We start from the raw sequence: 115343 nt of genomic DNA on the forward strand, positions 1-115343 counted from the left end.
GCAAGTCGGTCATGACGGTTTGCAGGTACAGCAGGGTTTTCGGGTTGGCTGTGTCAATGAACAGCCTGAGCGAGAGCTGACGCAAGGTGTAGCTGCGGGTCTTGAGTCGTGGCAGTGGGCTCCACTGGCCACGGGCGGGCAAGGGCTTGAGCTGTGCGGGTTCGACATCGTAGCGCGAACGGTCCAGGGCATAGCGCACCGGGACAATGGCGATATCCGCCGTCTTGAGCGAACAGGCACAGGTGGCAGAAGACGGAGACTTGTCGAAGCGCGCCCCACGCCGTTCTTGCAGGGTGCCGTGTTTCTTAGTCATGGGACGCACCGTTGCGTGCGTCTTCAGCGGATACCTGGAGGTGAAGAGTGATGAGGCGGCTGGCCTGGTAAACGAGCATGAACATCCCTTGTTCCCTGATGGTTGCCGAGCGACTTCGCTCGGACGTGGGAACGGTCTGTATCAAGAGTCATGCCTGTTAATTTTTCTACATATAAATCAATAGCTTAAATTTAAAATCTTTAAAAACTGGTTATTTTTCATACAAAATTCCCGAAAAAGTGCGCAACCCCATGCGCACCTGCGCAATATCTTGCGCAGCTGGTCGAAAAGCCCTGTTCATAAGGCTTGGAGGGGGTTTCAGGGGTGTTTTATCAAGGATGGGGGGCGCAGATATTTGCGCATCAAGGCTTAATGCCTGCGTTCATCAAAAAGCTCGATGCCTGGAGCATCGAGCTTTTTGAGCGTGCGTTAGAAAACCAGCTTGAACAGCGCAATGACCACGATCAAACCAATCAGGAAAATGATGCCGACGGTGCCACCCAAAAACTTGAGCATTTGGTATCTCCATAAATGAATGCCTCAAATTAGGGACCTCGGTGTTCGGCAGTCGTTTCTTATATTTTTTACATATCAGGCCAACGGCGGGTTATCCAAAATCCGATAAAACTTTCTCCGCATTCATTACTCACACCTATTGATGATCTCGCCGAGCCCTTCACCAAGAGCGGGACGCATACCTGATGAACCATGGAGATAAATCATGATTTCTGCACCCCAGCTATCCGATGTCAGCAGCCTGCGTGAACGTGCCCGCCACAACGTTGAGAACGGTGCCGTCACCGAAGGGTATAGCGCGGACCGGGAAACCATCCTGCGTTTGCTCAATGAGTCGCTAGCGACCGAGCTGGTCTGCGTACTGCGCTACAAACGTCACTACTTCATGGCGAACGGGCTGAAGGCGAGCCTGGCGGCAGACGAGTTTCTGGAGCATGCGCAGCAGGAAGCCGAGCACGCCGACAAACTGGCTGAGCGTATTGTGCAGCTGGGCGGCGAGCCGGAGTTCAACCCGGACACCCTGTCGAAGAACTCTCATGCCCAATACGTTGCAGGCAAGACCCTCAAGGAAATGGTCTATGAGGATCTGGTTGCCGAGCGCATTGCCATCGACAGCTACCGTGAAATCATTCAATACATCGGCGAATCGGACCCGACTACCCGTCGCATCTTCGAAGACATCCTGGCCCAGGAAGAAGAGCATGCGGATGACATGGCCGATATCCTGAACGACCTGTAAATCTTCAAAACACCGTCGCGAGCAAGCTCCCTCCCACGATCTGTGGGAGGGAGCTTGCTCGCGACAGGTCAGGTGAAGTATCAGTTTCACTTCACGGTCTTGGGTGCCTTGCCCGCCCTCATCTGCTCCAGCAATGGCCCGCACTGATTCGGTGTGCTGTCGCCAGTGGCGACCAGTGCCAGCAGCCCCGCCGCAGGACCGACCGTAGCGCCCAGCAACACCATGCCCGCTCCGCGCAACAGCAATGGGCCTGATTGCACGCCGGCATTGGGGCTGGCGAACGGGCCATTCACATAGAGTGGCGAACGCAGCGAGAACACCCTGAAGCCCTTGGACTCGGGGTTGATCTTCAGGTCCAGTTGTTCGGTCTTGAAGTTTGCGGTGCCGTCGATGTAGATGATTGCGTTCTCGGTATCGAACACGAACAGGCGGCTGGTGGCCAGACCGTCCTTGATGCCGAAGTCTGACGCGGCGCAGTTGATCTTCACGTCCTTGTCGCCGAACAGTTTGCCGACCACGTAGTTACCTACATTGAGCCCCGCGATTTCCATCAGGCCCTGGCTGATGGCTCCGTCGTTGACCAACATCTTCAAGTCGCCATTGGCCGTGCCCAACAGAGCCGCAACCGAGTTGCCACGGCCGCTGATATCGGCATCACCATTGAGCTCGCCGAAGCTGGTTTTCATGGGCTCGAAAGTCGGAAACAACTGCTTGAGCTTGAAGTTACGCGCCGACAGCCTGGCCCGGCCCTGCAACGGCTGGGTGCGGCCATCAAGACGGATTTCGGCATCCAGCTTGCCACCCGCCACACCAAAGCGCAGCGGCTGAAGGCTCAACTGGCCGTCATTGAGTAACAGATGCGTATACAGGTCTGTAAAGGGCAAGTCCGGGCTCTGTACGATGCGCTTGCCGGTGAACTCCACATCGGCATCCATCGCCCGCCAGCGGTCGGTCTGAAACTCTTCCACGGGCAGGACCTTGCCCTTGGGCTGTTTGCTCTCGCCACCGCGTTTTTTCTGCGCGGCATTGGAGTCAGCGCCAATCAGAGGCGCAAGGTCGCTGAACAGCAACTGGTTGGAAACCAATACCCCACTGAGCCTGGGCCGTGGCTGACTGGCCACAAAACTCAGGTCGCCATGAATATCGCTGCTGCCGATCTTGCCGTTGAAGCCTTCGTAGCGGAAATTCGCTCCGGCAGCATCGTGCAGTTTGGCGATCAAACGGCCATCCGTGGAATAGGGTGGAGAGTCCGGCAAGGCAACACCGGTCAATGGATAGAGGTGGCTCAGGCTTGTGCCGGACAGTTTCAGACGCAGGTCAAGCGCGCCAAGATTCTGCGGATCGGTCAGGGTTCCGGCAATGGCAATCTGCGTATCGCCGATCTTCAGATCGGCCTGCACCGGGAAAGGTTGCGTGGCGTCCTTCAAGGCCAGCAAACCACCCACCTTGCCTGCACCATTTACCTTCTGCTCGTGATACTGCCCTTTGACCGACAGACCAAAGGCATAGTCCTGCGGGACAGCGCCCTTCTCCTGAGCCTTCTTCACCTCTTTGCTGCCGACGATGTCACCGAAAGGGATCGGCTTGCCCAGCATGTCGATCACCAGATCCAGCTGGGTCTTCAAGGTCTGGTCATTGAAGCTGACCAGCCCTTTGTCGAACTTGATCGCGCCGATATCCAGTACCCAGCTGGAGGGCTCAGCATCGGGGTCGGACTTGGGCAGATCGAATACCCAGTTGGCGCGACCATCGGCCAGACGCTCAAGCTTCGCTTCGGGACCGGTCAGGTCGATACGCGGAATCACAACCTCCTGCACCAGCAAAGGCAGCAGGGCAAGACGAAACTCGACTTGCTTGAGCGTGACCATGTGCGGGGTTTTCGACCACTCGGGGTTGCCCAGGCTCAAGTCCTGAGCCACGAAATGCGGCCATGGCACCCAGGCGCGCCAGCCACCGGACTCCGGCTCTCGCTGCCAGAGGACAGCAAGGTTCCCGTTGATTGCGAACGGTCGATGCAGCGCTTCGCTGACTTTTTCGTTGAGTGTTGGCTTGATGCGGTTCCAATCGAAGGTGGCGATCACAATGACCAGTACGGCAAGCACCAATAACAACGTGGCACCTGTCCAGGCGAAAATCTTGCGGCTGCGCGTCATTGCACGACACTCCAAAAACCAGCGCCCCGGCCATGGTGCGCTGAATACGACATGTTCCTTCGACTGACAAAAGTGCCGAGGGTTTGCTCTGATAGGTAAATAGCCCAACAGGTTCCATCAAAGAAAAAGGTAGCTGCCTCGTGCTGTCCCATCAAAAGCCTTTCGACGCATGCAAAGCTCATTTGCTAGAGTGCAGCACAGTCTAACCGCAGAAATGTTTACCTCATGCTGCCCCGCGCCGAACAGAAACAACTGACCCGAAGAGCCTTGCTGGACGCCGCACACCAGTTGATGGAAAGCGGGCGCGGTTTCGCCAGTCTGAGCCTGCGGGAAGTCGCGCGCACGGCAGGCATCGTGCCGACCGGTTTCTATCGTCATTTCGAAGACATGGACCAGTTGGGGTTGGCGCTGGTCAGTGAAGTGGGCCAGACCTTTCGTGAAACCATTCGCCTGGTGCGCCATAACGAACTGGTCATGGGCGGTCTGATTCATGCGTCGGTGCAGATCTTTCTCGATCAGGTGGCGGCCAACCGCTCACAGTTCCTGTTTCTGGCCCGCGAGCAATATGGCGGCTCCCTCAAGGTGCGTCAGGCTCTGGGTGCCTTGCGCGAAGGCATCAGCGCCGACCTGACGACCGATCTGGCAAAAATGCCCAAGTGGAAGCACCTCGATGTCAAAGCTCTATCGGTGATCGCCGACCTGGTTGTCAAAAGCGTATTCGCCATGCTGCCAGAGCTGATCGACCCGCCTTCGGCCACGCTCGCGGCCCATCTCACGCCCCAGGCCAAGATTACCCAGCAACTGCGATTCATCTTCATGGGCGCCAAGCACTGGAAAGGCCTTGGCAGCCATGACTGATATTTCCGTCAGAAAAATCGCACCAGCGTGATACACAAACAAACCGCTGCACCATAATCGCGCACTTAATTGACGCTTTTCTGGTCAGCCCTCCAATAGCTCCCGTCTTTTTTCTATTTCTGCACTGTTGGCAAGCCCCTTGCTCTGATTTGAAGCATCGCAATTAGCTGGAAGCTTTCTGATGCTGGTGATTCATAAACGAATCGAGCCCCAACCCGAATGGGCCGCAGAACTGCATTTGAATTTCGAGGCACGTAGCAAAAGTCGCCTGCGCTGCTTCAGTGCCGAGAACGAAGACGTAGGATTATTCTTGCAACGCGGACAGCCGCCTCTTCATGACGGCGAATTCCTGCAAGCCGAAGATGGTCGCATCGTGCGTGTCTGCGCACGCCCGGAGCAGTTGTTGCACGTCACCTGCAACAGCACCTTTGAACTGACCCGCGCGGCCTATCACCTGGGCAACCGCCACGTTGCTCTGCAAGTGGGCGACGGCTGGCTGCGCCTGCTCGACGACTACGTGCTCAAGGCCATGCTCGACCAGCTCGGAGCAACGACAGAAACCATCGAGGCGCCCTTCCAGCCGGAGCACGGAGCTTATGGAGGCGGTCATCACCATTCACGCGCCGGTGAAGAAGACTTCAATTACGCGCCGCGCCTGCACCAGTTCGGCGTGCGCAAGTGAACCGCGCCTGGGCGCTTTTGCGTCTGGCCAGCCCTCAGCTTCCGATTGGCGGCTACAGCTATTCGCAAGGGCTGGAAATGGCCGTGGAGCAATCCATCGTGGTCGATCCGCAAACCGCTGCCCGCTGGATCGGCGATCAGTTGCTGTTCAACCTCGCCCGCTTCGAGGCTCCCTTGATGCTCGCCCACTGTACGGCGGCCGCCGAGGAAGATTGGGGCCAGTTGCTGCAACTGAGCGAACAGCATCGCGCCAGCCGGGAAACCCGTGAGCTGCATCTGGAAAGCCGTCAGATGGGCTACTCCCTGCAACAGTTGCTCAACGGGCTGCCGGAGCTGGATCGCCCTGCCCGCCGTTTTCTGGAACAGACCGGCGAACCGCATCTGGCCCTCGGCTGGGCGCTCGCGGCACGGGCCTGGCAGATCAACCCACAGGACGCGCTGGCAGCCTGGCTGTGGAGCTGGCTGGAAAACCAGCTGGCGGTACTGATGAAAACCTTGCCACTGGGCCAGCAAGCCGCACAACGCCTGACCAGTGAACTGCTGCCCTTGTTGCAGCAGGCCCAACAAAACGCCACGGCTCAAGACATCCAGCACATCGGCAGCGCCGCCTTCGGCCTGTCACTGGCGAGCATGGCCCATGAACGTCAATACAGCCGGTTGTTCCGGTCCTAGCATCCATGGAGAACTCAATGAACAGCCAACCTCTGCGTGTCGGTATCGGTGGCCCGGTCGGTTCCGGCAAGACCGCACTGACTCTGGCTCTGTGCCTTGCCTTGCGTGAGCGCTACAACCTGGCAGTCGTGACCAACGACATCTATACCCGTGAAGATGCCGACTTTCTGGTGCGTAACGAAGCTCTGGCACCGGAACGCATCATTGGCGTGGAAACCGGCGGCTGCCCGCACACGGCGATTCGCGAAGACGCCTCCATCAACCTGGAAGCCGTTGACCAGCTCAACCGCCGCTTCGAGGGGCTGGACCTGATCATTGTCGAGTCCGGTGGCGACAACCTGTCGGCGACCTTCAGCCCGGAGCTGTCGGACCTGACGATTTATGTGATCGACGTTTCGGCTGGCGACAAGCTGCCGCGCAAGGGTGGCCCCGGCATCTGCAAATCCGACCTGCTGGTGATCAACAAGATCGACCTGGCACCACTGGTGGGTGCCTCGCTGGAAATGATGGATCGCGATACCAGGAAGATGCGTGGCGATAAGCCTTTCGTGTTCAGCAATCAGAAAACCGGCCAGGGTCTGGAAGAGATCATTGCCATTATCGAGCGCCAGGGTCTGCTGACGATCAACGCCTGAATTCAAACCTCCAAGGAAACCTGTCAATGAACTACAAAAAAGCCCTCGGTGCCCTCGCCTTGCTGCTAACCCCGACCCTCGCTCTGGCGCACCCAGGCCATGGCGATAACGGCCTGATCGCGGGCCTCGGCCATCCGGTTGGCGGTCTGGATCACCTGCTGGCCATGCTGGCGGTCGGTTTGTGGGCCGCGCAACAACAAGGCGCCGCCCGCTGGGCACTGCCTTGCACCTTCGTGGGCACCATGCTGATCGGTGGCCTGCTGGGCTTCGCTGGCCTGGAACTGCCTGCGCTGGAAAGCGGCATCTCGGCTTCAGTACTGGCGCTGGGCCTGGCCGTAGCGCTGGCTGTACGTCCGCCGCTGGCCCTGGCCGTTGTGGCCACGGCAGTGTTTGCGATGTTCCATGGCGTGGCCCATGGTCTTGAGCTGCCGGACATGTCCAGCCCATGGGCTTATGCGGCCGGTTTCGTGGTAGCAACGGCTGCATTGCATGCGGCTGGCTATGCAGTGGTGCGCGTACTGCCTCGGGCTGCTGCGCCGCTGGTAAGGATTGCAGGTGCGGCTTCGGCGGCAACCGGTGTCTGGTTGCTGGCAGGCTGACAGGGGTTCTGTGGGAGCGAATTCATTCGCGAAAGGACAATTCGCGAATAAATTCGCTCCTACATCAATGCACCGTTAGCATGACGACTTGTTTTCTGTGGAAACGGTCATGCCTGATATCCAGCGACTTGTGCTGCCCAATGGCTTGAACGTGGTGCTGTGTCATGCGCCACGGCTCAAGCGTTGTGCGGCGTCGCTTCGGGTTGCGGCCGGTAGCCATGATGTTCCCCAGGCGTGGCCTGGGCTGGCGCACTTTCTGGAGCATCTGTTTTTTCTGGGCACCGAGCGATTCGCTGCCGATCAGAACCTCATGGCATTCGTGCAGCGCCATGGCGGGCAGATCAATGCCAGCACTCGCGAACGCACCACTGACTTCTTCTTTGAACTGCCCCCAACAGCATTCGCCCAAGGTCTGGAACGTCTTTGCGATATGCTCGCTCACCCGCGTATGGCCATGCCCGATCAGTTGCGCGAGCGTGAGGTACTGCATGCCGAGTTCATCGCCTGGGTTCAGGATGCCAAGGCCCGTCAGCAGATCCACCTGCTGGAGCCCATCAACCCGCAGCACCCGCTGCGTGGTTTTCATGCAGGCAATCGTTACAGCCTTTCAGTGCCCAACCCGGCCTTTCAGCAGGCGCTTCAGGGGTTTTATCAGTGTTTCTATCAAGCCGGGCAGATGACCTTATGCCTGAGCGGCCCTCAATCGCTGGCTGAACTGACGGCACTGGCAACAGAGCACGGCGCAAGCTTTCGGGCAGGTCGCAAAGTCATGCAGCAAAAGCCGCCGCCCTTGATCGACAAACAACCTGATTGTCAGGCGCCAAGCGTGCATCTGCTGTTTGCCTGCGAAGGCTTACCCGAACATGCAGAAGAGGCTGTCGCATTTTTCTGCCACTGGCTGATGGCGCCACAAACTGGCGGGCTGGTTGCCGAGCTGGCCGGGCAAGGACTTATCGAGTCGCTCAAGGCTGCGCCTCTTTATCAGTTCGCGGGGCAATTGCTGCTCGATATCGACTGCACGGGAGCAGATCCTCATTCGTCCAGCACGATAGCCACGCTGTTTTTCGACTGGCTTGCCTTCTTCAAGGTCCACGGGCCTGCCTTGGCTGATGAATACCGCAACCTGCAACAACGGCGTCTGCAAACCTGTGGTGCGCTGGATCTGGCGCATCATTTCTGCCGCAATGCGCCCGGGCAAGACCTCCTGGCACTGAACGCCGTGCTCGATCAGTTAACGCCGGAAACCCTGCTCACTGCGCGACCTGTGGATAACCAGCCCTGTGGACAAGTCGAGTGGTGCCTGCCTTCAAGCAACCCTTTCCTGCTGCCCGTAAGCACTGGCAGCGGTGAAGCGGCATTTTTTCTGCGATGGCAATTGCAGACAGCTCAGCCCCAATTGTGGCGAATACTCAATGGCGGCCTGCAGAACCTGATCGAACAAGCCAGGCAAGCCGGTGTGGCACTGTCTTTCAGCGCTTACGGCAATTACTGGGAACTCAAACTGACCGGTATTCATGAACCGATGGCGGCCATCGTCGAGCACGCCCGGCAGTTATTGCAGCACCCGGCCCCACGCCATGTTCAGGCGACTAGTGAGCCCGCGCTGATTCCGATTCGTCAGCTACTCAAAGTGCTTCCCGATCATTTCCTGAATAAGGCTCGGGGGCAAATCAGCGATGATATTCAAGCGGTCTGGGCCAGTTCACGCTGGATCAGCTTTGCCAGCGGCCTGCCAGCACACAGCCAGTCGCTTTTAAATGCGGCCTTGCTGAATATGCCCGGCACCGCGGATGAGCCATTGCCTGACGCGCCGTCGGCCACACCCGGCAAGCGCTGGCAAACGCAATCATCTGGCTCATCGGAAGACGCGGTACTGGTGTTCTGCACCGCACCCGGCTTATCCACCGAAGATGACGCCGTGTGGCGCATGCTCGCACACTTGATACAGGCACCTTTCTATCAACGCCTGCGGGTCGAGCTGCAACTGGGTTATGCGGTCTTCAGCGGGCTACGCCAGATTGCGGGGCGCAGCGGACTGCTGTTCGGGGTTCAATCACCGACATGCAGCGCCGGGCAACTTGTTCAGCACATCGAGACATTCATCAATGCGCTGCCAAGCCTGATCCAGAACGCCGATATTCCAGCGCTGCGTCAGACTCTGGCCGAGCAGTTCGATATGACGGCAATGCCTCATGAACAAACAGCAGAGTTGCTCTGGCAGGCCCGCCTTGCCGGACGTGATGGCGACTGCCTTGAAGCCTTGCGGAAAACGCTGTTACATCTGGAAAAACACTCGTTACTCACTGCCGCCGATCAGTTGAAGGATGCCCGCGCAGGGTGGCTCATCCTGTCCAACCGCCCGGTTCCTGAGGCCTGGCCGGGTAACAGCACTTCATGACAGGCATCTTTCATGTAATTCCCGCCCTGCCAAATGGCTAAATTGAGTAAGATAGCTTCCTAAGCATCTGAACGTATGCACATGCGAACGCACTAAGATGTAGTCACCAACCGCTGCAATCATTCTGAAGGAGCTCTCCCATGTGGACCAAACCTGCTTACACTGATCTGCGTATCGGCTTTGAAGTCACCATGTACTTCGCAAGCCGTTGATAGTCATGCGGTGCAAAGCCTCGGTTCGCCGGGGCTTTTTTTATTGGCCGGGCCATTTTTATTTCAGCGTTTCAGGTCACGCGGTATGGAGCTGATATGTACATCCAGATTCTAGGTTCCGCTGCTGGCGGTGGTTTCCCCCAGTGGAACTGCAATTGCGTCAATTGCGCAGGTTTTCGTGATGGCAGCCTTAACGCCAAGGCGCGCACCCAATCTTCCATCGCGGTCTCCGACGATGGCGTCAACTGGGTCCTGTGCAACGCATCGCCGGACATTCGGGCACAACTTCAAGGTTTCGCGCCGATGCAACCGGGCCGGGCACTGCGCGATACCGGCATCAGCGCCATCGTGTTGATGGACAGCCAGATCGATCACACGACCGGCCTGCTCAGCCTGCGCGAAGGTTGTCCGCATCAGGTCTGGTGTACCGATATGGTCCATGAAGACCTGAGCACGGGCTTCCCGCTATTTGAAATGCTCAAGCACTGGAATGGCGGCCTGACCTGGAACCGTATCGAGTTGCAAGGCAGCTTCGTCATTCCGGCCTGCCCGAACCTGCGTTTCACGCCGTTCCCGCTGCGCAGCGCTGCACCGCCGTACTCGCCGCACCGCTTCGACCCGCATCCTGGCGACAACATCGGCCTGATCGTCGAAGACCTGAGGACCAGCGGCAAACTGTTCTACGCACCTGGTCTGGGCAAGGTCGATGAGTCGCTGCTGGAAAAGATGCACGCGGCCGATTGCCTGCTGGTAGACGGTACATTGTGGGACGACGATGAAATGCAGCGCCGCGGCGTCGGCACCCGTACCGGCCGGGAAATGGGCCATCTGGCCCAGAACGGTCCCGGCGGCATGCTGGAAGTACTTGAAGGTTTTCCCGACCAGCGCAAGGTGCTTATCCACATCAACAACACCAACCCAATCCTCGACGAAGACTCACCGGAACGCGCCGAACTGGTTCGCCGCAATGTCGAAGTAGCCTATGACGGCATGAGTATCGAACTTTAGGAGCCAAGATGAGCGAAGCTGCGCTGTCCCGTGCCGAATTTGAACAAGCCCTGCGCGCCAAAGGCGCCTACTACCATATTCATCACCCGTTCCACGTGGCGATGTATGAAGGCCGGGCGACTCGCGAACAGATTCAGGGCTGGGTCGCCAACCGCTTCTACTATCAGGTGAATATCCCGCTCAAGGATGCCGCGATTCTGGCCAACTGCCCGGACCGCGAGATCCGCCGCGAGTGGATTCAGCGCCTGCTCGACCACGACGGCGCGCCCGGTGAAGATGGCGGTATCGAAGCCTGGCTGCGTCTGGGCGAGGCCGTGGGGCTGGACCCGGACCAGTTGCGCTCGCAGGAGCTGGTGCTGCCGGGGGTTCGCTTCGCGGTGGATGCCTACGTGAACTTCGCCCGCCGCGCCAATTGGCAGGAAGCGGCCAGCAGTTCATTGACCGAACTTTTCGCGCCGCAGATTCACCAGTCGCGCCTGGACACCTGGCCGCAGCATTATCCGTGGATCGATCCGGCAGGCTATGAGTACTTTCGCACTCGCCTCGGTCAGGCACGTCGCGATGTGGAACATGGATTGGCGATTACACTTGAGTACTACACCACCCATGAAGGCCAGCAACGCATGCTGGAAATTCTACAGTTCAAACTCGACATATTGTGGAGCATGCTGGACGCCATGAGCATGGCGTACGAGTTGCACCGCCCGCCTTATCACAGCGTCACCAACAAGAACGTATGGCATAAGGGAATCAGCCTATGAGATTCGATCGAGAGTTAGTCCCCACCTGGCGTCAGGGTTATCGCTTCCAGTACGAAGAGGCGCAGAAGTGCCATGTACTGCTGTACCCCGAAGGCATGATCCAGTTGAATGAAAGTGCGGGCTTGATAGGCGCTTTGGTGGACGGGCAGCGCAATGTGGCGCAGATCATCGCATCGCTGCAGGAACGCTTCCCGAACATTCCAGAGCTGGGCACCGATGTCGAAGACTTCATGAGCGTCGCTCATAAAGAAAGTTGGATCGACCTTGGCTGAGACAGAACAGAGCGTGATCATTCCGCCAACGCCACCTGTCGGGCTACCGCTGTGGCTGCTGGCGGAGTTGACCTATCGCTGCCCGTTGCAATGCCCGTATTGCTCCAACCCGCTGGATTTTGCCAAACAAGGCCAGGAGTTGAGCACCGAGCAGTGGTTCACGGTGATGCAACAGGCACGACAGATGGGCGCGGCCCAGATCGGCTTTTCCGGCGGAGAGCCGCTGGTGCGCCAGGATCTGGCCGTGCTTATCGCCGAAGCCCGACGGTTGGGCTATTACACCAACCTGATTACCTCGGGGATCGGCCTCACCGAACAGAAAGTCATCGATTTCAAGAAAGCGGGCCTGGACCATATCCAGATCAGCTTCCAGGCCAGCGACGAGCAGGTGAACAACATGCTCGCCGGCTCGAAAAAGGCCTTCGCACAAAAACTGGAAATGGCCCGTGCGGTGAAAAAACACGGCTACCCCATGGTGCTGAACTTCGTCACCCACCGGCACAATATCGACCGGATCGACAAGATCATCGAGCTTTGCCTGGCGCTGGAAGCCGACTTCGTGGAGCTGGCGACCTGTCAGTTCTATGGCTGGGCGCACCTGAACCGCGTAGGCCTGCTGCCGACCAAGGATCAACTGGTTCGCGCAGAAGCCGTCACCAACCAGTACCGGGAAAAGCTGGCAGCCGAAAAACATCCGTGCAAGCTCATCTTCGTCACGCCTGACTACTACGAAGAACGCCCCAAGGCCTGCATGAACGGTTGGGGCAAGCTGTTCCTGACCGTGACCCCGGACGGCACCGCACTGCCCTGCCATGGCGCGCGTCAATTGCCGGTCCAGTTTCCCAACGTGCGCGACCACAGCATGCAACACATCTGGTACGACTCGTTCGGCTTCAATCGCTTTCGCGGTTACGAGTGGATGCCCGAGCCTTGCCGGTCCTGCGACGAGAAGGAAAAGGACTTCGGCGGCTGCCGTTGCCAGGCTTTCATACTGACGGGCGATGCAGCCAATGCCGATCCGGTATGCAGTAAATCCCCGCATCACAAGCTGATTACCCAGGCTCGCGACGAAGCTGAAACAGCGACAAAAACCATCGAGCAGTTGGCCTTTCGCAATGAACGAAACTCACGCCTCATCGCAAAATCCTGATCTGTTCAGCGCCTCCCAGGCCGTTGCTGCAGGTGTCGACTTCGCCGAACTGGCCGCAAGCGCGGCCGGCCTGTTCTGGAGCGAATTTCGCCCACAGGATGCGGCCAGTCGTATCTGGCACTGGTCCGAAGGCCATGCCCGCTGCCTGACGCCCGACGGTTTCAGCGTCCGCAGTCGGGTGTACGAATACGGTGGAGGGGCATTCTGTATTGCCGACGATGCCGTCGTATTCGTCAATGAACGCGACCAACAGCTCTACCGGCAAGCACTGGACGCCAGCGCGCCCTTGCAGTTGACCCATGGCGACAAACGCTATGGAGCGGTGCGTTTCGCTGCCGGACAGATTCTTGCGGTCGAGGAAGATCATGCGATCCATCGTCTGGTGGCGATTGATCTGGCTGACGGAAAGCGCCATCTGCTGGCCGAAGGTGCGGACTTCTACTCATCACCCACTCTCGGCCCGGACGGGCAGCGACTGGCCTGGATTGAATGGCAACGCCCACATCAGCCCTGGACCAGTACGATGTTGATGTGTGCCGAACGGTTGAGCGATGGCTCCTGGTCGGCGGCGCGCTGCGTGGCAGGCGATAGTCCTGAGCAGGAATCGCTGCAACAACCTCAGTTCGATGCCCTGGGGCGTTTGTGCTGTCTGACGGATCGTGATGGTTTCTGGCAACCATGGGGCGAAACGCCTTCAGGCTTTGCGCCTTTTCCGGCCGCTGCTGCCGACCACTCACCAGCCCCCTGGCAACTGGGCGGTTGTACCTGGCTGCCAGTAGACAGCGGCTACCTTGCCAGTTGGTCCCAAGACGGCTTTGGCGTACTGGGCCTGCGTCACCCGAACGGTTCGGTCGAAGACTTCAGCGGTAATTACACCCGGTTTCGCAGCCTGGCCATTGACGAGCAATTCATCTATTGCATCGCGGCATCGGCAATCAGCCCCTCAGCGATACTGGCCATTTCGCGCCAGGACCGCAGCATGAAGGTGCTGGCAGGCGGTATATCGCCATTGCCGCCCGAGCACATCAGCCTGCCGCAATCCTTGCGCTACGCCAGTGGCGGGGCCGAGGCGTATGGCTACTTCTATCCGGCCATGGACGACACCGAAAAGCCGCCACTGGTGGTATTTATCCATGGAGGCCCCACCTCGGCCTGTTACCCGGTGCTGGACCCTCGCATTCAATACTGGACTCAACGCGGTTTCGCCGTCGCCGACCTCAACTATCGGGGCAGCACAGGCTATGGCCGCGACTATCGACAAAGCCTGCATTTGAACTGGGGTGTCGCGGATGTGGAGGACGCCTGCGCAGTCGTTGCGCATCTGGCGCAGCGAGGCTTGATCGACAAGGATCGGGCATTCATTCGTGGAGGAAGTTCGGGCGGCTATACGACGCTCTGCGCGCTGGCCTTCCACAAGGTCTTCCGTGCCGGGGCGAGCCTTTATGGCGTAAGCGACCCTATCGCCTTGAGCAAAGCGACTCACAAGTTCGAGGGTGATTATCTGGACTGGCTGATTGGCGACCCGGTCGAAGATATCGGACGCTATCAGGCCAGAACCCCTGTTCTACATGCCCAGCGCATCAGTGTGCCGGTCATTTTCTTCCAGGGAGAACTGGATGCGGTCGTGGTCCCTGAACAGACCCGCTCCATGCTCAAGGCCCTGCGGGACAATGGCATCCCGGCCAAGGCGCATTTCTACCCCGACGAACGCCATGGCTTTCGCAAAGCCGAGAACCTGGCTGATGCGCTGGAGGCTGAATGGCGGTTCTATCGGGATGTACTCCGCGAATGAATCCATTGCTATGGGAGCGAATTCATTCGCGAAGGCTCGTAGACCTGAAGAGGATCTATCGCTTCAGATGACGCCTCGCGAATGAATTCGCTCCTACGGAAACGCCATTTAACGAATGGAAATCACTTACGAGTGGCGATGATGTACACCGCATGCACGATGCCCGGAATATAACCCAGCAGCGTCAACAGGATGTTCAGCCAGAAGGCACCACCGAAACCGACTTGCAGGAACACGCCCAGTGGTGGCAGCAGAATAGCGAAGATGATGCGAATGATGTCCATGGGCAAGCTCCTGATTAGATGACCTTTTACAGGCCTGGTAGCTAATCGACCCTGGGCATCGACAAGGGTTCCACGGGATCTGGCACACAGCCATTATAAAAATCGCAGGAACAAAGAAAACCCCGCCTAAGCGGGGCTTTCCAGACTGTTTCCCTGATATCCCTTTCGCCCCGCCATCCTGGCAGGAATCCCTTCGTGTCCCTGTTATGTCTTGTTGCGCATCCTGCGCTACGTCCATGGATTTAGAGTAACTTTGGATCCATTCTTATGGAAGAGGCAAAAAGCCAACACAACACGTAAGCAAATGCTTACAGACTACGACTTCAAAATTGTGACGCATCCATCAGGAACAATGATTCGCTGCCTGCGCGCACGCTGGCATTGAGGGAGTGGATACGCGGCAGCAAGCGAGCGAAGTAGAAACGTGCGGTGCCTAGCTTGCTGGCGTAGAAGTCTTCCTGCCCTTCCTTGCCCAGAGCAGCCTTGGCCATTCTGGCCCACATGTAGGCATAGGCGGTGTAACCGAACAGGTGCAGATACTCCACCGAAGCTGCGCCGATCTCATTGGGGTTGGCTCGCGAGCGGTCAAGCACCCAGCGAGTGAGTTCATTCAGCATATCCAGCGCTGCGCCCAAGGGCCTGGTGAACTCGGCAAGCGAGCTATCGGCACCGCTGATGAATGCCTGCACTTCGTCGGCGAACAACTGATAGAACGCGCCGTTCGACCCGACAATCTTGCGGCCCACCAGATCCAGAGCCTGAATGCCATTGGTGCCTTCGTAGATCTGGGTGATGCGCACATCACGCACCAGCTGCTCCTGGCCCCATTCACGGATGTAACCATGGCCACCGAATACTTGCTGGCCGTGAACCGTGGTTTCCAGGCCGATATCGGTCAGGAAGGCCTTGGCGACCGGAGTAAGCAGCGCGACCAGATCATCGGCGCGCTGACGAGCGGTATCGTCTTCGCTGAACTTGGCGATATCCAGTTGCAGGGCGACATAGCTGGAGAAAGCCCGGCCACCTTCGTTGAAGGCTTTCATCGTCAGCAGCATGCGGCGCACGTCCGGGTGAACAATGATCGGGTCAGCCACCTTGTCCTTGTTCTGCGCACCGGTGGGCGCACGGCTTTGCAGACGATCACGGGCATATTCCACAGCGTTCTGATAAGAACGTACGCCGGAAGCAAGCCCCTGAATACCGACACCCAGACGCTCGTAGTTCATCATGGTGAACATGGCCGCCAGGCCTTTATTGGGCTCGCCGATCAGATAGCCGACGGCATCATCGAAGTTCATCACACAGGTGGCCGAAGCCTGGATACCCATCTTGTGCTCGATGGAGCCGCAACTGACCGTATTGCGCTCACCCAGGCTGCCATCCTCGTTGACCATGAACTTGGGCACCAGGAACAGCGAAATACCTTTAGGGCCTGCTGGCGCATCGGGCAGCTTGGCGAGGACCAGATGAATGATGTTCTCGGTCAGGTCGTGCTCGCCACCGGTGATGAACACTTTGCTGCCGGTAATCTTGTAGGAATTGTCTGCCTGAGGAACGGCCTTGGTGCGGATGATGCCAAGGTCGGTACCGGCATGGGCTTCGGTCAGGCACATCGAGCCGCACCAGGTACCTGCATACATGTTCGGCAGGTAAATCGCCTTGAGCTCTTCGGTCGCGTGAGTATTGATCGATACACAGGCGCCTGTGGTCAGCATCGGGTACAGGCCGAACGCCAGGCTGCCGGAGTTGAGCATTTCCTCGACCTGCGCCGACACCACCTTGGGCATGCCCATGCCGCCAAAATCCGGGTTACCGCCAACGCCCACCCAACCGCCTTCGGCGTAGGTCCGATAGGCTTCAGGGAAACCTGCAGGCGTGGTGACGACAGTGTCCTTCCAGTGGCAGCCCTCTTCGTCGCCATTACGGCTGAGCGGGGCAATAGTTTTGCTGCAGACCTTGCTCGCTTCTTCGAGGATCGCATCGACCGTCTCGACATCGACAGTTTCTGCAAGCGCCGGCAATTGAGCCCAGAGTCTGGAAACCTCGAACACTTCATTGAGGACGAAACGCATATCGCGCAACGGCGCTTTGTAGTCAGCCATGGCAAACCTCACAAGCAGGGAGCAAGAAAACCTGAAAGAAGATCCAGACACGCTACGTGCCCGAATCAGGTGGCAATGTCCAAGAGTCTAACCGAACAACGTTTCAGAGACATAGGGTCATGACGTGACTAAAAGACAAATTAAAGTCACAAACATATTCGACAGACGAAACGACACGGCGCTGCATGACAGGCAGCGCCGTTCAATGACAGCAATTCCACTTTAGCTGACAGCTTCAGCGGTACGCACCGCTCCGCGTCTGTTCTGCTGACCATGGGCAATGACACAGTTGCGCCCTGCCCCTTTGGCGGCATACAGCGCCTGGTCAGCAGCCTTGAGGACTTCTTCGGGGGTCCGATGCTCCGGCTGGCGTTCGGCAACACCAATACTCACCGTCACCGAGACACTGTTCGACGCTGTAGCACCCCGTTTTTGCCGGCCTTGCTGGTCGTCCTTCGGGCGACTGTCCTTGTTGCGCAACAGGATTTCGTAATTGGCGATGCTCTCGCGGATGGCTTCCAGATGAGGCAGGCACTCTTCAAGCGTCTTGCCAGCAAAGACGATGGCAAACTCTTCACCGCCATAACGATAGGCCCTGCCACCGCCGTTGGTGATTTTCGACAGCTTGCTGGCCACCAGACGCAGCACCTGGTCGCCGACATCGTGGCCATGGGTGTCGTTGAATTTCTTGAAGTGATCGACGTCACTCATCGCCAGCACGTAATTGCGTCCCAGCCGCTGCATGCGCTCATTGAGTGCCCGACGCCCCGGCAACCCGGTGAGCTCGTCGCGGAACGCCATTTGATAGGCTTCATGGGCAACCGCTGCGGCAATCATCAGCATCACCTGGCTGCACATGATATTCAGGGTGAACGGCAGGATGAAGGTCTTGGGCAATGCCCAGAAAAGCCCCAGCAACCCGACGATCTGTGCCGCATGCAAGGGCCGTGGCTTTTCCAGGTATTGCCAGATCAACAGGCCGAACGAGCCCAGAAACATCGCATACGACAGCTGTATCAGGCTCATCCAGGAGCCATGCAATGCAGGCCAGCGGATATCCGCCAGCCAGGTCTGCACTTCGGCGGGATAGCTTTGCTCAAGCCCGAACGCAACGCTGCCCACGGCGACCAGTACCGCAATACGTGCCACCAGGTCCTGGAACAGATGGGTACGCTCTTCCCATGCCGCATACAGCCCGAACAATACCGGCAGTAGCAGGCACACAAGATGGAAAACCACGGCAGCATCCTCGCGGACCTTGCCATGATCGCGGTAGTAATCGGTCTGAGTATCGAGCAGGAAGTAGGCGATATAGACGGTGATCATCAGAAACAGCTCACGCTGACGTCGATAAACACCGCAATAGGCACCGCCCAGCAACAGGACCAACGTCGGCAGCACGTTGAACAGGGAGGTGAAGAATACGTTCAGGTCCTTGACGTAAGCAGCCGCAAGTCCTGCAAACAGCAACGCTGCAGAAGGAAGAAAATGACTCAATCGTGCAGCAGATGGACGCAACAAGGGAAATGTCTCCTACTCGGCATCGGAGTGAATATCTGGAGTAATGGCATTGTGCCTTTATCCAGTGAGCAATGCATACAGCAGGATTGATAGCTGGCTACTTTTCTGTAACGGCAGGAGATCGAAAAGGTTTATTGATTGCCTGGGCAAAGAAAGCGGTTTCTCGATCTTTTCATTTATCCAAGAAAAAGCCGCCTGACCCGCAGGGCCAGACGGCTTTGAGAAACGAGCAGGCTTATCAGTAAGCCAGACCGAAATCCTCTTCCTTCATATCCATCAGGTTGCCAGCACCGGAAAGGATAGCGGCGACATGAGTACGGGTACGCGGCAGGATGCGCTGGAAGTAGAAACGCGCAGTCTGCAATTTGGCGGTGTAGAACGCTTGCTCGGATGTACCGGCTGCCAGCTTCTCGGCCGCCAGACGCGCCATGTCCGCCCAGAAGTAAGCCAGGCAGGCATAGCCGGAATACATCAGGTAATCCACCGAAGCGGCACCGACTTCTTCACGGTCCTTCATGGCCGCCATGCCCACTTTCATGGTCAGCTCGCCCCATTCCTTGTTCAGCGCAGCCAATGGCGTCACGAACTCCTGAACACTTTCGCTGCCTTCGTTGGCCTGGCAGAACTTGTGGACGATCTTGGTGAAGCCCTTGAGCGCTTCGCCCTGTGTCATCAAGACCTTGCGGCCCAGCAGGTCCAGCGCCTGGATACCGGTGGTGCCTTCGTACAGCATCGAGATACGGCTGTCGCGAACGTTCTGCTCCATGCCCCACTCGGCGATGAAACCGTGACCGCCATAGATCTGCACGCCATGGTTAGCGGCCTCGAAGCCCACTTCTGTCATGAAAGCCTTGGCAATCGGCGTCATGAACGCCAGCAGTGCGTCGGCGGCTTTCTTCTGGTCTTCGTCTTCGCTGTATTTGACGATATCGACCTGCTTGGCCGTGAAGTACACCATGGCCCGCGTGCCTTCGGCGAAAGCCTTCATGGTCAGCAGCATGCGGCGTACGTCAGGGTGAACGATGATCGGGTCAGCGGCCTTGTCCGGTGCTTTCGGGCCGGTCAGCGAGCGCATCTGCAGACGATCGCGAGCGTATTTCAAGCCACCCTGGAACGCGACTTCGGCGTGGGCCAGACCTTGCAGTGCAGTCCCCAGGCGAGCGGTGTTCATGAAGGTGAACATGCAGTTCAGGCCTTTGTTCGGCGGCCCGATCAGGAAACCCTTGGCAGAATCGAAGTTCATCACGCAGGTAGCGTTGCCGTGGATACCCATCTTGTGTTCGATCGAACCACAGGTCACCGCGTTGCGCTCACCGATGCTGCCGTCGGCGGCAGGCAGGAACTTGGGCACGATGAACAGCGAAATACCTTTGGTGCCTGCCGGAGCATCCGGCAGACGCGCCAGCACGATATGAACGATGTTATCGGCCATGTCGTGTTCGCCAGCGGAAATGAAAATCTTGGTGCCGGTGACGTTATAGGAACCATCGGCCTGAGGCTCGGCCTTGGTGCGCAGCATGCCAAGGTCAGTACCACAATGAGGTTCGGTCAGACACATGGTTCCGGTCCATTCGCCGGACACCAGCTTGGTCATGTAGGCCTCTTGCTGCTCAGGCGTACCGTGTTCGGAAATGGTGTTCATCGCGCCATGAGACAAGCCTGGGTACATGCCCCATGACCAGTTGGCCTCGCCAACCATTTCGCTGACGGCCAGACCAAGCGACTCGGGCAGACCCTGACCGCCGTGCTCGACGTCATGGGCCAGGCTTGGCCAGCCACCTTCGACGAATTGCTTGTATGCCTGTTTGAAGCCGGTCGGGGTTTTCACGCCCGATTCACTCCAGGTGCAGCCTTCGGTATCGCCGACCCGATTCAGGGGAGCCAGTACCTGCTCGCAGAACTTGGCACCTTCCTCAAGAATGGCATCGACCATGTCTGGCGTTGCGTCCTGGCATGCCGGCAGACTTTGGTAGTGCGCTTCATAACCGAGCAGCTCATCACGAACGAAACGAATATCACGCAAGGGGGCCTTGTATTCAGGCATAGCGATAAACCTCTGCTGATGAATCCTGGAACGAATGACCGGGCGGTCGCCGGGAGCATACTCCCAGGCACCAGACAATCTCGTATGCCTTACGGTCAAACAGGTGTTTGAAACATACGTTTACGCCTAAACCTTGTCAATAGCACTTCACACACCGTTTATCATCGATGCGCTACAGACCGCGCACGCGAAGGCATGCAGCGTTGATGAAACGATGCCGTGAGTCTAGTTGAGGGAAGGAAGGTTGCGGGGGTGATACAGGCAAGTGATAGCGTGAAATTCAGACAATGACGCCGTGCGCAGAAGGCACGGCGTAGACGGGGGTCAAGCGTAAGTGTCGATCAGAGTACCCAGCGCTTCGTCGCTGGCTTTCTGCGCAGCCAGACCCGCCTGGATCTGCTCTTTTCCGGCAGCCAGTTCAACGATGTTGGCAGGCAGATCGGAACGCTGGCTACGGTCGACCGAGCGCAGGTTCTCTAGCTGGAAATCCGAAGACTGGCTTCTTCCGGAGACTTCGATGCCGGTGCTGGCGATCTGGGTGGCTGCCTGATCGACACGCTCCTGCCCAACCTGAATCGCGCTCAGGCCTGGATAGAGTGTATTGTTCATGGTGATTTGCATAAGCCGGTCCTCAGTTCAAATAGCGAACAGGTGCTATTGAACCAGTAAATGCAGCGGAATACTCGACAAAAAGACTAATGGCACATGGCCGGACAATAGGTTCTGCCTTGAACCGGACAAAAGCGCCTTGTGTATCAGCAACATAGTGAATGTGTTTCAAAATCCGTCGAGCAGTTCCAGATGCAGGTGTTCCGCCACAGCATCGGCACTCGCTTTCTTCAGACGCGGCAAACGCCCGATACAAGGCGCAGGCAGACGCTCGGAGAGGGTCGCAAGGTTTTCTTCCAGCCGAGAGGTCTTGGGTTCGATGATGTTGGCGACCCAGCCAGCCAGTTGCAGCCCGTCCCGAGCGATGGCTTCAGCCGTCAGCAATGCATGATTGATACAGCCCAGACGCACGCCCACCACCAGAATGACTGGCAATCCCAAACCCATGGCCAGATCGGACAGATTGCTCTGATCCGCCAGAGGAACACGCCAGCCGCCCGCCCCCTCGATCAGAGTGAAATCGGCGTTTCTGTCCAGCAGGCGGCGCATGGGTTGCAGCAACGAATTGACCGTCAGTGACACACCGGCTTCGCGGGCGGCCAGGTGCGGCGCGATGGCCGGCTCGAAGGCAAAGGGGTTGACGTCGTCATAGCCAACATCCAGCGAGCACTCGGCCAGCAAGGCCAGGGCATCGGAATTACGCAGCCCTTGCGATGTGATGACACTGCCGGAGGCGACAGGCTTGCCCGCTGCCGTGCTCAGCCCGGCCAGTCGAGCCGCATGCAGCAGGCCCGCTGCGACAGTGGTCTTGCCTGCGTCCGTATCGGTTCCCGTGATGAAATACGCAACACTCATCTTGGCGGCCTTCCCTTGTCTCGCAAGCCCATCAGTTTTTTTCAAGCACCGCATAGACCACTTGATAGGTGGCGGGTAGCCCAGCGTCCTGGCGAAACGTCTCGTAGGCCTCAACCAGGCCACGAATCCGCTCCCTTCCCGTCAAGCCACCTGGGCGTCCGGGATTGAGATTATGCGCACCCAATGCTTTCAGTTCATGGGTCAGGCTGCGCACATCCGGGTAATACAGCACATGCGGCCGGACCTCAAGGCTGCGCACGCGCAAACCACTGGCAGCACACAACTGGCGATAGTCATCCAGCTCGCGAAAACGATTGACGTGTACCAGACCATCGACTGTCTGCCAACTGTCCCGCAGTTCCTGCAAAGTCCCGACACACAAACTGGAAAACGCAAACACACCACCGGGCTGCAAAACCCGGCTGGCCTCACTGAGCACTGCGGCAAAGTCCGCACACCATTGCACCGCGAGGCTGGAGAAAACCAGCTCGCAACTTTGCGCCTGTAGCGGCATACGCTCGGCATCGCCCGCCACAAAGTAACGGGCACCGCCCAATGGCCGGGCATGACGCAACATGCCCTGAGCGATATCCAGTGCAACGCCTTCGCTGTCCTTGAAAGCCTGCCCCAGCAGCCGGCTGAAATAGCCGGTGCCGCACCCCAGATCCAGCCAGCGCGACGGGCTCAACTCTTCGGGCAAACGTGTAAACAGCTCATGGCCGACAGCCCGCTGCAAATCCGCCACGCTGTCGTAGCTGCCAGCGGCGCGGGAAAATGACTCGGCGACCTGACGCTTGTCAGGCAAGCCTCCGGGTAATTTGACGTGGGAAAGATCAGTCATCGCCCGACTCATGCAAAAAGGCCTGGATCGCCGCTGCCACTCCATGAGGGTTTTCCAGGATGAACGCATGGCTGGCCTGTTCAATCAGACCAACTTCAATATCCGGCAGCAGTGCCAGGAGATCACCTGCGGCCTCGGCGGGCACGAAAGCATCGTGCCCCGCGAACAGATGCAATTGCGGGCCGCGATAGGTCTGCAAGGCACTGCGGGTATCGAGCTGCCCCAGTACTTTCAGGCCATCGACCAGCGTGTTCGTCGACGTCTGGGGCGCCCCGGCCTTGAGCAGACGCGACAGACCGCGAGGGTCTTCAGCGCCCTGGGTACACAGCAGGCTGAAGCGCTTCAAAGTGGCATCGGAATCCGCCGAGCAACCGGCCAGAAAAGCCGAGAACTCGCCTTCCGCCATTGCATTGGGCCACGCGCCACGGGTCACGAAACTGGCATTGCTCGCCAGGGTCAGCAACCCGCAGCAATCGTCGCCGCGTCGCGCTGCCAGTTCCGCAGCCAGCATGCCACCCAGCGACCAGCCGCCCAGCCAGGCACCGGTCGGGATGTTGGCGTCCAGCTCATCGAGCCAATCCTGAACGTCGCTGCTGTCGAGTACCGGCAACGGCTCGATCTCGACCCGCAAATGCTCATCCAGCCCGCGCAATGCAGCGGCCAGCGGCTCAAGTGGCGAGACACCAAGGCCCCAGCCGGGTAGCAGGATCAAGCGATCACGCATGCTCGGACTCCATCGATTCACTTGCACCCAGCAGCGGGTAACACTGCTCCAGTGCATTCAACAATAGCTGCACTTGGTCGGCACTGTGCGCCGCAGACAACGTCACCCGCAAACGGGCGCTGCCAGCGGGCACGGTCGGTGGACGAATCGCAGTCACCAGCAAGCCTCGCTCACGCAACATCTGCGACAAGCGCAAGGCACGGCCGGCATCGCCGATCATGATCGGCTGGATTGGCGTGAAGCTGTCCATCAGTTGCAGACCGATCTGCTCGGCGCCACTGCGAAACTGCTGAATCAAACGTGCCAGATGCTCGCGACGCCAATGCTCGGTGCGCAGCAGCTCCAGGCTCTTGAGCGTGGCGCAGGCCAGTGCGGGCGGCTGGCTGGTCGTATAAATGTAGGGCCGGGCGAACTGGATCAGGGTTTCGATCAACTCCTCGCTGCCCGCCACAAAAGCACCCGACGTACCGAATGACTTGCCCAGCGTGCCGACCAGCACCGGCACATCTTCCATGCTCAGCCCAAAGTGCTCGACGATACCGGCACCGTTAGCCCCCAGAGGGCCGAAGCCATGGGCATCGTCCACCATCAGCCAGGCACCCTTGGCTTTTGCAGCTTGCGCCAGCGCGGGCAAGTCAGCGATATCGCCATCCATGCTGAACACGCCATCGGTGACTACCAGCGTATCTCCAACGGCTTTTTCCAGCCGGGCATTCAGGCTGGCCACGTCGTTGTGCAGGTAACGGGAAAAGCGCGCGCCGCTGAGCAGACCGGCATCCAGCAGCGAAGCATGATTGAGCCGGTCTTCCAGCACCGTATCGCCCTGCCCCACCAGCGCCGTCACGGCACCGAGGTTGGCCATATAGCCATTGGAGAACAACAACGCTCGCGGGCGGCCGGTGAGTTCGGCCAAGGCTTCTTCAAGCTCGTGATGCGGACCGCTGTGACCGATCACCAGATGTGAAGCGCCACCACCCACGCCCCAACGCTCTGCGCCCGCCTGCCAGGCGGCGATCACTTCAGGATGGTTGGCCAGGCCCATGTAATCGTTGTTGCAGAACGCCACAAGCGGCTGGCCATCGACCGTCACCTGCGGGCCTTGCGGGCTTTGCAGCAGTGGACGCTGGCGATAGAGATGTTCGGCACGCCGCGCTTCAAGGCGCGTGCGGAGATCGAAAGACATGCAGGCCCCGGTCTTCAGAAAAGATGATTCAAACCGGGCCGCTCGCAAGCGGCCCAGTCACGAGGATCAGGCAGACGCCGCGTCGTAGAACATGGCGCTGCTCTTCTGCTCGACCAGCGCCTGTTCGATGGCGGCCTGGTGAACTTCATCGGCGTGCTCTTCGCGGGCTTCGGGCTTGATCCCCAGACGCGAGAACAACAGCATGTCCTTGTCGGCCTGCGGGTTGGCGGTAGTCAGCAATTTCTCGCCGTAGAAAATCGAATTGGCACCGGCGAAGAACGCCAGGGCCTGCATCTGCTCGTTCATCGCCTCGCGACCGGCCGACAGGCGGACATGGGACTGCGGCATCAGAATACGAGCCACGGCCAGCATGCGGATGAAGTCGAATGGATCGACTTCCTCGGCGTTCTCCAGCGGCGTGCCTGCGACTTTCACCAGCATGTTGATCGGCACCGACTCCGGGTGCTCAGGCAGGTTCGCCAACTGAATCAACAGCCCGGCGCGGTCGTCCAGCGACTCGCCCATGCCCAGAATGCCACCGGAACAGATCTTCATACCCGCATCGCGCACATACGCCAGGGTCTGCAAACGCTCGCTGTATGTGCGGGTGGTAATGATGTTGCCGTAGAACTCCGGCGAGGTGTCCAGGTTGTGGTTGTAGTAATCCAGACCCGCCTGGGCCAGCGCTTCAGTCTGGTCCTGATCCAGACGACCCAGGGTCATGCAGGTTTCCAGGCCCATGGCTTTGACACCTTTGACCATTTCCAGCACGTAGGGCATGTCTTTGGCCGATGGATGTTTCCAGGCCGCACCCATGCAGAAACGGGTCGAACCGATGGCCTTCGCGCGAGCGGCTTCTTCCAGAACCTTCTGCACTTCCAGCAGCTTTTCTTTCTCAAGACCGGTGTTGTAGTGACCGGATTGCGGACAGTACTTGCAGTCTTCAGGGCAGGCGCCGGTCTTGATCGACAGCAGGGTCGAAACCTGGACGCGGTTGGCGTCGAAGTGAGCGCGGTGCACAGTCTGCGCCTGAAACAGCAGGTCATTGAATGGCTGTACGAACAACGCCTTGACCTCGGCTAAAGTCCAGTCGTGACGCAGAGTGGCGGTGGTGCTGGCGCTCATTGGGCGGCTCCTTGGTTTTTTCAGGCAATGCGCCAAGGCGAAGAAAGCCCACAAGCGCTACACGGATGTTCGGCATATTTAAGGAAGAGCCATGCGCTGTCAACCCGATTACAAACACAAGGTTTACATCTGGTTAAAAAACAAACAAATCTGTTTATTATGCGATGAACTCAGCGATGCACCTTTTCCTGTCTGCGTGGCCTGTGAAACCGATTTGCCCTGGCTTGGCGACCAATGCCTGAATTGCGCCCTGCCGCTTCCGGTCTGCGGTCTGACTTGCGGACAATGCCTCAAAAAGCCACCGGCGTTCACGGAGGTCATCGCTCCCTGGCTGTACGATTTTCCGGTCGACAGCCTGATCACTCGCTTTAAACACCAGAGCCGGTGGCCCATGGGGCAATTGCTGGCCGAACTGGCCGGGCAATTCCTGCAACACCGCTTCGACGAGGGCCTTGCCCGCCCCGATTGTCTGCTGCCCGTTCCCTTGGCCAACAAACGTCTGCGCCAGCGCGGCTACAACCAGGCGGGCATGCTGGCCGACTGGCTCGGCAAAACTCTGAGCCTGCCAGTGGATGAGCACCAGTTGCTTCGCATCCGCGAGACAACGGCCCAGCAAGGGCTGGACGCAAAAACCCGCAAACGTAACCTGAACGGCGCCTTCAAGGTGGTCGATGCGGCCTGGATACAAGGCAAGCACCTGGCCTTGGTAGACGATGTGCTGACCACAGGTTCTACAGCCGATGTGATTGCCCGTGCCCTGCTCAGGAACGGAGCGCGGCGGGTGGATGTTTACTGCCTGGCCAGAACACCCAAGCCCGAGGGTTGATCGTTTCGCTCGCCGACTTGCCTTACACTTCGCTCTTCCCATCAGCCACACAATCCGTCGCCATGCCCTTACCGACTCTGCTGACGCAACATATGATCCGTCGCCCACAGCGCATCGAGTTGCTGCAACACATCGCTGAGCAAGGCTCCATCACCCGGGCGGCCAAAAGTGCGGGGTTGAGTTACAAGGCAACCTGGGACGCCATCGATGAACTGAACAATCTGGCGCAAAAGCCATTGGTCGAGCGCAGTGTCGGCGGACGAGGTGGCGGTGGCGCGAAACTGTCCGCCGAAGGTGAGCGCGTGCTGCGTCTCTATCAACGACTGCAGGCATTACAGGCCCAGGTGCTGGAAGCCACCGAAGAAAGCGCGGACCTGGACCTGCTCAGTCGCCTGACCCTGCGCACCAGCGCCCGAAACCAACTGCTTGGCCGTATCGCGAGCATCACGCGACATGGGCACAACGACCATATTCGCCTGAAAGTGGCGGACGAGGTGTTCATCGAGGCGCAGATCACCCATGACAGCACCCTGCGTCTGGATCTGGGCCTCGATACCGATGTCGTCGCTCTCATCAAGGCAGGCTGGCTTGAGCTGTTTCCCCACGACCACGAAGAAACAAATGGAAACAATTGCCTGCTCGGACTGATCGATACCATTCTCGAAGCCGAAGACGGCCCTTGCGAAGTACGCATCAGCCTGCCTGGAGGCCAGACGCTGTGTGCCTTGGCGCCCTCTGAACAGCTTCAGGCCCTGCAACTGGAAACGGGCAGTCGGGTGCAGGTTCAGTTCGCGCCGTCTCTGGTCTTGCTGGGCACATCTTTGTAAGCGCCTGTGTCGTCATCCTCTCGACACAATTTCGTCATATGCGGCAATTATCGTGGCTGCCACCTCTGTGGGAGCCGTGATGATGAAACTATTAGAAGAAAATCAATCAACCGACCTCGAAAAGATGGTCGGCCTCACTCGTCGTGGATTCATTGGCGCAGGCGCACTGTGCGGTGCTGCGATGTTTCTGGGCGGCAACCTGCTGACCCGCAGCGCACTGGCCACCAGTGTCAGCGCCGCATCGGGCAAGCTGCTGGGCTTTGACAGCATTCCAGCCGCCACGGCAGATACCATCAGCCTGCCGCCAGGCTATAAATCCTCGGTTCTCATCAGTTGGGGCCAGCCCTTGCAGGCAGGCGGTCCGGCTTTCGACCCGAGCGGCAAAGGCACCGCCAAGGCGCAGGAAGTGCAGTTCGGCGACAACAACGATGGCATGAGCCTGTTCCCGATGCCCGGCCATAAGGACCGGGCGCTGATGGCGATCAACAACGAATACACCAACTACCGCTACCTCTTCGATCATGGCAAGGAGCCGCAATCGGCTGAAGAAGTGCAGAAGGCACTGGCCGCCGAGGGCGTATCGGTCATCGAAGTCCAGCAGAAGAACGGCCAGTGGCAGTTCGTGCAGGATTCAAAATACAACCGTCGCATTCATGGCAACACGCCCATCGACCTGAGCGGCCCGGCTGCCGGCCATGAATGGCTCAAGACCGATGCCGACAAGGCAGGCAAGCATGCCTTGGGCACCTTCCAGAACTGCGCCAACGGCAAGACGCCATGGGGCACTTACCTGACCTGCGAAGAGAACTTCACCGACTGTTTCGGCAGCAGCAATCCAGAGCAGAAGTTCGATGCGGGCCTCAAGCGTTACGGCGTCGTGGCTGCCAGCAAGGACATCAACTGGCATCAACACGATCCGCGCTTCGATGTGGCCAAGAATCCCAACGAAGTCAATCGTCACGGCTGGGTGGTAGAGATCGATCCATTCGACCCGAAATCCACACCGCTCAAACGTACCGCACTGGGCCGCTTCAAGCATGAAAACGCCGCACTGACCGAAACCAAGGGCGGTCGCGTCGTGGTGTACATGGGCGACGACGAGCGTGGCGAGTTCATCTACAAGTTCATCAGCCGCGACAAGATCGACCACCAGGACCCCAAGGCCAACCGCAACCTGCTGGATCACGGCACGCTGTATGTGGCGCAGTTCGACGGCGGCGACAACAACCCGGATCGTCCGAAAGGCAAAGGCCAGTGGATCGAGCTGACACACGGCAAGAACGGCCTGGATGCCGCTGCCGGCTTCAACAGCCAGGCCGAAGTGCTGATTCATGCACGTCTGGCCGCCAGCGTGGTGAAAGCCACACGCATGGACCGTCCGGAATGGATCGTGGTCAGCCCCAAGGATGGCCAGGTCTATTGCACCCTCACCAACAACGCCAAGCGCGGCGATGACGGCCAGCCCGTTGGCGGACCTAACCCGAGAGCCAAGAACCAGTACGGACAGATCCTGCGCTGGAAGGAAGCCGAAGATAATGCATCGGCCATGGAGTTCGAGTGGGATCTGTTCGTGGTCGCGGGCAACCCGGTCGTACATGCCGGCAAGCCACAAGGCGGGTCGAGCAACGTCAATGCCCAGAACATGTTCAACAGCCCGGACGGCCTGAGCTTCGACGAAGCGGGTCGCCTGTGGATACAGACCGACGGCGACTCCAGCAACAAGGGTGACTTCGCTGGCATGGGTAATAACCAGATGCTCTGCGCCGACCCGCACAGCGGTGAAATCCGCCGCTTCCTGGTCGGACCGATCGGTTGCGAAGTGACCGGCATCAGCTTCGCGCCGGACTACAAGACGATGTTCGTGGGGATTCAGCACCCTGGCGAAAACGGCGGATCCACCTTCCCCGAGCACCTGCCCGACGGCAAACCACGGTCCTCGGTGATGGTGATTACCCGCGAAGATGGCGGCATCATCGGCGCCTGATCCAATCGCCTCCACACGGGTATTTATCCCGTAGGAGCGAATTCATTCGCGAATGAATTCGCTCCTACGCCTGTCGGGATATCAGTCAATCAACCCGTTGGCATCATAAAAAGGGTACGGCCCTTCGTAATCGCCAAACACTGCGTTATGGGTCACCAGACCGTCTTGCGGATGCCAGCGATGCAGCAGGTAACCCGCCGGTTCCAGATTGAAATGCGCCGGTGCCGATTCTTCAAGGTCGAGCACGATCTGATGTGAAGTACCGGGGCAAACACACGCCATGCTGCCGCCAAACCGACGCTGCATCGGTCGGTGCAGATGCCCGCACAGCAAACGCTCGACTTGAGGGTGCAAGGCAATCAACTGCTCCAGGGCCGCCGCATTGCCAAAAGGCTGAAGGTCCATATGGCCGATGCCGCTGATAAACGGCGGATGGTGCAGGATCAACACTGTCGGAACATCGGGTCGTCGGGATAACTGGGTGTGCAGCCAATCGAGCTGGCAGTAATCCAGCCGCCCGCCATGCTCTCCCGGAATGGTCGAATCCATGCCGATCAGGCGCACGAGATACTGCTCGACCACCCAGTCCAGCGGCGCGCTTGCCGATAGCGGCAAATACATGTGATCGGCAAAAGCGGCCAGCAGATGCTCACGGTCATCATGATTGCCGGGCACCAGATAGAACGGCATATGCAAACGCTCCAGCTCCGGCTTGAGCACGGCATATTCGTCAGCGCGACCGAAATCCACCAGGTCCCCGCTGACAACCACGATATCGGGGCGAGGTGTACTGGCGTTGATATGTTCAACCGCACGACGCAAAGCACCCAGAGTATCCACGACACCATAGGTCAGACGCCCACCGGCTTTGAGGTGCAGGTCGCTGATTTGAGCGATGAGAAAGGGACGATTCAAAATGATCTCTCGGTTAGAACGGCGTCACGAAGACAGGGTAAACAGCGCTTGAGGCTCGACGCTCAAGGCAATAGAGGCACCGGCGGCATGGATGACATTGTCTGAACTGTCCACCAACAGCGGCTGCGCACCACCAACATCCACCAGCAAGCGGCTTTGCGCGCCCTGGAAAAACTGCCCCACCAATCGGCCTTGCAGATGCCCACTGGCGGACGTCACGCGCAGGTGCTCCGGGCGGCAATAGACGATGGTCGGTGCCTGAGCAGCATTCCAGGGCAACTCGCCGCCACTGACTTTCAAACCAAGTGGCGTACGCTCAAGCACGCTGAAAGCGTTGAGGTTGCCGACGAAACCGGCCACAAAGGCATTGGCAGGTTGTTGATAGATTTCCCGCGGGCTGGCCAGTTGTGCGACGCGGCCTTTTTCCATGACCAGAATGCGATCACCCAGCGCCATGGCTTCGCCCTGATCGTGGGTGACAAACACGGATGTGATCCCCAGGCCACGCAGCAGTTGATCAAGTTCACTGCGCAAACGCTCACGCAACTGGGCATCCAGCGCAGCAAGCGGCTCATCCAGCAACAGCACGCGAGGACGAGCCGCCAGGGCGCGAGCCAATGCCACGCGCTGACGCTGCCCGCCGGACAGTTCGTGAATGCTGCGCTTGCCATGATCGTGCAGGCCCACCAGCTCCAGCAGTTCGGTGCAGCGCTTGTTGCGCTCGGCGGGCGACATGCCGCGAATCTTCAGGCCATAAACGATATTGCCCGCCACATCGAGATTGGGAAACAGCGCATAGTTCTGGAACACCATCCCCACATCGCGCCGCTCGATAGGCAAGCGCGTGACATCCTGATCGTCGAACAGCACTTGCCCGACATCCGGGCGCTCAAGCCCGGCAATCAAGCGCAAGGTGGTGGTCTTGCCGCACCCGGAAGGCCCGAGAATGGCCAGGGTTTCGCCCGGTTCTATGGTCAGGTGCAAATCATGTACAGCGACCGTGCCGTCAGGAAACGCCTTGCGGCAACCCTGCAGGCGTATGGTGGTTCCGCTCATCGGCTCTCTCCACGGGCAAGACGGGCACTGATGGCCTGCAATGCAATAAGCAGCGGCACGATCAGCAACAGAAATAGAAGGGTGTAGGCGCTGGCAACTTCCAGGCGCGCCGAGGCATAGCTGTCGGCCAGCCCGACAGGCAGGGTTTTGGTCATGGGGGTGTGGAGCATCCAGGTCAGGTTGAACTCGCCCAGCGACAAGGTCACGACCATCAACACGCCCGCAAGAATCCCGGCCCGGCAGTTGGGCACTACCACGCTGAAAAAACGCTTGAGCGGCCCTGCCCCCAGGCTGGCAGCGGCCTCTTCGAGAACCGGCAGTTGCTGACGCTGCATCACGGCCATGACCGGACGAACCAGAAACGGCAAGGTGAACAGCACATGGCCCACCAGAATGAACAACCAACTGCCGCGAAAATCACCGAACTGCCCATAAGTCAGCAGCAACGCCAAGGCGCTGGCCAGGCCCGGCATGGCAACGGGCAAGACCATCAGCTCCTCGAAAGCGCGACTGAAACGGTTATTCATCCGCACCAGCGCATATGCCGCAGGCACACCGATCAGACACACACAAAAGGCACAGGCCAACGCCAGTTGCAGCGACAGCCAGACCGTCGGCGAATAGGCCTGCCAGACTTGCAACAGCCAATCGAAGGTCAGGCCACTGGACAGGCCCTGAAAGTAATTGCGCGTCAGGCCGGCCAGCAGTGACAACACTACCGGGACCAACATGAACGCGCAGACCAACAGGGTAAAAAGCAGTTGTGCAGCAAACAGTGCAGGACGTTTCACAGAGCGGCTCCTGAAGTCTTGGCCAGACGACGAGCCACCAGCAGGACCGCCCAGGTCACCGCACCGAGAATCACGGACAATGCCGCAGCCACGATGAAGTTGGCGTAGTTGGTGAACACGTTATAGATCGCGACCGGCGTGACGTTCAGTCGGGTCCCGAGTGTGAACGCCGTACCGAAAGCGCCCATGGAAGTCGCGAAACAGATTGCGCCACAAGACACCAGCGCCGGGGCCAGGCCGGGCACGATCACGTCACAGACCACCCGCCAGTGACCGGCACCCAATGAATGCGCGGCCTCCTCCAGGCTGCGGTCCAGACTTTCGCAGGCAGCCATCACGGTGAGGATCACCCGGGGGATCGAGAAATACAGATAGCCAATGAACAAGCCTGTCAGCGAATAGGCGAAAACCCAGCGCTCACCCGCCAGCTCAAGCCCGAGCGCGGCAAAGATGCCCTGACGCCCGGCCAGCAGGATCACCAGAAAGCCCACGACCACGCCGGGAAACGCCAGCGGAAAGGTCAGCAAGGCCACCAGTGCCGAGCGACCGAAAAAGCGCTGCCGGGCAAGAAACACACCGCTGATACCGCCCACCAGCAAAGCGGCGAGCGTAACCACGACGGCCAGCAGACAGGTCTGCGCAAGACTGCCCAGATATTGAGCGCTGCTCAGCACCTGCCAATAACCACTGTCGCTGCCTTCAGGGCTCTGCCCGCCCAGGACAATCAAGTGCGCAAGCGGCAGCAACCAGAAAGCCAGCAACACCGCCATTGCCGGGGCAAGCGCCACGGCAGCGGTCGGGCGCAGGCACAGCCTGGGGAATCTGCCCGGCCGCACAGTGCCCGCATGCTCCAGCGAGGCTGACATTACTTCACCTCACGCAGATAGCGGGCGGCGAAGGCTTCCTGCACTGTGGCCATTTGCTGGTAATCCACAACGCCGGCACGGGCGTAATCGCTGTCCGGCAGGAACTGAGCCGCCACCTCGGCCGGGACTTTCGAGCGAACAGGGCGCAGATACGCCTTGGCCCAGAGCGCCTGACCGTCATCGGACAGCACAAAATCCAGCACCTTTTCGGCGTTGGCGCGATGCGGCGCCTTGTTGATCATGCTCATGACATACGGCACGCCGATGGTGCCTTCCTGAGGGATCACGAAAGCGACGTTGGCCTTGTCCTTGTAACGGGCGCGATAAGCGTTGAAGTCGTAGTCGATCAGGATCGGCAACTCACCGGACAACACCCGTGCATAAGCAGTCTGCTTGGGCACGATGGGTGAGTTTTTCGCCAGCTTCTGGAAGTAATCGATGGCCGGAGCGAAGTTATCCAGCGTGCCGCCCATGGCCTGGTTGATGGCAACTGCCGACACATAACCGACGAACGCACTGGACGGATCGAGGTAGCCGACCATGCCCTTGTACTCGGGCTTGAGCAGATCCGCCCAGCTCTGAGGCACCGGCAGACCGCCCAGAGCATCGACGTTGACCATGATGCCGAGGGTGCCGGAATGAATCGCGAACCAGTGGCCAGCCGGGTCTTTCAGGCCCGCCGGAATATCATCCCAGTGCCTGGGCTTGTAGGTATCGACGACACCGGCCTTCTGCGCCTGCAAGCCAAAGGTCACGCCGTAATACACCACGTCGGCCACGGGAGCCGCCTGTTCGGCAACGATCTGCGCCAGCGCCTGACCGGAGTTCTTGTTGTCCAGCGGGACCTGTACGCCGGTCTTGTCGGCAATGGCCTTGAGCTGCGTCCCCCAATCAGCCCACTCAGGCGGGCAGTTGTAACAGATAGCGGTTTCAGCGGCCTGAGCCAGACTGGCCACACCACAGAGCAGCAAAGCCGACAGGGTTTTACTGAGACTCAACATGAAGCATCTCCTAATGGGGCTGGGTACTTTCACCGGGCCGGATATGGCACGGCAGACAATGGGAAACCGGTGCCGCCCCGCAGATCTGGGCCAGCAACTGATCGATAACGATCTGTGCCAGCGCCGCAATCGGCTGAACAACGCTGCACAGCGTCGGATGCATCTGGGTGCCGAGGGCGATGCCGTCGAAACCGATGACCGAAAACCGCTCAGGCACGCCGAGACCGTTACGACGCAACTCGGCAATCAGGCTGATCGCCAGCAAATCGTTGGAGCAGACCAGTGCCGTAGGCGCTTGCGGGCCATGCAGCAAAGGCGTGAGAGCGGCAAAGTCGGCGCGGGTGTGGGCGGGCATTTCAATGACCGGCAGCACATCGAGGCCGCGTTCGGTCATGGCATCGCAATAGCCGGCATAACGCAGGCGCGCACGGTCGGACTGCATGGCAGGGCCTGCAACCATGCCGACACGCCGATGCCCGGCATCCAGCAAATAGCGGGTCGCAAGCGCCATGCCCGCTCGGTTATCCACAGACACAGCGCTGTAGTCGGGGTTATCGGTCTGGTGATAGGCCAGTACGAAAGGCGTGTCTTCACTGGCAAGGCTTTGCAACACGAGATTGCGCTCGGCATCGGTCACGGTCAGCACCAACCCGTCCACCCGCTGGCGCAGCAGCTCTTCCACCACTTCGCTTTCGCGCTCGCTGGCGTAATCGGTGGTCGCCAGCAGCAGGTTGTAACCTCGGGTGCGGGCCACACGCTCCATCGCCTGAAACTGCTCGGCAAACACCGGATTGAGCAGGTTAGGCACCACCACTCCAATCAGGTTGGTGGTTTGCAGGCGCAACTGGCGACCAAGGCGGTTGGGGCGAAAACCCAACTCACGGGCAGCCGCAAATACCTGGTCACGAGTGGCAGGGCGCACGACATCGGGGGTAGCGAAGGCTCGCGCAGCCGTGGCTCGCGATACACCGGCCAGGCGTGCAACTTCTTTCAGGTCAGTCATTGTCACTCGCTTGAGATCGATCTCATTGGCGGCGACACTAATCGACGAACATGGCTATCCGACGAACAAACCATGACCGTTTCGTGACGTTGGCGAAAACCTGAAATTAGATTCAAGTGGTTTGGCTGACGGGCATCACTCTGCGTTAACATCACTGGCCCAACGCGGCGACCTGCTGCGCGCAGGAGTCAGCATGACCCACCCATTCGCAACACTCACTCCCGACCTCGTGCTTGATGCAGTAGAAAGCATCGGCTTTCTCAGCGACGCCCGAGTCCTGGCCCTCAACAGCTATGAAAACCGGGTCTATCAAGTCGGCATCGAAGACGAGCAGCCCCTGATCGCCAAGTTCTATCGTCCACAGCGCTGGAGTAACGAGGCGATTCTTGAAGAGCACAGCTTCACCTTCGAGCTGGCGGAGGTCGAAGTGCCAGTAGTCGCGCCTCTGGTGCATGACGGGAAAACCCTTTTCGAGCATGGCGACTTTCGCTTCACACTGTTCCCGCGTCGTGGCGGACGAGCACCCGAGCCGGGCAACCTCGATCAGCTCTATCGTCTGGGCCAGTTGCTGGGGCGCATCCATGCCGTGGGCGCGACCCGGCCGTTCGAGCATCGCGAAGCCCTGGCCGTGAAAAACTTCGGCCATGATTCCCTCGACTACCTGCTGACCAACGACTGCATTCCGCGCAGCCTGCTCCCGGCTTACGAGTCCGTCGCCCGCGACCTGCTCAAGCGGGTCGAGGATGTCTACGCTGCAACGCCACACAGCAATATCCGCATCCATGGCGACTGCCATCCCGGCAACATGATGTGCCGCGATGAGATGTTCCACATTGTCGATCTGGACGACTGCCGTATGGGACCCGCCGTACAGGACATCTGGATGATGCTGGCAGGCGATCGTCAGGAATGTCTGGGACAATTGTCGGAACTGATGGACGGCTACAACGAGTTTCACGACTTCGATCCCGCCGAACTGGCACTCATAGAGCCGTTGCGTGCCCTGCGCCTGATGCATTACAGCGCATGGCTGGCACGGCGCTGGGACGATCCGGCCTTCCCGCGCAGCTTTCCGTGGTTCGGCACCGAGCGTTATTGGGGCGACCACATCCTTGCCTTGCGCGAGCAGTTGTCGGCTCTGAACGAAGAGCCCCTGAAACTGTTCTGACCCCCGCCTTGTGCGTCGCAAGCCCACAACCTGCGACGCATGTGCTGCCACGATAAAAACCAGAAACCTGCTGTTGAGAACAAGGACACCACATGCAAGCTGCCAACCCACGCCGTGGATACATTCTTGGCCTGAGTGCTTACATCATCTGGGGCCTGTTCCCGATGTACTTCAAACTCCTGGCCGCCGTTCCCGCCCTTGAGATCATCATTCACCGGGCGATCTGGTCGGCGTTGTTCGGCTCCCTGCTGCTTCTGGTCTGGAAACATCCCGGCTGGTGGCGCGAGCTGCGCGAGAATCCCGGACGGCTGGCAGTACTGGCGCTCAGCGGCAGCCTGATCGCCTGCAACTGGATGGTGTATGTCTGGGCCGTGAACAACGGGCGTATGGTCGAGGCCAGCCTGGGTTATTACATTAACCCGCTGGTCAACGTACTGCTCGGGATGTTGCTGCTGGGTGAACGCCTGCGGCGGCTGCAATGGCTGGCGGTGCTGCTGGCAGCGGCCGGTGTTGCCCAGCAGGTCTGGCATGTCGGCAATCTGCCGTGGGTGTCGCTGTTATTGCCGCTGACATTCGGCTTCTACGGCCTGATCCGCAAGAAAGCCCCGGTGGCCGCCCTGCCCGGCCTTGTCGTGGAAACCTGGATGCTGGTCCCGCTGGCCCTGGCCTGGCTGCTGCTCACCCCGATGGCACAAACCGCACAGCCTGAGTTCTGGACCACCAGCCAGGCGATATGGCTGGCGGCCGCAGGTCCGGTGACGCTGATCCCGCTGGTATGCTTCAACGCCGCCGCCCGCCACTTGCCCTACACCACACTGGGCTTCCTGCAATACATCGCGCCGACACTGGTGCTGGCACTTGCGGTCCTGCTGTACGGCGAACACCTGAACACCAGCACCATCATCACTTTCGTCTGCATCTGGATAGGCCTGGCGATCTACAGCATCGATGCCTGGCTGAATCTGCGCCGTCGCGCCTGATCAAAAAACATACAACCCTTTGCAAGCCACGTTCTACGTGGCCTGCAAAGGGTTCTCCAACGGTTATCCACAGGCAGGCTCACCTTATTTGTGTACAAGCCATTGAAACTGTTGAATTTTTGATCAATTCCCGCAAAGCCTTGCCCGTCATGGCGCACAAGGCAATCTCCCCAGGTTATCCACAGGCGGATGCACGATTAACTTGGATAACCTGCGAGCAGTGCGATAGCAGCCACTCAAATATCCGTCTTCAACACCAATTCCACCATCAGATCATCCGCCAGGGTTTCGAGCCGGGCCTGTAGATCGTCCAGTGAAAGCGTGAGAGGCACGCCCAGTACGGCGTCGGCGTGGAACAGCAGTTCGCTGCTCATGGGTGCCGGGGTGATGTCGGTGATCAGGCTTTCGACGTTGACGCCCTGCCCGGTCAGCAAGCGGGTGATATCACGAACGATGCCGGGGCGGTCATTGCCGACAAGCTGCATGCTGATGGTTTTCCAGGAGCCGAGGGTTTCGGCTGTACTTTCGGCAAGTTGCACATGAATGCCATGAACCGTCAGCACCCGCAGGGCCTGGATCAGTTCATCCTGGCTTTCAGGCGAGACGCCAACCCGCAGGATACCGGCGAATTGCCCGGCCATGCGCGACATGCGGCTCTCCAGCCAGTTGCCGCCATGATCGGCGATGCATTGGGCGATACGCTCGACCTGCCCGGGCTTGTCGGGTGCAACCACAGTGACTACGAGATGATTCACAGGTGACTACCTCTGCTTTCAAAAAGACTCCGCCAGACCTCGGCGGGTGTCGCGAAAGTATAGGCAAGGTTCACACAGGCACTGCAAAGCGCAGAACGTGTACCGTTTTGATAATTATCTGGAACAATCGTCGTCATTTTTGAGAACATCCGGGTCGGCAGCGTGACTGGTCGTGAAACTTCAGTCGTTTGATGACATATTCATTCCCCATCGCTGCTCCTCATGTAGTATTCCGCGGCGCGCACTACATAACACCGAAACCAATAACAGAGCGCTCCTTGAGTGAGCTCGACCTGCTGAGCAGAGTGAGGCAAGTGCAATGACTGAGTACGTTCAAGTCGGTGACCTGCAGGTCGCCAAAGTCCTGTTCGACTTCGTGCAGAACGAAGCCACCCCGGGAACCGGCGTCGATGCCGCAGCGTTCTGGGCCGGGGCGGACAAACTGATCCATGAGCTTGCGCCCAAGAACAGAGCCCTGCTCGCCAAACGTGATGACTTGCAGGCAAGAATCGATGCCTGGCACCAGTCCAACGCCGCACAGGCCCACGACGCCTCGGCTTACAAAGCTTTCCTTCAGGAAATCGGTTATCTGCTGCCAGAAGCGGCAGATTTCCGGATCACGACACAAAACGTCGATGAAGAAATTGCCACCATGGCCGGCCCGCAACTGGTCGTGCCGGTGATGAATGCCCGCTTCGCCCTCAATGCCTCCAATGCACGCTGGGGCTCGCTGTACGACGCGCTCTATGGCACCGATGCCATCAGCGAAGAAGGCGGGGCCGAAAAGGGCAAGGGCTACAACAAGGTTCGCGGTGACAAGGTGATTGCCTTCGCCCGCGCCTTCCTCGACGAGGCCGCCCCTCTGGCGGCTGGCTCACACGTGGATTCAACCGCTTATAAACTGATCGATGGCAAACTGGTCATCAGCCTCAAGGGCGGCAGCAATACCGGCCTCAAGGACGACGCGCAACTGATCGGTTTCCAGGGCGATCCTTCTGCACCGCTGGCCATTCTGCTCAAGCACAACGGCCTGCACTTCGAGATCCAGATCGATGCTTCCAGCCCGGTCGGCCTGACAGACCCGGCAGGTGTGAAAGACATCCTGATGGAAGCCGCGCTGACCACCATCATGGACTGCGAAGACTCCATCGCCGCAGTCGATGCCGACGACAAGGTCGTGGTGTATCGCAACTGGCTGGGCCTGATGAAAGGTGACCTGGCCGAAGAAGTGGCCAAGGGCGGTGAAACCTTCACCCGCACCATGAACCCCGATCGCGTCTACACCACGCCCGAGGGCAACGACGTCACGCTGCATGGCCGCTCGCTGCTGTTCATCCGCAACGTGGGTCACCTGATGACCATCGATGCGATCCTGGACAAACAGGGCAACGAAGTGCCCGAAGGCATTCTCGACGGCCTGCTGACCAGCCTCGCTGCGATCCATAACCTCAATGGCAATACGTCGCGCAGCAACAGCCGCAGCGGCTCCGTGTACATCGTCAAACCCAAGATGCATGGCCCGGAAGAAGCCGCATTCACCAATGAGCTGTTCGGCCGCATCGAACAAGTCCTGGGCTTGCCGCGCAACACGCTGAAAGTCGGCATCATGGACGAAGAACGCCGCACCACGGTCAACCTCAAGGCCTGTATCCAGGCGGCGAGCGAGCGCGTGGTGTTCATCAACACCGGTTTCCTGGACCGCACGGGCGACGAAATCCACACCTCCATGGAAGCAGGCCCGGTCGTTCGCAAGGCGCAGATGAAGGCCGAGAAATGGATCGGTGCCTACGAGAACTCCAACGTCGATATCGGCCTGAAGTGCGGCCTGCAAGGCCGGGCACAGATCGGCAAGGGCATGTGGGCCATGCCAGACCTGATGGCGGCGATGCTGGAACAGAAAATCGCGCACCCTCTGGCTGGCGCAAACACCGCCTGGGTGCCTTCGCCTACAGCGGCAGCCCTGCACGCCTTGCACTATCACAAGGTCGACGTGTTCGCCCGTCAGGCCGAGCTGGCGCAACGAGTGCCCGCTTCGGTGGATGACATCCTCACCATTCCGCTGGCGCCACAGGTCAACTGGACACCGGAAGAGATTCAGAACGAACTGGACAACAATGCCCAGGGCATTCTTGGCTATGTCGTACGCTGGATCGATCAGGGTGTGGGTTGCTCGAAAGTGCCGGATATCAATGACATCGGCCTGATGGAAGACCGCGCAACGCTGCGCATCTCCAGCCAGCACATGGCCAACTGGCTGCGTCATGGCGTGGTCAACGAAGCCCAGGTACTGGAAAGCCTCAAGCGCATGGCGCCGGTGGTGGATCGGCAGAACGCCAACGACCCGCTATATCGCCCGCTGGCGCCGGACTTCGATAGCAATATCGCGTTCCAGGCCGCCATCGAGCTGGTGATAGAAGGCACAAAGCAGCCTAACGGTTACACCGAGCCGGTGCTGCATCGCCGTCGTCGGGAGTTCAAGGCTCAAAACCGGTAGCGGTTTTCGCGACTGAAGTCGCGAAAGCTCTAAGCCTCAAGCTACAAGCGGCAAGTTAAGAGCACAGCGCGTACACCACCCGCTTTTTCTTGCAGCTTGAAGCTTAGAGCTTGCAGCTCAATCTCTCCTACGCGCAGGGAGCGACTTCAGGCTCAGGTCATCCCCAGCTCACGCTTCACCAACCGCACAAGCTGCTTGGTATTGAGCGGCTTGAGCAGGAAGTCCACCACGCTCAAGTGCATGGCATCGATGGCATCGCGCACGTTGGCATCGCCTGAAACGATGATGATCGGCAAGGCGGCGCGTTCGGAATCGCGGACCTGGCGGATCAGGTCAAGCCCGTCGCAAGGCGCCATGCGCAGATCGGTGATCAACAGGCCTATGGACTGCTTGGTTTCAAGCAGCTCCATGGCGCTATTGCCACCACCGGCCGTCATGCAACTGATGTCATTGAGACTAAGAATTTCGGCCAGCAACTCGCGAGCATCGCTGTCGTCGTCGACGATCAGCACACGCTGCGGCAAATCACGATTGGGCTGGAGCATGACCTCTGTAAGGGCATCACGCTCTTCATCGCTCAAGATGTCGTGGTCACTCATTACCGTCTCATCATTCCCTGGACTAATTCTGACAGCAGATCAGGTTAAACCTGCGGCGCACTTCAAAGGCTTCCCAGCCGGATATTCGAGCGCGATCCCATGCGTTCGTCAAAACTGTTCTACAAGAACCCCGGCACCGGAGCACTACCCACAGCGTAAGACTTACGTCCAATGGGCACTGCGACGGAAGCGGCCGACCATGACCACCAATAACAAAAACGCGGTAGACGGTCATGAGCAAAGCCGACGCTTTCAACCAGGCAGGCAAGACAGCGGTGTTGCAGAACATTCACGGCACCATGCAGTTCCTGCAAAAATTCCCGCCGTTCAATCAGATGGAAAACGCCCATCTTGCGTACCTGGTTGAACAGTGTCAGCTACGTTTTTACGCCAGCGACGAGAGCATCATCAAGCCAGCCGATGGTCCAGTAGAGCACTTTTATATCGTTAAGCAAGGGCGAGTGGTAGGGGAACGACCACATTCGGCCAAAGGCGGCACCGAAACCACCTTTGAAATCACCACCGGAGAATGCTTCCCGCTGGCGGCTCTGTTGGGCGAACGGGCAACACGTACCGAACATCTGGCAGCCGAAGATACTTTTTGCCTGCAACTGAACAAACAGGCATTCATCAAGCTGTTTGCACTGTCCACCACCTTCCGGGACTTCGCCTTGCGCGGGGTCAGCAGCCTGCTGGATCAGGTCAACCATCAAGTCCAGCAACGCGCCGTGGAAACCCTGGGCACTCAATATTCCCTGAATACCCGCCTTGGCGAATTGGCCATGCGCCATCCGGTGATGTGCAGCCCAGAAACACCGATGCGCGAAGCTGTGAAAATGATGCACGAGCAGCAAGTGGGCAGCATCGTGATAGTCGATGAGCAGCAGGCACCACTGGGCATCTTCACGCTACGCGATTTGCGCGAAGCCGTGGCCGACGTCAATGTCGACTTCAGCCAGGCGATCAAGCACACCATGAGCCCGGCGCCGTTTCACCTGAGCCCCGACGCCAGCGCCTTCGATGCCGCCATCGCCATGACCGGCCGCCACATAGCCCATGTCTGCCTGGTCAAGAGTGGACGCTTGTGCGGCGTAGTGTCAGAGCGCGATCTGTTTTCCCTGCAACGTGTGGACCTGGTGCATCTGGCGCGTACCATCCGTAATGCACCACGGATCGAGGCTCTGACCAATCTGCGCGGCGATATTGTGCAACTGGTCGACCGGATGCTGGCTCACGGCGCCTCTTCAACCCAGATCACCCAGATCATTACCCTGCTCAACGACCACACCGTATGCCGGGTCATCGAACTGACCCTGGAAGAGAAAGGCGATCCCGGCGTGCCTTTCAGTTGGCTGTGCTTCGGCAGCGAAGGACGGCGTGAACAGACGCTGCACACCGATCAGGACAACGGAATCCTGTTTGAAGCCAGTGATGCCGCGCAGGCAGCGGAAATACGCGCGCTGTTGCTGCCCATCGCCGAGCGTATCAACCAGAGCCTTGCCCAGTGCGGCTTCAGCCTGTGTAAAGGCAATATCATGGCCAGTAATCCCGAGCTGTGCCTGTCACGCAGCGAATGGTCCAGACGCTTCTCGGCCTTCATTCGCGAAGCCACACCGGAAAACCTGCTGGCATCGAGCATCTACTTCGATCTGCGGGTGGTCTGGGGCGACGAAGCCGGGTGTGAACAATTGCGTCGCGGCATCCTCGATCAGGTTGCGGACAACCGCCTGTTCCAGCGCATGATGGCCGACAATGCCCTGCGACAGCGCCCGCCGGTCGGGCGTTTCAAGGACTTCGTGCTGGCACGCAAGGGCAGCGACAAGGACACTCTGGACCTCAAGACTGAAGGCCTGACGCCGTTTGTCGATGGTGCCAGACTGCTCGCGCTGGCCAATGGCATCGGTGCCAACAACACGCTGGAGCGACTGCGCCAACTGGTGGAACGCGAGGTCATCGACCCGCTGGACGGTGCCGCCTATGAAGAGGCTTACCACTTCATTCAACAGACCCGCATGCTGCAACATCAACTGCAAAGCCGCCAGAATCTGCCGTACTCCAACCGCATCGACCCTGACACCCTGAACCATCTGGACCGTCGCATTCTGCGCGAGTCATTCCGACAGGCTCAACGCCTGCAAACCAGCCTGACCATGCGTTATCAACTATGAATCTGTTTGAGTGGTTACGACCGCGCCCGAAAAAGACACCTCTGGACAGCCATCAATTGCAGCGTCTGGCAGAACTGCCCGCCTTCGCTCAGCTCAGTGATCAACCGTTGCGCAAACAGCGCTGGGTTGTGCTTGATCTGGAAACCAGCGGCCTGAACATGAACCGCGATCAGGTTCTGTCCATCGGCGCTGTGGTGATCGAGGATGGCGCCATCGACCTTGGCCAGCAGTTCGAGCGCACGATTCTGCGCGTCGATCACAAAGTCAGCCCGGCTGTGCTTATTCATGGCCTGGCGCCCAGTACCATTGCGGCCGGTAGCGAGCCGGTCGAGGCTTTTCTGGACTTTCTGGAGTTCGCGGGCTCAAGCCCGGTGCTGGCTTTCCACGCACCGTTCGACCAGCACATGCTGTCCCGCGCCCTGAGAGACAGCCTGGACTATCGCTTACAGCACCCGTTCTTCGATGTCGCAGATATCGCCCCGATGCTCTGCCCGGACGCAAACCTGCGTCAGGCCGGGCTGGACGACTGGACGAACTTTTTCGGGCTGCATGCCGAAGAGCGCCACCATGCCAGCGCCGACGCACTGGTCACGGCTGAACTGGCCTTGATCCTGTTCAGCCATGCACGCCGCCAGGGCATCGACAGCCCCGCCCGCCTGGAGGAATCCCTGGGTCAATGGCGCAGGCGCAAGCAGAACCATTCGTTTTAATTCCTCGCATCACCCCTTCCTTCAGCACCTGAAATTCTGTCGTCGCGGGCAAGCCCCCTCCCACACAACATCATTCCAATGTGGGGGGAGGGCTTGCCCGCGACGCTTTTTCGATGTGAACTTTTGTTAAAAACAAAAAATACTTCACATTATTCACTCACTGATCCACTATCAGATTCACAGATCAGAACAATATCGTCCGTTTGCTGGCTCAACAGGCATCGGCACAGACTTGAGGATTGCTTCATGACTACGAAGAATGTTGGCGTTATCGGCCTGGGTGCCATGGGTCTGGGCATTGCCCGCTCGCTGCTGCGCAATGGCTTCAATGTGCATGCCTGCGATGTGCGCACCAGCGTGACCGAAGCGTTCGCCCAGGAAGGTGGTGTTGCCTGCGACTCGCCTGCCAGCATGGCTGCCGCCTGCGATGTGATCATCACTGTCGTGGTCAACGCCGAACAGACTGAAACAGTCCTCTTTGGCGAGAACGGCGCCATCGGCGCACTGCGCCCCGGCAGCCTGGTCATCGGCTGTGCCACCGTTGCTCCAACCTTCGCCGTCGAACTGGGCCAGCGTCTGGTCGATCAAGGCCTGCTGTACCTCGATGCTCCGATCTCCGGCGGCGCAGCCAAGGCGGCTGCCGGCCAGATGACCATGATGACCTCAGGCCCGGCCGAGTCCTATGCCAAGGCAGAAGCCGTGCTCAACGGCATGGCGGGCAAGGTCTATCGCTTGGGCGACGTGCATGGCCTGGGCTCGAAAGTCAAAATCATCAACCAGTTGCTGGCTGGCGTACACATCGCGGCAAGTGCCGAAGCCATGGCCCTGGGCCTGCGCGAAGGTGTCGATGCAGACGCCCTGTACGAAGTGATCACCAACAGCGCCGGTAACTCGTGGATGTTCGAGAACCGTGTGCCACACATCCTCAAGGCGGATTACACACCGCTCTCGGCGGTGGACATTTTCGTCAAGGATCTGGGCCTGGTCCTGGATACCGCACGCACCAGCAAATTCCCGCTGCCACTGTCGGCCACTGCTCATCAAATGTTCATGCAGGCTTCCAGCGCCGGTTTCGGTCGCGAGGATGACTCGGCAGTGATCAAGATCTTCCCGGGCATCGAACTGCCAAAAGCCAAACCAGAACAAGCCTGAGGAGCGCCCCATGACTCTGACCTCCTCCCGCCCGTTGCTGGGCTGCATCGCCGATGACTTCACCGGCGCCACGGACCTGGCCAACATGCTGGTCCGCGGCGGTATGCGCACTGTGCAAAGCATCGGTATCCCGAGCGCTGAAATGGCTGCCGGTCTTGATGCCGACGCCATCGTGATTGCCCTCAAATCACGTACCACGCCAACAGCCGAAGCCGTGGAAGAATCCCTGGCCGCTCTGGAGTGGCTGCGCGAGCGCGGCTGCGAACAGATTTTCTTCAAGTACTGCTCGACCTTCGACTCGACTGCCGCTGGCAATATCGGCCAGGTCAGCGAAGCTCTGCTGGCCAGGCTCAACAGCGATTTCACCCTGGCCTGCCCGGCCTTCCCGGAAAACGGTCGCACCATCTTCCGTGGCCATCTGTTCGTGCAGGATCAACTGCTCAACGAATCGGGCATGCAGAACCACCCGCTGACCCCAATGACCGACGCCAGTCTGGTGCGTGTCCTGCAAGAGCAGACCAGCAAGAAAGTCGGCCTGTTGCGCTACGACACCGTCGCCAAGGGCGTGGACGCCGTACGCAGCAAGATCGCCGAACTGCGCGCCGACGGCGTGGGCATGGCAATTGCCGATGCCGTCTCCGATGCCGATCTGTATGTGCTGGGCGAAGCCTGTGCCGACCTGCCGTTGCTGACCGGTGGCTCAGGCCTGGCGCTGGGCCTGCCGGGCAACTTCCGCAAGGCAGGCAAGCTGCGCGATATCGATGCTGCAAAACAGGCCGCAGTCAGCGGTGGCGAAGTCGTCCTGGCAGGCAGCGCTTCGGTGGCCACCAATGGTCAGGTCGCGGCCTGGCTGGAAGGCAACCGTCCTGCCCTGCGCATCAATCCGCTGGACCTCGCGGCTGGCAAGCCGGTGGTCGAGCAGGCACTGGCGTTCGCGCGTAATGCCGGGCAAACCGTTCTGATCTACGCCACCAGCACGCCGGACGAAGTCAAGGCCGTGCAAAAGGAACTGGGCGTCGAGCGCTCCGGTGCCATGGTCGAGGAGGCGCTGGGCCAGATCGCCAAAGGCTTGCTGGAGTCGGGTGTACGTCGCTTTGTCGTCGCCGGTGGCGAAACCTCCGGCGCAGTCGTCCAGGCACTGGGCGTGCAACTGTTGCAGATCGGCGCACAGATCGATCCGGGCGTTCCGGCGACAGTCAGCAACGGCGCACAACCGCTGGCGCTGGCACTCAAGTCCGGCAACTTCGGTGCCCGTGACTTCTTCGCCAAAGCCCTCAAGCAACTGGCAGGAGAAGCTTGATGAGCAGCGAAAAAGCCCTGCGCGAAGAAATCTGCGATGTCGGCAGGCTGCTTTATGGCCGTGGCTACACGGTCGGCAGCGCCGGCAACATCAGCGCCCGCCTTGATGACGGTTGGCTGATCACCCCGACCGACGCCTGCCTGGGCCGTCTGGACCCGGCGGATATCGCCAAGGTCAATCTGGCGGGTGAATGGGTGTCCGGCAACAAGCCGTCCAAGACCCTGGCCCTGCATCGCGAGGTCTATGACCGCAACCCTGAAGTGGGCGGCGTGGTGCATACCCACTCGACGCATCTGGTCGCTCTGACACTGGCTGGCGTCTGGAAAGAAGACGACATACTGCCGCCATTGACGCCGTATCAGGTGATGAAAGTCGGGCATATCCCGCTGATTGGCTACGAACGTCCGGGCTCCCCGAAAGTCGCCGAGCGTGTCGCGCAACTGGCCAACAGTGTGCGCGGCGTGATGCTGGAGCGACTTGGCCCGGTGGTCTGGGAAAGCTCGGTCGCAAAGGCCTGCTATGCCCTGGAAGAACTCGAAGAAACCGCTCGCCTGTGGCTGATGACCAATCCCAAGCCTGCGCCACTGGAACCCGCCGCCCTTGAAGAGCTGCGTCAGGTTTTCGGCGCGAAGTGGTAACTCGCAAGCATTGATCGGGAGTCGTTCCTCGACTCTCGATCGACTACGGCACCACCAAAGACAATAACAACAGGACTCAAGAGCATGAATCATCCCTATCTCGCTTTTGTCAGCTATTGCTCAGCGTTTGTCTCGCTCACCCCTTGCGGGAGTGCACAAGCATGACTCCTTTCATGTTGATGGCCATCGCGGGCGCGGGTATCGCGCTGCTGCTGTTCCTGGTTCTCAAATATAAATTCCAGCCTTTCGTTGCCCTGATGCTGGTCAGCATCATCGTGGCGCTGGTCGCCGGTGTTAAACCGGCCGATCTGGTCGCGACCATCGAAGGCGGCATGGGCAAGACCCTTGGTCATATCGCGATCATCATTGCCCTGGGCGCGATGATCGGGCGCATCATCGAACTGTCGGGAGGCGCCGAAGCACTGGCCAAGACGCTGATCGAGCGTTTCGGGAACAAGCGCACGCCACTGGCGCTGACAGTTGCCGGTTTCATGGTCGGCATTCCGGTGTTCTTCGAGGTTGGCGTGATCATCCTGATGCCACTGGCCTACGGCGTGGCACGGGCCGCACGTAAGCCGTTGCTGATCTTCGCCTTGCCGATGTGCGCCGCATTGCTGGCCGTGCATGCATTCCTGCCACCACATCCGGGTGCCGTCGCCGCTGCCAGCCAGTTGGGCGCAGACCTGGGTCGTGTACTGATGCTGGGCATTCCGATGGTCGCGGTGCTGTGCATCATCGGCTACTTCGTCGCCGGGCGCATGACCCGCAAGACCTACCCGATGACCGACGATATCCGCAGCGAAGTCTACGGCCCGCACGTCACCAACGAAGACCTCGAAGCCTGGGCGCGCAACGACTATTCCACCGTTCGCGAAGCGACTCAGGCCAGGACACTGGGTGGCGAAGAAAGCGCCAGCAGCCTTGCAAGCAAACTGCCGCCAGCGCCTGCACCGGGTTTCGGCCTGATCATTGCCCTGATTCTGCTGCCTATCATCCTGATCCTGCTGGGTACGCTGGCCACCACCATGTTGCCTGTGACCTCAACCCTGCGCAGCGTGCTGACCGTATTGGGCGCGCCTCTGGTTGCCCTGTTGATCGATACCCTGCTGTGCGCCTGGCTGCTGGGTTCGCGTCGTGGCTGGAGCCGTTCCCAGGTATCGGATGTGATCGGTTCGGCATTGCCGGGCGTAGCCATGGTGATCCTGATCGCCGGTGCCGGTGGTGTGTTCGGTAAAGTGCTGGTCGATACCGGAATTGGCGCAGTGGTTTCCGAAGCCCTGCGCAATACCGGCCTGCCGGTTCTGGCTCTGGGCTTTCTGCTGACCTTGCTGTTGCGTGCCGTTCAAGGCTCTACCACTGTGGCGCTGGTGACTACTGCCGGTATTCTCAGCCCGCTGATCGCTACGCTCGACCTGAGCGCCAACCACCTGGCCCTGCTTTGCCTGGCCATGGGCGGTGGCGGTCTTGCCATGTCGCACATCAACGATGCGGGCTACTGGATGTTCACCAAGCTGGCGGGCCTGAACGTCGCCGACGGCTTGCGCACCTGGACCGTACTGGTCACGCTGCTGGGTACATTGGGCTTCGTCCTGACCCTGCTGCTTTGGCCATTCGTCTGACCTTTAAAGACTGGAGTTAACATGCCTCGTTTTGCCGCCAACCTCAGCATGCTATACCCACAGCATGACTTCCTTGAGCGCTTCGCCGCAGCCGCTGCCGATGGTTTCGGCGCGGTCGAGTATCTGTTCCCCTACGACTACAGTCCGCAGGAGCTCAAGCAACGCCTGAGCGACAACGGTCTGGTGCAGGCGCTGTTCAATGCTCCACCGGGAGACTGGGCTGCCGGTGAACGAGGCATCGCCACCTTGCCGGGCCGTGAAGCTGAGTTTCGCAGCGGCATCGAACGTGCTCTGGAATACGCGCAAGTGCTGGGCAATGACCGGATTCACGTCATGGCAGGCCTGCTTCCCAGTGAAGACCTGCGTCAGCGCCATCAGGCGGTGTATCTGGAGAATCTGGCATTCGCGGCTGAACAGGCCAGAACTGCCGGAGTGACCGTGCTGATCGAGCCGATCAACACTCGCGACATGCCTGGCTTCTTCCTCAACCGCCAGGATCAGGCACAGGAGATTTGCCGCCAGGTGGGCGCCGACAATCTCAAGGTTCAGTTCGACTGCTACCACTGCCAGATCGTCGAAGGTGATCTGACAGCCAAGCTGCGCCGCGATTTTGCAGGGATTGGCCACATCCAGATCGCAGGTGTGCCGGATCGTCATGAACCGGACCTTGGCGAGCTGAACTACGCGCACCTGTTCGAGGTGATCGACCAGTTGGGCTATAAAGGCTGGATCGGTTGCGAATATCGTCCGAAGGGCGATACCAGCGAAGGCCTGGCGTGGCTACGCCAATTGCAGGGCTGATTGCTTGCCGTCCTGCCTCAGCGTTTGAGGCAGGACGCTTCCTTATTACTCTTCTGCTATGTCGAACTGGTCCTTGATATAGCGGATTTCAGTACGGCCATGGGGCGCAGGCAATCCATCGTCGCCCAGATTGACGAACACCATCTTCTCTACCGTCAGAATGCTCTTGCGGGTGATCTTGTTACGCACCTCGCACGTCAGGGTAATCGACGTCCGCCCGAACTCGGTGGCGGTAATCCCCAATTCAATGATGTCGCCCTGGCGCGAAGCGCTGACAAAGTTGATTTCAGAAATGTACTTGGTCACTACACGCTGATTGCCCAACTGGACGATGGCATAGATTGCAGCCTCTTCATCGATCCAGCGCAACAGGCTACCGCCGAATAACGTACCGTTGGGGTTGAGGTCTTCGGGCTTGACCCACTTGCGGGTGTGGAAATTCATATTCACTCCTGAGCGACTGCCAATGGATGCCTGTCATCATGGCAGCATACCTAAAAACCCGAAGCCTGGGATTTCACTGATAGAAAACCTTGGGAAGAATCGCCAGCACAGCTATACTGCCACCCGTTTCAAAACGGTCATCTTCGCTTGATACCGTTCCCGCCACCTGTCCGAGGGGCGCTGCAGCAGGTTTTCCCTGTCAGGCTCGGATGGGGCGTTGTTTGACCGGTCCACTGGTCAAGCCTTAAACGCACAACGGCGCCCATTCGCATTTTTATGGAATGGAGACTCTCAATGAGTGCTGTAATCACGCCTGCAGAATTCAACGATTTCAAGGTAGCCGATATTTCCCTGGCAGCCTGGGGCCGTCGCGAAACCATCATCGCCGAATCCGAAATGCCTGCCCTGATGGGTCTGCGCCGCAAGTACGCCGGTGAGCAACCGCTCAAGGGCGCCAAGATCCTCGGCTGCATCCACATGACCATCCAGACTGCCGTGCTGATCGAAACACTGGTCGCACTGGGCGCTGAAGTTCGCTGGTCGTCGTGCAACATTTTCTCCACCCAGGATCAGGCCGCTGCCGCAATCGCCGCTGCCGGCATTCCTGTCTTCGCCTGGAAAGGCGAAACCGAAGAAGAATACGAGTGGTGCATCGAGCAGACCATCCTGAAAGATGGCCAGCCATGGGACGCCAACATGATCCTCGACGACGGCGGCGACCTGACCGAGATCCTGCACAAGAAATACCCACAGATGCTGGATCGCATCCATGGCGTGACCGAAGAAACCACCACTGGCGTGCACCGCCTGCTGGACATGCTGGCCAAGGGCGAACTGAAAATCCCGGCCATCAACGTCAACGACTCGGTCACCAAGAGCAAGAACGACAACAAGTACGGCTGCCGTCACAGCCTGAACGACGCCATCAAGCGCGGCACCGACCACCTGCTGTCCGGCAAGCAGGCGCTGGTCATCGGTTACGGTGACGTGGGCAAGGGTTCGGCCCAGTCGCTGCGTCAGGAAGGCATGATCGTCAAGGTCACCGAAGTCGATCCGATCTGCGCCATGCAAGCCTGCATGGACGGTTTCGAAGTGGTTTCCCCGTTCATCGACGGCGAAAACGACGGCACCGAAGCCAGCATCGACAAGGCTCTGCTGGGCAAGATCGACCTGATCGTGACCACCACCGGCAACGTCAACGTCTGCGACGCGAACATGCTCAAGGCGCTGAAAAAGCGCGCTGTGGTCTGCAACATCGGTCACTTCGACAACGAAATCGACACTGCTTTCATGCGCAAGAACTGGGCATGGGAAGAAGTGAAGCCACAGGTTCACAAGATCCACCGCACCGGCGCTGGCACTTTCGATCCACAGAACGATGACTACCTGATCCTGCTGGCCGAAGGCCGTCTGGTTAACCTGGGCAACGCCACAGGCCACCCAAGCCGCATCATGGACGGCTCGTTCGCCAACCAGGTTCTGGCACAGATCTTCCTGTTCGGCCAGAAGTACGCCGACCTGTCGCCAGCCCAGAAAGCAGAGCGCCTGACCGTTGAAGTACTGCCGAAGAAACTCGACGAAGAAGTGGCCCTGGAAATGGTCCGCGGCTTCGGCGGCGTCGTGACCAAACTGACCAGGACCCAGGCCGACTACATCGGCGTGACCGTCGAAGGTCCGTTCAAGCCACACGCATATCGTTACTAAGTAGCGGCAAGCTGCAAGCCACAGGCAGCAAGTAAAAGCATTCCGTTTGCTTGCTGCCCGGGCCTGAAGCCTGCTCCTTTTATCGCTATTCATGCAGCCGTGAGCTGTAAGCTCCAGACTCTTGAGACAGGCGCACAGCCCTCTTGCAGCTTGGAGCTTGAAGCTTGCCGCTGGAGGCTCCCTCCACCATGTCCCAAGACCGCCGTTTCAGCTTCGAGTTCTTCCCGACCAAGACCGACGCTGGGCATGAAAAGCTGCTGACCGTTGCGCGTCAGTTGGCCAGCTACAACCCGGATTTCTTCTCCTGCACCTATGGTGCCGGTGGCTCCACCCGTGACCGCACGATCAACACCGTGCTGCAGCTGGAAAACGAAGTCAGAATCCCTGCTGCACCTCACCTGTCGTGCGTTGGCGACAGCAAAGCCCAATTGCGTGAACTGCTGGCCCAGTACAAGGCTGCCGGCATCAAGCGTATCGTCGCCTTGCGCGGTGACCTGCCATCCGGCATGGGCATGGCCAGCGGTGAACTTCGTTACGCCAGTGACCTGGTGTCCTTCATTCGTGAAGAAACCGGCAGTCACTTCCACATTGAAGTAGCGGCGTACCCGGAGATGCATCCCCAGGCCCACAACTTCGACGACGACGTGAAAAACTTCGTCCACAAGGCCAAGGCCGGTGCCGACAGCGCAATCACCCAGTACTTCTTCAACGCCGACAGCTATTTCCACTTTCTGGAGCGCGTACAGAAGAAGGGTGTGAACCTGCCGATCGTGCCGGGCATCATGCCTATCACCAACTACAGCAAACTGGCCCGTTTCTCGGATGCCTGTGGTGCGGAAATCCCGCGCTGGGTCCGCAAACAGCTGGAAGCCTATGGTGACGATATCCAGAGCATCCAGGCCTTCGGTGAGCAAGTCATCACCGAAATGTGCGAGCGCCTGCTCGAAGGCGGCGCACCGGGTCTGCACTTCTACACGCTCAACCAGGCAGAACCAAGCCTGGCCATCTGGAACAACCTGAAGCTGCCACGCTGACAGGGTATTCTCCAGGCAGGGTCTTTCGGCAATCGATGTCCGAAAGATCCTGCAGCAAAAACCGTTGGGCAGCATGAAAGCAGCGCAGCGCGTTTGCTCTGTTATACTCCAGCCTTCCCGCCAGGCTTACGCCCGGACGCTCGGTCTTGCAGAAGCCATCTCGATCACGAAAACAGCGCATTTCCAACCCGCGCCGATGACACGAGATGAATCAAAGACCCTGCAGGACCGGACGGGATCGCGTCTTCTCAGTCTCTGTACACAAGGCCGGCAATCAAGCGATTGGCCGCTTCTACGAGACCTGAACGTCATTCGCGCCAGGCAGACTATCCCTTGAGCTCAAGCTCCAACAGAACAGGATTACTCATGTCCTTTGCTTCCCTCGGTCTCTCCGAGGCTTTAGTCCGCGCTATCGAGGCAGCGGGCTATACCCAGCCTACTCCGGTGCAACAGCGGGCCATCCCCGCCGTGTTGCAAGGTCGCGACCTCATGGTTGCGGCACAGACAGGTACTGGTAAAACCGGTGGCTTCGCCCTCCCGATTCTGGAGCGGTTGTTTCCCAACGGTCATCCGGACAAATCCCAGCGTCACGGCCCGCGCCAACCCCGCGTTCTGGTCCTGACCCCAACCCGCGAGCTGGCTGCCCAGGTCCACGACAGCTTCAAGATCTATGCCCGCGATCTGAAGTTCGTCAGCGCCTGCATCTTCGGCGGCGTCGGCATGAACCCGCAGGTCCAGGCCATGGCCCGTGGCGTGGACGTGCTGGTGGCCTGCCCTGGCCGCCTGCTCGACCTGGCCGGCCAAGGCAGCGTCGACCTGTCCCACGTTGAAATCCTGGTGCTCGATGAAGCAGACCGGATGCTCGACATGGGTTTCGTCCATGACGTGAAAAAGGTACTTGCCCGCCTGCCTGCCAAGCGCCAGAACCTGCTGTTCTCGGCGACGTTCTCCAACGACATTACCGCCCTGGCTGGCAAGTTGCTGCACAACCCGGAGCGCATCGAAGTCACGCCACCGAACACCACGGTCGAGCGTATCGAGCAACGGGTTTTCCGTCTGCCAGCCAACCACAAGCGCTCGCTGCTGGCGCACCTGATCACTCAGGGCGCGTGGGAGCAGGTGCTGGTTTTCACCCGCACCAAGCACGGCGCCAACCGTCTGGCCGAGTACCTGGACAAGCACGGCCTCAGCGCTGTCGCGATCCACGGCAACAAGAGCCAGAATGCCCGTACCAAAGCCCTGGCCGACTTCAAGGCAGGCGAAGTGCGGATCATGGTCGCCACCGATATCGCCGCCCGCGGCCTGGATATCGACCAGTTGCCACACGTGGTCAACTTCGAGCTGCCTAACGTCGATGAAGACTACGTTCACCGTATCGGTCGTACCGGCCGTGCGGGCCGTACCGGCGAGGCGATCTCGCTGGTCGCGCCGGACGAAGAGAAGCTGCTCAAAAGCATCGAGCGCATGACCCGTCAGAAAATCCCTGACGGCGATCTGATGGGCTTCGATATCAATGCCGTCGAGGCCGAAAAGCCTGAAGTTCGCGAGCGTCCGGATGTTCGGAATCCGCGTGCGCCTCGTGCTCCACGCGGTGAAGGCGAAAAGAGCAGCAACAACGGCGGCCGTCGCGACAAGGGCAAGGACAAAGGCAAGGAAAAACCTGCGGCCGCAGCTTCCGGCGAACGTCCGGCACGCCAGCCGCGGGAAAGAAAACCTCGCGAAGGCACGCCACGCGAACAGCGTCAGTCGCAACCGCCACGTCCATCGTCCGATCGCGCACCTGACGAGTTCCTGGATGACGAAGTGGATAACTTCGGTAACCGCGCTGACTATGTAAGCCCTTACCAAGGCAAGAACCAGGGTCGCGGTCGTCGTCCTGGAGCGCCTGCCGCTCCGGGCGCAACACCTGCTGGCGCCGGACGTCCGCAAGGCTCAGGCCGCCCGGGCAACCCACGCAGTTCAGGCAGCGGAGCCGGCACCGGCGGCGCACCCGCCAAACGCAATGGCTCGGGTTCCGGCCCGCGCAGTGGCGGTGCCCGTGACGGCCAGCCGCGTAATCGCCGCCCGGCACGTGACGATCAGCCTCGTCAGGAACCGGCAGTTCGCAGCCAGCGTGAAGGCCAGCAGCCGCAGCCGAAAATCGTGCACAAGGAATCGAAAATCGACCGGTTCCCTTCTGCCGAGCAGCTCGATCAGTTGCCAAGCCGCCCACGCGGTGAAAAACCGGCCCTGCTGACTCGCAACCGCGATAGCTGACGGCATGGCTGAAACAGAAACGCCCCGACTGGTTCGGGGCGTTTTTGTATGTGGCTAAAACAGGAACGCCGACACAAGGTCGGCGTTCCGTCGATCAGACAGCGCTTACTTCTTCTGGACACCTTCGAGGGTGATGTCCAGGTCCAGCGTCTGAGAAGTCGGACCTGGGCCTTTGATGCCGAAGTCGTTCAGGTTCAGAGTGCTGGTACCGTTGAAGCCGGCACGGTAGCCGCCCCATGGATCCTTGCCTTCGCCGTTGAAGGTAGCCTTGATCACGATTGGCTTGGTGACGCCGTGCAGGGTCAGGTCGCCAGTGACGTCAGCGGTTTTCGCGCCGGTGGATTTGACGCTGGTGGAAACGAACTTGGCTTCAGGGTATTTGCCAGCGTCCAGGAAGTCCTTGCTGAGGATGTGCTTGTCGCGCTCGGCATGGTTGGTGAACAGGCTGGCGGTTTTCAGTTCGACAGCGATCTTGCTGGCTTCAGGCTTGGCAGCGTCGAAGCTGAAAGTACCGTCCCAGTCCTTGAACGTGCCGTGGATGAAGCTGTAGCCCAGGTGGCTGATCTTGAAGTCGATGAAAGCGTGCTGGCCTTCCTTGTCGATCACGTAATCAGCAGCCATCGCCTGACCGGCAGACAACAGAGCGGTACCCAGAGCCAGAGCGGCGAGAGACTTCTTCAACATGCTTTTATTCCCGTTTTGGTTGAACAATCAGTTACGACCCAGCATACGCTTGAGGGTCACATCGCGATCGATGAAGTGGTGTTTCAGTGCAGCCAGGCCATGGAACCCCGCAAAAACCACGATGAGCCATGCCAGATAAAGATGAATCCAGCCCGCCGTTTCCGCCTGTTCGGGAAGGCCACTGACCAGCGCTGGCACCTCGAACAAACCGAAAACCGGAATCCCCACGCCGTCGGCGGTGGAAATCAGGTAACCGGCGAACATCACAGCAAACAGAACGACATACAGAAACAAGTGACCAAATGCAGCACCAATGCGCGTCAGCTTACTGTAGCTGGCCAATGGTGGAGGCGGCGGGCTGAGCAGGCGCCAGACCACACGGAACAGCATCACTGCAAACAGTGTGATACCGATGCTCTTGTGCAGATCGGGCCCGGCCTTGCGCCAGGTATCGTAATAATCCAGTCCCACCATCCATAGCCCAAGCGCAAACAACCCGAAGACCACAACCGCTACACCCCAATGCAGCACCATGCCGACCAGACCGTAGCGAGAGGATGAATTACGTAACTGCATCGCAAATACCCTGTAATAAGTGTTACCAGACTAGCTTTTTATCTATCGAATGAAAGCGCAAAATTTCGCTCTGAACTATCGAAAAATACGATGAATATTTTTCTACCCTCTACCTTTCGATTTTCCACCTGGGTCCTTTTCGACGACCGCAGGCTGTTCCGCTGACGCAGCATCTCGATAAATCACACTCAGTAACACTGTGCCATGACCGTCGGCATTTCGATGGCGATGAACGGCACTATTACGAAAGTTCCTCTGCACAGGTTGATAAAGAACGAATTCACCGCGCATAAAAAAAGGGCGCGGTGTTTATCCGCGCCCTTCCTGTCAGCGATGGCTGGGTCAGTTCTTGACGTCAGCCGGTGCTGCTTCGGTTTTAGCCGGTGCTTTCGGAGCCGTGGCCGGTTTGGCAGGTGCCTTTTCCTTCACAGCCTCTTTCTTGGCGGCCTCTTTTTTCACAGGCTCTTTTTTCACAGCTTCCTTGGCAGGTGCTTTCCTGGCAGGTTCAGCCTTGGCCGGAGCCTTCTTGGCAGGCTCGACTTTCGCAGGGGCCTTGGCAGGTTCGGCCACCGGCGCAACCACCGGAGCGACAGGCACAGGCGCCGGAAGCGGAGCTGGAGCTGGCTCGGGAGCTTTCTCGACCGCCTTCTCGGCAGGTTTTTCAGCAGCCTTGTCGGAAGAACCACCGAACAGATTGCTGAAAAAACCACCTTCTGACTTCTGCACCGCAGGAGCAGGTGCCACTGGCGGAACCACCTTTACCGGCTCGAACGACTTGCCCGCCGCCAGATCCTGTACCTGACTGGCTGCACGCTGACCGCTGCGCAGAGCGCCTTCCAGCGTGCCGGGATACAGAGCGTCAGTGTGTTCACCCGCAAAAGCTACACGCTGCACGGGCTTTTCCCACAGACGCCAGTACTTGCTGATCTGACCGGGGCCAAAGGCCAGGTAAGAACCGCCTGTCGAAGGATCGACGCTGTAACGGCGGATTTCATAGCCGGTGTAGGCACCACGCGCCTGTGGATAAAACGTGTGCAAGCGGATCAGTACCTGATCGACCAGTTGCTTGTCGCCAAACGCCTGCATGATCCGGGCATTGTCGCCAGACAGGTTGATCACCACATTGGCACCGCCCTTGAGTGCTGGCTCGATCCACAGCATGCCCAGGCCGGTATTGCTGAAGATCTCGCCCGACATGCGCGCCTTGCTGTCCCAGACCGGCGTCTTGAACTTGAGCATGATCTGGTCGCGCCAGCCATAGTTGGTGCCCTTGAGGGCGCCCATGTGCTGGGCATCCAGCGCAGGCGTCATCTGAATATTGCTCAGCGAGCGCAAAGGCACGGCCAGCACCACGTAGTCGGCGCTGTAACCGACTGCGCCGACCTTGACCGTTACGCCGTCCTTTTCCTGCACGATGGCCGATACCGGAGAGCTGGTCTTGATGGTCTTGAGCTGTTTGACGAAAGCCTGGGCCAGCACCACGCTGCCACCCGGCAGACGTGCAGCGCGCTGATCGCGCTCATCCACTGCGCGGTAAACCCGCGACTGCTGGGCAAAATACAGCAGCGACAGACGCGAAGGCTCGTCATAGCGAGTACGGATCTGCTGATTGATCAACTGCCGCGCCGTCGCAGGCAGGTTCAGACGATCCAGCCAGTTGGACACGTTGATCTGATCCAGAGCGAACAGCGTGCTGTTGGCGGCCGGGTTTTCAGGGTTCTCGATGGAGCGCGCCAGGTTGTCCAGCGTCTCCTCGTAGCGCTTGATGGCCTCGGCGGTTGCCGGTTGCTTGAGCGCCAGATCGGCCTGGGTGAAATGCACACCGTCGATCAGATAACCGGGCGTCCGCACAAACTCAGGAGCCGGCACGCTCTGGATCTTGAAGCTGTCCAGATAACGGTTCAGAACCGGCTGCGCCTTGGCATTGCCGATCCACTCGCTGGTGGCAAGCCCCGAACGGCCGCCAATATTGGCCCTGGCCTCCAGCAGCGTCACCTGCCAGCCTTTGTTCTGCAACTCATAAGCCGCCGTCAGGCCTGCCAGCCCGCCTCCGACGACAATGGCTGTACGTTGTTTTTCATTCGCAAGCGTCGAAACGCTGACCAGCCCTATCACTACCAGCGCACACGCGCGCAGCCACCCAGAAAGCATTCCGTGAACTCCGAAAAACGTGGGGAAATTGCTAAAAACAACGAAGAGGCGCGCAGCATACGCCAGCCATAAAATGCCCGCCAGCGATGTTCTATACGATACAAATGGTTGTCCCACGGCCAGGCATTGCATAGGCTTGCGCGATTGTTCGCCCTCGCGTCATGCGAGCCGCTACCCGGAGATTGCAAATGGGCCTGAATGACCAGTGGATGCAACGCGACCTCAAGGTCCTGTGGCACCCCTGCACGCAGATGAAAGATCACGAAAACCTGCCACTGATTCCGATCAAACGCGGCGAAGGCGTCTGGCTGGAAGACTTTGAAGGCAAGCGTTATCTGGATGCCGTCAGTTCCTGGTGGGTCAACGTGTTCGGCCACGCCAACCCCCGCATCAACCAGCGGATCAAGGATCAGGTCGACCAACTGGAGCATGTGATTCTCGCAGGCTTCAGCCATCAACCGGTGATCGAGCTGTCCGAGCGGCTGGTCAAGCTTACTCCCGAAGGCCTTACACGCTGCTTCTACGCCGATAATGGCTCGTCCTGTATCGAAGTCGCGCTGAAAATGAGCTTTCACTACTGGCTCAATCGCGGCCAGCCGGACAAGAAACGCTTCGTGACCCTGACCAACAGCTATCACGGCGAAACCATGGCCGCGATGTCGGTAGGCGACGTGCCGTTGTTCACCGAAACCTATAAAGCGCTGCTGATGGACACCATCAAAGTGCCGAGCCCGGACTGCTACCACCGGCCACAAGGCATGAGCTGGGAAGAGCACTCACGCAACATGTTCGCGGCCATGGAACAGACTCTGGCCGAGCATCACGACAGCGTTGCAGCCGTGATCGTCGAGCCGTTGATTCAGGGCGCGGGCGGCATGCGCATGTATCACCCGATCTATCTCAAGCTGCTGCGCGAGGCCTGTGATCGTTATGGCGTGCATCTGATTCACGATGAAATCGCCGTGGGCTTCGGCCGTACCGGCAGCATGTTTGCCTGTGAACAGGCCGGCATCCGCCCGGACTTCCTGTGCCTGTCCAAGGCCCTGACCGGCGGTTATCTGCCACTGGCCGCCTGCCTGACCACAGACGAAGTGTACGACGCCTTCTACGACGACTACCCGACGCTTCGCGCCTTTCTGCACTCCCACAGCTACACCGGCAACCCGCTGGCGTGTGCGGCAGCATTGGCGACCCTCGATATCTTCGAGCAGGACAATGTCATCGAGAACAACAAGGCGCTGGCACAACGCATGGCCACGGCCACCGCGCATCTGGTGGATCACCCGCATGTAGCCGAAGTGCGCCAGACCGGCATGGCACTGGCCATCGAAATGGTCCAGGACAAAGCGACCAAAACCGCTTACCCGTGGCAGGAGCGCCGAGGCCTGCAGGTTTTCCAGCACGCTCTGGAGCGCGGTGCGCTGTTGAGGCCGCTGGGCAGCGTGGTGTACTTCCTGCCGCCGTACGTGATCACACCCGAGCAGATCGACTTCCTGGCCGAAGTCGCCAGCGAAGGCATCGACATCGCTACCCGCAGCAGCATCAGCGTGGCCGTGCGCGAGAATTTCCATCCGGATTTTCGTGACCCCGGTTAAAACCCGTTAAACGGTAGGAGCGAATTTATTCGCGAGACGTCATTCAAGGCAGTGAATTTGTATGGGATGTACCGGCCCTTCGCGAATGAATTCGCTCCTACGGAAATTCCTGTTTTGTTTGATGACGGGGGGATTCATCCCCGAAAGCCACACACTGCACTTGTTAAAAAACAATCACCCAGAGAACCACCATGAGACTGTCCCGCTTCTTCATCGACGCCACCTTGAGCCTCGGCGAACACGAATTGCCCGAGGCCCAGGCACACTACATCAGTCGCGTACTGCGCATGGCCGAGGGCGATGCGCTGCAACTGTTCGATGGCTCGGGCACGGAGTTTCTCGGCACACTGGTGGAAGTCGGCAAGAAGCGCGTGCGCGTCCAGCTTGTTGAAAGCCTTGCCGGGCAGATCGAATCGCCGCTGCGCATTCATCTGGGCCAGGGCCTGTCGCGTGGCGAGCGGATGGACTGGGCCATCCAGAAAGCCACAGAACTGGGCGTCAGTGAAATAACCCCGATTGTCAGCGAACGCTGCGAAGTGCGCCTCAAGGACGAACGCGCTGAAAAGCGCCAGGCGCACTGGCAACAGATTGCAATCAGCGCCTGCGAACAATGCGGCCGCTCCGTGGTGCCAGTGATTCATCCACCGATGCCTCTGGCCGACTGGCTCAAACGCACCGAAGCAGACCTCAAGCTGGTCCTGCATCCGGTCGCCGAAGCCCTGACCAGCCACGAAAAGCCGACGACCCTGGCCTTCCTGATCGGCCCTGAAGGCGGCTTGAACGACGCCGAAGTCGAACAGGCCAGGGAAGCAGGCTTCCACGCCGCCCGCCTGGGCCCGCGCGTGCTGCGCACCGAGACAGCGCCGGTGGTTGCGCTGAGCGTAGCGCAGCAGCTGTGGGGGGATTTTTAAATCCGGTAGGGGCGAATTTATTCGCGACCTTTCGCGAATGAATTCGCTCCTACAGCACGTAGAACCAGATCGCTACGAAATGCATCAGGCTTCCGGCAATCACGAACAGGTGCCAGATCCCGTGCCAGTGGCGAATATGGTCAAACACGAAAAAGATGATGCCTACGGTGTACAGCACTCCGCCACCGGCAAGCCATATAAAGCCCGCCAGCCCCAGCGCAGCCAGCAATGGCTTGACCGCCACCAGCACGATCCAGCCCATCACGGCATAGATAACGATGGACATGATCCGGGCTTCTGAACGTGGTTTTATTTCCTGCAGGATGCCGATCAACGCCAGCCCCCAGACGACTCCGAAAAGACTCCAGCCCCACGGACCGCGCAATGTCACCAGGCAGAACGGCGTGTAGCTGCCCGCAATCATCAGATAGATCGAAAAATGATCGACCTTCTGCATGATGGCCTTAGCCCGCCCGCGAACGCTGTGATACACCGTCGAGACGCTGTACAGAATCACCAGGCACACCCCGTAGATCGCCATGCTGACAACCTTCCAGATATCGCCGTGCAGACTCGCCATCACCAGTAACCAGATGGCGCCGACCGCCGCCAATACCGCGCCGACCAGATGTGACCAAGCGTTGAATTTTTCTCCGTAGTACATCCGCACGTTACCTCTGACTACACGAAACAGCTGTTGTAGAGGCTCCCGGTTATTGATGTAAAGCGCAATGCAGATATTTGCAGCAGTCATCGTCTTCAGGGTCAGGCACAATCAACGCACACCAACAACAAGCGCCACGACATGCAGATCGATGACGAGCTAACCCTGAAAAAACTGGAAATCTTCCTGGCCTTCATGCGCACAGGCAATCTGGCGCGGGCTGCGGCGGAATTGCAGACCAGCAATGTCAGCGTGCATCGCGCCATTCATTCGCTGGAAAGCGCCCTGCGCTGCCCGCTGTTCAAACATGAAGGCCGTAACCTGACGCCACTGGAAAGCGCCTACGTGCTGGAAGAGCGCGCACAGAAGCTGATTCAGGACGTGCTGACCACCGTCGAAATGACCCGCCAGGCGGCCGGCTTCTCGGCCGCACGTTTCAAGCTTGGCGCGCTGTACTCCCTGACGGTCAAGACCATCCCGCAGCTCATCATGGGCCTGAAGATCCGCCGCAGCGAACTGAATATCGACTTGATTCTGGGCTCCAATATCGACCTGTTCTACAAGCTCAAGAACATGGAAGTCGATGCGATGCTGGTCTCGCTGGATGAAAGCCTCAATGACCCGGACTGCGAGCACCTTCCGCTCTTCTCCGACGATATCTTCCTCGCCGTACCGGCCGACTCGCCCTTCTCCCAACACCAGGAAGTGGACCTGAGCGACCTGTACGAATCGACCTTCATTACCCTGACCCAAGGCTTCGCCACCCATCGTGATGGCGTGCGGGTATTTCAACAGGCGGGGTTCGAGCCCAAGGTGGCGATGCAGGTGAACGACATCTTCACGCTGCTGAGCATGGTCAGTTCCGGCGTGGGTTACGCCTTGCTGCCGGGCCGCATCGCAGCCGTGTATGAAAACCGCGTGCGGTTGATCCCGCTGCAAGAGCGCTATCGCATGCAACAGCACATCGGCCTGGCGTTTCTCAAATCCAGAGAACGGGACCCGAACCTGCTGGCACTGATTGCCGAATGCCGGATGTATACAAACCGCCTGACCAATATCGCGTAGGAGCGAATTTATTCGCGGAGGCGGAGCTGCAAGCTGCAAGCTGCAAGCTTTTGACTTGAAGCTTAAAGCTTGCAGCTTGCCGCTCCAACGCCCTATCCCACAATCGCTCGCACGATGAAGTACAGCAGTGACGGCCCGAGCAAACAACCCAGTCCGGTGTGGAAGGTTGCGGTCAGTGCACCATAAGGCACCAGACGCCGGTCGGTCGCAGCAAGGCCTGCGGTCACGCCGCTGACGGTTCCGGCCAGTCCGCCGAAGACCATCGCCGAGCGCGGGTTGTCCAGGCCCATCCAGCGTGCAGCCATCGGTGTGCCAACCATCACCAGGATCGCCTTGATCAAACCGGTGGCGATGGACAAGGCCATGACGTCCGAGGACGCCCCAAGCGCAGCGCCTGTCACCGGGCCGACGATGTAGGTGACCGCACCCGCGCCGATGGTGGTCATGCTGATTGCGTCGCGATAACCAAATACCCAGGCAATGCTCGCCCCGACAATGAACGGCAGGATGGTGCCTAGAAACAGAGCAACCGCGCCGATCATGCCGGCCTTGCGCGCCTCGGTGGCCTGCACCTCGAACGCCGTGGCAACGATGGCGAAGTCCCGCAGCATCGCACCGCCCATCAGGCCGATCCCGGAGAACAGCGCCATATCAGCCAGGCCCTTTTGCCCGCCGGTCAACGTGCCGCCAACCCAGGCCAGGATCAAGCCGATGACAATCGCAATGGCCGAGCCATGCACTCGTCCAAAGGTCAGTCGCTTGGACAGAATGACCGAAATCCACATGATCACGCCGACGAAGGCGAAGGCTGTAATCAGGCCGTTGTGTTCAAGACCTTTCTCGATGAGATCCCACATATCAGCGACCTCCCACAGGCGTTGCAGTCGGGATCACGTCCGGCTCTTCCTTGGGCAGCGGCTCACCCCGGTTGGTACGGCTGATCAAAGCAATGGTGCAGGCACACAACACCACCGAACCGATGGCTGCCAGCACGGCGACAGGCCCGCCCTTGAGTGCAGTCACCACGTTTTGTTGAGCAGCCATGGCCACCACGACCGGAATGTACATCGCGCCCCAGAAGCCGACGCCCATTTCGCAGTCCTTGCTCATGCCGCCGTTTTTCTGCATCCACAGGCGGGCGCAGATCAACAGGATCATGGCGATACCGACACCGCCCACATTGGATTTTACGCCCAGCAGAACGCCGAGCATGTCACCGAGAATCACCCCCGAAAGAGTGCAAATAGCCAGCAGAGCTACACCGTAGATAATCATTGTTGTTATTCCTCAATTGCGTTGCCGAAGTTGTTGTTTTTGTCCTTCGCAGCAGCATTGCACTCAGCATCTCTATGGATTGCGGGTTCCCTCCTCTCGCGACAACGCGACCAGACTGTCCAGGCGAGCGCCTTGAAAAGCGACTGCCGTTCCTTGTTCAAACACCTTGCGCGCCAGCCCCGTCAGCACGGTGCCAGGCGGTAATTCGATCTGTAACCGCACGCCGCGCTCGTAGGCGGTCTGCACGGTGCTGCGCCAGTCGATGACCCGGCACATGTTGAAAGTCAGGTCATCACGCAGCTTTTCAGCATTCACGATGGGGCGCGCCGTACTGCCACTGAGGTAACGCACTCTGGGCACCTCAAGCCGCACATTGGCGAATGCCTTGGCCAATACTTGCGCTGGCTCCTCAAGCAGGACGCAATGGGACGGCACGCTCACAGCCAGCCGTTTGACGGCGGCTGCACCGGCCTCTTTTGCCAGACGCCCGACCCGCTCCATCGCCTGGCTGCTGCCTGCAATGACACATTGGTTCTCGGCGTTGATATTGGCCAGAAACACCGGCGAATCCTGGCTGTGAACCTGAGCAATCGATGCCTCGATGCAGGCTTGATCCAAACCGATAATGGCAGTCATGCCATAGCCTTCGGGGTAGGCGTTCTGCATCAACTCACCCCGCAAGGCCACCAGCCCAAGCGCATCCTCGAAAGCCAACGCATTGGCGACTACGGCTGCCGGATAAGCGCCAATCGACAAGCCTGCGACGTAATCCGGCTGACAACCGAGTTGTTGCAACACTCGGGCATAAGCCACTCCGGCGATCAACAGACAAAGCTGAACAGCACGAGTCGATTGCAGCGCGTCGGCGTGATCAAGCCGCAGTACATCCTCATCCAGCACCTCGGCAGCTTCGTGCAGGCAATCACGCACCACGGGCGAATCCGGCAACTGGTGCAACATGCCCGCCTGCTGCGCGCCCTGACCGGGAAACACCCAGAAGCTGCTCATGCGCACATCCTTGGCGGCTGCCATGGATCGCTGACCAATCGAGCTTCTGTCGAGCTTTTGAGCAGAACCTGACGGGAAGCCCCGGCCCATTCACGCAACGCCACCGCCCCATCGTTCAGTTGCAGTTGGACATCGACCCGACAGGTATCGGTTTCCAGCGCCTCCACCAGTTCGGCCGCCCAGGCGCGACTCACACTCTCGGGCGTGCGCAGAATCAGATCCAGATCGCTGCCCTGATGCAGTGCCGAAAAACCACTGGCCAGTTCAAAGCCCGCACTGCCGCTGACACCCCAACTCAACCCCAATACATCCATCACTGGACGAACCTGACGCAAGGCATCCAGCGCAGGCCAATTGCAAGGATTTCTAGTGGCAAGATGAGTCAGTTGCTCAGGGCGCACATGACGCTCGATAGCCGAGCAAGCCATGATCGCGGCATAACGCTGCTCGCGAAGCGACCCGCGAATACCCACCGCCACCTGCCCCGCTGCTACCGACGCACGGCGCACCACCACGGGCTGGCCCTTGCTGACCACTTCAAACACCCAGTCGGGTGCATCCGCAGGCAAGTCGGACAGAGGCATACCCCACAACAAGTCATGGGGCAGCACCGTCAGCGGGGTATTCATTACCACTGAGCCCGCAACAGTTGGCGCACGGTCGACGAGGCTGCACGATTGCTGGCCCCCAGACGACCGCTCAGGTCAGTGCCGCTACGCTGCACATCCTCGATGGCACTGCTCAGGACGTTCTGCACCTTGGCCAGATCATCCGCACCGGGCTGTTCGATCTGGCTGACCGGCAAGGTTTCCCAGAGCAGACCCAGACTCGCATAGTTGTCGATGTCATAGGCCATGGGCGGGATGCTGGCAGCGAGCTTTTCCAGCTCTTCGACACTGCGCAACGTCACACGGGCGGCGGACGCCTTGCCCATGGCATGCACCATTACCCCCGGATCACGCAGGGCAATCAGTCGGTTGGCTTGATAACCATGGGCCAGAAAGGCACCGGACATGGCTTTGCCCACCAACAGGCCAATCACCGGATGCCCGGCCAGACGGGCACGAGCGTAACTGTCCACGGCACCCGCCAGTGCCTGGTGAATCCCCAAGGCTTCCTCGCGGCGGCCATAGGCCTGGCTCGGCACATCGATAATCGCGATCAACGCACGTTTGTGATCAGCCTGACGATCCAGTTCGATGGCATCGTCCACTGCCTTGGCCAGCCCCCAGCCTTCCAGCAAACCGACTTCCCCATTGCGCGCGCGGGGAAAACGGTTGTCGCCATCGGCGATTACGGCCAGAAAACGTACCGGCCGATTACCAAAGCTGCCGTCCGCGGCCTTAACCGATGCGGGCAAGCCCACCACTTCTCTGGCCTGCGCGCTCAAGGCGTTGAACCAGTTCAAACCACGTGGGGAATCACTCATGACTTGGCTCCTTGATAGAGGGTGCGCACCGCCTGCGGGTCAATCTGCGGCGTGGTGTCCAGGCGCGAGAGACGCTGCAGGAACAGGTCGTACTGGCTGCTGCGATGCTGGGCAGGTACGCCGTCACCGAGCCAGCCACTGACCTGCTGCCGGATATCCGCCACATCGTCAGCAGCAAAACCATCCACCAGTTCGCTGGCGAAACGTTGCTCACCACCGGTCAGGCTCCAGATAAACGGCCGGTCGCGAGAGTCATACTCTTCGATGCCCGCCTCCTGCTCGATCACCTGTGGGCCGTTCAAGCCCAGACGGGCCTCCTGGGTGACCAGCAAATAGCTGCACAAGCCTGCCGCGATGGACATGCCGCCAAAGCACCCGACACTGCCCGCCACCACACCGATCACCGGCTGGTACTGGCGCAGATCGACAATCGCCGCATGAATCTCGGCAATCGCTGCCAGTCCCAGATTGGCTTCCTGCAAACGCACGCCGCCGGTTTCCAGCAACAGAATCGCAGCGGTCGGAATGCCCTTGCGGTTGTCTTCGGCAGCCAGCTCCAGTGCTCCGGCCATTTTTGCGCCGCCCACTTCGCCCATGCTGCCGCCCTGAAACGCACCCTCGATGGCCGCAATCACTACAGGCCGACCATCAACCGTGCCCTTGGCGACCACAACACCATCATCGGCCTGAGGCACGACACCCTGGCGCTCCAGCCAGGGCGACATGACGCGAGCGAAAGGATCAAGCAGCTCACGAAAGCTGCCAGCATCCAGCAAGGCACGGGCACGCTGACGGGCACCCAGTTCGATAAAGCTGTGCTGGCTCAGCAAACGAGCGGTATCAGTCATGGCCGATCTCCTCGAAACCTTGTTCCAGACGCAGACGCACCACGCCCGGTGTCGCACCGAAATCATGGATATCGATGCTCAGGGCTGGCGGTGTCTGGCCATCGAACATGCGCTCGAACAGATGTTGCCAACGCGCAGATGCACCATTGACCGAGGTCACCACCTGGATCGACAGCTTGCCCGGCAAGCCCGGCTCCAGCAGCACTTCCAGGTCGCCCGACCCCACACAGCCCACCAATGCACGGCCTCTGGGCGGCTGCCCGGCAGGAAATTCAAAAGACAGGGTTTCCATGATCAAAGACTCCTCGATGAATGGCCGAGCGCAGGCTCAAGGCTATCGATAAACAGGCAGGCGGCGAGCAGATCGGCTGCGCCTCCAGGAGAAGCATTCAGGCTCAGCAGTTGCTGATCCAGCTCTTGCAGATAGCGGCGCCCTGCCAGGCTGGCACTGCCGCCAGCATCCAGAACCCGCTGTGCGCCGCGCTGCATGGCTTCAAGCCCGGTCATTCCGGAACGGTGCAGCACGCAGGTGTCCGCCAGAGTGGTCATGATCGACAGCAAGGCATCCAGCCGGGAATTCTGCTCACCACAGCCCGCCGCACGGCTGTGTTGCAGTTGTGGCAGGCCAAAGCGGGTGATCGCCGGGAAGCCAAGCTGCGCCTGCTCCCGAGCCCCCATCGCGCCATAACGCCGTGCGACCTCGCGGCCATTGCTGGGCTGAGCGACGGCATAACGATCCTCGATCAGTGCCAACTGCGCAGCCCGCGAACAGATAGCCGCTGGCTTACAGTTTTCCGGTTCCAGCGCAGCAGCCGCCACCAGCAGCCCCAAGGCCCAGATAGCACCACGATGGGTGTTCACACCAGCAGTGGCGCGCAGCATGTCGCTTTCACCTTCGCGCCCGAGCCTGCCCAAGGCCTCACGCAACGGTTGGCCTACTTCACCGAACTCCAGAGCGGCATCGGCCATTTGCTTGAAGGTTGGCCACAGCGACAAGGCCGACGCATGCATCAGGCCCAAGTGCAGATCGGTGTGCGCCCCGCTGCCGCGCCGGTCCACCAATGCAGGCTTGGGTGACAGGTCGGCTTCGTCTATCAGCGCTTCCACAGCCATATCGGCCAGGTGCTCGCCAAGGGTAACGGGTGGCGAATCCAGTTTGAGTGCGCGCATCACCAGCTCCTGAATTTCGCAGGCGGGTTGTACAAGCCGCCAGACCACTGGACCAGCTCGGCAATGCTCTTGGCAGCAAGCAATTCACGGCTGGCATCGGTGCGACGAATCCCCAGGTCTTCCGGCAAGGCAATCAGGCCTTCACGGCGCATGCGCGCAGTGTCCTTGGGGTTGTGGCGCATGCCGATCACCGTCACGCCTGCCACGGCGGCGATCATCGCCTGACGCTCTTCAAGGCTGCGTGCCTTGTACAGATAGGCGATGCCCTCTTCGGTGAGCAGGTGGGTGACGTCATCGCCATAGATCATGATCGGTGCCAGTGGCATGCCGCTCTTCTTGGCCACTTCAACTGCATCGAGAGTTTCGACAAAGGTGGGTTTGCCGCCTTCCTGGAAAGTCTCGACCATCTGCACCACCAGCTTCTTGCCACGCTCCAGATAAGCCTCGGGAGCATCGCCACTCTGCTGGCGCATATCGAGCCAGGCCGGAGTTGCATGGCGACGACCGCGAGGGTCATGACCCATGTTGGGCGCACCACCGAAGCCTGCCAGCCGACCGCGAGTAACGGTCGAGGAATGCCCGTCGCCATCGACCTGCAAGGTCGCGCCGATAAACAGATCCACCGCGTACTGCCCGGCCAGTTGGCACAACTGGCGGTTGGAGCGCAGCGAGCCGTCACGCCCGGTAAAGAACACATCGGGCCGGGCGGCGATGTAGTTTTCCATGCCCAGCTCGGTGCCGAAGCAATGCACACTTTCGACCCAGCCACTTTCAATGGCGGGGATCAGCGTCGGGTGCGGATTGAGTGTCCAGTTGCGGCAGATCTTGCCTTTGAGGCCCAGAGATTCGCCGTAGGTCGGCAGGATCAGCTCAATGGCGGCGGTGTTGAAACCAATGCCGTGGTTGAGCGACTGAACGTTGTGTTTTTCATAGATGCCGCGAATCGCCATCATCGCCATCAGCACATGCACCGGCTTGATGTGGCGAGGATCGCGGGTGAACAGCGGCTCGATATAGAACGGCTTGTCAGCCACCACCACGAAATCGACCCAGGAGGCCGGGATGTCGACACGTGGCAGTTCGCTGACGTCATCCACCAACTGGTTGACCTGGACGATGACAATGCCGTCGCTGAAGGCTGCGGGTTCGATCAGAGCCGGAGTGTCTTCGGTGCTCGGGCCGGTGTAGATATTGCCTGCCCGGTCGGCCATGAAACCAGCGGCCAGCACCACGTTGGGGATCAGGTCCACCACCAGCCGCGAATACAGTTCGATATAGGTATGGATGGCGCCGATTTCCAGCAGCCCGTCTTCAAGCAACTGGCTGATGCGCAGGCTTTGTGTTCCGGCGAAAGAGAAATCCAGTTTGCGGGCGATGCCCTGCTCGAAAAGGTCCAGATGCTCGGCCCGACCGACACTGGGCATGATCATGTGCAGATCGTGCACCTTGGCCGGATCGACCTTGGCCAGTGCCCGGGAAAGAAAGTCTGCCTGCTTCTGGTTGTTGCCTTCCAGCACCACCCGGTCCCCGGAAACCAGCAAGGCCTCCAGCGCCGCGACAATCTTGTCGGTCGGCAACACCACACCATCGGCGAGGGCTCGCACCTGTTCGAGCCGCCGCTGTTTCTCACTGCGACGACGCGACCAGCGTGCGTCGGGGTTCATTATTGTTGTCATGATCACTCCACGAATTCGCTGTCGTGGGTCACCTTAGGAGCGAAGGGTGTGGAGCATCAATCAAGCAGCGAGCGGAATCGTTACGGTTGGAGTAATGAATCGGGATTCGGGCTGCTTTTCGCGAATGAGTTCGCTCCTGAATGGCCCATGAGTATTGCCAAACGATATACCTGCATGCGCCCATTCAATGATGGGCAAACTAAACTACATCCAATAAAGGAAGCACTATAAAAAGGAGCCAGACAATGAACACGCCTTATTACCAAGCGAGGTTATATAACGCCACTCGCTTATACCTTCACTCAATCGTCATCCTGTTAACATTAGTCACGGGGATCACCGCCCATGCCGAAGTCGACGCCATCCATGATGACAAAGAAACATTAGTACCTTCGGAATCCCTCGATAGAAAAAACGATATTTCTCAAGCCTCCACACAAGGTGTGATCGGCGAAGTATTGCTGTGGCAATTACGGATAAATGAAATATATGGAGACGATGAAGACACGTATAATATTCCCGTTCTCGAAGAACAAGATAATGAAATGAGGCGCGTGGGGGGATGGCAGCGTAGAAACATCTATATACCCACTCATGTTTATCTGGCGGTCGACGATGAGATAACTCTGAACGTCAAAGACTATCCCAGTCTGCTTACACGCTGTTCCGCTCACACATTCGCCAACTTCGACAAGCCTTACGGGGCCTCGGCCACGAACAGAATGACCTTGAAGAAAAACTCGACTCAGGTCTACAAAGCAACCATTCCCGGCATGCTGATGCTTGCCTGTGTGGACGCCGGCAAAAACATGAATAACTGGAGCAGCTGGGGCCAATTTGTCAATATAAGCACCTCACCGCCCCATGAAAACACGTCGCTCTATCTCTTCGGAGTAACACCACCGAGCAACTGGCCAGCGATCGCCAAAAAGCCTGACCCCTCAGGCCAGGTCTACCTGTTCAACGGCAGAACCGTGATGGACTTCCCTGCATCCGTCGCCTTGCAGCATGCCGATAAAGATATAGATGCCATGATGAGGGAGCACCTGATCGTTACAACCCGCTATGATCAATTCAATGGCTTTACATGGCAGACCGATACGCCACTTGATACGTTAGCCTTATCAATGTATCAGGCAAGCTTCAATATTTGCTGTATGTCTCATTATTACAACGGACTGGTCGGAATAAATTTTGGTGGAAACCGGGTGACCAGCCAATGGGGTGACTGGCATGAATATGGTCACCAAAATCAACTGGCATGGAAATGGAACCACCTCACAGAAATCAGCAACAACCTGTTCTCGCTGGAAGCTTGCCGAATGTTGACAGGTAATAAAGTCGCCAACTTCCAGCGGTGCCACCCACGATTCGGAGCCTATATAATCTCGGACCCGGAAGCTGTAGGGCGATTCCTGGCAATGGAGGGGTTACCTGAAGTCCCCGACAACGCTGGAGATAAAACGTTAATGATGCTCGGGCAACTGTATATCTCCTTCCCGGACTGGCATGCACAGTTCGCCAAGGATTTCCGGATTGCCTATGCGCGAGGTGAGAATGCCGATGATTTCTCGACAGATCAGAAAAAGATCGACTGGTTTGCGGTTAATAGCAGCAGAATTGTCGGTAGAAATTTAAGTGGTTTCTTTGATAAGTGGGAGTTTCCTTACAGCGCAGAGGCGCGCAAATCCATCGTAGATCTCAACCTGCCAGACCCCATCAGACCCAGTGTGCAGTATTCGTCGGAATGGAACGTTTCTGCAAATCCAACGACTCAGGGAACAATAGCCATACCGGACTTCAAGTCTTTCATTGGCCTTGTTGCTTATGGCAAGGAGGAAGGTCCGACAACGCTTCAAGCGATTGAGGGAGAGCACTATACAAAACTGAAAACGCTGGTGGTGGGCACACATAGAGTGCCTTACCACGTCGTCCTGCGCGGCACCCTCAGACATGGAGATTGTCCCGAGGAATATCCCATGCATGCGGTCAGGTCATGCTTGAGCAATGACCATAGCGTCTATTGGAAACTGAGCTATCACCTCTCGGACAATTTATTGCTTCTGCCCGACGATAATTACGAAGGTGTACTGAGATTGGGTATAAGGGCTGCCTCCGATTACAACTGGGGAGGAACGCTGACTGTTCCAATCAAGTTGACCGCCACGAAGAGTCAATGACACAGGTTTCGCGAATGAATTCGTACCCGCGCAGAAGCGAATTCATTCGCGAAAAACCCGTCTACCGCAACGACCGCTCCAGCAGCGTATTGGCCATCTCGATCAGATGAACCACAGAAAATGCCAGATCACGCTGCGAGCCACTGAGGCCGTCGCCGCATTCGTATGCAGTGGCCATGGCGCAACGCAGCAGATCGGAAGCGCGGATAAGTGCTTCTTCGTAGCTCAATGCTTCGTTGGCGATGAAGTGGGCGGTGGGGATAACGGGTGGGTCGGGGGTGACTTTGAGCATCAGATACAACTCCAATAAACCAAAAGGAGCCGTCATCCATCGCTACCAACGATTGGGTGGCGGCCGCACGCAAGTTGGTAGAACCGGTTATTGGCACCCGGCGCGTCCAAGGACGCCATGCGCACGGCCACCAAAACACAGGCCGTAAAAAAGCGCCTCGCAAAAGGTGGCGCCTTGCGCCAATAAACTTTAGGTCTACCAAACCTGATCGCTGATTTTGCAGCGACGGCAGGAGGTTAGAGACCCGAATAACAGGGCGCAAGCGGTCGGGATTTTCTCGGAAATTTCACTCAAGGGAAAGGGAGGCGTCTTGCTATCGGAGGCACGAGGAGTGGGTTGTCCTTCAGTCGCGGCCAAGGCCCCTCACACGATGAGTAGCGAATTCATTCGTGAAAGGCCAGATCATTTAACCCCAACTCACCTCATACCGCGTACTCCGCCCGCCTCCCGGCAGTTTCTGCAAACAGCCTTTTTCCAGCAGGTCGGCCAGATGCCGGGTGGCCGTGGCTTTACTGACTTTGGTAACGGCCTGGTATTGCCCGGCGCTGATGCCTTCTTCAAAACCTGGTTTGTCGGCCAGCAGGGTTCCATCCAGCAAGCGGTTCAGGACTTTGATTTGCTCAGGTGCCAGACCTTTATCGCGGTGCTGTTGCCAGAAACGCGCCTTTGCCAGAACCCGGTCGATACGTTTGATCGCTTGTTGCAGGGTATGCAGTAAGGTCTGAAGAAACCATTGCAGCCATGACGTGATATCCAGGCCATCCTTCTGGGTGCGTTCCAGAATGCGGTAGTAATCCTGCCGAGTGGCGAGGATGCTGGCGGACATGGCGTAAAAGCGAATGGACTGATTTTCCGCCTGAGCCAGCGCCAGATCGGTGATGGCCCGAGTAAGGCGTCCATTGCCATCGTCGAAAGGATGGAGCGTCACGAACCAGAAGTGCGCCAGCCCTGCACGTAACAAAGGATCAAGGCTGACATCGGAGCGACTGGCATTGAACCAGTCCAGAAATGCCTGCAGTTGCGCTTCCAGACCTTGGCGTGGCGGTGCTTCAAAATGCACAGTGGGTTGATCGATGCGTCCAGAAACCACTTGCATGGGCTCTTCGCCTCGCAAGCTTCCCACTCGAATATTGTGAGCCATAAGCGATTGCGGCTCTGGAAACAGCAGAGTATGCCAGCGCAGCATTCTCTCAATGGTCAGTGCAGCATGATGTTGTTGCGTGGCATCGAGCATCAACTCTGCCAAGCCTTCGCTGCGCGGGTTGGTCTGTTGACCGCCTTCAAGCCCAAGCCGCCTGGCAAGCGAAGAACGCACCGAACCAACATTCAGTTGCTCTCCCTCGATGGCCGATGAAGTGATGATGTTTTGCAACAGAGCATCCAGCTCCGTTTGCGCGCTGGTATCCGTGCCTGCGGCGCTCAACATGCCCAGCAACTGGCCCTGAGCCTGAAAGCACTCACGTAACAACACCGCCAACGGCTCAGCCTGCCAGCGAAAATGCGGCCAGTCCGGGTGCTGCCAGATCCAGTTCAGGGGTTCGCTCATGGGAAGGTTCTCTGGGTGTGAGCCGAATAGTAGCGCTATTCAGCTCACCATATGAGCCGAATAAGCAAAATAATCGGCTCATCGGCACCAGAAAACGACAGCCATCCCATCCTCATGACACGCTGACATCACGCGACTGCCCTGCAATAGCCTCACCTGTCCCTGACCGTCACCCACCTTATGTGGCGCATATCAAACCCATTCTCATTTTTATCTGTCAGTACATCCCCACAGCCCGAGGCAGCAGTAACGGCTGTACGAGTTGTAAAGCCTCTTGAAATCGAATTCATCGTCGTTTGATAGGCGAAATCTTTCCTGGACCGATACTCATCTTCAGTTTCGCCGTGCTTTTTACTTCCACAGCATTCGGTATTTAATCCGCTGTGGGTAATTTCATAGAATTTGCTTCCAAAACCAAGAAGCCGGTCGTACATACTGATCTTTTCGAGTAACTCACTCGGGTCGCTTACAAGCTTTACATCTCGAGAGGCAATAAACGTTGCTGAACCCTGCCCTCCATCAAAAGAGCTCACCAGCACAAAGGGTTCCCGAGGATACTCAAACCTGGCCTCATTACTGACCGGCGCAACAATTTTTACTCCAAAGTTTTCTTCAAACGATTTGGTATTGACTCTTGATACTTGGAGAGTCCGCATAAAATCATAGCGCCAGCCTTCGTATATGATCCCGGCCTTTAGATGTGTATTACCATCGTGTCTCTTATAAATATAACTATTATCAACTTCAAGCCTGACCAGACTCTCAAGAAACCGCTGCCGATGCTCTTCATCACTCAGCACCTTCCCTTCCGCAAGACAAAGCGTCGCATCGGTCCAGAAAAGCCGGTAAGCCGCAAAACTTCCGGGTACGGCTATCAGCAAAAAGATGACAGCCAGCACAATGAATTTCACATCGCCCCACAATGTTCTTTTACCCGCAGCCATACCTGGACTTCCTGTTGAGCATTCACAGCGATGCCCGGGAAATTATGCTCCCAGGCCAATAATGGAAATGTGTAGTGCTATCGAGCTTATGCCTGCCGATTGAGGCTTCGCTCACCTCGCAAGACTTCCAGCGCCTCGTAGGAAGTGCGGGTCCAGCATTCTATCCGGTCCTTGAGCAGGTCGGTGGCCTCGCGATGTTTATCCCGGCTGTCGGCAACAAATACCTGACCCGGTTGTTTGGCGTGCTGGACCGTCGCCAGCAGCGCCTTGCTGCATTGCGCAGCATCAAGCCCGAAGAAGTCCGACAGGTGCCCTTGCATCGCCCCGGGAAGTTCCCGGTAGTTCACCGGCAGGCCAGCAAAGACGCGGCAGTATTCAAGACCGAAGTCGAGAATCCGGCCCAGTCGCTGAGCAATGTAGTCTTCCCGGACATTGCCCTGACTTTCCCCGTCCAGTGAGCTGGGGCCAATGATGCCGGGCACCATGTGCATGCCTGCACGGCGCATGTGGGAGACGGCGATTTCCAGAGGCTCGCGATACACAAACATCCACGGCACGTCAGGAAAGCACTCGCGCAGCAGCGGCAGTTCGCCGATGTTCCACGCATCCAGTTTGATCACCAGCTTTTGCTCGGTGCCGCCTCGGATCTGACCATAGGCGGCGAGCAGGCCACGCAAGGCAGCATTGCGCACTTCAGGCTCAAGCGTGCCGCGCAGCAGCGCATCGAGCGGCGGTGGTTCGGAAATCACTATCGCTTCGTCGAGCTGCGCCAGCATCTGGCCGATGAGGGTCGAACCGCAGCGCGAGGCGTGATAAACGAACGCAGTGGGGTCGATGGCAGGCAGTTGCCAATCACACAACACGGCAAGAGGTGTTTCACGACGGAACGCCTGGTTGAAAGGCAGGCGCAGCGCTTCGTCCACCGCATCGCGGAAGAAGGGTTGGTCGAGCTTGCGGTCGCCAAACCAGCACCAGTCCACCCGCCATTCTTCAGCTTCCTGCCAGATGCGGATGGGCAGCCAGTCTTTCAGGCTGTCCATTGTCGGTTCCATTGATTGCGCCCCAGACGCATCGCGGCGCGTATGTCTTCACGACCGAAATGCAGACCGCGCTCGGCACCCAGCGCCAGGGTACGGGTGATGAAAGCCTCGCTGTCCGGTTCGTCCTGCAAGATGCGACACAACCGGGAATCGCACTCCAGCAAGGCCCTGAACTGTGCAAAGGCTTCGGCTGCCCGGCCTTGGCCAGCGGGTGGGGTTGTGGATAAACCGGCTTCGATCTGCTGTTCAAGCCAGGCATTGGGGCGGCAGTCGAGCACCAGATGAACACGCTCTTGCTGCCCCCAGTTATCGACACTGTGAGGTCGGGCCAGATCCAGAAACCAGCACTCGCCCGCACTCATCGGGATGCGCTGGCGGTCCAGCATGAAATCCACGTCCGGCGAACTGAGCAAGGGAATGTGCAAACGACGATCAGCCTGCGGTCCGCCGAGGTCGTAATCGCGGTGTTCGTGGATTCGGCTACCCGGCCCAAGTCGCAGCAGGCGGGCGCTGCGAATATCCAGCGGCAGGTCGTGCAAGGCAGCAGCCCAGCGGTCGTCGGCTTGCCAAGGATCTCGGGGGATGGGTTCGCCTGCACCTGACGATAACTCCGTCAGGGCGTCGGCAGCGGAAATCAGCGCGACACCCGACCACTGCCCGTCGTAGTAACCGGCATTGAAATGCGCGGTCCAGGCCGTATCGGCAATACGCGAGAGCGCCTGTAACAGCAGAGGCAAGTCCACTGTTACAGGCAGGCGGGAAAAGGCCGGAAGCACGGATCCGCTTACTTGGCCTGTACTTCAGCCGCTTTCACGGGCTGGGCGATGTTGCCGGCAGACCATTGGTTTTCACGCGACGCCAAGGCACCCGCGATCACTTGAACATCGGTCGAAGGCAGTTGCTCCGGCAATGGATCAAGCCCGGCGCTGGCGAAGATCTGCCCGTAGGCATTGCGTAGGTCGGCGTAGGCCAGGTCACGGCGCAGGTCGGCTTGCAGGGTATTGAGTTCGCCCTGGATCAGGTCCAGTTCACCAATACCTGCCGCCTTGTAACGGTTGCGCAGTTGACCAACGATTTCGCCGTCGATGCTCGACAGTTGCTGGCTGGTCTTGAACTGGCGCAAGGCTTCACGGTAGTTGGCGTTGGCCACGTAAAGCTGAGCCAGTACGGCAATGGACATGGCCTGACGACGCGCCGCAGCGACTTCTTCACCGGCCTTGGCCACATCGATGGCCGCAGGAGCGGAGATCACGTTGAACAGGTTCCAGGTGACCTTGACGCCCATGTCGGCCCATTTGTCATTGACCAGGAAGGAGTTGCTGTCGTAATGACCACCCGCGGAGAACTCCAGGCCCGGCAGCAGACGCAGCATGGCCTTGCGGGTTTCGGCAGAGCTGATGCGGGTCTGGTAATCCTGCTCACGCAGTTCCGGACGGCTGGCCAGTGCTTCGTGTTCAAGCACGCCCATGTCGACCTTGAGTTCCGGGATCGAGTAATCGTCCGGGGTCGCAAGGGTCAGTTCGCTGCCCAGTGGCAGGTTGATCAGGGTCGACAGTTCGGTCTTGGCCAGAGACAGCGCCTTGCGCTGCTCTTCAAGCTGACGGGTCGCCTGGATCAATGAACGCTGGTAGCTCAGCGCCTGAACCGGGTCGCCGACGCGCTGTGCGCTCATCTTCTGGCTGTTGCTCTGAGCTTGTTCGACGCGGGCCATCAGGCTGTCGATCTGCTTGAGCAGACGCTCGGCCGCCACCGCACGCCAATAGGCCGAGCGCACGTCCTGAACGATGGTGTTGACGACTTTGCGACGACGCTCCTGAACGATCAGGCGCTGGTCACCCTGCTGCTTGGCGCTGATGTAGCTGACGCCGAAGTCGAGCACGTTCCAGACCATGGTGAGGTCGGCGACACGACGGCTGCGATCCTGGGAAGTCGAGGGTTCCAGAGACTGGGTGCCAGTCTCGACGCTTTCGCTGCTGGAGGCGCTGACGTTGCTGCGTCCGGCATAACCTGCGGACAGCGCCATGCGTGGCAACATGTCGAAGCTGGCAAGGTCCAACTGACGCTTGGCCAAGGCTTCTTCCATGATCTTCAGACGCGCTTCAAGGTTGTACTTGACTGCACGAGCCATGGCCTGGTGCAGGGTCAGTGGGCCGTTCAGTGGCTCCTGATCCTTGTACATCAGTTGCAGATCGCTTTGCGCACGTTGCTCACTGACACTACGGTCGATAGGTTGACTGGTGACAGCACAACCACTGACTATCAGCGCCAGCAGGCTGACACTGAATAACTTCTTACTTCTTTTCATCCGTTCGACCGCCCCTGACTACCCATTCTTTTTTATAAGCGCCGGGATTTGCCGGCGCCTGACTCAAACCTTGTCTCAGGCCTGCACTTCACTGATACCGGCTTTCCCCAAAGCCCATGCTAGTTCATGCAGCTGTTTCTGCTCGCCATCCTTGAGCAATTGCAACTGTTGCTCCAGTGTCAACGCGCCAAAGCTGCCACGAATACCTTGTGAGGAATCGCTCAGGCCACGGCTGCTACCGCTGTCAAAAGTACTTTGCGCCGAGGTGTCCGTGGAGGACTCGCGACTGAACAGCGTCGACAAGGTGCTGTTGCCGAACACGCCACCTTCCCCGCTGCTGAAACCAAGGAAACCGCCAGCGGCCCCCGTGCTGCCGCCAGTCTCACTCGAGCTGAAGACCTGTGCAATGAAGCTTGGAGCCAACGCGCCATTGCTGATGAAGATGTTACCCAGAGGCGGCAGACCGTCGCCTGTGGTGCGCACCTCAAACAACGGCGCGAAACTCAGCGGCGAACCGAGATTGCCGGTCGGCGGGCCAAAGAGCGTCGGCTGCAATGGCAGGTTTGGCTGGCTGATCAGAGGGACCGAATCGCTAATGCGGAACTGTGGATCGCCACCTTGAGAAAGGGTAGTGACTGCGTAGCTGCTGGAGTTGGTGATACCGATACCGGTATTGCCTGCCAGGTCCGTCACATTGCTGCTGTCGAGCGTGATGAAGTTGCTCGGAGCCTGAGTATTCGCTGTCGGGGTCAGGGTCGCAGTCCAGGTCAGGCCGCCATCGTTGCTGGCCAGATTGGACAGGGTACCGTTGGCTACGCTGAGGTCCGAAAGATCGAAGTTGCTGACACGTTCACTGAAAGTAAAGGTCACCTGAGTGGTCTGGCCCGTGGTCAGGTTCGGGTTGGCAACCACAATGCTCGAAATGCTGGGAGCCTGACCGTCAACAATGTAGTTGGCAGAGTTGATAACACCGCTACCGGCGTTGCCCGCCAGGTCCGTAACGTTGCTGGTGTCCATGACGACGAAGTTGGTCGCATCACTGATATTCGCCGTTGGTGTCAGGGTTGCGGTCCAGGTAATGCCGCCGTCGCTGCTGACCAGGTTCGACAGAGTACCGCTGGCTACGCTGAGGTCTGACAGGTCGAAGTTAGTGACCGCTTCACTGAACGTGATGGTCACTGGCGAGGTTTGACCGATCCCCAGTGTGCTGTTGGCTACCACAATGGTCGCCGTCGGGCGTGACGTATCAATCGCATAGTTGTTGGAGTCGGTCGTGCCGCTGCCGGTGTTGCCGGAAGCATTGGCGACGCCCGTGTTATCCAGCGTGATCAGGTTGGTGGTGTCGGTCACGCTGGCGGTCGGCGTCAGGGTTGCCGTCCAGGTGATACCGCCATCGCTGCTGCTGACGGTGCTCAAGGTGCCGTTGGCCACAGTCAGGTCGGCGTTGGTGAAACCGCTCACCGCTTCGCTGAAGGTAATGGTCACCAACGAAGTTTCACCGACTCGCAGCGCGTTGTCCGCTACCACGATGGTTGCAGTCGGGCGCGCTGTGTCGATGATGTAGTTGTTGGAGTTGGTCGTGCCGGTCCCGGTGTTGCCAGCCAGATCTGTCACGCCGGTGTTATCCAGGGTGATCACGTTGGTGGTATCGACAATGTTGTTGGCCGGCGTGAACGTCGCTGTCCAGGTGATACCGCCATCGCTGCTGCTGACGGTACTCAAGGTACCGTTGGCCACGCTCAGGTCGCCATTGGTGAAACCACTCACCGCTTCGCTGAAGGTGATGGTCACCAGTGAGGTTTCGCCAGCGATCAGCGTGCTGTCCGCCACGACGATAGCCGCGGTCGGACGCGCAGAGTCGATGGCATAGTTGCCCGATGTCGTGATGCCAGAGCCCGTATTGCCTGCCTGATCGCTCACACCTGTGTTATCCAGAGTGATGACATTGCTGGCACTGGTGATGTTGGCGGCAGGCGTCAGGGTTGCGGTCCAGGTAATACCGCCGTCGCTGCTGCTGACAGCGCCAAGGGTGCCATTGGACACGGTCAGGTCGGCGTTGGTGAAACCGGTCACAGCCTCGCTGAAGGTGATGGTCACCAACGAGGTTTCACCAATGGCCAGGGCGTTGTCGGCAACCACGATGGTTGAGGTCGGGCGCTGGGTGTCGATGGCGTAGTTGTTGGAGTCGGTCGTGCCGCTGCCGATGTTGCCGGAAGCATTGGCGACGCCCGTGTTATCCAGCGTGATCAGGTTCGTGGTGTCGGTCACGCTGGCGGTCGGCGTCAGAGTTGCCGTCCAGGTGATACCGCCATCGCTGCTGCTGACGGAGCTCAAGGTGGCGTTGGCTATGGTCAGGTCGGCGTTGGTGAAACCGCTCACCGCTTCGCTGAAGGTAATGGTCACCAACGAAGTTTCACCGACTCGCAGCGCGTTGTCCGCTACCACGATGGTTGCAGTCGGGCGCGCAGTGTCGATGGTGTAGTTGTTGGAGTTGGTCGTGCCGGTCCCGGTGTTGCCAGCCAGATCTGTCACGCCGGTGTTATCCAGGGTGATCAGGTTGGTGGTATCGACAATATTGTTGGCCGGCGTGAAAGTCGCTGTCCAGGTGATACCGCCATCGCTGCTGCTGACGGTACTCAAGGTACCGTTGGCCACGCTCAGGTCGCCATTGGTGAAACCACTCACCGCTTCGCTGAAGGTAATGGTCACCAGTGAGGTTTCGCCAGCGATCAGCGTGCTGTCCGCCACGACGATACTCGCGGTCGGGCGCGCAGAGTCGATGGCATAGTTGCCTGAGGTCGTGATGCCAGAGCCCGTATTGCCTGCCTGATCGCTCACACCTGTGTTATCCAGAGTGATGACATTGCTGGCACTGGTGATGTTGGCGGCAGGCGTCAGGGTTGCGGTCCAGGTAATACCGCCGTCGCTGCTGCTGACAGCGCCAAGGGTGCCATTGGACACGGTCAGGTCGGCGTTGGTGAAACCGGTCACAGCCTCGCTGAAGGTGATGGTCACCAACGAGGTTTCACCAATGGCCAGGGCGTTGTCGGCAACCACGATGGTTGAGGTCGGACGCTGGGTGTCGATGGCGTAATTGTTCGAGATTGTGATGCCGGAACCCGAGTTACCGGATACGTTGGTGAACCCGGTGTTATCCAGCGTGATGAGGTTGGTGGCATCGCTCAGGCCCTGGTTCGGCGTAAAGGTCGCCGTCCAGGTAATACCGCCATCACTGCTGCTGACAGTGCTCAAGGTACCATTGGTCACCGTCAGATCAGCGTTGGTAAAACCGCTCACCGCTTCGCTGAAGGTAATGGTGACCAGTGAGGTTTCGCCAACTCTCAACGAACTGTCCGCTACCACGATGGTTGCAGTGGGCTGCATGGTATCGATGGTGAAGTTGGGCGAGTTGGTCATACCGGTTCCGGCGTTGCCGGCCAGGTCTGTCACGCCTGAGTTATCCAGGATGATCAGGTTGGTGGTGTCAGCGATATTGATATTCGGTGTGAAGGTCGCGGTCCAGGTAATGCCGCCATCGCTGCTAGTGATGGTGCTCAAGGTGCCGTTAGGTACGATCAGGTCGCCATTGGTGAAGCCGGTCACCGCTTCACTGAAGGTGAAGGTTACCAACGAGGTTTCACCGACCGAAAGGGCACTGTCAGCCATTGTGATGGTTGCAGTCGGACGCACAGTGTCGATCGCGTAGTTGCTTGAATTGGTGGTACCAACGCCCACGTTGCCAGCAAGATCGGCCACACCGGTATTGGTCAGAGTGATAATGTTACTGGCATTGGTGACGCCTGCTACCGGAGTCAGTGTTCCGGTCCAGGTGATACCGCCATCGCTGCTGCTGACCGAACTCAGCGTACCGTTGCTCACGGTCAGGTCAGCGTTGGTGAAGCCGCTCACCGCTTCACTGAAAGTAATGGTGACCAACGAGGTTTCGCCAATGGACAGATTGTTATTGGCAACCACAATAGTCGCGGTCGGGCGTACGGTATCGATGGCGTAATTGTTCGAGGTGAGGGTTCCCAGACCCGCGTTGCCAGAAGCATTCGCGACACCGGACATATCCAGAGTGATCACGTTGGTGAGATCGGTCACGTTCGCGGATGGCGTCAGGGTCGCGGTCCAGGTGATACCGCCATCACTGCTACTGACCGGGCTCAATGTACCATTTGCCACAGTCAGGTCGGCATTGCTGAAACCAACCACCGCTTCACTGAAGGTGATGGTGACCGTTGGGGTCTCGCCGATCGACAAAGAACTGTCGGAGACAATGATCGTCCCGTTCGGACGCACGGTGTTGATGGTGAAATTGCCTGAGTTGGTGCTACCGCTCCCGGAGTTGCCAGCCAGGTCTGTCACGCCGGAGTTATCCAGGCTGATCAGGTTGGTGGTGTCGGATATGTTGTTGGTCGGCGTAAAGGTCGCGGTCCAGGTGATACCGCCATCGCTGCTGCTGACGGTACTCAAGGTACCGTTGGGCACGGTCAGGTCGGCATTGGTAAAACCGGTCACCGCTTCGCTGAAGGTGATGGTCACCAGCGAGGTTTCACCTGCGGTAATGTTGGCGTCGGCAACCAGAATGCTGGAGGTCGGACGAACAGTATCGACGGCGTAGTTATTGGAAATGGTCGTGGCAAGCCCGGTATTACCTGCGGCATCCGTGACACCGGTATTGTCCAGGGTGATCACGTTGGTGGTATCAGAGATGTTGTTGGCCGGCGTGAAGAGGGCCGTCCAGACAATGTTGTTGCTGGTGGTCACTGTAGTCAGGCTACCGTTGACGACAGTCAGGTCAGCGTTGCTAAAACCGCTTACCGCTTCACTGAAGGTAATCGTCACCGTCGAAGTTTCACCGATAGTCAGTGTACTGTCCGCAACCACGATAGTGGCGGTCGGGCGCGACGTGTCGATTGCATAATTGTTCGATGAAACCGTGCCAGTGCCTGCGTTGGCCGACAAGTCCTGCACGCCGGTCATGTTCAGACTGATCAGGTTGGTAGCACTGGTCAGGTTATTGAGCGGCGTCAGGGTTGCGGTCCAGGTAATGCCACCGTCACTGCTGCTTACTGCGGTCAGGGTACCGTTGGCAACCGACAGATCCGCATTGTTGAAACCCGTTACCGCTTCGCTGAATGTGATGGTGACCAGCGAAGTTTCGCCCGCGATCAAGGATGTGTCCGACACAACGATGGATGCGGTCGGAGCGACGGTGTCACTGACCACATAGTTGTTGGACGTCCCGGTACCGGTACCGATATTGCCCGCCGAGTCCTGCACGGCCGAACCGGCCAGGGTAATGGCGTTGGTCGAGTCCGCGACATTGTTGGATGCCGTCAGCGTCGCAGTCCATGTAATGTTGTTGGTGGTCGTGAGGTTGGTCAGGGTGCCGTTGGGAACGACAATCTCGGAAATATCCAGACCGAACACCGGCTCACTGAAGGTGAACGTCACGGCAGACGAACCACCCGACCCCAGAGACGGGTTGGCAATCACGATGCTGGAGATTGTGGGTGCCGTAACGTCAGCACTGTAGGTGATACTCAACCCTCCACCATCGTTGAAGATGTTATTGACCCCCGTTGGCGAGGTACCGTTTGTACCACCGCTGGTTGCCTGACCACCCGACCCGCTGACACCTACGTTGCCGCTCATGGCCGAGTTGTTGCTTGCCGTGATATTGAGCGTACCCCTGTTCCAGATGGCACCGATACCCCGGCCGCCGTTCCCGCCGATCGTACCGCCACCACCACCGCCACCGCCCGCACCGATGTTGCTGCTGATGGTCGAGGTGCCGATGATCGCCAGGGTGCCAGTAGAGCCGTTATAGATACCGCCCACCGCCGCGCCGCCTCTGCCGCCAGTGGCATCAAAGCCCGAACCGCCACCACCACCGCCGATGGTCCGTCCGCCAGAAGTCGCCGTACCGCCTGCGCCACCGTTGGTGTAGCCAGAAGAGCCAATGCTACCGGCACCACCGCCGCTCGCATTACCGCCACGCCCGCCCATATAAACAGTGTTGAAACCAGCACCGTTGCCGCCTGTGTTGGCTGAGGGCGCTGTAGGGAAATAGGTCCCGGCAACACCACCGGTAGCACCATTCTGACCACCAATACCGCCACCGCCACCACCGCCACCACCGACGGTCGGAGAGAGCACGCCACCGCCGCCACCACCGCCTGCAGCCGAGTTGGCTGTCACGGTGACGTTACGCAGCGTGAGGTTACCGGCGTTATTGATACCACCACCCACAGCGTCAGCCGCTGAAACCGCTGAACCACTATTGGCACCCGAAGTGCTGGCAACGCCTCGTGTAATGATCAGGCCGTCAAAGGTTGCAGTCGTGCCGGAGGTAACCCGGATCACACTGGTCCTGTTCTGGCCGTCCAGCGTGACATCCGCCACACCGTCGTTATTCAGGTCGCCATCAATGGTGATGTTTCTGTTGACCACCAACTGGGCGTCAAGCGCGACTGTCATGCTGCTGGAGAAGGTCACGATATCGCCGTTCTGGGCACTGGCCAGCGCTGCGCGCAAGGTTCCTGCGCCAGTACTGCTGTTGGAGGTTACCGTGATGGTCGCAAGCCCCCACTGGTAAGAATCCATTGCCTGCTGGGACAGCGCACCGATGCTTTCGATGCTGCCGGTCGCGATTTCCAGTGTCCAGTCGCCGCCCACACCGGTGCGGTTGGTCGATGCAGCGATATCGCGCCCGGTGAGTTGTGCAAGCGAATCGACGAAGCTCAGGCCCAACTCGCCTTCAGCGGTGTTACAGGCGTAAATCAGGATATCGCCGCCCGCGACCATGTCATTGCCGATCTCGGCCAGCAAGGCGCTGCGTTGAGCGATGTTGTCGGCCGACAGATAGCTGTTGCCCAGCCACAGATCACCCGAGTTGCCGTGAGCGATGATCTGCACCGAACTCACGCCCTGATGGGATTCCAGGTAGTCGGCGATCTGTTGCAGGCCGTCTTTGGTGGCATCGAGCATGACGACCTGGGCACCGGGCGCAACGCCTGTGAGCAGGCTGTCGGCGTCCTTGACCCGCGAGTCGACGAAGACCACGGTGCTGCCTGTTACGGTCGTTGAGGTGGTCGTGATATCTGCCGTGGCAGCCGATTGCGCATGGCTATCGCTACTGCTGTCTTTGGCACTGGCCTGATCGGTAGTCTTGGCAGCCTCGGCAGTCGCCTGGCTGTCCGACTGCGCAGCATCGGCAACGGTGGCAGCAACGGCGCCATCGAACAGCATTCGCGGCTCAAGGAACATGATCATGGGGGAAGCGGGGGATTTAGCATCCACGGAGGCCCGCTGTACAGTCGGCGACTTTTTCTTATTCCACCACATGTTGCTCACCAGAGATCGAACGTTGTAACACTGATATGGAAAACCGCGATCAATTGGTCGCGGCGTCGGATTTCATGCGGATCACGTTGGCAGCACTTGCCGAACCGTCATTCCAGAACGACAGCTTCGAATACTGTTCAAACAGATCAGGCGGCAGGATCGTGTGCCTGCTTTCAAAGGCAACCCTGGGTTTTACCTTGTGCAGGCCGGAGACACCCAAGGCGTCGTCGAACTGCGGTGCGTCATAGGAGAGGTTGTTGAAGTCGTGCTCGAACCACGGCTCGCCGATGAATTCATACACCAGACGCATGACCCGCTCTGGGGCCTGGGCAAGCAGGTCGTAGTCGATCAGCAGCAGGGAATCGGCATTTTCGCCGTAATAGGCTTCCTTGAGCGAAGCCCAGGCAAACCCCACCAGGCGGTTGCGTTGCGCAAGGGTCTCGACCCGGCTGTAGACGGTGTTGCGCTCGGTATCATCGACAAACAGTTTGGTGTTCTCGAAAGGATTGTTGCGATATACGCGCTCGATGCTGTCCATGATCCAGGCCACATTGCGCACACAGGCAATGACCTTGGACTTGGGGAACAGATCCATCAGGGCCGGCAGGCGAGAAGACCAGCCACGGTTTGTATCGAAAACGATGGATTTGTCGGTCTTGTCGGCGTAATAGGACTCGAAGATCCCGCGCAACAGGCGCCGGCGTGCGTTGATATCGATCATCGAAGCGAATTCGCTGCCCGCGCTGCATTGACCAAGAACGTTGGAAAACAACGAGGCAACCGGGCTGCTCATACCCGCATGAAAGCGGGGATTTTGCAGAAGAATGGCTGACAGCAGGGTAGATCCCGAGCGTGGCAGACCCGATATAAAGTGGAAGTCGTGCATCCGTTCCTCTGCCTGAGCCCTGTCCGTCTGAAAACCAATGTCAGCCTAACGTAACAATATGTACGCGCATAGTAGTACTTCGACATCAGTTCCCCGAACTTGAGCCAACACAGTCACAAAATGCGAACTTTTTTGGGTAAGCCTTTGTACTCAAAAGCTTTCCACATTCAATAGATGACAACTATCAGATGAATGGTCGGAAATCGGCCTGAATACCTGCCAGTTTTTTCCCAAAATCAGGAAGGAACGATTGAATAAACGTCATCTGCCAACCTGATTGTTTCAATCGCGACATAGCTATGTAAAAGCGCAGCAATTCGCCAAACAGTGTCTACGCTTTCACATTGCCACTACCGAAGGCAGGTGCCTGAGTGGATCACGTGTCACCCCATAACATATGAAGGATGAGGGTTTATGGAAGTTTTTATGGGCTCGATCATGACGTTCGGCTTCCCCTTTGCACCCAATGGCTGGGCGCAATGCAACGGCCAGACGATGAACATCAGCCAGTACAACGCCTTGTATGCGTTGCTGGGCGTCATTTATGGAGGAAACGCGACACAGAATTTCATGCTGCCCAACCTGCAAGGCCGTGTGCCGGTCAACCAAGGCACAGGGGTCAACCTGACCAACCGGGTGATCGGCACGGTTTCAGGCGTTGAAAAGGTTACGGTCGCCATCGCCAACATGCCGGCTCACGTACACCAGATGAGCACGCTGACCGCAACGACCACCATCAATCTGGGTGCGCAGCCGAGCGCCACCGGCTCTATCGTGCCAACGGCCACCAACTGCTATGTCGGAGGCACAACAGCCGGCCCGACTTCCGCCAACATGTTTGCACCGGACCTGGGAACCGGAGCGCCTATCGTGCAGAAAGGCGTCTCAACAGCCATCACTGGCACCATGCAACCCGTCGGAGGCAGCTTGCCTATCGACAGCATGAACCCCTTCCTGGTCGTAAACTTCAGCATTGCCTTGCAGGGTCTTTTCCCTACTCGCAACTGACTTTCCGAGCCCAGGGAAGGGCTCTCCCACTCTTGCTGGAGTCGCTCCATGCTGCAAAACGTTACTGTCGAACATTTTCGTGCACTGCTGGGCAGCCCATGCTCGCTGCAACTGGACGACGGCAGTCAGTTGCCGATTACCATCTCGTCCATCGACGAAAAACCTCTGGCACGCCTCTCCGACAATGAGCGCCTGCCCTTCAGCGTCAGCCTCAATTCATTGGAGCCCAGCACCTTCGTCGATGGCCTGTGCGCCATTGAACTGCCGGAACTGGGCAAGCTTGAAGAAGTATTCGTCTCCCGCGTTCCCCCAATGGGGCGTGATGCGAACCTGGCCTATTACTGCATCAGCTTCAACTGATCAGCTGGCTTTGGACTGACCCGGATACCAGACCAGCCGCTCCGCAGCCACATCCCGCTCTTCGACCTGAAACCCAAGCGCCAGATAATGCTGGCGCGCATGAGGGTTATTGGCCCAGACCACCGTTGCAACAGGACAACAGACCTTTTCGGCAGCCTGTTGCACGCCTTGCAATACCGTCCGCCCGTAGCCCTTGCCCCGCGCCGCCGGAATGAACGCCAGATACAGCACACGAATTTCATTGGGGCCAAAGTCCACCACCAATGCGCCGATCAAGGTGCCAAGCTTCTCGATCACATAATGCATCGCATTGGGAAACCCGTTGCCCACGCCGGATTCCTGAACGCGAAACTGCTGAGCGATGACCTCCTCCACCAGATCGCGCTCGCCATCGATCAACTGCAAATCAGGTCGAGCCGAATGATAGAGCGACTGTATGAAAGGACTGTCCGAGTCACGTGAGGGCCGTACTTCCAGCCCGTCTGCATTGTTCAACATCAGTGTCGTCCTCTTTCCCTGGAAACCACTTTTCAAAAACCACTTTCACGAACGCCCAGTGCCGCCAGCCTTCGCCAGGTCGAGCCCAGTAGCGACTCACTGCGACCTTGCAATACCGCTACACCTCGCAACGGTTGAACCGGCGCTTCAATCTCGTCCATCACTTTCAAACGTACACCGTATTGCGCCTGTACCGGCTCGGCACGGTGGTTTTCGTCGCGGCGCACGGCAATCGGCCCGTGGTGATCGGACGCCAGCGCTTCCTGATCCAGATAGGAAACCCCGTTAGCGTCCACATCCAGCAGCTCGACCTGTAGCGACGGGCGCATGGGGTCGTCAGCGATAAAACGTCCCTTGTCTCCTGGCGCGATACGCCACAAGGCATCTTCAGCCAGATAACCACGGATGCGCGTACCGCCCTCGACGATCCGGGCCAGAGGCGTCTGGGTCGAAACCCAACGGCCAGGGCTCAATTGCGGCATGAGATCACGCACCTGACCGGCCTGAGGAGCACGCACCAGCAAGCGTTCGCGCTGGGCTGCCAGACCGCGATACTCGGCCACGGCGCTGGCCAGACGCTGTTCGATAATGCCAACGTCCGCAACCGTCTCACTGCGTCCTGCCTGACGGCGCATCTGCAATTGCAGGATCTCGATTTCCCGACGCACGATGGCCTGGCGCGAATCGACGTCTGGCGACTCCAGCTCTACCAACACAGCCCCCTGCTCCACCGCCTGGCCGTCCTGCACGTTCACCTGCTTGACCCTTGCGGCCACAGGCGCATGCAGGGCCGTCACCCTCCCTGCTTCCAGCATGACCGGCAGCTCGACACTGCTGCGCCAAGGCACCGCCAGCAGCAATACCAGCGCCAACAAGCCTGCGCCGCTGAGCAAGACCCTGGGCGTATGAGCCTGTTCGCGGTTGGCCCACCAGTGGCGTGTTTCCTTGAAGATCGGCAGAAAGATGAACCAGCCCAGTTCCACCAGCATCAGGAAAATCCCCAGCAACTTGAAAAACAGGTGATAGACCGCCAGCGCAATCCCGAAAAACAGCACTGCACGCCACAGCCAGGACAGATAACCCCACCACAACAGACGGCGCTGCATGGCAGGCGTCCAGGGCTCAGGCGCAGGCTGGCCGTAACCGAACAAGGCCTCGCGCAACCGCCAGCGACACAAGGCAAAGGCCCGGCCTTGAAGGTTGTCCACTTCCCACAGGTCACTGATCAGAAAGTAACCATCGAAACGCATGAACGGGTTGAGATTGACCACCACCGTGGTCAGCCAGGTCGCACTGGCAAGCATGAACGCTGCCGTACGTGCAGGCCCGTCGGGCAGCAGCGACCAGGCCAGCAAAGCGATACAGGCCAACAGCATTTCGGCAAGGACACCACCTGCGCCGATCAGCAAACGGGCGCGCCGGTCATTCACTCGCCAGGCATCGCTGACATCGGTGTAGAACAACGGCAGCAGCACCATGAATGCAACGCCCATGCTCTGCACACGACACCCGGCACGCTTGGCCATGAAGGCATGGCCGAACTCATGACAGAGCTTGGCGAAAAACAGCGCCGCACCAAACGCCAACGCGCCGCCGAGGCTGAACAGATGAGGGAAGGTTCCAATGAATCGCTGCCAGTCACGTGCGACCAGAAACACCCCGAGCCCCAACGTGACAGGCAGGCCATAGCGCAGGAGTGAGGGGCCAAAGCGCTTCAGCCAGGGCCAGGCCCGATTGAGAAAAGCATCCGGGCGCCACAGGGGAATGCGGAAGAACAGGTATTGATGCAACAACATCTGCCACAAGCCGTGACGCGAAGCAGCCGCCTTGCAGGCATAGCTTGCACGCTGGTCCGGGTCGGTCGAAGCGATCAGGTCATGGCTGCGAAGAAAGATCAGCAGCTCTTCCACTTCGTTATCGCCCAACGGCAGACCGGGCTCAAGGTTCGCGGCCTGCAACACCTGCGTGGCGTCACCCAGAGACCAATGGCGCAACAGGCGGATAGCCTGAGCGCCAAGCTTGAAATAGCGGCCTCGCACCGGATCGGCCAGGGTCCAGCGTGGTGACCCGTCGAGTGCAGGTGCGGCAGAAGAAAGCTGCAGATCCGCCCGCAGGCTGGGCAGCGCCATTTACAGGCCTACGCTCTGACGCAAACCAGCCAAAGGCCTGCGCAAGAGATACAACGCCAAAGGTGCTCGCTCGCCAAAGACCTTCGCAGTGCCGCGCAACCCGATACGCGGCGGCGCATCAAGGAAGCTCGCATCCAGGCGATAGGCCAGTTGACCACCTGGAGTCGGCTGCGCCTCATAAGCCGCACGCTCCAGACGAGCGGAATGGCGGTGCAGAGGGTCGCTGTCGAGGAACAGAGCGATTTCAGCGTCCGGCTCCAGAGCGATGGCATCGCCGACCGCCAATTCAATGCGCAGCTCGGCCTGGGACGGATCAGCGATTTCCAGCAGGCGCTCACCGGTCTGGACCGGCTTCCCCGTCCAGCGCTGGGCATCGGCAAAGACCGCGATACCGTCACGCTCGGCACGAACCTCGCTGCGCTTGAGCAATTCGCGGGCGTAATCGCGTTCTGCACGCTTTTGCTCGACGCGAGCCGCCAGCAGGTCGACCTTCGAGCTTGATTCGGCATCGGCAAAGGCGCGTTGCGAGTTGGCTTTCAGTTCGGCTTCGGCGACACCCAGCGTGCGCTCGGCCACATCGGCCTGAGCCTTGAGGGTGGTGTTTTCAAAACGCACCAGCAGGTCACCGGTCTTGACTGGCTGGTTGGGCTTGATCAGAAACTCGGCAATCACGCCGTCCAGTGGCGCAGCCACCACGCGACCGGCCAACGGCACGACTTCGGCAGGAGCCAGAACCGACTGGCGAACCGGGATCAGCAGGCTCAGCAGTGCAACAGCCACCAACCCCACCTGACGCTTGCGACTCAAGCGCAGGCGCCAGGGTTTGCGCGGCTGCAACGCCAGCCATGCATGGCTGTAGGTATCGCCCAGTTGCGAAAGCAGAACCTGCTCGGGCGCAGCCCAGGGTTTGTCACGGGCCAGCCACAAGCCGCCGAACACTTCGCCTTTATGATCCAGCAACGGCAGCCAGAACACATGGGTGGCCGACAGGCTCTGCCAGTCTTCGCGAACCGAAGCGGTGAGCGCATCCATCGCAACGACACTGGCGGGCTTGGCTTTCTCCAGCTTGAACAACTGAGCGACTGCATGCTCGACGAACGCGACAAAGGGCGCATTGGGGTCAATCACGCTGACGCCCGTCACTGCACGCACCTTGCCGGCAATCACCAGCGCAGCATGGCGAAAGCCGAACAGCGGCTGGCCGTCATTCACTAGGCTGTAAGCCAGTTGATCGGTCGTGCGGGCAGCGCGGGTCAGGCGTTCAAGATCGAGGAACTGGGCAAAGACCCGCTCCACCACTCCAGGTACAGAAGCGTTCACTTAAGCTCCGGGAAACGTGCGGTTCCGCTCATGCCCGCCAACAGGCCCTCGGACTTTGGCAGACCGGCCACCAGCAGCAAGGTCTGGCTGCCTTCATCAATCCGCGCACCGAAGCGCTTGATGGTGGCGGTCAGTGGCTTGCCGGTTTCGTCAGGCACAAAACTGAACGTCTGACCGGCCTTGAGCTTGCCCATCCAGCGGGACGGCACCAGAAGGTGGATTTCCAGAGTACGGTTATCGACGATCTCCAGCAGCGGCGTGCCAGCGGAAACGCTTTCATAACGCTGGACCTTGCGATCCACGACCTGACCGTCATACGGCGCAATCACGCTGCAACGTTTGACTTGAACCTGAAAGACGCTTGATTGCGCCTGAGTTTCAGCGACCTTGGCCTCGGCACGAGCCACCTCGAATCGACCGACGGAATTGAGCGCAGCCAGTTGCCGGTTGTGCGCCAGTTCTTCACTGGCACCACGACTCGCCGCCTGGGAAGCGTTGAGCTGGGCCTGATAGGCCGAGCAATCGAAACGCGCCAGCGTATCGCCCTTGTTGAAGGTTTCACCTTCGCGCAGCGGAAGATCGACTATACGCCCGGCCAGTTCACTGGCGAGCACCGCCTGATCCTGTGCGCGCAAGACACCACGCGCCTCACTGGAGGCCGCAGCCTGAGCACCTGTGGAAGCATTATCCAACAACGGATCAACCTCGGCCGGAGTCTGCGCCTGAGCGACACACACCACACCGAACAACCCGAAAAACAAACCGTGCAAACACCGCATACCGGAGACTCCTTGTCGGATGAAACCAGTCTACGGCAGCCGTGATAAGCGTCAAGCCAATAGCCAGTATCTTTGCTGGGTGCCGGCTTCGGTGTCTGGAATATTTCTGCTCACCCAGGCAGGAGCGAATTCATTCGCGAGAGGCCCGCATAGCCGAAGAGAAGCTACCGTCTTCAATGACGTCTCGCGGATAAATCCGCTCCTACTGAATCGGCTCAGACCAGCCCTGCATCCACCACCCACTGCTCAAGCGCCACAAGGTCCGGAATGCGGGCCACGCTTTCTCCGGCCTGGACAGCAGCCAGCTCCAGTTCGGCCAGAGGCACATCCACGTAGCTCAACTGGCTGTCGACCTTGAATGAGCGCGGGATACCCTGGGTCAGCAAGGCGATGAACCTGACGTCGTGGCGCCCGCCCAAGGCGTTGAGGACGACGATACGCGCCCGCCCTCCTACGCGGGGACGACCGCCGCAGGCGGCTTCAAAACTGATCAAAGGCAATTTCAGTTCGCGCCAGCTGATCGGCCCCAGATACCACTCGGGCGTGTCAGGTTCGGCCGTGCAGTCCTGGTAATCGATCAACTCCGCGACCGCGACATTGGGCAACAGCAAGGAGCGGTCGCTCAACGGCAGGACCAGCCCTGTCAGCATGGTGAGGCGGTTGGTTTGAAACGCTCTTTCAGACATCAACCTGACTCCAGTGGGCAATGCTCTCCAGCAGAACCGACTCCTGATACGGCTTGCTCAGGTAATCGTTGACGCCGATAGCCATGGCCCGATCGCGGTGTTTCTGGCCAGAGCGGGAAGTGATCATGATGATAGGCAGGTCCTTGAGCTGTTCGTCGTGGCGAATCTGGCTGGCGACTTCAAAGCCGTCCATGCGCGGCATCTCGATATCCAGCAACATGACATCCGGTGTGTGCTCCTGCAGCAGGCTCATGGCGTCGATTCCGTCCTTGGCGGTCAGCACACGCATGCCGTGGCGTTCCAGCAGACGGCTGGTGACTTTACGTACGGTCACCGAATCATCGACCACCATGACCAGCAGAGGCCGGGTGTGCTCGATTTCACTGAAGGCCGGCGCTGTCAGCCCTTGGGCCTGCTGCGTCTGCGAACGGCTTTGCAGGGCGCGGATCTGTGCCAGCAGGTCAAGAATGAAAATCACCCGGCCATCGCCCAGAATCGTCGCCCCGGATATTCCCTGCACCCTGGCAAATTGCGGGCCCAGGCTCTTGACCACGATTTCCCGGGAACCCGCCAGCGCATCGACCTGCACAGCCAGCCATTGCTCCTGCAAATGCACCAGCAGCACCGGCAATGGCTGCAACTGGCCGGCAAACCTGGGCTGGCCGCCATTGAGCAACTCACCCAGATAACGCAGTTCATAACTGCGCCCGCCATAGTGATAGCGCGGCGGGCTGCTCTGGTAACAGGTTTCCAGATCGTTGGGCATGACCTGCACGATGCCGTCGATGGTATTGAGCGGCACCGCATACTGCTCCTCGCCACACTGCACCATCAGGGCACGGTTCACCGAAACCGAGTAAGGCAGGCGAATCCGGAAACGTGTGCCTTGCCCCGGCACCGAGTCGATGACAATCGAACCGCCCAGTTGCTTGACCTCGGCATGCACGACATCCATCCCGACACCGCGCCCGGAAATCTGGGTGATGATCTCGGTGGTGGAAAACCCGGCCTGGAGGATAAAGGGCAAGACCTCGTCATCGGATAGCTGCGCATCCTCCTGAATCATGCCGCGCTTGATTGCCTTACGTCGCACGGCCGCAATATCCACACCGGAACCGTCATCGCTCAATTCGATGACGATATCCCCGCCTTCATGCATCAGGTTCAGTTGAATATGACCCTGCTCCGGCTTGCCTGCGGCAAGACGCCTTTCGGTGCTTTCCAGACCATGATCCACCGCATTGCGCAGCATGTGCTCAAGCGGCGCGACCATACGTTCCAGGATCGTACGGTCCATTTCACCGTCGGCATTGCCCACGTCGAACACGACGTTCTTGTGCAACTGCGAAGCAACCTGACGCACCACCCGGCGCAAGCGGGGTACAAGCCTCTCGAAAGGCACCATGCGGGTTCGCATAAGGCCTTCCTGCAAATCCGTGTTGACCTTGGCCTGCTGCTGCAACAGCGTTTTCGCGTCACGGGCGCGGCTGCCCAGGGTTTCCTTGAGGTCCAGCAGGTCGGAAGCAGACTCGAACAAGGCTCGCGACAGTTGCTGAAGCTGCGAATGCCGGTCCATTTCCAGCGGGTCGAACTCTTCATAGCCCAGGCGCTCGGCTTGTACCTGATTGCGACTGAGGATACGGCCCTGGGTCTCCATATCCAGACGCCGCAACTGATCACGCATACGCTCGATGGTAGTTTCCATCTCCACCAGCGTGACTTGCGTATCAATGATCTGCTGCTCTATACGGCCACGAAAAATAGAGGTTTCACCCGCCAGATTGACCAGCGTCTCCAGCTGTTCGGCCGCAACCTTGACCATTTCCGGGCCACTGCGCTCGCCCTCCGGTTCGGCATTGCCCGGCACAGAGGGAGGCGCAACCATGGGCGCAGGCTCAGGCGCCTCAATGATCGGGGTGTGAACGACAGGGTCGAGGCTGGCCAGCTTCTGGATGTTCTCGATCAGCAAGGCGGCGCTGGGCAAAGGCTTGTCCGCACGCACCGCGTCGAGCATGTCGACCAGGACGTCATGGCCGCTTTGCAGCAGGCTCAACATCAACGGGCTCGGCTGCATCTCCCCTCTGGAAAGGCCTTCATAGAGCGATTCAAGCTCATGGGCCAGATCGCCGATCGGGGCGATTTCGACCATACGCGCACCACCTTTGAGGGTGTGCAGGTCACGCAGCAGGTTTTCCACTTCCAGCAGGTTCTGCGGATCAGCCTGCCAACGCGCCAGAGCTGCGCCCGAACTTTCGCTGAGGTCGAAACCTTCTTCGAGGAATATCTCCAGCAACTCCGGGTCGCGCTCCGCGGCATCCTCAGCCTGCGGTTCGAGCGGCCCGGAGGCCATACCGGCATCGCTGCCTGCGGTGACAAAAGTCCCCTGGCGAAAGCTGACAATGGCTTCGATCAGTGGCGCAGGATCTGTCAGCCGGTGATGGTTTTGCAGTTGCTCCAGCATGCGGGCCAGATGATTGTGGCTGGCGCGCAGCAGCCCGGCCAGTTCCGGCGAATAACTGTAACGACGGTCAATCAGGCCTTCATACAAGACTTCCAGCTCATGGCCCAGCGCCGCAACCGGCACAATATCGGCCATCCGGGCACCGCCCTTGAGGGTGTGCAGATCGCGCTGCAATGAAGGCAATGGCAGGGAGCTTTCCGGATCATCCAGCCAGCGCGTCAAGGCATGCCCGGCGCTATCGAGGATATCGACGGCTTCTTCAAGGAAGATTTCGACGATTTCATCGTCCAGGCCCGGCGGTTCGGCACTCGGGGGTTCGTTCGCCAACTGTGCAGTGGCTGCATTGAACTCTGTGATGCTGGGTGCCCGCGCCCCGTCGCTCTTGATAAGCCCCATGGCGGAAGGGTCCAGCGCCTCGTCGAGCAGTTCGTGCAAGGCGCGGATGCATTCGGGGCGAGGGTCGACATCCTGCCCGGCCGCCACCTGATCCAGCATGTTGATCAAGGCTTCGTGGGCATTTTCGGCCTCACTGAAGAATCGCTCGCTGACCGCAAGACTGCTTTCTTCCACCGCGCCATAAAGATCAAGCAAGGCCTCGCACAGCTCATCGACCTGAGGCAGGTCCGCCAGATGGGCGCCATGGCCAAGCGTGGTCAACTCATCGAGGAGCGCACTCAGCTCCTGCCGTTCTCCGGGGTGCTCACGCCAACGCTGCAAAAGGTTCTCGGCATCCAGAACGATGTCCATGCCTTCGGCCAGGAAAGTGGCGATCAGCTTGGGGTTGTGTTTGATTCGCAAGCCGCTGTCCGACTCACGCAATGCAATCGTCAACCGCTCATTGAGCAGCGTATGGGCCGCCTCGATCAACTTGGCCGCGCCCGGAATCTCGGCCAGCGGCTTGCTCTCCAATTGCTCAAGCCCCTTGCGCAACAAGGGCTCGGCATTGCGCAGCAACTTGAGTTCGGGCGCGCCGATGGCGATCAGGTTGGCCTTGTACTCACGAACCAGTTGGTCCAGCGGGCTCGCCAGTTCGGCAATCGGCAAGACGCCGGCCATGTGCGCACTGCCTTTGAGAGTATGCAGCGAGCGTAACAAGGCATCGCTGATCGAAGGCGAAGCACTTTGCGCTGCATGGTCGAGGAAGCGATTGAGCGCACCGAGGTGCCCGTACGCTTCCTGGCGGAAAATTTCCAGCAATTGCGGGTCGAGCTCTTCTGCGCCCTGACCGGCCGTTTTCCTGACCTGTGGCGTTTCAAGGCCGTTGGCCAGTGCATGAGCGCGGGCAGCCAGAATGTCGACATCGTTGCGCTGACGCTGTGCATCACCTGCAAAATCGCTGATGACCGAGGGCAGCAAGGCAAGCACTTGCGTCAGCAACTGCTGCACTTCCAGGCCCGGTATGACATCGCCTTCCAGCACCCGGTTGAGCAGGTTTTCCACCGACCAGGCCAGTTCGCTCAGCACCAGGGCGCGAACCATCCGCCCGCTACCCTTCAAGGTATGGAAAGCCCGGCGCACTTCGGTCAATGCAGGGCTATCGTCGTTACCCGGATTGCCAAGCGAAGCAAACCATCGAGGCAGGTATTCACGCAGCGCATCCAGCACTTCCTCGGTTTCTTCAAGAAAGACCTCGCGCAGTTCTTCGTCCACGGCCTCCTCATCCGCAGGCGGCGGCAACAGGCTGGCGGGCATGTTGCGGGCTGGCGGGTTGACGGCGGAAACCGGGCTGGCGAGGACCTGAGCGATGGTCTGCGTCGGGCTGACGAGCACTTGCCGATCATCCAGCTCCAGCAGTTCTTCCTGCGTAATGACTTCATCGAGCAGCGGCACGTCCAGCGTATCCGGTGCAGGCGAATAACCCAGCCGGGCGAGGCTTTGCTGGGCCAGATCCAGAATCTGGTTACCCGGCGCCTCGTGATCCTCACCCATGCGCTCCAGGTAATACTCAACGCCCGTCAGGGTATCGGCCAGGCAATCGAGCTGAGTCCAGGTGGGCCGGGTTTCGTCCACCAGCAATTGCTCGACGATGTATTCATTGCAAGCTGCCAGCAGGCTGGCCGCCCTGGCCAGAGGAATCATCGCCAGCGCGCCGCGCACCTGCGTCAGCAAGGCACACAGCGGTTCAAGTCGCTGGCGATCCCATTCGCCATCGATGTAATCGAGAATCACGTCTTTGGCCTGCTGCAAGACCGTCCGCGCTTCGCGAATCACCAGTTGGTGAATCTGCATCAGATCGGTGGTGGGCAGACGGCTGTCTTCCTGGCTGGTCTGCTCGGCAGTACCGATCATCCCGGCCAGTGTTGACTCGACGTACAGCAACGCACCGGCCACATCCATCAATGCAGCGTCACTGGGCTCACGCTGCCCTTGAGCCAGGCCCTGAACCACCGACAACTGATCGATGATGACCTTGCGCGGCTGACCAAAACCAAGCACCGCCAAAGTATCAGCAATCTGACGCAACGGTGGCAGCAACGGATTGAGTTCGCTGACGTGCTGACGGTCGCCGCGCACGAAGACGTCCAGCCGCTCCTTGACCCGTACCAGCCCTTCGCACAGAGCAACGATCACCGAACGCATGGCATCGCGGTCCGGCCCGGCCATGCGGGCGCGCTCTTCATTGACCACGTCGTTGCCGGGCAAAGCCTCGGCCAACGCATATTGGTCCTTGAGGTCCTGCATCTTCGGTGCCTGGCTGTCGGACTTGGCAATGTAGAACAGCAGGCTTTTCAGCAACTCTTCAGGCGCGGGCTGGTTGATGCCGTCGATCCCCTGCTCCAGCAGGCGCTTGAGCTCCTTGTCAGCGTCCTTCAGCAGGCTGCGCAGCGCAGGGCTGTTGGTAAAGTTGCCACTGACCATGGTTTCGACCAGAGCCGACGTGATTCGCCACAACGCACCAAGGGGTGCGTCTTCACACAACAGCTCAAGACGGGCAAACACCTTGGCCATGAAACCCAACTGGGTCTGTACATCCTGCTCACGCATCAACCCCACCAGTGCTGTTTGCAGGGTTTGACGCAGCTTGCGCAGCAGTTCAGGCAATTCCGGGGTATTACGCTGGGCCAGTATCTCGGCATCGAGCGGCGGGACGCTGACCAGTTGCGGGGCGAACAGGCTGGTTTCAGACAGCAGACTTTCGCCACGGGCGCTGCGCAAGTCGTTGAGCAGCGGCAAGACCACCAGCGGCAGATCCCTTCGTGCGGAATGAACGCGCTCCAGATAGGCAGGCAATTGCGTCATGGCCTGATCCAGCAACTGCATGGACTCGGCCTGCTGCGTGACACGATTTTGTTGAAGGGCCAGAACCAGTTGTTCGATTTCCTCGGCGAGCAAGGCCGCGCCATAGAATTCGATCATCTGCAGGCTGCCGTGGACCTGATGCACAAGGTTCAGGCATTCATCCAGGGCAACCGTGTTCGCTGGCTCGCTGGCGAATTCGTCCAACGCCTGTCGGGCCTGCCTGAGTGTTTCGGCTATTTCGCCCTTGAGCCATTCCAGAGCGACATAATCGCGGCGATCAGCCATGAATCATCCTGCCTCTCATCAAACAAAACACAACATCATGAATTAAATGAAATTTCCGTTGGTGCGAGACAGCGCGGGGTCAGGGACACAGCGCAATTTCTTACCAATCAAGCCTGTTCATTTCTGGATGGCGGCAAGGTAAAACCTGATACCGAGCGGCGCATTTCACTGGCCATTTTCGCCAGATTGCCAATGCTCTCTGCGGTCGCGGCAGTACCCGAGGTCGTTTGTGTCGTGGTTTGCTGAATCACGGTCATGGTCTGCGATATCTGTCCGGCAGACGACGCCTGCTGGCGAGCGGCATCGGTGATACTTTCGATCAGTTCGGCCAGGACTCTGGAAACGCCCTCGATCTCTTCCAGCGCCACACCGGCATCTTGCGCCAGCCGGGCGCCGCGCACCACTTCACTGGTGGTCTGCTCCATGGAGATGACCGCTTCATTGGTGTCGTTCTGAATGGCCCGCACCAGCGTCTCGATCTGCTTGGTGGCAGACGATGAGCGCTCGGCCAGGCGCTGTACTTCGTCGGCCACCACAGCAAAACCGCGTCCGGCATCGCCAGCCATGGACGCCTGAATTGCAGCGTTGAGGGCAAGAATGTTGGTCTGATCGGCAATGTCATCGATAAGGCTGACGATATCGCCAATTTCCTGCGAAGACTCGCCCAGACGCTTGATGCGCTTGGAGGTGTCCTGGATCTGCTCGCGGATGTTGTCCATGCCATGGATGGTGTTATGCACCACCTCGTTGCCCTTGTTGGCGATGGTTACCGAGCGCTCTGCTACCGCAGAGGACTCCGAGGCATTGGCTGAAACCTGATCGATGGAAACCGCAATATCGGTGATCGCTGCCGAGGCGGCACTGATCTGCAACGCCTGATGCTCGGACGCTGCCGCCAGTTGCATCGCCGTGGTCTGGGTATCCTGAACCGCTGCCGCAACCTGCTCGGCAGTGAGGTTGATGGTGACCACCAGTTCGCGCAACTGATCGATGGAATAGTTGATGGAGTCAGCAATCGCCCCCGTGAAATCCTCGGTCACCGAAGCGGCCACGGTCAGGTCGCCATCGGCCAGGTTCTCGATTTCGTCGAGCAGCCGCATGATCGCGGTCTGGTTGCGCTCGTTCTTCTGGGCGGTTTCACGCAACTGGCGATTGGTTTCACGCACCATCACCAGACCGATGAGGATGATCGACATCAATGCCAGCAAGCCGAGCACATACTCGCCGATGGAGTTGGCCGAGCGGGTAGTCGCCAGGTTTTCCAGACCGTTGGCCAGCACCGATGCTTCATCCAGCAGCGTCTGCGAAGTGTTGAAGATATTGCCGGACGCTTCACGCACCTGGAACAGCTCGGGAGAGGTTTCGAGAATCTCGTCGACGGAGCCGGAAACGAACTCGAAAAGCTCGGAGATTTCCGCAAGGCGCGCACGGGCATCGCGGTCCTCGACCTGGGCGATGCGCATGCCCGGATTACCTTCAAGCATGCCGTTGAGCACACGCCCGAACTGACTGGCATCACGTCCGAAAGCATCGGCGGCCTGCACGGCGGTCTCATCGCCGGACAACACGGTATTCACCGCGCCGAGAATTCTTTCCGCCAACAACGCCTGGCGTTGCGCCAAGACAACCTGACTGGCCGGAGCATGGCTCTTGAGCAGGATTTCTACGACCTTCTCGTACTCGACCTGCAATTGCGGGATGGTTTCGGACAAGGTAGCGGCCACTTGATGCAGGGACAGCACCGTCTGTTCGCTGGCCAGGATCACATCGGCATTCTTGCGCAGGTTTTCCCAGTCGTTCTGTACGGTTCGCAGTTCCTCACGTACAGCCGAAGGCGCAGCCGGCAGCCCTGTGGCAGGGTCGCCTTTCTTCAGGTAACCCCAACGCAGGTCGAAATCGTTGCGGGCATCGGTCAACAGCTTGAAGGCCTGGGCTTTGCCGGCAGCGGCCTCGGTGGCGTTCTTGGCAATGCGCTGGGACAACACGCGCAGCTCACCGGCATGCCCGATGTACTGCTTGTCGTAGTTCGACTGGGTATTGAGGTACGTGAAGTTGGCGAACAGCAAAATGATGAAAACGATAAGCGCCACGAACAACAGAATGATCTGCGCCCGGCTTTGTGCGCCTTCCAGTGACCTGCCAGTCATACTCATTAATCAGGCCCCCGCCTGGACCAACCGCGATTCGTGAAACAAAACACACCCGGCAATGCCGGGCCGACCTGCCACTTAAAATGCTACGTCCATGAAATCCGCAGATTGCGTCAGTGCCCATGGGCTGAACACCAGCCAGGCTTGCTCACGCAGGAATTGTCCACGAAGGAAAGGTGCAACCGCCATGTCAGGCACGCCAAACACTTCGGGCATCAGGCTCAATTGACTGAAATGCTGCATCCCGAAGACTTCATCCACCACCAGGCCTGCGAACACTTCCTGATACTCCACGACCAGCACACGCCGCTGCTTGCGCACTGGCGAAAGCTCGTAACCGAAGAAACCGCAAAGGTCCATGAGCGGCAACAGACGCCCGCGCAGATTGGCCATCCCGACCACCCAGGGCTTTACGCCGGGCAACACCGCATAACGTGGTTCATGCAGAATTTCGGCGATTTCGCCCATGGGCGCGACAAAACGCTGCTCCCCCATGCGAAAGCCGATACCGCTCCAGTCCTGCTGGTGGGTTTCCTGCAAAGGGAGGCCGGCCGCCATGGAGCGGCACCGCTGGTCGATATCGAGCAGCAGTTCAAAGGCAGTACGTGACTCGACCATGGAAAGCCCGGCTATCAGCCGGCCAGCACCGCGTTCAGGGTTTTCATCAGGGTTTCTTCATCCACCGGCTTGGTCAGGTAATCCCTGGCGCCCTGGCGCTTGCCCCAGACCTTGTCGGTTTCCTGATCCTTGGTGGTAATCATGATCACCGGGATCATGTTGGTGTCGGCATCCTTGGTCAGCTGGCGCGTAGCCTGAAAACCGTTGAGCCCCGGCATGACGATATCCATCAGCACGGCATCGGGCTTTTCCTGACGGGCCAACGCTACGCCATCGGCGCCATTTTCAGCCTTCAGCACCTCATGGCCGTGTTTTTCCAGCATGCCGGTGAGTTTGTACATTTCTGTCGGCGAGTCATCGACGATCAATATTCGAGCCATGGTGTTCCCCATCAGGTTGCGAGCCCGCGATCAGACGCGAGCATCACGATATTTGTTGTTCTACCGCAACGAAGCCAGGCACGTGAGCCTTGATAGCGTTCAGTAGTTCTTCCTTGCTGAAAGGCTTGGTCAAAAACTGGTCGGAACCGACGATCCGGCCCTTCGCCTTGTCGAACAACCCGTCCTTGGAAGAAAGCATGATGACTGGAGTCGACTTGAAAGCCCTGTTGTTCTTGATCAGTGCACAGGTCTGATAGCCGTCCAGACGCGGCATCATGATATCGACGAATATGATTCGAGGATGGTTATCGGCGATCTTTGCCAAGGCATCGAAGCCGTCTATTGCAGTGATGACTTCACAACCGACGTTCTTGAGCAGCGTTTCGGCGGTACGGCGAACGGTCTTCGAGTCATCGATGACCATGACCTTCAATGCTGTGGCGTACTGTTCCATATGTGTTCTTCCGTCGCCGCAGCGATTTTCTGCGTGTTCTGCGTGGCACTGGAGCCGGATCGTAGCGTTTGGCTGACCCATGGGGCAGAAGACCGGATGCCGAGCCTTTTTAGCACACTCTCCAGACTCAATCCATAAAGCGCTGCCCCTTGACCCGAAGCAATCGGAGCGCCACCCTGACGCCTATTTCAAGGCCGTCATGGCCGTTATCGATCAGAGGATATTACCCATGAGCGTTCGCTTAGGGATTGTCATGGACCCCATTGAGCGCATCTCCTATAAAAAGGACAGCTCGCTGGCCATGCTGCTTGCCGCACAGGAGCGTGGCTGGTCGCTGTTCTACATGGAGCAACAGGACCTGTACCAGAACGCTGGCCAGGCGCGCGCCCGGATGAAACCGCTCAAGGTCTTCGCCGACCCGGCACACTGGTTCGAACTGCAGGACGAAATCGACACCGGCCTTGATGATCTGGACGTGATCCTGATGCGCAAGGACCCGCCATTCGACATGGAATTCGTCTACACCACTTACCTGCTGGAACAGGCCGAGCGTGCAGGCGTGCTGATCGTCAACAAACCTCAGAGCCTGCGTGACTGTAACGAAAAGCTGTTCGCCACCCTGTTCCCGCAATGCACTCCGCCAACGCTTGTCAGCCGTCGCCCGGACATTCTTCGTGAATTCGCCGCGCAGCACGGCGACGTGATCCTCAAGCCGCTGGACGGCATGGGCGGCGCGTCGATCTTCCGCCATCGCGCAGGCGACCCGAACCTGTCGGTGATTCTGGAAACCCTGACCGCCCACGGCACCCAGCAAATCATGGCGCAGGGCTATTTGCCCGCCATCAAGGACGGCGACAAACGCATCCTGATGGTCGATGGCGAACCTGTGCCTTACTGCCTGGCGCGTATCCCGGCAGCAGGCGAAACCCGCGGCAACCTGGCCGCTGGCGGTCGTGGCGAAGCTCGCCCGCTGACTGAAAAGGATCGCTGGATCGCTGAGCAGATCGGCCCTACCCTGCGTGAAAAAGGCCTGATCTTCGTCGGTCTTGACGTGATTGGCGAGCATCTTACCGAAATCAACGTCACCAGCCCGACCTGTATCCGAGAAATCGACAATGCCTTCGGCACCAACATCGGCGGCTTGCTGATGGATGTGATCGAGAAGAAACTGCAAGCTCGGTAAAAGTGCATTTCGCGAATGAATCCGCTCATACCGTAGGAGCGAATTCATTCGCGAAGCAATAATGATGAAACGGATTTTGAACGAGACACTGAGCCGCCAATGACATCCATGGCCAGAAACGACCTCCCCCTCGAACTGTCGACAGTGGGTGTGCGTCCAGCCGATCGTCTGGGCTTCACCATAATGATCGCCGCGCTGATCCATGCCGCGGTGATTCTTGGTGTGGGTTTCACTTATGTAAAACCCGAGCAGATATCCCAGACGCTGGAAATTACTCTCGCCACCTTCAAAAGCGAGGAAAAACCCAAACAGGCGGACTTCCTGGCTCAGGACGACCAGCAAGGCAGCGGCACCCTGGACAAGGCCGAAACGCTCAAGACCACGGAAATCGCGCCTTATCAGGACACCAAGGTCAACAAGGTGACACCGCCACCGGCCAACAAGCCCGTGGAAAAACAGGAAGCACCGAAAACCGCTGTCGCCACCATCGCTCCTTCCCCGCAGCACACGACAGCCAAACGCGAAGAGGTCAAACCCGAACCTGCCGCCAAGGAAGCGCCTTCCTTCGACAGTTCGCAACTGAGCAATGAAATTGCCAGCCTTGAGGCCGAACTCTCGGCCGAGCAGCAACTGTATGCCAAGCGACCGAAGATCCATCGCCTCAATGCGGCCTCGACCATGCGCGACAAGGGCGCCTGGTACAAGGATGACTGGCGCAAGAAAGTCGAACGGGTCGGCAACCTGAACTACCCGGAAGAGGCGCGCCGCCAGCAGATCTACGGCAACCTGCGGCTATTGGTCTCTATCAATCACGACGGCTCGTTGTATGAAGTGCTGATTCTGGAATCCTCAGGCCATCCTTTGCTGGATCAGGCCGCACAACGAATTGTGCGTCTTGCAGCGCCATTTTCGCCGTTCACCGGCGATCTGGCTGACATCGATCGCCTGGAAATCATCCGCACCTGGAAGTTCGCACGGGGCGACAAGCTTTCGAGCAACTGATGGTTCCTTCACAAACTGGAAGGCTGCTATAACTGACAGTTGTCAGGCTTGCCCAGCAGCGCCACACTAAGGCTCATGAAAAACGTATCCCCAAGCTATCTCAAGCATCAGTTCCTGATTGCCATGCCGCACATGCATGATCAGAACTTCGCGCAAACCTTGACGTATATCGTCGAGCACAACGCCAATGGTGCCATGGGGCTGGTGATAAACCGCCCGCAGAGCCTGAGTCTGGCCGATGTGCTCGAACAATTGCGACCGGAGCTGCCCGCTCCTGTGCGTTGCCAGCACATTCCCATTCATTCCGGCGGCCCGGTGCAGACCGACCGCGGGTTTGTCCTGCATCCAAGCGGCCAGGTCTTTCAGGCGACTGTCGAGCTGGGTGGCGTCTCGCTGTCCACCTCGCAGGACGTACTGTTTTCCATCGCGGACGGCTACGGGCCTGATCAGAATGTGATCGCCCTGGGCTATGCCGGTTGGGACGCCGGCCAACTGGACGCCGAAATGGCCGCCAATGCCTGGCTGACCTGCCCTTTCGACCCTGCCATCCTGTTCGAGACCGACAGTGAGTTGCGGCTCGACGCAGCGGCAGCACGTCTGGGCGTCAATCTGAATCTGCTCTCGACTCAGGCAGGTCACGCCTGATGGCTGCATTGCGCCTGCTTCTGGGTTTCGATTACGGCACCAAACAGATCGGTATTGCGGTCGGCCAGGCCATTACCGGCCAGGCTCGCGAGCTTTGCACCCTCAAGGCACAGAACGGCGTCCCGGACTGGGACAAGGTTCAAGCCCTGATTACAGAGTGGAAACCCGATGCCATTGTGGTCGGCCTGCCGCTGAATATGGACGGTACGCCCAGCGAAATGAGCGCCCGCGCCGAAAAGTTCTCGCGCAAGCTCAATGGCCGCTTCAATATCCCGGTCTACACCCACGATGAACGCCTGACCACCTTTGAAGCCAAGGGCGAGCGCATGGCGCGTGGCGGTCAGCGGGGCAGTTATCGCGACAACCCTGTGGATGCCATCGCCGCCGCGCTCTTGCTGCAAGGCTGGCTCGATGCCAATCCCGAATTGCTGAATGCGTGACTTTTCAAGCCAGAACAGCTTCGAGATACCCGGATTTCAAGTTTCCGCCTGAGCAGCGCGCCCGATGGGCTGTGCTCGGGCCTTTAAAGGAGCAATCATGAGCTTGCCCAATCCCTCCGATCTGATTCGTCAGATGGCCACCGATCTGAGCACTCACCTGAGCAAACGTGGCATCAGCGACCCTCGTTTCATTGGCATCCGCACAGGCGGTGTATGGGTCGCACAGGCACTGCTCAAGGCCCTGGAGAACAATTCGCCGCTCGGGACGCTGGATGTGTCGTTCTATCGCGATGACTTCAGCCAGAACGGCCTTCATCCCCAGGTTCGTCCATCCGAGCTGCCTTTCGAGATCGAAGGCCAGCATCTGGTCCTGATCGATGATGTGCTCATGAGCGGCCGCACCATTCGTGCAGCCCTCAACGAACTGTTCGACTACGGACGTCCGGCCAGCGTAACGCTGGTCTGCCTGCTGGATCTGGACGCCGGAGAGCTGCCGATTCGCCCTAACGTGGTGGGCGCGTCGCTTTCACTGGCACCCGACGAGCGCGTCAAGCTGACCGGCCCCGAGCCGCTGGCGCTCGAGCTTCAAGACCTTTCCACCGCTTCAGCCCTTTAAGAGTCCCTTGCGATGACGCCTCTCGACGCCAAGCGCCCGCTGCAACTCAATCATCAGGGTCAGCTGCGCCATTTTCTGTCTCTGGACGGCTTGCCCCGCGAGCTGCTCACCGAAATCCTCGACACGGCTGACTCCTTCCTTGAAGTCGGCGCCCGTGCGGTGAAGAAAGTCCCGCTGTTGCGTGGCAAGACCGTCTGCAACGTGTTCTTCGAGAACTCGACACGCACACGGACCACCTTCGAGCTTGCAGCCCAGCGGCTGTCGGCCGATGTCATTACCCTCAACGTCTCGACTTCTTCGACCAGCAAGGGCGAGACGCTGTTCGACACCCTGCGCAATCTGGAAGCCATGGCTGCCGACATGTTTGTCGTGCGTCATGCCGACTCCGGCGCAGCGCACTTCATTGCCGAGCACGTGTGCCCGGAAGTGGCGATCATCAACGGCGGCGACGGCCGTCACGCGCACCCGACCCAAGGCATGCTCGACATGCTGACGATCCGACGCCACAAGGGCAGTTTCGAGAATCTGTCGGTAGCCATCGTCGGCGACATCCTGCACTCGCGAGTGGCACGCTCCAACATGCTGGCCCTCAAGGCACTGGGTTGCCCGGACATCCGCGTCATCGGACCAAAAACCCTGTTGCCCGTGGGCATCGAGCAATACGGCGTCAAGGTCTATACCGATCTGGCTGAAGGCCTGAAGGATGTAGACGTGGTCATCATGCTGCGCCTGCAACGCGAGCGCATGACTGGCGGCCTGCTGCCCAGCGAAGGCGAGTTCTATCGCCTGTTCGGCCTGACCACTGCACGTCTGGCGGGAGCCAAGCCTGATGCCATCGTCATGCACCCTGGCCCGATCAACCGGGGCGTGGAAATCGAATCGGCAGTCGCCGACGGCGCGCACTCCGTCATTCTCAATCAAGTGACCTACGGGATCGCCGTGCGCATGGCCGTGCTCTCCATGGCCATGAGCGGACAAACCGCACAACGACAATTCGAGCAGGAGAACGCCCTGTGAAGCTCAGCATTCTCGGCGCTCGCGTCATCGACCCGCTCAGCGGGCTGGATAAAGTCACGGACCTGCACCTTGAAGCGGGCAAGATCCTCGCCATCGGCGCTGCACCCGCAGGCTTCGAGCCCAGCCAGACCATCGATGCCAACGGCCTTGTCGCCGCACCCGGCCTCGTTGACCTCAATGTTTCCCTGCGCGAACCGGGTTACAGCCGCAAAGGCACCATCGCCAGCGAAACACGCGCCGCAACGGCAGGCGGCGTCACCAGCCTGTGCTGCCCGCCACGCACCAAGCCGGTACTCGATACCTCGGCGGTCGCCGAACTGATCCTGGACCGCGCCCGCGAGGCCGGATACAGCAAGGTCTTCCCTATCGGCGCCTTGAGCAAAGGGCTGGAAGGCGAGCAACTGGCAGAACTGATTGCCCTGCGCGACGCCGGTTGTGTGGCGTTCGGCAATGGCTTGAGCAGCTTCAGCAATACCCGCACCCTTTGCCGGGCGCTGGAATATGCAGCCACTTTCGACCTGACGGTCATCTTCAACTCACAGGATCGCGACCTGGCTGAAGGCGGCCTGGCCCATGAAGGCCCGACCGCCAGCTTCCTTGGCCTGGCCGGTATCCCGGAAACAGCGGAAACCGTAGCGTTGGCCCGCGACCTGCTGCTGGTGGAGCAAAGCGGCGTACGCGCTCACTTCAGCCAGTTGACCAGTGCCCGCGGCGCAGCCCTGATTGCTCAGGCGCAAGCCCGTGGCCTGCCGGTCACTGCCGACGTGGCCTTGTATCAACTGATTCTGACTGACGAAGCGCTGATCGACTTCTCCAGCCTCTATCACGTCCAGCCGCCACTGCGCACCCGCGCCGACCGCGACGGCCTGCGTGAGGCCGTGAAATCGGGTGTGATTCAAGCCATTTCCAGCCATCACCAACCGCACGAACGCGACGCCAAGCTGGCACCGTTTGGCGCGACCGAGCCGGGCATCAGCAGCGTCGAACTGCTGCTGCCGCTGGCAATGACCCTGGTTGAGGATGGCTTGCTCGACCTGCCAACACTGATCGCCCGCCTGAGCTCAGGCCCGGCAGCAGCCTTGCGCCTGCCAGCCGGCCAACTGAGCGCTGGCTCGGCGGCGGATCTGGTGCTGTTCGACCCGGCCGCTTCGACGGTTGCCGGCGAGAAATGGCTGTCCAAAGGCGATAACTGCCCGTTCCTCGGCCATTGCCTGCCGGGAGCGGTGCGTTACACGCTGGTGGATGGGCGGATCAGTTATAGCGCCTGACCCAGGTTCGCGAATGAATTCGCTCCTACACGGTAGGAGCGGATTTATCCGCGAAGAACCTCAGCCGCGTTGCGCATTCCTGATGGATATCTGGTTATTCATTGTCCAGAAGTCATACAGCACGCCCAGCAGAAACACTCCGCCTGTCAGCAGATAGATCAACCCGGTAATCCACTTCCCCTGATACATGCGGTGTACGCCGAAAATCCCCAGGAAGGTCAGCAGCAGCCAGGCCACGTTGTAGTCGGTCGAGCCCTGATTGAAGCGCAGGTCGGCCTCGCGATCCATGGACGGGATCAGGAACAGGTCGATCAACCAGCCAATCCCCAACAAGCCAAAGGTGAAGAACCAGATGGTGCCGGTCACCGGCTTGCCGTAGTAAAAACGGTGAGCCCCCAGAAAGCCGACAATCCACAGCAGATACCCCAAAAGCTTGCTGTGAGTATCAGGACGATAGCTGTTCATTTCTTACCTCTTCGGTCTGATAGAAAAAAATATGTGTGAATTTTGTGACTTCATTGAAGCGTTCCGACGTATGGCATTACGTCGTTGATTGATGAGCCAACCCCTTGCCAGCAAAGGGATTGAGCGGAAAACCGAAAGAGTGTGTCGCATAAAACGTAAGGATGCGACTGTGATCGAGTCGACAAATGGGGTCGGGTTTTGTCAAAAAGCTGTTATAAAGTTGCGCGCTGACCACTATGAGCCTTGCCGAATGCGTCCTTTTTTCAAGACATGGCTAACCATTTGCCTCTTTATGCCTCTGGCCGCCCACGCCACCAACCGTGAGCAACAACTTCCTGCGAGCTTCACCGGCTATACCGCGAAGAACCACTTTTCCCCAGTCATCACTCCTCGCAGTATCCCTCTGGAAGTCTCTATTCCTCTCAAGCTTCAAAGTGCCACCGACACTCAGATTCCGGCACCTCGAAAGAATTCAGCCAGGCCTGTCAAAGCAGCCAAGGCCACCAAGGCCGTGCCGACCGTCAATGCCAGGCAAGGTAATGCTGTCGTGAAACGGGCCTTGCAGGCAGTCGGCACGCCTTATCGCTGGGGTGGAACCACTCCGGGCAAGGGGCTGGATTGCAGCGGGCTGGTGAAATACGCCTTCAACGATGTGCAGGAAGTCGATCTGCCGCGCACCTCCAATGCCATGGCCGAAGGTCACGGTCAGAAGGTTGATCGCAAGGATCTGAAGCCGGGTGATCTGCTGTTCTTCAACATCAAGAGCCGCAATATCAATCATGTAGCCATCTACCTGGGCAATGACCGCTTCGTCCACGCCCCGCGTCGTGGCAAGGCCGTGACTGTCGATACGCTGAAAAAGCCGTACTGGAGCAGTCACTACAAGATCGCCAAGCGCGTGCTGCCTAAACAGACCACGCCCCTGCACGTCGCCCAGCGATGAGGCAAAGGCCTGCCTCACCGGCAGGCCGGCTTCCCTAGAAGTTGTCGGGCACCTTGGCCCGCTCGCGCGCACTCTCGCGGGTGATCACCCCCTTCTTCAGCAGATCAGCCAGACACATGTCCAGCGTCTGCATGCCCACCGAGCCGCTGGTCTGGATGGCCGAGTACATCTGCGCCACCTTGTCTTCGCGGATCAGGTTACGGATCGCAGGGGTCCCCATCATGATTTCATGAGCCGCCACACGGCCGCCGCCGACCTTCTTGAGCAATGACTGCGACACCACTGCATGCAGCGATTCGGAAAGCATGGAGCGGATCATGGACTTTTCCTGTGCGGGGAATACGTCGACGATCCGGTCGATGGTCTTGGCGGCCGAAGTCGTGTGCAAAGTGCCAAATACCAGGTGACCGGTTTCAGCCGCAGTCAGTGCCAGGCGAATGGTTTCAAGGTCACGCAGCTCACCCACCAGAATCACGTCAGGGTCTTCACGCAGGGCCGAGCGCAGAGCCTCGGAGAAGCCCAGCGTATCGCGATGCACTTCACGCTGGTTGACCAGACACTTCTTGGACTCGTGGACGAATTCAATGGGGTCTTCGATGGTCAGGATATGGTGGTGCTTGTTGCAGTTCAGGTAGTCGATCATTGCCGCCAGGGTCGTCGACTTGCCCGAACCGGTCGGTCCGGTCACCAGGATCAGGCCACGAGGCACATCGGTAATCTTGCGAAACACTTCCCCCATCCCAAGATCTTCCATGCTCAGGATCTTTGAGGGAATGGTCCGGAATACCGCGCCTGGGCCACGGTTCTGGTTGAAAGCGTTGACCCGAAAGCGTGCAATCCCCGGCACCTCGAACGAAAAGTCGGTTTCCAGAGACTCCTCGAAAACCTGACGCTGCTTGTCGTTCATGATGTCGTAGATCAGCGCCTTGACCTCCTTGGCATCCAGCGGCGGCAGGTTGATCCGCCGCACATCGCCGTCAACACGGATCATCGGCGGCAGGCCCGCAGAGAGGTGTAAGTCCGACGCGCCTTGTTTGGCACTGAAAGCCAGCAGCTCGGTAATATCCATACAGCTCCTCAATCACATAGAATGCCGCAGACTTTAGCCCTGCTGGCGCAAATCAATGTCCACGATAGCAGCGAACATTTCAACGCTCGAAGAACGAATTCTCGCAGCGGCACACGCGGCGCAACGCAACCCGTCCTCCATCGGCCTGCTGGCGGTCAGCAAGACCAAGCCTGCCAGCGACCTGCGCGAAGCCTTTGCCGCCGGCCTGCGCGATTTTGGCGAAAATTATCTACAGGAAGCACTGGGCAAACAGCTGGAATTGGCTGACCTGCCCTTGTGTTGGCATTTCATCGGCCCCATTCAGTCGAACAAGACGCGCGCTATCGCCGAGAACTTCGCCTGGGTACATTCCGTGGATCGCCTGAAAATCGCTCAACGCCTGTCCGAACAACGACCTGACAACCTTGAACCGCTCAATATCTGCATTCAGGTCAATGTCAGCGGCGAGGCGAGCAAGTCTGGCTGTACGCCCCAGGATCTGCCAGCGCTGGCGGCCGCCATCAGCGCATTGCCGCGCCTGAAGCTGCGCGGCTTGATGGCGATTCCCGAACCAACAGAAGACAGCGCCGAACAGAACGCTGCATTCGCTGCCGTACGTACACTGCAAGAACAACTGAACCTGCCACTGGACACACTTTCCATGGGCATGAGCCACGATCTGGAAGCCGCCATTGCACAAGGCGCGACCTGGGTGCGGATCGGCACTGCCCTTTTTGGCGCCCGTGACTACGGCCAGCCATAACTCACGCACAAGGACCTTTTTCATGAGCAAGACTCGTATTGCCTTTGTCGGCGCCGGAAACATGGCTGCCAGCCTGATCGGCGGCTTGCGCGCCCAAGGCGTGGAAGCGGCGCTGATCCGCGCCAGTGATCCGGGCGCCGAAACCCGCGAGCGCATCGCAACCGAGCACGGCATCACCGTGGTCGCCGACAACGCAGAAGCCATCGAAGGCGCAGATGTCGTGCTGCTGGCAGTAAAGCCGCAAATGATGAAAGCCGTCTGCGAAGCGCTGCGCCCAAGCCTGAAGCCCCATCAACTGATCGTCTCGATTGCGGCCGGTATCACCTGCGCCAGCATGACCCAGTGGCTGGGCGAGTCGCCTATCGTGCGCTGCATGCCCAACACTCCGGCCTTGCTGCGCCAGGGCGTCAGCGGTCTGTACGCCACCGACAAGGTAAGCGCCGCCCAGCGCGAACAGGCCGAACAATTGCTGTCGGCCGTGGGTATCGCGGTCTGGCTGGATGAAGAGAAACAACTGGATGCCGTGACTGCTGTTTCAGGCAGCGGCCCGGCGTATTTCTTCCTGATGATCGAAGCGATGACTGCGGCGGGCGTAAAGCTGGGCCTGCCCGAAGACGTCGCCAAAAAGCTCACTCTGCAAACCGCTCTGGGCGCCGCACTGATGGCAACCGGCAGCGATGTGGATGCCGCGGAATTGCGTCGCCGTGTGACATCGCCTGCCGGCACCACGGAAGCCGCCATCAAGGCATTCCAGGCAGGCGGTTTTGAAGCGCTGGTAGAAACGGCCCTCAGTGCCGCCGATAATCGTTCGGCAGAGCTGGCCGAACTACTGGGCAAATAATTTTCTAGGCCTTTCTGGAGCAGATCGATGATTGGATTGAACACCGCTGCAATTTACGTCTTGCAAACCATTGGCAGTCTTTATCTGTTGATCATCCTCTTGCGTTTCGTGCTGCAACTGGTGCGGGCGAACTTCTATAACCCGTTGAGCCAGTTCACTGTAAAAGCAACGCAGCCATTGCTCAAACCTCTGCGCCGGGTCATTCCGAGCGTGTTCGGCCTGGACATGTCGTCGCTGGTACTGGCAATCCTCGTGCAACTGATCCTCATGGCCCTGACGCTGCTGCTGAGCTATGGCACCACCGGTGATCCACTGCACCTGCTGATCTGGGCAATCATTGGCGTGACGGCGCTGTTCCTGAAGATATTCTTCTTTGCCCTGATCATCAGCGTGATCCTGTCCTGGGTCGCACCGGGCAGTCACAACCCTGGTGCAGAACTGGTCAACCAGATCTGTGAGCCGGCACTGGCACCGTTCCGCAAGTTCCTGCCCAATCTCGGCGGCCTGGACCTTTCGCCGATCTTTGCCTTCCTCGCCCTCAAGCTGCTGGACATGCTGGTCATCAACAACCTGGCAGCCATGAGCATGATGCCGCAGGTTCTGCGCATGCTGATCTGACGTTTCTTTCGCGAATGAATTCGCTCCCACGGGATGTGCATGGGGGGCGGATTCATCCGCGAAAAGCTTTCCTCTGTTGCCGCTACCCCCCGCGATCTTTAGACTTACGCCTCATTCAAGCGAGAGCAGGGTCGATGCCCACGGTATTCCCCCACGATTCTGTCGGTCTGGTCACACCGCAACTGGCACATTTCAGCGAGCCCCTGGCCTTGGCCTGTGGCCGTTCGCTGCCAGCCTACGACCTCATTTATGAAACCTACGGCCAGCTCAATGCTGCGCGCAGCAACGCCGTACTGATCTGTCACGCGCTGTCGGGGCATCATCACGCTGCGGGTTACCACAGCCCTGAAGACCGCAAACCGGGCTGGTGGGACAGTTGCATCGGCCCAGGCAAGCCAATCGATACCAACAAGTTCTTCGTGGTCAGCCTGAACAACCTCGGCGGCTGCAACGGCTCCACAGGCCCCAGCAGCATCGACCCGGAGACTGGCAAACCCTTCGGCGCCAACTTTCCGGTCGTGACCGTGGAAGACTGGGTCAACAGCCAGGCACGTCTGGCGGACCTGTTGGGTATCGAGCAATGGGCAGCGATTGTCGGTGGCAGCCTGGGCGGCATGCAGGCGCTGCAATGGACCATCAGCTACCCGGATCGCGTGCGCCACTGCCTGGCAATCGCTTCGGCACCCAAGCTGTCGGCACAGAACATCGCGTTCAACGAGGTGGCCCGTCAGGCGATTCTCACCGACCCCGAGTTCCATGGCGGCTCCTTCCAGGAAGTCGGCGTGATCCCCAAGCGCGGCCTGATGCTGGCACGCATGGTCGGGCACATCACGTACCTGTCCGACGACTCCATGGGCGAGAAATTCGGCCGTGGCCTCAAGAGTGAAAAGCTCAACTACGACTTCCATAGCGTTGAGTTCCAGGTCGAAAGCTACCTGCGCTATCAGGGCGAAGAGTTTTCCGGTCGTTTCGATGCCAACACTTACCTGTTGATGACCAAGGCACTGGACTACTTCGACCCTGCGGCCAACTTCAACGACAATCTGGCGAAGACTTTCGCCAGCGCCAAGGCGAAGTTCTGCGTGATGTCCTTTACCACCGACTGGCGCTTCTCGCCTGCCCGTTCGCGAGAGCTGGTGGACGCACTGATGGCTGCCCGCAAGGACGTCTGCTACCTGGAGATCGACGCGCCTCAAGGGCACGACGCCTTCCTGATCCCGATCCCGCGCTACCTGCAGGCTTTCGGTAACTACATGAACCGAATTTCGTTGTGAGGACGCCATGAGAGCCGACCTTGAGATCATCCAGGAATGGATCCCCGCAGGCAGCCGCGTGCTCGACCTGGGTTGTGGCGATGGCGAGTTGCTGACCTGGCTTCGCGACAACAAGC

103 protein-coding genes and 1 riboswitch (1 of these 104 running past the window's edge) are annotated in these 115343 nt (G+C 59.1%); of the genes, 48 read left to right on the forward strand and 55 right to left on the reverse strand.

Annotation, left to right across the window (positions count from 1 at the left end; genetic code table 11):
* The coding region (locus tag ACODS3_RS05075; RefSeq protein ID WP_489033554.1) for a toxin VasX at positions 1-313 on the reverse strand (313 nt) is incomplete at its 3' end.
* Positions 314-742: 429 nt separating this feature from the next.
* Positions 743-829, reverse strand: coding sequence for a small membrane protein YohP (locus ACODS3_RS05080; protein ID WP_442963079.1), 87 nt, complete (start codon positions 827-829; stop codon positions 743-745).
* A 205-nt stretch (positions 830-1034) separates the two neighbouring features.
* Here ACODS3_RS05080 and ACODS3_RS05085 point away from each other — a divergent pair, with 205 nt between their 5' ends.
* Entirely contained in the window at positions 1035-1568 is a 534-nt protein-coding gene (locus ACODS3_RS05085; RefSeq protein WP_374005033.1) for a ferritin-like domain-containing protein, read from the forward strand.
* A gap of 86 nt (positions 1569-1654) precedes the next feature.
* Here ACODS3_RS05085 and ACODS3_RS05090 read toward each other — a convergent pair whose 3' ends face one another.
* Positions 1655-3721 (reverse strand): AsmA family protein, encoded by a 2067-nt coding sequence (locus ACODS3_RS05090; protein ID WP_201018815.1) that lies wholly within the window; start codon positions 3719-3721, stop codon positions 1655-1657.
* 225 nt (positions 3722-3946) lie between these two features.
* On the opposite strand from ACODS3_RS05090, the gene ACODS3_RS05095 reads away from it, so the two are divergent.
* The 12 genes from ACODS3_RS05095 to ACODS3_RS05150 all read left to right on the forward strand — a co-directional run bounded on the left by ACODS3_RS05095 (position 3947) and on the right by ACODS3_RS05150 (position 14759).
* Entirely contained in the window at positions 3947-4579 is a 633-nt protein-coding gene (locus ACODS3_RS05095) for a TetR family transcriptional regulator (RefSeq protein WP_201018816.1), read from the forward strand.
* Between the two features lie 181 nt (positions 4580-4760).
* The gene (gene ureE, locus ACODS3_RS05100) at positions 4761-5261 is read left to right on the forward strand and encodes an urease accessory protein UreE (RefSeq protein WP_201005086.1); all 501 of its coding nucleotides are present in this window, start codon (positions 4761-4763) and stop codon (positions 5259-5261) included.
* On the forward strand, positions 5258-5932 hold the full coding sequence (locus ACODS3_RS05105; protein WP_201018817.1) for an urease accessory protein UreF: 675 nt from the start codon (positions 5258-5260) through the stop codon (positions 5930-5932). The genes ureE and ACODS3_RS05105 overlap by 4 nt, the downstream gene beginning before the upstream one ends.
* Before the next feature lie 17 nt (positions 5933-5949).
* Positions 5950-6567, forward strand: coding sequence for an urease accessory protein UreG (ureG, locus tag ACODS3_RS05110; RefSeq protein WP_201018818.1), 618 nt, complete (start codon positions 5950-5952; stop codon positions 6565-6567).
* 26 nt (positions 6568-6593) lie between these two features.
* Positions 6594-7166: a HupE/UreJ family protein gene (locus ACODS3_RS05115; RefSeq protein WP_201018819.1), complete on the forward strand. Its 573-nt coding sequence runs from the start codon at positions 6594-6596 to the stop codon at positions 7164-7166.
* A gap of 109 nt (positions 7167-7275) precedes the next feature.
* Entirely contained in the window at positions 7276-9564 is a 2289-nt protein-coding gene (gene pqqF, locus ACODS3_RS05120) for a pyrroloquinoline quinone biosynthesis protein PqqF (protein WP_489033558.1), read from the forward strand.
* A 140-nt stretch (positions 9565-9704) separates the two neighbouring features.
* A complete protein-coding gene (pqqA, locus tag ACODS3_RS05125; RefSeq protein ID WP_008365141.1) occupies positions 9705-9776 on the forward strand; it encodes a pyrroloquinoline quinone precursor peptide PqqA in 72 nt (23 codons plus the stop codon).
* A gap of 96 nt (positions 9777-9872) precedes the next feature.
* Positions 9873-10784 (forward strand): pyrroloquinoline quinone biosynthesis protein PqqB, encoded by a 912-nt coding sequence (pqqB, locus tag ACODS3_RS05130; protein WP_201018821.1) that lies wholly within the window; start codon positions 9873-9875, stop codon positions 10782-10784.
* Positions 10785-10792: 8 nt separating this feature from the next.
* Positions 10793-11545: a pyrroloquinoline-quinone synthase PqqC gene (gene pqqC, locus ACODS3_RS05135; RefSeq protein WP_201018822.1), complete on the forward strand. Its 753-nt coding sequence runs from the start codon at positions 10793-10795 to the stop codon at positions 11543-11545.
* Positions 11542-11817: a pyrroloquinoline quinone biosynthesis peptide chaperone PqqD gene (pqqD, locus tag ACODS3_RS05140; protein WP_201018823.1), complete on the forward strand. Its 276-nt coding sequence runs from the start codon at positions 11542-11544 to the stop codon at positions 11815-11817. The genes pqqC and pqqD overlap by 4 nt, the downstream gene beginning before the upstream one ends.
* Positions 11810-12967 (forward strand): pyrroloquinoline quinone biosynthesis protein PqqE, encoded by a 1158-nt coding sequence (gene pqqE, locus ACODS3_RS05145; RefSeq protein ID WP_489033561.1) that lies wholly within the window; start codon positions 11810-11812, stop codon positions 12965-12967. Before pqqD ends, pqqE begins: the two co-directional genes overlap by 8 nt.
* Positions 12933-14759 carry a S9 family peptidase gene (locus tag ACODS3_RS05150; RefSeq protein ID WP_489033563.1) on the forward strand — a complete coding sequence of 609 codons (1827 nt, stop codon included), beginning with the start codon at positions 12933-12935 and terminating at the stop codon, positions 14757-14759. Before pqqE ends, ACODS3_RS05150 begins: the two co-directional genes overlap by 35 nt.
* A 122-nt stretch (positions 14760-14881) precedes the next feature.
* Here ACODS3_RS05150 and ACODS3_RS05155 read toward each other — a convergent pair whose 3' ends face one another.
* The 10 genes from ACODS3_RS05155 to bioB form a co-directional block, all read right to left on the reverse strand.
* Entirely contained in the window at positions 14882-15043 is a 162-nt protein-coding gene (locus tag ACODS3_RS05155) for a YqaE/Pmp3 family membrane protein (RefSeq protein WP_201018825.1), read from the reverse strand.
* A 323-nt stretch (positions 15044-15366) separates the two neighbouring features.
* Positions 15367-17145 (reverse strand): acyl-CoA dehydrogenase C-terminal domain-containing protein, encoded by a 1779-nt coding sequence (locus ACODS3_RS05160; protein WP_201018826.1) that lies wholly within the window; start codon positions 17143-17145, stop codon positions 15367-15369.
* Between the two features lie 222 nt (positions 17146-17367).
* Positions 17368-18666 (reverse strand): GGDEF domain-containing protein, encoded by a 1299-nt coding sequence (locus ACODS3_RS05165; protein ID WP_201018827.1) that lies wholly within the window; start codon positions 18664-18666, stop codon positions 17368-17370.
* A 238-nt stretch (positions 18667-18904) separates the two neighbouring features.
* On the reverse strand, positions 18905-20710 hold the full coding sequence (locus ACODS3_RS05170) for a phenylacyl-CoA dehydrogenase (protein ID WP_201005109.1): 1806 nt from the start codon (positions 20708-20710) through the stop codon (positions 18905-18907).
* Positions 20711-21034: 324 nt separating this feature from the next.
* Entirely contained in the window at positions 21035-21331 is a 297-nt protein-coding gene (locus ACODS3_RS05175) for a pyrroloquinoline quinone biosynthesis protein PqqE (RefSeq protein ID WP_201018828.1), read from the reverse strand.
* Positions 21332-21487: 156 nt separating this feature from the next.
* Complete coding sequence (gene bioD / locus ACODS3_RS05180) at positions 21488-22174, reverse strand: dethiobiotin synthase (protein ID WP_201018829.1); 687 nt, start codon at positions 22172-22174, stop codon at positions 21488-21490.
* A 31-nt stretch (positions 22175-22205) separates the two neighbouring features.
* On the reverse strand, positions 22206-23015 hold the full coding sequence (gene bioC / locus ACODS3_RS05185) for a malonyl-ACP O-methyltransferase BioC (RefSeq protein WP_489033567.1): 810 nt from the start codon (positions 23013-23015) through the stop codon (positions 22206-22208).
* Positions 23008-23739, reverse strand: a complete 732-nt coding sequence (locus ACODS3_RS05190; protein WP_489033569.1) for an alpha/beta fold hydrolase — start codon at positions 23737-23739, stop codon at positions 23008-23010. Before ACODS3_RS05190 ends, bioC begins: the two co-directional genes overlap by 8 nt.
* The gene (gene bioF / locus ACODS3_RS05195) at positions 23732-24922 is read right to left on the reverse strand and encodes an 8-amino-7-oxononanoate synthase (protein WP_201018832.1); all 1191 of its coding nucleotides are present in this window, start codon (positions 24920-24922) and stop codon (positions 23732-23734) included. Before bioF ends, ACODS3_RS05190 begins: the two co-directional genes overlap by 8 nt.
* Positions 24923-24988: 66 nt before the next feature.
* The gene (bioB, locus tag ACODS3_RS05200) at positions 24989-26047 is read right to left on the reverse strand and encodes a biotin synthase BioB (RefSeq protein WP_122317437.1); all 1059 of its coding nucleotides are present in this window, start codon (positions 26045-26047) and stop codon (positions 24989-24991) included.
* 91 nt (positions 26048-26138) lie between these two features.
* On the opposite strand from bioB, the gene ACODS3_RS05205 reads away from it, so the two are divergent.
* From ACODS3_RS05205 to ACODS3_RS05215, 3 genes are all read left to right on the forward strand, one after another.
* Positions 26139-26873 carry a ComFC family protein gene (locus tag ACODS3_RS05205; protein WP_489033572.1) on the forward strand — a complete coding sequence of 245 codons (735 nt, stop codon included), beginning with the start codon at positions 26139-26141 and terminating at the stop codon, positions 26871-26873.
* A 62-nt stretch (positions 26874-26935) separates the two neighbouring features.
* A complete protein-coding gene (locus ACODS3_RS05210) occupies positions 26936-27700 on the forward strand; it encodes a TOBE domain-containing protein (RefSeq protein ID WP_489033574.1) in 765 nt (254 codons plus the stop codon).
* 82 nt (positions 27701-27782) lie between these two features.
* Positions 27783-29684 carry a PhoX family protein gene (locus tag ACODS3_RS05215; RefSeq protein ID WP_489033831.1) on the forward strand — a complete coding sequence of 634 codons (1902 nt, stop codon included), beginning with the start codon at positions 27783-27785 and terminating at the stop codon, positions 29682-29684.
* Positions 29685-29765: 81 nt separating this feature from the next.
* On the opposite strand, the gene ACODS3_RS05220 is transcribed toward ACODS3_RS05215, so the two are convergent.
* Genes ACODS3_RS05220 through ACODS3_RS05245 form a run of 6 tightly spaced genes read right to left on the reverse strand, consistent with a single transcriptional unit; the run spans position 29766 to position 35316 of the window.
* Positions 29766-30599 (reverse strand): phosphodiesterase, encoded by an 834-nt coding sequence (locus tag ACODS3_RS05220; protein ID WP_489033576.1) that lies wholly within the window; start codon positions 30597-30599, stop codon positions 29766-29768.
* Between the two features lie 24 nt (positions 30600-30623).
* Positions 30624-31655 carry an ABC transporter ATP-binding protein gene (locus ACODS3_RS05225; RefSeq protein WP_489033578.1) on the reverse strand — a complete coding sequence of 344 codons (1032 nt, stop codon included), beginning with the start codon at positions 31653-31655 and terminating at the stop codon, positions 30624-30626.
* Positions 31652-32446, reverse strand: a complete 795-nt coding sequence (locus ACODS3_RS05230) for an ABC transporter permease (RefSeq protein ID WP_201005122.1) — start codon at positions 32444-32446, stop codon at positions 31652-31654. The genes ACODS3_RS05225 and ACODS3_RS05230 overlap by 4 nt, the downstream gene beginning before the upstream one ends.
* Positions 32443-33312 (reverse strand): ABC transporter permease, encoded by an 870-nt coding sequence (locus ACODS3_RS05235; protein WP_489033580.1) that lies wholly within the window; start codon positions 33310-33312, stop codon positions 32443-32445. The genes ACODS3_RS05230 and ACODS3_RS05235 overlap by 4 nt, the downstream gene beginning before the upstream one ends.
* Positions 33312-34313 (reverse strand): ABC transporter substrate-binding protein, encoded by a 1002-nt coding sequence (locus ACODS3_RS05240; protein WP_489033582.1) that lies wholly within the window; start codon positions 34311-34313, stop codon positions 33312-33314. Before ACODS3_RS05240 ends, ACODS3_RS05235 begins: the two co-directional genes overlap by 1 nt.
* 10 nt (positions 34314-34323) lie before the next feature.
* A complete protein-coding gene (locus ACODS3_RS05245; RefSeq protein ID WP_489033584.1) occupies positions 34324-35316 on the reverse strand; it encodes a substrate-binding domain-containing protein in 993 nt (330 codons plus the stop codon).
* 193 nt (positions 35317-35509) lie between these two features.
* Here ACODS3_RS05245 and ACODS3_RS05250 point away from each other — a divergent pair, with 193 nt between their 5' ends.
* The gene (locus tag ACODS3_RS05250; RefSeq protein WP_489033586.1) at positions 35510-36484 is read left to right on the forward strand and encodes a serine/threonine protein kinase; all 975 of its coding nucleotides are present in this window, start codon (positions 35510-35512) and stop codon (positions 36482-36484) included.
* A gap of 92 nt (positions 36485-36576) precedes the next feature.
* Entirely contained in the window at positions 36577-37464 is an 888-nt protein-coding gene (gene rarD / locus ACODS3_RS05255; RefSeq protein ID WP_304574745.1) for an EamA family transporter RarD, read from the forward strand.
* Positions 37465-37700: 236 nt separating this feature from the next.
* Here the strand turns inward: rarD and ACODS3_RS05260 are convergent, their stop codons facing one another.
* A complete protein-coding gene (locus ACODS3_RS05260; RefSeq protein WP_201005134.1) occupies positions 37701-38219 on the reverse strand; it encodes a glycine cleavage system transcriptional repressor in 519 nt (172 codons plus the stop codon).
* 319 nt (positions 38220-38538) lie between these two features.
* Here ACODS3_RS05260 and ACODS3_RS05265 point away from each other — a divergent pair, with 319 nt between their 5' ends.
* On the forward strand, positions 38539-40713 hold the full coding sequence (locus ACODS3_RS05265) for a malate synthase G (protein WP_489033588.1): 2175 nt from the start codon (positions 38539-38541) through the stop codon (positions 40711-40713).
* A gap of 152 nt (positions 40714-40865) precedes the next feature.
* Here ACODS3_RS05265 and ACODS3_RS05270 read toward each other — a convergent pair whose 3' ends face one another.
* Positions 40866-41312 (reverse strand): response regulator, encoded by a 447-nt coding sequence (locus ACODS3_RS05270; protein ID WP_201005136.1) that lies wholly within the window; start codon positions 41310-41312, stop codon positions 40866-40868.
* Between the two features lie 233 nt (positions 41313-41545).
* Here ACODS3_RS05270 and ACODS3_RS05275 point away from each other — a divergent pair, with 233 nt between their 5' ends.
* The 7 genes from ACODS3_RS05275 to otnI all read left to right on the forward strand — a co-directional run bounded on the left by ACODS3_RS05275 (position 41546) and on the right by otnI (position 49700).
* The gene (locus ACODS3_RS05275) at positions 41546-43480 is read left to right on the forward strand and encodes a DUF294 nucleotidyltransferase-like domain-containing protein (RefSeq protein ID WP_489033590.1); all 1935 of its coding nucleotides are present in this window, start codon (positions 41546-41548) and stop codon (positions 43478-43480) included.
* On the forward strand, positions 43477-44190 hold the full coding sequence (locus tag ACODS3_RS05280; RefSeq protein WP_489033592.1) for a 3'-5' exonuclease: 714 nt from the start codon (positions 43477-43479) through the stop codon (positions 44188-44190). Before ACODS3_RS05275 ends, ACODS3_RS05280 begins: the two co-directional genes overlap by 4 nt.
* A 246-nt stretch (positions 44191-44436) precedes the next feature.
* On the forward strand, positions 44437-45342 hold the full coding sequence (gene ltnD, locus ACODS3_RS05285) for an L-threonate dehydrogenase (protein WP_201005139.1): 906 nt from the start codon (positions 44437-44439) through the stop codon (positions 45340-45342).
* Between the two features lie 10 nt (positions 45343-45352).
* Positions 45353-46642 (forward strand): 3-oxo-tetronate kinase, encoded by a 1290-nt coding sequence (gene otnK / locus ACODS3_RS05290; RefSeq protein ID WP_489033594.1) that lies wholly within the window; start codon positions 45353-45355, stop codon positions 46640-46642.
* Positions 46642-47280, forward strand: coding sequence for a 3-oxo-tetronate 4-phosphate decarboxylase (otnC, locus tag ACODS3_RS05295; protein WP_201005141.1), 639 nt, complete (start codon positions 46642-46644; stop codon positions 47278-47280). Before otnK ends, otnC begins: the two co-directional genes overlap by 1 nt.
* A 161-nt stretch (positions 47281-47441) precedes the next feature.
* Positions 47442-48899: a GntT/GntP/DsdX family permease gene (locus ACODS3_RS05300; RefSeq protein WP_201018849.1), complete on the forward strand. Its 1458-nt coding sequence runs from the start codon at positions 47442-47444 to the stop codon at positions 48897-48899.
* Between the two features lie 21 nt (positions 48900-48920).
* Positions 48921-49700, forward strand: coding sequence for a 2-oxo-tetronate isomerase (gene otnI, locus ACODS3_RS05305; protein ID WP_489033597.1), 780 nt, complete (start codon positions 48921-48923; stop codon positions 49698-49700).
* Positions 49701-49745: 45 nt separating this feature from the next.
* Here otnI and ACODS3_RS05310 read toward each other — a convergent pair whose 3' ends face one another.
* Positions 49746-50144, reverse strand: a complete 399-nt coding sequence (locus ACODS3_RS05310) for an acyl-CoA thioesterase (protein ID WP_201005147.1) — start codon at positions 50142-50144, stop codon at positions 49746-49748.
* A 166-nt stretch (positions 50145-50310) separates the two neighbouring features.
* Positions 50311-50415, forward strand: a riboswitch (S-adenosyl-L-homocysteine riboswitch).
* A gap of 23 nt (positions 50416-50438) precedes the next feature.
* Between ACODS3_RS05310 and ahcY the strand changes: the two genes are divergently transcribed.
* From ahcY to rhlE2, 3 genes are all read left to right on the forward strand, one after another.
* A complete protein-coding gene (gene ahcY / locus ACODS3_RS05315; RefSeq protein WP_304574740.1) occupies positions 50439-51848 on the forward strand; it encodes an adenosylhomocysteinase in 1410 nt (469 codons plus the stop codon).
* 188 nt (positions 51849-52036) lie between these two features.
* Positions 52037-52882 (forward strand): methylenetetrahydrofolate reductase [NAD(P)H], encoded by an 846-nt coding sequence (gene metF, locus ACODS3_RS05320; protein ID WP_201005151.1) that lies wholly within the window; start codon positions 52037-52039, stop codon positions 52880-52882.
* Between the two features lie 366 nt (positions 52883-53248).
* On the forward strand, positions 53249-55138 hold the full coding sequence (rhlE2, locus tag ACODS3_RS05325) for an RNA helicase RhlE2 (RefSeq protein ID WP_489033600.1): 1890 nt from the start codon (positions 53249-53251) through the stop codon (positions 55136-55138).
* A gap of 105 nt (positions 55139-55243) precedes the next feature.
* Here the strand turns inward: rhlE2 and ACODS3_RS05330 are convergent, their stop codons facing one another.
* From ACODS3_RS05330 to ACODS3_RS05340, 3 genes are all read right to left on the reverse strand, one after another.
* The gene (locus tag ACODS3_RS05330; protein ID WP_201018854.1) at positions 55244-55822 is read right to left on the reverse strand and encodes a YceI family protein; all 579 of its coding nucleotides are present in this window, start codon (positions 55820-55822) and stop codon (positions 55244-55246) included.
* Between the two features lie 27 nt (positions 55823-55849).
* The gene (locus ACODS3_RS05335) at positions 55850-56398 is read right to left on the reverse strand and encodes a cytochrome b (protein ID WP_201018855.1); all 549 of its coding nucleotides are present in this window, start codon (positions 56396-56398) and stop codon (positions 55850-55852) included.
* 342 nt (positions 56399-56740) lie between these two features.
* The gene (locus ACODS3_RS05340) at positions 56741-58549 is read right to left on the reverse strand and encodes a flavin monoamine oxidase family protein (protein WP_489033603.1); all 1809 of its coding nucleotides are present in this window, start codon (positions 58547-58549) and stop codon (positions 56741-56743) included.
* A gap of 188 nt (positions 58550-58737) precedes the next feature.
* Between ACODS3_RS05340 and ACODS3_RS05345 the strand changes: the two genes are divergently transcribed.
* Positions 58738-60144, forward strand: a complete 1407-nt coding sequence (locus ACODS3_RS05345; protein WP_304574737.1) for an adenosylmethionine--8-amino-7-oxononanoate transaminase — start codon at positions 58738-58740, stop codon at positions 60142-60144.
* Positions 60145-60335: 191 nt separating this feature from the next.
* Positions 60336-61055 (forward strand): 16S rRNA (uracil(1498)-N(3))-methyltransferase, encoded by a 720-nt coding sequence (locus ACODS3_RS05350; RefSeq protein ID WP_489033605.1) that lies wholly within the window; start codon positions 60336-60338, stop codon positions 61053-61055.
* Positions 61056-61104: 49 nt separating this feature from the next.
* Here the strand turns inward: ACODS3_RS05350 and trhA are convergent, their stop codons facing one another.
* Positions 61105-61719, reverse strand: a complete 615-nt coding sequence (gene trhA, locus ACODS3_RS05355; protein ID WP_201005200.1) for a PAQR family membrane homeostasis protein TrhA — start codon at positions 61717-61719, stop codon at positions 61105-61107.
* Positions 61720-61860: 141 nt separating this feature from the next.
* Between trhA and ACODS3_RS05360 the strand changes: the two genes are divergently transcribed.
* A complete protein-coding gene (locus tag ACODS3_RS05360; protein ID WP_489033607.1) occupies positions 61861-62784 on the forward strand; it encodes a LysR family transcriptional regulator in 924 nt (307 codons plus the stop codon).
* Positions 62785-62876: 92 nt separating this feature from the next.
* Here ACODS3_RS05360 and madM read toward each other — a convergent pair whose 3' ends face one another.
* The 9 genes from madM to mdcA form a co-directional block, all read right to left on the reverse strand.
* A complete protein-coding gene (gene madM / locus ACODS3_RS05365; RefSeq protein ID WP_201005167.1) occupies positions 62877-63641 on the reverse strand; it encodes a malonate transporter subunit MadM in 765 nt (254 codons plus the stop codon).
* A 1-nt stretch (position 63642) separates the two neighbouring features.
* A complete protein-coding gene (gene madL, locus ACODS3_RS05370) occupies positions 63643-64059 on the reverse strand; it encodes a malonate transporter subunit MadL (protein WP_201005168.1) in 417 nt (138 codons plus the stop codon).
* Between the two features lie 72 nt (positions 64060-64131).
* Entirely contained in the window at positions 64132-65067 is a 936-nt protein-coding gene (mdcH, locus tag ACODS3_RS05375) for a malonate decarboxylase subunit epsilon (protein ID WP_489033610.1), read from the reverse strand.
* Positions 65064-65702: a malonate decarboxylase holo-ACP synthase gene (locus ACODS3_RS05380; protein WP_489033612.1), complete on the reverse strand. Its 639-nt coding sequence runs from the start codon at positions 65700-65702 to the stop codon at positions 65064-65066. The genes mdcH and ACODS3_RS05380 overlap by 4 nt, the downstream gene beginning before the upstream one ends.
* On the reverse strand, positions 65696-66496 hold the full coding sequence (mdcE, locus tag ACODS3_RS05385) for a biotin-independent malonate decarboxylase subunit gamma (RefSeq protein WP_489033614.1): 801 nt from the start codon (positions 66494-66496) through the stop codon (positions 65696-65698). The genes ACODS3_RS05380 and mdcE overlap by 7 nt, the downstream gene beginning before the upstream one ends.
* On the reverse strand, positions 66493-67344 hold the full coding sequence (locus ACODS3_RS05390) for a biotin-independent malonate decarboxylase subunit beta (protein ID WP_201005172.1): 852 nt from the start codon (positions 67342-67344) through the stop codon (positions 66493-66495). Before ACODS3_RS05390 ends, mdcE begins: the two co-directional genes overlap by 4 nt.
* Positions 67337-67636, reverse strand: coding sequence for a malonate decarboxylase subunit delta (locus ACODS3_RS05395; protein ID WP_201005173.1), 300 nt, complete (start codon positions 67634-67636; stop codon positions 67337-67339). Before ACODS3_RS05395 ends, ACODS3_RS05390 begins: the two co-directional genes overlap by 8 nt.
* A 2-nt stretch (positions 67637-67638) precedes the next feature.
* Positions 67639-68514 carry a triphosphoribosyl-dephospho-CoA synthase gene (locus tag ACODS3_RS05400; RefSeq protein ID WP_489033616.1) on the reverse strand — a complete coding sequence of 292 codons (876 nt, stop codon included), beginning with the start codon at positions 68512-68514 and terminating at the stop codon, positions 67639-67641.
* Positions 68514-70190: a malonate decarboxylase subunit alpha gene (gene mdcA / locus ACODS3_RS05405; RefSeq protein ID WP_201005176.1), complete on the reverse strand. Its 1677-nt coding sequence runs from the start codon at positions 70188-70190 to the stop codon at positions 68514-68516. The genes ACODS3_RS05400 and mdcA overlap by 1 nt, the downstream gene beginning before the upstream one ends.
* A 245-nt stretch (positions 70191-70435) precedes the next feature.
* Here mdcA and ACODS3_RS05410 point away from each other — a divergent pair, with 245 nt between their 5' ends.
* Positions 70436-72370 carry a M60 family metallopeptidase gene (locus ACODS3_RS05410; protein ID WP_489033619.1) on the forward strand — a complete coding sequence of 645 codons (1935 nt, stop codon included), beginning with the start codon at positions 70436-70438 and terminating at the stop codon, positions 72368-72370.
* Positions 72371-72431: 61 nt separating this feature from the next.
* On the opposite strand, the gene ACODS3_RS05415 is transcribed toward ACODS3_RS05410, so the two are convergent.
* The 8 genes from ACODS3_RS05415 to ACODS3_RS05450 form a co-directional block, all read right to left on the reverse strand.
* A complete protein-coding gene (locus tag ACODS3_RS05415; protein WP_201005180.1) occupies positions 72432-72662 on the reverse strand; it encodes a DUF6124 family protein in 231 nt (76 codons plus the stop codon).
* A gap of 406 nt (positions 72663-73068) precedes the next feature.
* A complete protein-coding gene (locus ACODS3_RS05420) occupies positions 73069-74208 on the reverse strand; it encodes a Fic family protein (RefSeq protein ID WP_201005184.1) in 1140 nt (379 codons plus the stop codon).
* A gap of 152 nt (positions 74209-74360) precedes the next feature.
* Complete coding sequence (locus tag ACODS3_RS05425; protein ID WP_236250211.1) at positions 74361-75152, reverse strand: hypothetical protein; 792 nt, start codon at positions 75150-75152, stop codon at positions 74361-74363.
* Between the two features lie 86 nt (positions 75153-75238).
* Positions 75239-76192 (reverse strand): sulfotransferase family protein, encoded by a 954-nt coding sequence (locus ACODS3_RS05430; protein ID WP_201018865.1) that lies wholly within the window; start codon positions 76190-76192, stop codon positions 75239-75241.
* Positions 76180-76968: an aspartyl/asparaginyl beta-hydroxylase domain-containing protein gene (locus ACODS3_RS05435; RefSeq protein ID WP_236250212.1), complete on the reverse strand. Its 789-nt coding sequence runs from the start codon at positions 76966-76968 to the stop codon at positions 76180-76182. Before ACODS3_RS05435 ends, ACODS3_RS05430 begins: the two co-directional genes overlap by 13 nt.
* Positions 76969-76976: 8 nt before the next feature.
* On the reverse strand, positions 76977-78497 hold the full coding sequence (locus ACODS3_RS05440) for a TolC family protein (RefSeq protein WP_201005187.1): 1521 nt from the start codon (positions 78495-78497) through the stop codon (positions 76977-76979).
* 75 nt (positions 78498-78572) lie between these two features.
* On the reverse strand, positions 78573-85754 hold the full coding sequence (locus ACODS3_RS05445; protein ID WP_489033832.1) for an Ig-like domain-containing protein: 7182 nt from the start codon (positions 85752-85754) through the stop codon (positions 78573-78575).
* A 145-nt stretch (positions 85755-85899) separates the two neighbouring features.
* The gene (locus ACODS3_RS05450; RefSeq protein ID WP_489033623.1) at positions 85900-86736 is read right to left on the reverse strand and encodes a sulfotransferase family protein; all 837 of its coding nucleotides are present in this window, start codon (positions 86734-86736) and stop codon (positions 85900-85902) included.
* Positions 86737-87150: 414 nt separating this feature from the next.
* On the opposite strand from ACODS3_RS05450, the gene ACODS3_RS05455 reads away from it, so the two are divergent.
* Together ACODS3_RS05455 and ACODS3_RS05460 are read left to right on the forward strand one after the other, a co-directional pair.
* A complete protein-coding gene (locus ACODS3_RS05455; RefSeq protein ID WP_201018868.1) occupies positions 87151-87744 on the forward strand; it encodes a phage tail protein in 594 nt (197 codons plus the stop codon).
* A 48-nt stretch (positions 87745-87792) separates the two neighbouring features.
* Positions 87793-88104, forward strand: a complete 312-nt coding sequence (locus ACODS3_RS05460; RefSeq protein WP_201003835.1) for a DUF6916 family protein — start codon at positions 87793-87795, stop codon at positions 88102-88104.
* Here ACODS3_RS05460 and ACODS3_RS05465 read toward each other — a convergent pair whose 3' ends face one another.
* From ACODS3_RS05465 to pilG, 10 genes are all read right to left on the reverse strand, one after another.
* Positions 88105-88602 (reverse strand): GNAT family N-acetyltransferase, encoded by a 498-nt coding sequence (locus ACODS3_RS05465; protein ID WP_201018869.1) that lies wholly within the window; start codon positions 88600-88602, stop codon positions 88105-88107. It abuts the gene before it with no gap.
* Positions 88603-88634: 32 nt separating this feature from the next.
* Positions 88635-90731: a site-2 protease family protein gene (locus ACODS3_RS05470; RefSeq protein WP_489033627.1), complete on the reverse strand. Its 2097-nt coding sequence runs from the start codon at positions 90729-90731 to the stop codon at positions 88635-88637.
* Positions 90732-92051, reverse strand: coding sequence for an efflux RND transporter periplasmic adaptor subunit (locus ACODS3_RS05475; RefSeq protein WP_489033629.1), 1320 nt, complete (start codon positions 92049-92051; stop codon positions 90732-90734). It lies immediately after the preceding gene.
* Positions 92048-92830 (reverse strand): efflux RND transporter periplasmic adaptor subunit, encoded by a 783-nt coding sequence (locus tag ACODS3_RS05480; RefSeq protein ID WP_201003843.1) that lies wholly within the window; start codon positions 92828-92830, stop codon positions 92048-92050. Before ACODS3_RS05480 ends, ACODS3_RS05475 begins: the two co-directional genes overlap by 4 nt.
* Positions 92831-93045: 215 nt before the next feature.
* The gene (locus tag ACODS3_RS05485) at positions 93046-93516 is read right to left on the reverse strand and encodes a chemotaxis protein CheW (protein ID WP_201003845.1); all 471 of its coding nucleotides are present in this window, start codon (positions 93514-93516) and stop codon (positions 93046-93048) included.
* Positions 93509-99502: a hybrid sensor histidine kinase/response regulator gene (locus tag ACODS3_RS05490; protein WP_489033632.1), complete on the reverse strand. Its 5994-nt coding sequence runs from the start codon at positions 99500-99502 to the stop codon at positions 93509-93511. Before ACODS3_RS05490 ends, ACODS3_RS05485 begins: the two co-directional genes overlap by 8 nt.
* 107 nt (positions 99503-99609) lie before the next feature.
* On the reverse strand, positions 99610-101655 hold the full coding sequence (locus ACODS3_RS05495) for a methyl-accepting chemotaxis protein (protein ID WP_489033634.1): 2046 nt from the start codon (positions 101653-101655) through the stop codon (positions 99610-99612).
* A gap of 75 nt (positions 101656-101730) precedes the next feature.
* Positions 101731-102270, reverse strand: a complete 540-nt coding sequence (locus ACODS3_RS05500; protein WP_201003851.1) for a chemotaxis protein CheW — start codon at positions 102268-102270, stop codon at positions 101731-101733.
* A 14-nt stretch (positions 102271-102284) separates the two neighbouring features.
* Positions 102285-102650: a twitching motility response regulator PilH gene (gene pilH, locus ACODS3_RS05505; protein WP_002551739.1), complete on the reverse strand. Its 366-nt coding sequence runs from the start codon at positions 102648-102650 to the stop codon at positions 102285-102287.
* A 43-nt stretch (positions 102651-102693) separates the two neighbouring features.
* Positions 102694-103104, reverse strand: a complete 411-nt coding sequence (gene pilG, locus ACODS3_RS05510; RefSeq protein ID WP_025262261.1) for a twitching motility response regulator PilG — start codon at positions 103102-103104, stop codon at positions 102694-102696.
* 229 nt (positions 103105-103333) lie between these two features.
* Here pilG and gshB point away from each other — a divergent pair, with 229 nt between their 5' ends.
* The 7 genes from gshB to ACODS3_RS05545 all read left to right on the forward strand — a co-directional run bounded on the left by gshB (position 103334) and on the right by ACODS3_RS05545 (position 109275).
* The gene (gshB, locus tag ACODS3_RS05515) at positions 103334-104287 is read left to right on the forward strand and encodes a glutathione synthase (protein ID WP_201003855.1); all 954 of its coding nucleotides are present in this window, start codon (positions 103334-103336) and stop codon (positions 104285-104287) included.
* 99 nt (positions 104288-104386) lie between these two features.
* Positions 104387-105289 carry an energy transducer TonB gene (locus ACODS3_RS05520; protein ID WP_201003857.1) on the forward strand — a complete coding sequence of 301 codons (903 nt, stop codon included), beginning with the start codon at positions 104387-104389 and terminating at the stop codon, positions 105287-105289.
* Between the two features lie 75 nt (positions 105290-105364).
* The gene (locus ACODS3_RS05525; RefSeq protein ID WP_201003859.1) at positions 105365-105934 is read left to right on the forward strand and encodes a YqgE/AlgH family protein; all 570 of its coding nucleotides are present in this window, start codon (positions 105365-105367) and stop codon (positions 105932-105934) included.
* Positions 105934-106374, forward strand: a complete 441-nt coding sequence (gene ruvX / locus ACODS3_RS05530) for a Holliday junction resolvase RuvX (protein ID WP_201003860.1) — start codon at positions 105934-105936, stop codon at positions 106372-106374. Before ACODS3_RS05525 ends, ruvX begins: the two co-directional genes overlap by 1 nt.
* 97 nt (positions 106375-106471) lie before the next feature.
* Positions 106472-106990, forward strand: coding sequence for a bifunctional pyr operon transcriptional regulator/uracil phosphoribosyltransferase PyrR (gene pyrR / locus ACODS3_RS05535; protein WP_201003861.1), 519 nt, complete (start codon positions 106472-106474; stop codon positions 106988-106990).
* A gap of 12 nt (positions 106991-107002) precedes the next feature.
* Positions 107003-108007 carry an aspartate carbamoyltransferase catalytic subunit gene (locus tag ACODS3_RS05540; protein ID WP_201018874.1) on the forward strand — a complete coding sequence of 335 codons (1005 nt, stop codon included), beginning with the start codon at positions 107003-107005 and terminating at the stop codon, positions 108005-108007.
* The gene (locus ACODS3_RS05545) at positions 108004-109275 is read left to right on the forward strand and encodes a dihydroorotase (protein ID WP_201003863.1); all 1272 of its coding nucleotides are present in this window, start codon (positions 108004-108006) and stop codon (positions 109273-109275) included. Before ACODS3_RS05540 ends, ACODS3_RS05545 begins: the two co-directional genes overlap by 4 nt.
* A 60-nt stretch (positions 109276-109335) precedes the next feature.
* Here ACODS3_RS05545 and ACODS3_RS05550 read toward each other — a convergent pair whose 3' ends face one another.
* Entirely contained in the window at positions 109336-109740 is a 405-nt protein-coding gene (locus ACODS3_RS05550) for an NINE protein (protein WP_201003864.1), read from the reverse strand.
* Between the two features lie 250 nt (positions 109741-109990).
* On the opposite strand from ACODS3_RS05550, the gene ACODS3_RS05555 reads away from it, so the two are divergent.
* On the forward strand, positions 109991-110683 hold the full coding sequence (locus ACODS3_RS05555) for a C40 family peptidase (RefSeq protein WP_201018875.1): 693 nt from the start codon (positions 109991-109993) through the stop codon (positions 110681-110683).
* Between the two features lie 34 nt (positions 110684-110717).
* Here ACODS3_RS05555 and ACODS3_RS05560 read toward each other — a convergent pair whose 3' ends face one another.
* Positions 110718-111752, reverse strand: coding sequence for a type IV pilus twitching motility protein PilT (locus tag ACODS3_RS05560; RefSeq protein WP_201018876.1), 1035 nt, complete (start codon positions 111750-111752; stop codon positions 110718-110720).
* Positions 111753-111807: 55 nt separating this feature from the next.
* Between ACODS3_RS05560 and ACODS3_RS05565 the strand changes: the two genes are divergently transcribed.
* The 5 genes from ACODS3_RS05565 to metW form a co-directional block, all read left to right on the forward strand.
* Positions 111808-112494, forward strand: coding sequence for a YggS family pyridoxal phosphate-dependent enzyme (locus tag ACODS3_RS05565; protein WP_489033644.1), 687 nt, complete (start codon positions 111808-111810; stop codon positions 112492-112494).
* 22 nt (positions 112495-112516) lie between these two features.
* Complete coding sequence (proC, locus tag ACODS3_RS05570; RefSeq protein WP_201018878.1) at positions 112517-113335, forward strand: pyrroline-5-carboxylate reductase; 819 nt, start codon at positions 112517-112519, stop codon at positions 113333-113335.
* Positions 113336-113362: 27 nt separating this feature from the next.
* Positions 113363-113953, forward strand: coding sequence for a YggT family protein (locus tag ACODS3_RS05575; protein ID WP_201003869.1), 591 nt, complete (start codon positions 113363-113365; stop codon positions 113951-113953).
* A 134-nt stretch (positions 113954-114087) separates the two neighbouring features.
* Positions 114088-115227, forward strand: a complete 1140-nt coding sequence (gene metX, locus ACODS3_RS05580; protein ID WP_201003870.1) for a homoserine O-succinyltransferase MetX — start codon at positions 114088-114090, stop codon at positions 115225-115227.
* Between the two features lie 7 nt (positions 115228-115234).
* Positions 115235-115343: the start of a methionine biosynthesis protein MetW gene (metW, locus tag ACODS3_RS05585; RefSeq protein ID WP_201003871.1), read on the forward strand. 512 nt of this gene lie beyond the right edge of the window; only the first 109 of its 621 coding nucleotides appear in the window; the start codon lies at positions 115235-115237; its stop codon lies off the right edge, out of view.

The organism is Pseudomonas sp. FG43, assembly GCF_057809175.1.

Excerpts from the sequence above, each read along its gene's own strand:
- ACODS3_RS05080 (WP_442963079.1), bottom strand. The coding sequence starts at position 829 with ATGCTCAAGTTTTTGGGTGGCACCGTCGGCATCATTTTCCTGATTGGT.
- ACODS3_RS05085 (WP_374005033.1), top strand. The coding sequence starts at position 1,035 with ATGATTTCTGCACCCCAGCTATCCGATGTCAGCAGCCTGCGTGAACGT.
- ACODS3_RS05090 (WP_201018815.1), bottom strand. The coding sequence starts at position 3,721 with ATGACGCGCAGCCGCAAGATTTTCGCCTGGACAGGTGCCACGTTGTTA.
- ACODS3_RS05095 (WP_201018816.1), top strand. The coding sequence starts at position 3,947 with ATGCTGCCCCGCGCCGAACAGAAACAACTGACCCGAAGAGCCTTGCTG.
- ureE (WP_201005086.1), top strand. The coding sequence starts at position 4,761 with ATGCTGGTGATTCATAAACGAATCGAGCCCCAACCCGAATGGGCCGCA.
- ureG (WP_201018818.1), top strand. The coding sequence starts at position 5,950 with ATGAACAGCCAACCTCTGCGTGTCGGTATCGGTGGCCCGGTCGGTTCC.
- ACODS3_RS05115 (WP_201018819.1), top strand. The coding sequence starts at position 6,594 with ATGAACTACAAAAAAGCCCTCGGTGCCCTCGCCTTGCTGCTAACCCCG.
- pqqF (WP_489033558.1), top strand. The coding sequence starts at position 7,276 with ATGCCTGATATCCAGCGACTTGTGCTGCCCAATGGCTTGAACGTGGTG.
- pqqB (WP_201018821.1), top strand. The coding sequence starts at position 9,873 with ATGTACATCCAGATTCTAGGTTCCGCTGCTGGCGGTGGTTTCCCCCAG.
- pqqC (WP_201018822.1), top strand. The coding sequence starts at position 10,793 with ATGAGCGAAGCTGCGCTGTCCCGTGCCGAATTTGAACAAGCCCTGCGC.
- pqqD (WP_201018823.1), top strand. The coding sequence starts at position 11,542 with ATGAGATTCGATCGAGAGTTAGTCCCCACCTGGCGTCAGGGTTATCGC.
- ACODS3_RS05150 (WP_489033563.1), top strand. The coding sequence starts at position 12,933 with ATGAACGAAACTCACGCCTCATCGCAAAATCCTGATCTGTTCAGCGCC.
- ACODS3_RS05155 (WP_201018825.1), bottom strand. The coding sequence starts at position 15,043 with ATGGACATCATTCGCATCATCTTCGCTATTCTGCTGCCACCACTGGGC.
- ACODS3_RS05160 (WP_201018826.1), bottom strand. The coding sequence starts at position 17,145 with ATGGCTGACTACAAAGCGCCGTTGCGCGATATGCGTTTCGTCCTCAAT.
- ACODS3_RS05170 (WP_201005109.1), bottom strand. The coding sequence starts at position 20,710 with ATGCCTGAATACAAGGCCCCCTTGCGTGATATTCGTTTCGTTCGTGAT.
- ACODS3_RS05175 (WP_201018828.1), bottom strand. The coding sequence starts at position 21,331 with ATGCAAATCACCATGAACAATACACTCTATCCAGGCCTGAGCGCGATT.
- bioD (WP_201018829.1), bottom strand. The coding sequence starts at position 22,174 with ATGAGTGTTGCGTATTTCATCACGGGAACCGATACGGACGCAGGCAAG.
- bioC (WP_489033567.1), bottom strand. The coding sequence starts at position 23,015 with ATGACTGATCTTTCCCACGTCAAATTACCCGGAGGCTTGCCTGACAAG.
- ACODS3_RS05190 (WP_489033569.1), bottom strand. The coding sequence starts at position 23,739 with ATGCGTGATCGCTTGATCCTGCTACCCGGCTGGGGCCTTGGTGTCTCG.
- bioF (WP_201018832.1), bottom strand. The coding sequence starts at position 24,922 with ATGTCTTTCGATCTCCGCACGCGCCTTGAAGCGCGGCGTGCCGAACAT.
- bioB (WP_122317437.1), bottom strand. The coding sequence starts at position 26,047 with ATGAGCGCCAGCACCACCGCCACTCTGCGTCACGACTGGACTTTAGCC.
- ACODS3_RS05205 (WP_489033572.1), top strand. The coding sequence starts at position 26,139 with ATGCGCTGTCAACCCGATTACAAACACAAGGTTTACATCTGGTTAAAA.
- ACODS3_RS05210 (WP_489033574.1), top strand. The coding sequence starts at position 26,936 with ATGCCCTTACCGACTCTGCTGACGCAACATATGATCCGTCGCCCACAG.
- ACODS3_RS05215 (WP_489033831.1), top strand. The coding sequence starts at position 27,783 with ATGAAACTATTAGAAGAAAATCAATCAACCGACCTCGAAAAGATGGTC.
- ACODS3_RS05225 (WP_489033578.1), bottom strand. The coding sequence starts at position 31,655 with ATGAGCGGAACCACCATACGCCTGCAGGGTTGCCGCAAGGCGTTTCCT.
- ACODS3_RS05235 (WP_489033580.1), bottom strand. The coding sequence starts at position 33,312 with ATGTCAGCCTCGCTGGAGCATGCGGGCACTGTGCGGCCGGGCAGATTC.
- ACODS3_RS05240 (WP_489033582.1), bottom strand. The coding sequence starts at position 34,313 with ATGTTGAGTCTCAGTAAAACCCTGTCGGCTTTGCTGCTCTGTGGTGTG.
- ACODS3_RS05245 (WP_489033584.1), bottom strand. The coding sequence starts at position 35,316 with ATGACTGACCTGAAAGAAGTTGCACGCCTGGCCGGTGTATCGCGAGCC.
- ACODS3_RS05250 (WP_489033586.1), top strand. The coding sequence starts at position 35,510 with ATGACCCACCCATTCGCAACACTCACTCCCGACCTCGTGCTTGATGCA.
- rarD (WP_304574745.1), top strand. The coding sequence starts at position 36,577 with ATGCAAGCTGCCAACCCACGCCGTGGATACATTCTTGGCCTGAGTGCT.
- ACODS3_RS05265 (WP_489033588.1), top strand. The coding sequence starts at position 38,539 with ATGACTGAGTACGTTCAAGTCGGTGACCTGCAGGTCGCCAAAGTCCTG.
- ACODS3_RS05270 (WP_201005136.1), bottom strand. The coding sequence starts at position 41,312 with ATGAGTGACCACGACATCTTGAGCGATGAAGAGCGTGATGCCCTTACA.
- ACODS3_RS05275 (WP_489033590.1), top strand. The coding sequence starts at position 41,546 with ATGAGCAAAGCCGACGCTTTCAACCAGGCAGGCAAGACAGCGGTGTTG.
- ACODS3_RS05280 (WP_489033592.1), top strand. The coding sequence starts at position 43,477 with ATGAATCTGTTTGAGTGGTTACGACCGCGCCCGAAAAAGACACCTCTG.
- ltnD (WP_201005139.1), top strand. The coding sequence starts at position 44,437 with ATGACTACGAAGAATGTTGGCGTTATCGGCCTGGGTGCCATGGGTCTG.
- otnK (WP_489033594.1), top strand. The coding sequence starts at position 45,353 with ATGACTCTGACCTCCTCCCGCCCGTTGCTGGGCTGCATCGCCGATGAC.
- otnC (WP_201005141.1), top strand. The coding sequence starts at position 46,642 with ATGAGCAGCGAAAAAGCCCTGCGCGAAGAAATCTGCGATGTCGGCAGG.
- ACODS3_RS05300 (WP_201018849.1), top strand. The coding sequence starts at position 47,442 with ATGACTCCTTTCATGTTGATGGCCATCGCGGGCGCGGGTATCGCGCTG.
- otnI (WP_489033597.1), top strand. The coding sequence starts at position 48,921 with ATGCCTCGTTTTGCCGCCAACCTCAGCATGCTATACCCACAGCATGAC.
- ACODS3_RS05310 (WP_201005147.1), bottom strand. The coding sequence starts at position 50,144 with ATGAATTTCCACACCCGCAAGTGGGTCAAGCCCGAAGACCTCAACCCC.
- ahcY (WP_304574740.1), top strand. The coding sequence starts at position 50,439 with ATGAGTGCTGTAATCACGCCTGCAGAATTCAACGATTTCAAGGTAGCC.
- metF (WP_201005151.1), top strand. The coding sequence starts at position 52,037 with ATGTCCCAAGACCGCCGTTTCAGCTTCGAGTTCTTCCCGACCAAGACC.
- rhlE2 (WP_489033600.1), top strand. The coding sequence starts at position 53,249 with ATGTCCTTTGCTTCCCTCGGTCTCTCCGAGGCTTTAGTCCGCGCTATC.
- ACODS3_RS05330 (WP_201018854.1), bottom strand. The coding sequence starts at position 55,822 with ATGTTGAAGAAGTCTCTCGCCGCTCTGGCTCTGGGTACCGCTCTGTTG.
- ACODS3_RS05335 (WP_201018855.1), bottom strand. The coding sequence starts at position 56,398 with ATGCAGTTACGTAATTCATCCTCTCGCTACGGTCTGGTCGGCATGGTG.
- ACODS3_RS05340 (WP_489033603.1), bottom strand. The coding sequence starts at position 58,549 with ATGCTTTCTGGGTGGCTGCGCGCGTGTGCGCTGGTAGTGATAGGGCTG.
- ACODS3_RS05345 (WP_304574737.1), top strand. The coding sequence starts at position 58,738 with ATGGGCCTGAATGACCAGTGGATGCAACGCGACCTCAAGGTCCTGTGG.
- ACODS3_RS05350 (WP_489033605.1), top strand. The coding sequence starts at position 60,336 with ATGAGACTGTCCCGCTTCTTCATCGACGCCACCTTGAGCCTCGGCGAA.
- trhA (WP_201005200.1), bottom strand. The coding sequence starts at position 61,719 with ATGTACTACGGAGAAAAATTCAACGCTTGGTCACATCTGGTCGGCGCG.
- ACODS3_RS05360 (WP_489033607.1), top strand. The coding sequence starts at position 61,861 with ATGCAGATCGATGACGAGCTAACCCTGAAAAAACTGGAAATCTTCCTG.
- madM (WP_201005167.1), bottom strand. The coding sequence starts at position 63,641 with ATGTGGGATCTCATCGAGAAAGGTCTTGAACACAACGGCCTGATTACA.
- madL (WP_201005168.1), bottom strand. The coding sequence starts at position 64,059 with ATGATTATCTACGGTGTAGCTCTGCTGGCTATTTGCACTCTTTCGGGG.
- mdcH (WP_489033610.1), bottom strand. The coding sequence starts at position 65,067 with ATGAGCAGCTTCTGGGTGTTTCCCGGTCAGGGCGCGCAGCAGGCGGGC.
- mdcE (WP_489033614.1), bottom strand. The coding sequence starts at position 66,496 with ATGAGTGATTCCCCACGTGGTTTGAACTGGTTCAACGCCTTGAGCGCG.
- ACODS3_RS05390 (WP_201005172.1), bottom strand. The coding sequence starts at position 67,344 with ATGACTGATACCGCTCGTTTGCTGAGCCAGCACAGCTTTATCGAACTG.
- ACODS3_RS05395 (WP_201005173.1), bottom strand. The coding sequence starts at position 67,636 with ATGGAAACCCTGTCTTTTGAATTTCCTGCCGGGCAGCCGCCCAGAGGC.
- ACODS3_RS05400 (WP_489033616.1), bottom strand. The coding sequence starts at position 68,514 with ATGCGCGCACTCAAACTGGATTCGCCACCCGTTACCCTTGGCGAGCAC.
- mdcA (WP_201005176.1), bottom strand. The coding sequence starts at position 70,190 with ATGACAACAATAATGAACCCCGACGCACGCTGGTCGCGTCGTCGCAGT.
- ACODS3_RS05410 (WP_489033619.1), top strand. The coding sequence starts at position 70,436 with ATGAACACGCCTTATTACCAAGCGAGGTTATATAACGCCACTCGCTTA.
- ACODS3_RS05415 (WP_201005180.1), bottom strand. The coding sequence starts at position 72,662 with ATGCTCAAAGTCACCCCCGACCCACCCGTTATCCCCACCGCCCACTTC.
- ACODS3_RS05420 (WP_201005184.1), bottom strand. The coding sequence starts at position 74,208 with ATGAGCGAACCCCTGAACTGGATCTGGCAGCACCCGGACTGGCCGCAT.
- ACODS3_RS05425 (WP_236250211.1), bottom strand. The coding sequence starts at position 75,152 with ATGGCTGCGGGTAAAAGAACATTGTGGGGCGATGTGAAATTCATTGTG.
- ACODS3_RS05430 (WP_201018865.1), bottom strand. The coding sequence starts at position 76,192 with ATGGACAGCCTGAAAGACTGGCTGCCCATCCGCATCTGGCAGGAAGCT.
- ACODS3_RS05440 (WP_201005187.1), bottom strand. The coding sequence starts at position 78,497 with ATGAAAAGAAGTAAGAAGTTATTCAGTGTCAGCCTGCTGGCGCTGATA.
- ACODS3_RS05445 (WP_489033832.1), bottom strand. The coding sequence starts at position 85,754 with ATGCTGTTCGATGGCGCCGTTGCTGCCACCGTTGCCGATGCTGCGCAG.
- ACODS3_RS05450 (WP_489033623.1), bottom strand. The coding sequence starts at position 86,736 with ATGCACGACTTCCACTTTATATCGGGTCTGCCACGCTCGGGATCTACC.
- ACODS3_RS05455 (WP_201018868.1), top strand. The coding sequence starts at position 87,151 with ATGGAAGTTTTTATGGGCTCGATCATGACGTTCGGCTTCCCCTTTGCA.
- ACODS3_RS05460 (WP_201003835.1), top strand. The coding sequence starts at position 87,793 with ATGCTGCAAAACGTTACTGTCGAACATTTTCGTGCACTGCTGGGCAGC.
- ACODS3_RS05465 (WP_201018869.1), bottom strand. The coding sequence starts at position 88,602 with ATGTTGAACAATGCAGACGGGCTGGAAGTACGGCCCTCACGTGACTCG.
- ACODS3_RS05470 (WP_489033627.1), bottom strand. The coding sequence starts at position 90,731 with ATGGCGCTGCCCAGCCTGCGGGCGGATCTGCAGCTTTCTTCTGCCGCA.
- ACODS3_RS05480 (WP_201003843.1), bottom strand. The coding sequence starts at position 92,830 with ATGCGGTGTTTGCACGGTTTGTTTTTCGGGTTGTTCGGTGTGGTGTGT.
- ACODS3_RS05485 (WP_201003845.1), bottom strand. The coding sequence starts at position 93,516 with ATGTCTGAAAGAGCGTTTCAAACCAACCGCCTCACCATGCTGACAGGG.
- ACODS3_RS05490 (WP_489033632.1), bottom strand. The coding sequence starts at position 99,502 with ATGGCTGATCGCCGCGATTATGTCGCTCTGGAATGGCTCAAGGGCGAA.
- ACODS3_RS05495 (WP_489033634.1), bottom strand. The coding sequence starts at position 101,655 with ATGAGTATGACTGGCAGGTCACTGGAAGGCGCACAAAGCCGGGCGCAG.
- ACODS3_RS05500 (WP_201003851.1), bottom strand. The coding sequence starts at position 102,270 with ATGGTCGAGTCACGTACTGCCTTTGAACTGCTGCTCGATATCGACCAG.
- pilH (WP_002551739.1), bottom strand. The coding sequence starts at position 102,650 with ATGGCTCGAATATTGATCGTCGATGACTCGCCGACAGAAATGTACAAA.
- pilG (WP_025262261.1), bottom strand. The coding sequence starts at position 103,104 with ATGGAACAGTACGCCACAGCATTGAAGGTCATGGTCATCGATGACTCG.
- gshB (WP_201003855.1), top strand. The coding sequence starts at position 103,334 with ATGAGCGTTCGCTTAGGGATTGTCATGGACCCCATTGAGCGCATCTCC.
- ACODS3_RS05520 (WP_201003857.1), top strand. The coding sequence starts at position 104,387 with ATGACATCCATGGCCAGAAACGACCTCCCCCTCGAACTGTCGACAGTG.
- ACODS3_RS05525 (WP_201003859.1), top strand. The coding sequence starts at position 105,365 with ATGAAAAACGTATCCCCAAGCTATCTCAAGCATCAGTTCCTGATTGCC.
- ruvX (WP_201003860.1), top strand. The coding sequence starts at position 105,934 with ATGGCTGCATTGCGCCTGCTTCTGGGTTTCGATTACGGCACCAAACAG.
- pyrR (WP_201003861.1), top strand. The coding sequence starts at position 106,472 with ATGAGCTTGCCCAATCCCTCCGATCTGATTCGTCAGATGGCCACCGAT.
- ACODS3_RS05540 (WP_201018874.1), top strand. The coding sequence starts at position 107,003 with ATGACGCCTCTCGACGCCAAGCGCCCGCTGCAACTCAATCATCAGGGT.
- ACODS3_RS05550 (WP_201003864.1), bottom strand. The coding sequence starts at position 109,740 with ATGAACAGCTATCGTCCTGATACTCACAGCAAGCTTTTGGGGTATCTG.
- ACODS3_RS05555 (WP_201018875.1), top strand. The coding sequence starts at position 109,991 with ATGCGTCCTTTTTTCAAGACATGGCTAACCATTTGCCTCTTTATGCCT.
- ACODS3_RS05560 (WP_201018876.1), bottom strand. The coding sequence starts at position 111,752 with ATGGATATTACCGAGCTGCTGGCTTTCAGTGCCAAACAAGGCGCGTCG.
- ACODS3_RS05565 (WP_489033644.1), top strand. The coding sequence starts at position 111,808 with ATGTCCACGATAGCAGCGAACATTTCAACGCTCGAAGAACGAATTCTC.
- proC (WP_201018878.1), top strand. The coding sequence starts at position 112,517 with ATGAGCAAGACTCGTATTGCCTTTGTCGGCGCCGGAAACATGGCTGCC.
- ACODS3_RS05575 (WP_201003869.1), top strand. The coding sequence starts at position 113,363 with ATGATTGGATTGAACACCGCTGCAATTTACGTCTTGCAAACCATTGGC.
- metX (WP_201003870.1), top strand. The coding sequence starts at position 114,088 with ATGCCCACGGTATTCCCCCACGATTCTGTCGGTCTGGTCACACCGCAA.